Genomic DNA, 112,459 nt, shown 5'->3' with positions numbered 1-112,459 from the left:
CGGTGATCTTCGGGGCGATGCACGCAGGCGCCGAGGCCACCTACCTCGAGTGGCTGATCTGGTTCGCCTGGGTGATCCCGCTGAACATGGCCGGCGGCCTGGTGATGCTCACGCTCCCGCGCCTGGTGCGCACCTGGGAGCTCGTCACGGAGGAGCGCGCCTCGCAGCGCGCCGCGACGGGAGGCTCCGTGGCGGACTGAGCCCGGAGGAGCCCAGGGAGTGGCATCCTTGCGGATCATGGCACCACCGAAAGTCCCAGCGGCCGACGCGACGCTGCGTCTGCTGACCTTCCTCGCCTCCCGCAGTTCCCCGGTCCCGGCCGCGCAGCTCGCCGCGCAGCTCGCCCTGCCCCGCTCGCGCACCTACGACCTGCTGACCACCCTCGTGGAGCATGGCTACGTGATGCATCTGGAGCAGGAGCGGCTGTACGGGCTGGGGCCCGCCGCGCAGGTGCTCTCCGGTGCCTACCTGCGCCAGGAGCCGCTGGCGAGGATCGGCCGCCGCGTGATCGAGGCAATGGTCGACGAGGTCGGCGAGTCGGGCCACCTCGCGGTGCTGCACGGCCGCGACGTGCTCTACGTGATCGAGGAGCGGGCCCGGAGCCGACCCAGCCTGGTCACCGACGTCGGTGTGCGGATCTCCGCCCACCTCACCGCGAGCGGCCGCGCGATCCTCGCCGAGCTCCCGCCCGCCCAGCTGCGCGCCCTGTTCGGCACGCGGGACGACTTCACCTCCCGCACCACGGTGCCGGGACCGGAGAGCCCCAAGGACCTGCGCGAGCTCCTCACCCGGGTGCGGGCCGATGGGGTCGCCCACGAGACCGGGGAGGTCACCGAGGAGCTCGCCTCAGTGGCGGCGGTCGTGCACGACCATGCCGGCTGGCCCGCCGCCGCGGTGGCGATCACCTTCGAGGAGTCACGGACCCCCGTGGAGGTGCGTGATCGGTGCACGGCCGCGGTGCGCGCAGCGGCCGAGGAGATCACCCGCAGGCTCGGCGGGCGGCGCTCTGTCGTTGGTGTATAGCCGTCCCGAGCGCTGAAGGCGATGACGCCGCCAGCGGCTTCGAGGCCGTGGAGCCGCAGAGGCCCGCATGTGGGCTGCCAGGCAGTTCAAGGACGGTCGAGCGGGCCACTCTTAGGGGCATCGTGAACCGTCGCGACCTCGGTGGGTGTCGAGCTGCAGGCATCATTCCAGGCGCTCACCGTCGTGGAGTAGCTACCGCTATACATGACGGTGTCGCCCTCGGCCGCGAAGACTTCGCCGGTGCGATCATGAACGACGTAGCGAGTGCCGTCTTCTCGGGTGACTCCGATTGCGGTGGGGAAGAGGACGCCCACAGTTATGGCCGCGCCCAAGAAGGTGCAGCCTTCGTCGTCGATGACAAAGTCGCCGCTCACGACGGCAGCATCGCCGCCGTCACCTTCTTCCCACGTGAAAGTGGGGATCTCGAACGTCGTTGACCCTCCTGGCGGCTGCCCAGCGCACCCCGTCACGAGCACCGCGATCGCGAGACCGGCAAGGCCAGCCAGAGCGCGGCGCCCTGTCGGTCACTTGTCCGGCATGCCGGACACAAGCGGCGCGAAGGCCCTCGACCCCTCCCGTCGGCGGTGGTGTCCTGTACCGAACACCCCGCAGCGCGGAACCCCCGAGCAGCCCTCGACCCCAGGAGCCAACGATGACCCTCCCCGGAGCCCGCCCCGTCCGTGCCGCCCGCGGCACGACCCTCAGCGCGAAGTCCTGGCAGACCGAAGCCCCGCTGCGGATGCTCATGAACAACCTCGACCCCGAGGTCGCCGAGCGCCCCGACGACCTGGTCGTCTACGGCGGCACCGGACGCGCCGCCCGCTCCTGGGAGGCCTTCGACGCGATCGTCGAAACCCTCAAGGACCTCGAGGATGACGAGACCCTGCTGGTCCAGTCCGGCAAGCCCGTCGGCGTGCTGCGCACCCACGAGTGGGCCCCGCGCGTGCTGCTGGCCAACTCCAACCTCGTCGGCGACTGGGCGAACTGGCCCGAGTTCCGCAAGCTCGAAGCCGAGGGTCTGATGATGTACGGCCAGATGACCGCCGGTTCCTGGATCTACATCGCCACCCAGGGCATCCTCCAGGGCACTTTCGAGACCTTCGCGGCGATCGCCCAGAAGCGTTTCGGCGGCACCCTGGCCGGCACCATCACCCTCACCGGCGGCTGCGGCGGCATGGGCGGCGCCCAGCCCCTCGCCGTGACCCTCAACGACGGCGTCTGCCTGATCGTGGACGTGGACCGCACCCGGCTCGAGCGCCGCGTCGCCAAGCGTTACTGCCACGAGATCGCCGACGACCTCGATGACGCGATCGCGCGTGCCAACGCCGCCAAGGCCGAGCAGAAGGGCCTCTCGATCGGCATCGTCGGCAACGCCGCCGAGGTCTTCCCGGCTCTGCTCGAGCGCCATCAGGCGGGCGACCTGCAGATCGACATCGTCACCGACCAGACCTCCGCCCACGACCCGCTGAGCTACCTGCCGCTCGAGGTCACCGTCGAGGACTGGAAGGCGGAGTCGGAGGCCGACGAGGAGGGCTTCACCAAGAAGTCCCGCGAGTCCATGGCCCGTCAGGTGCAGGCCATGGTCGAGTTCCAGGATGCCGGCGCCGAGGTGTTCGACTACGGCAACTCGATCCGCGACGAGGCCCGCCACGCCGGCTACGACCGTGCCTTCGAGTTCCCCGGCTTCGTCCCCGCCTACATCCGCCCCCTGTTCTGCGAGGGCCTCGGCCCGTTCCGCTGGGTCGCCCTCTCCGGTGATCCCGAGGACATCAAGGTCACCGACGCGGCGCTCAAGGAGCTCTTCCCCGAGAACGAGCACCTGCACCGCTGGCTGGATGCGGCGAACGAGCACGTCGAGTTCGAGGGCCTGCCCGCCCGCATCTGCTGGCTCGGCTACGGCGAGCGGCACCAGGCCGGGATGCTCTTCAACGACCTGGTGCGCGACGGCAAGGTCAAGGCCCCGATCGTCATCGGCCGAGACCACCTCGACTCCGGCTCCGTCGCCTCCCCGTATCGCGAGACCGAAGCCATGCTCGACGGCTCCGACGCGATCGCGGACTGGCCTCTGCTGAACGCCCTCACCGCCACCTCCTCGGGCGCGACCTGGGTCTCGATCCACCACGGCGGCGGTGTCGGCATCGGCCGCTCGATCCACGCCGGCCAGGTGGGCCTCGCCGATGGCACCGATCTCGCCCGCCAGAAGCTCGAGCGCCTGCTGACCAATGACCCCGCCATGGGCGTGCTCCGCCACGTCGACGCCGGCTACTCCGGGGCCGACGACGTCGCCCACGAGCGCGGCGTCCGCGTCCCGATGACCCCCGTGCGCAGGGACTGACCATGAGCAGCACCCTGATCTCCGGCATCAGCGAGCTGTGGACTCTAGATCCCGCTCTCGACGATCCCGCCCGCTCCGGCAGCGTGACCGACGAGCAGGTCCTCCGTGACGCAGCCCTGGTCATCGAGGCAGGACGCGTCGCCTGGACCGGCCCGGCGGCAGAGGCGCCGGCCGCCGACGACGCCACCGATCTCGAAGGCCGCGCCGTGCTGCCCGGCTGGGTCGACTCCCACTCCCATCTCGTCTTCGACGGCGATCGCGCCGCCGAGTTCGAGGCCAGAATGGCGGGGGAGTCCTACAGCGCCGGCGGCATCGGGGTCACCACCGGGGCCACCCGCACCGCCTCCGACGAGCACCTGCGCGCCCTGGTGCACGGCCGGATCGCGGAGGCCCTCGCGGGCGGCACCACCACACTCGAGACGAAGACCGGCTACGGCCTCACCGTCGAGCACGAGACCCGGGCCGCCGCCCTGCTGTCCTCCCTGATCGCGTCGGGCGAGCTCGACGAGGCCACCTTCCTCGGCGCCCACCTGGTGCCCGCGGAGTTCGACGGCCGGGAGGGCCGGCCCGGGGCCGAGGAGTACGTGGACCTGGTCAGCGGGGAGATGCTCGCCGCCGTCGCCCCGCACGTGCGCTGGATCGATGTCTTCTGCGAGGAGGGCGCCTTCGACCCCGAGCAGTCCGAGCGGGTGCTGCGCGCCGGCGCCGCTGCGGGGCTCGGGCTGCGGGTGCACGGCAACCAGCTGGGCCGTTCCGGCGGGGCGGCGCTGGCTACCGAGCTCGGCGCAGCGAGCGTGGACCACGTCAACCACCTCTCCCCGGCCGATGTCGAGGCGCTCGCCGCCACAGCCGCCCGATCGACCGCGCCGGGGGACCGGCCCGGGCTGCTCGCCGTGGATGCCGGGCCGACGGTCGCGACCGTGCTGCCCGCCTGCGACCTCTCCACCCGTTTGCCGCTCGCTCCGGCCCGCGAGCTGCTGGACGCCGGCGCGACGGTCGCGATCGCCTCGAACTGCAACCCCGGCACCAGTTACACCAGCTCGATGAGCTTCTGCGTCACCACTGCCGTGCTCCAGATGCACCTCTCACTGGCCGAAGCGCTCCACGCCGCCACCCGCGGCGGTGCGCTCGCTCTGCGCCGCACCGACGTCGGCCACCTCGGGATCGGTGCCCGCGCCGATCTGCACGTGCTCGACGCCCCCGCGGCGATCCACCTTGCCTACCGGCCCGGCATGCCGCTCACCCACCAGGTGTGGCGTGCCGGGACCCGACGCGTCTGATCTCCCCGTCGTCCCTGGTCGCCGACCTCCCCGCCCCCGATCGCCGACCCCTCCGTCCCGAAAGGACCCCATGACCATCCCCGCCATCGAGCACCCCACAGTCACCCTCTCCACCGCCGGGCTCACCGCCGCCGACGTCCTCGCCGTGGCCCGCCACCGCGCCCGCGTCGAGCTCGACCCCGATGCTCGCGAACAGGTGGCGTCGGTCCGTGCGCACATCGACGCGCTCGCCGCCGGAGACACCCCCGTCTACGGCGTCTCCACCGGCTTCGGGGCGCTGGCCGACACCTCGATCCCGCCCAGCATGCGCCACGCTCTGCAGCGGTCCCTGATCCGCTCCCACGCAGCCGGCGCCGGGCCTGAGGTCGAGACCGAAGTGGTGCGCGCCCTGATGCTGCTGCGCGCCCGCACCCTCGCCTCCGGCCGCACCGGCGTGCGCCCCGTCGTGGTCGAGACGATCCTCGCGCTGCTGAACGCGCAGATCGCCCCGATCGTCCACGAGTACGGATCCCTCGGATGCTCGGGCGATCTCGCACCGCTGTCCCACTGCGCGATCGTGCTGATGGGTGAGGGCCGCGCCCGGGACCGCGACGGCGTGGAGCGCCCCGTGCCCGAGCTGCTCGCCGAGGCCGGGATCGAGCCCGTGCTGCTCGAGGAGAAGGAGGGCCTCGCGCTGATCAACGGCACCGACGGCATGCTCGGAATGCTGCTGATGGCGATCGCCGACCTCGACGAGCTGGTGCGCACCGCCGACCTCACCACCGCGATGTCCGTGCAGGGCCTGCGCGGCCGTGACAGCGTGTTCCGCCCCGAGCTGCACGCACCGCTGCGCCCGCATCCCGGCCAGGAGGCGTCGGCCGCGAACATCTTCGCGCTGCTCGAGGGGTCCGCGATCATCGCCGACGTCGCCGCCGAGGGCTCGCGCGTGCAGGACGCCTACTCGCTGCGCTGCGCCCCGCAGGTCGCCGGCGGGGTGCGCGACACCATCGAGCACGCGCGCACCGTCGCCGAGCGGGAGCTCGCCGCCGCGATCGACAACCCGGTCGTGCTCGAGGACGGCACCGTCACCTCCAACGGCAACTTCCACGGCGCCCCGGTCGCCTACGTGCTCGACTTCCTCGCGATCGTCTCCGCGGACCTCGCCTCGATCGCCGAGCGCCGCACCGACCGGATGCTCGACAAGTCCCGCTCCCACGGCCTGCCGCCGTTCCTGGCCGACGACCCCGGTGTCGACTCCGGCTTCATGATCGCCCAGTACACCCAGGCCGGCCTGGTCTCGGACATGAAGCGCCTCGCGGTGCCGGCGAGCGTGGACTCGATCCCTTCCTCCGCGATGCAGGAGGACCATGTCTCGATGGGCTGGCACGCCGCCCGCAAGCTGCGCACCAGCGTGGAGAACCTGCGCCGCGTGCTCGCGATCGAGCTGCTCACCGCCGCCCGCGCGATCGACCTGCGCGGCCCGCTCGCCCCATCGGCCCCGAGCGCCGCCGCGATCGCCGTGCTGCGCCGCACCGTCGAGGGCCCTGGGCCGGACCGCTTCCTGGCCCCGGACATCGCTGAGGCCGAGGCGCGGCTGCTGGACGGGACCGTGCTCGCGGCGGTCGAGGAGGTCATCGGGCAGCTGGCCTGACCGTCGCTGGGCTCGCCGGGCGGCTGGCCTGACCGTCGCGGGCCGGCCGGCAGGACAGCCGGTGTCGGGCCACCCCGACGATCTGCTCCGGACCCGTGACAAGCCGCTGACCAGGCGTCACGCTCAGGGGCATGACCTCCCTGCACTCTCCCTCCGCCCCCCGTCCGCGTGCCTCCCGACCGCCTGCCGCCCCTCTGCCCGCCGCCCCTCTGCCTGCCGCCCGTCCTTCTGCCGCCCACGGCGGTCGTCGACGGGGCCTCCAGCTGCTTCTGGGCGTCGTGGTCTTCCTCGCCGCCGAGATGACGGTGGTGACCGTCGGCGGCCTCACCGCGAGCCCGTGGATGCTGCTGCTCGGAGCGTGCGCGGGCGCCGCCGTCGCGCTCGGCGGCTACCTCCTGATCGTCGGACTGATCGGCGGCCGCCCCGGGCTCGGCCTGCGCGGGCGCGGCAAGCTCGCCGAGCTGGCGGCGGGCCTGGTGCTCGGCACAGCACTGCTGACCCTCGCCGTCGGCCTCATCGCCCTGCTCGGCGGCTACCGTGTCACCGGAATCTCGGCGTCCCCGCAGCTGCTGGCACCGCTCGCGGTCGGTATCGGAGCCGGAGTCATCGAGGAGATCGTGTTCCGTGGCATCCTGCTGCGCGTGCTGGAGTCCTGGTGGGGCAGCTGGGTGGCCCTCGCAATCACGTCGCTCCTGTTCGGACTGATCCATCTGATGAATCCTGGGGCGTCGATCCTGACCGCGCTCCTCCTCGTGGTCGAGGCGGGGGTCCTGCTGGGCGCCGCCTATCTGCTGACCCGTCGGCTGTGGTTCGCCTTCGGCCTCCACATCGCCTGGAACACCGTGCAGGCCGGGATGTTCTCCTCGGCGGTCTCCGGGACGGGGACGCAGCGCGGACTGCTGGTCGCGGAGATGCACGGCCCCACCTGGCTCACCGGCGGGTCGATGGGCATCGAGGGCTCCCTGCTCACCGTGCTCCTGGGTCTCGGGACGGGGATCGTGATGCTGGTCCTCGCCGCCCGCCGGGGTCATCTGCAGGGCCCGGCGAGGAAACGGCGATAGGAGCCGAGCTCGCACGGCGAGGAGAGAGAGTGTGCTCACTCGGGGCGTGATCGGCTGATCCCGCGAGTACCCTGTGACCGGTGTTGCTCAGCGCAGCCCTGCCCCGGTCACTCGGGAAGACAGCCCGTCACACCTGAAGGATTTGCCCCATGGGAGAGCTCCACCTCGGCTTCGAGATCGGCGCGATGGTCGTGCTCTGCGCGATCCTCGTCGCCGATCTGCTGCTGGTCATCAAACGTCCGCACGTCCCCTCCCTGCGGGAGTGCGCGACCTGGATCGGCTTCTATGTGGGCCTGGCGCTCGTCTTCGCGGTGGTCCTCTACTTCGTGGGCGGCATGCAGCCGGCGTCGGAATTCGTCACCGGCTGGCTGCTCGAGTACTCCCTGAGCATCGACAACCTGTTCGTCTTCATCATCATCATGACGAAGTTCTCCGTGCCGCGGAGATACCAGCAGGAAGCGCTGATGGTGGGCATCATCATCGCCCTCATCGCGCGCGGGCTGTTCATCCTGGCGGGCGCCGTGATCATCGAGAACTTCACCGCCGTCTTCTACCTCTTCGGGATCTTCCTGCTGTGGACCGCATGGAAGCAGGCCCAGGGCGAGGAAGAGGGAGGCTCCGACTCCTTCATCATGCGGACGGTGCGGCGCGTGTTCCCCGTCTCCGACGACTACGACGGCAACAAGCTGCGCACGGTCGTGGACGGCAAGAAGCTCTTCACCCCGATGCTGCTGGTGTTCATCACCCTCGGCCTCACCGACGTCATGTTCGCCCTGGATTCGATCCCTGCCATCTTCGGCGTCACCCGGAACCCCTTCCTGGTCTTCACCGCGAACCTGTTCGCCCTGATGGGTCTGCGCCAGCTGTACTTCCTCCTGGGCGGGCTCCTGGACCGTCTCGCCTACCTGCATTACGGGATCGCTGCGATCCTCGGCTTCATCGGTGTGAAGCTGCTGATCCACGCGATCCACGAGGCTCCGCTGGACTTCATCCCCGGCTTCTCGGTGCTGCAGAAGATCCCCGAGGTGCCGATCTGGCTCTCGCTCGCGTTCATCGTGGTGGCCATGGGTGTCGCCGTGCTCGCCTCTATCGTCTTCGCGAAGGACGAGGTCTCGGAGCCGCAGACGCCCGAGGGCGGGGAGCGCACGACCCTCGAGTCCTGAGCGGGACGACCCGCCCTGAGCGGGACGGCTCGCTCTGAACGGAACGGCCCACGGCCGGGGTTCCGTCTGTCGGGCAGCAGGTCCAGGATGGGGGCATGAACCCCCGAGACGACTGCTCCCGCATCGCGTCCTCCCCGCCTCCCGTGCACGGGATCGTTCCCCCGCACCTGCTGCGGCAGATCGCTCGCGCCGCTCCCGGCGGGCCGGCACGTGCTGCCGAGCAGACTCTCGCCGTCGGCCGCCAGGTGGCCGGCCACCGAGAGGTGCGTGCAGCCCGAGCCCGACGCCCCGGCTTCCCCGGCTCTGCGACGGGACTGCTGCCCCCGCATCTCGAGCAGCGGCTGGCCGGCCGCACGACGGCTGCCCCGCCGACCTCTGCCACGCAGAGCGCCGCCGTGCTGCGGCGCAGCGTCCACGACGCGCAGCACGGCACCGCCCTGCCGGGCGCACTGGTGCGCGGCGAGGGCCAGGCCTCCGCGGGGGATGAGTCCGTCGACGAGGCCTATGACGGCCTCGGCGCCACCTGGGAGCTCTACCACCAGGCCTTCTCCCGCAGCTCCCTGGACGATGCCGGCATGGAGCTCATCGCCACCGTCCACTACGGCCAGGACTTCCAGAACGCCTTCTGGGACGGGGAGCAGATGATCTTCGGGGATGGCGACGGGGTGTACTTCCAGTCCTTCACCAACGCCGTCGACGTGATCGGGCACGAGCTCACCCACGGGGTCGTCCAGTACACCGCCGGGTTGATCTACGTCGCCCAGCCCGGAGCGCTCCATGAATCGATCGCCGACTGCTTCGGCGCGATGGTGAAGCAGCGTCTGCACGGTCAGAGCGCGGAGGAGGCCGACTGGCTGATCGGTGAGGGCCTGTTCACCGACCGGGTCCAGGGGGTCGCGCTGCGCTCGATGAAGGCGCCCGGGACGGCTTACGACGACCCGTTGCTCGGGAAGGACCCGCAGCCCGCTTCGATGGCCGACTACGCCGATCTCCCGCACGACGAGGAGAACGACAACGGCGGGGTGCACGTGAACTCCGGTATCCCCAACCGGGCCTTCTATCTCGCGGCGACCGGGATCGGCGGGGCTTCCTGGGAGGGCGCGGGACAGCTCTGGTATGACGCGCTGACCAGCTCCGGGCTGCCCAAGGACGCGGACTTCGCAACCTTCGCCGCCGCGACGCTCAAGGCCGCGACAGCCCGTCACGGGGACGAGTCGGCGCAGCGAGCCGCCGTCGAAGAGGCCTGGCGTGCAGTGGGGGTGCTGGACGAGGGAGGCGCAGCGGTGGGCGGCGCAGCAGTGAGGAGGACAGCGCCGTGAGGAGGGCCGAGGAGCCATGGTGAGCGAGGAGCGAAACCCGGTCCGTCCTGTCGGACCCGGTATCACCGGAATCCCCACCGACTCCGGGGGCGATGCGGCGTGCTGGCTGGGCGAGCTGTGCCCGGAGTGCGGCGCCGTGCCCGAGGGGGAGGGGGCGCTGGATCCGACCGTGCCCTGCTGGCGCTGCGGGACGGTGCGCGCGTCCCCCACAGACGGCGAGTGAGACCCCAGCGCCGGGCCGTGCCCGCTCACACCGCCGGCGTCGCGAAGCCCCCGTTGGAATGCAGCAGCTGGCCCCGGATCCAGGATCCCTGCGCGGAGACCAGGAAGCGCACCAGATCCGCGACCGTCCCCGGCCCGGCGAGCTCCCCGCCCGGCATCTGCGCGGCGACGGAAGTGCGGATCTCCTCGTCCATCCAGCCGGTGTCGATCGGGCCGGGGTTGATCACGTTGGTGCGGATGCCGCGGTCCGCGAGCTCACGGGTGCCCGCCAGCACCAGGCGATCCAGCGCTCCCTTGGTCGCCCCATAGGGGAGGTTGTGCACGGTGTGGTCGCTGGTCAGCGCGATGACCGCGCCCCCGGAGGCGGCAGCGATCGACGCGTCCGGCGCGCCCGGTGAGACTGCCCGGACCTGCTCGCCCGGATCAACCTGCCCACCCGGCTCGACCTGCTCCGCGAAGGCCTTCAGCAGCAGCCAGCTTGCACGCACGTTGACCGCATAGTGCCGATCGAAGCTCTCGACCGTGGTGTCCAGGAGCGAGGAGTCCACCGACTCGCAGTGGCTCATCACCAGCACCCCCAGCGGGCCCAGCGCCTCGCACGCACGGCTGACCACCTGCGGCGGGAGCTGCGGGTCTGCGAGGTCCCCGGGGATCAGCACGACGCGGCGGCCGACGGCCCGCAGCTCCTCGGCGAGCAGCTCCACATCCGAGTCCTCGCCGAGCACCCGCCGGTCGTAGGGGGCGTGGAAGGACAGTGCCAGGTCGAACCCGTCGGCGGCGAGGCCACGCGCGATCGCGGCGGCGATCCCGCGGCGACGGCCGACGCCGGTGAGCAGAGCGGTGCGGGGCAGATCCGCGGAGCTGCTGGAGGTGCTGGAGGAGGTGGAGGTGGGGAGGTGCATGCGGCTGACGGTACGGCGCGGTCGCCCCCTCCGGCCACCGGTTTTCCCGGGCCCGGAGCCGGTCACTCAGCTCGTTGGCTCCCGCGCTCCCCGCGGCGCCTCCTGCCGGCGTCGCCGGTTCAGGCGTCCTTCTCGTCGGCCCGGTCCCAGACCACGTGGCCGTCCTCGCCCAGCCGTGCCCCCTCGCTCGGCTCGTGCGATCGCTGCTTGCCGTCGGGCATGAGGTCCGCGACCTCGACCTGGTGCTCCATGAGCATCACGTCGGCGATCAGGCGGCGATGGCAGCGCCACCACACCGCCTCCGAGCACATCACGGCGGTGCGGGCGCGCGCCACGTCGCCGAGCAGCTCCTCGAGGCCGGCGCGGAACTCCTCGCTGCGGGTCCAGCCGGCGTAGGCGCGGAACTGCTTCACTCGCCACCAGGTGTCGGGGGAGGCGGCATCCTCGTCCTTGGTGAGCCGGCGCCGCCCTCCCAGGCGCTCGTCCCAGCGGTAGCCGATCCCCGCCTCGGTGCAGATCTCCTCGACCGCTCCGCGGGCGGCAGCATCGTTGGTGCGGGAGCCGGGGAAGCGGCGCACATCCACCAGCTGCTGGATGCTGGCGCCGCGGAGCAGATCGCTGAGCTCCGTGCGTGAGAGGGTGCCGTGCCCGACGGTGAGCAGGGAAGCAGTCATCAGCCCAGTATGTCGCGGGGCCCAGCTCCCGGCAGGACCGAGCGGTCGGTGGCAGGTGGCACGGTCCACCCAGGCACCGCGGGGCAGACTGAGCACATGGACAACAGCGCGGCGCCGGGGCCCGATCGCCCAGAGGCACGGCGGCAGGCGATGGCGGTCGGCCTGACACTGCTGGTCCCGGGGCTGGTCCCGGGGCTGGTTCCAGTGTTGATCGCGGTGGTGCTGGGATGGGCGCTGCGCGCTCTGCCCGCAGTCGGTGCGTGGGACCTCTCCCTGGTCATCGCCGCGAACCGCTCCCTGGACGAGAGCGCTGCGCGCCTCGCGATCGGGATCGATGTCGGCTTCGGTCCGGTCCTGGCGATCGCCCTGGTCGCCCTCGCCGCGCTCGTGAGCGGGGTGCTGCGCCGCAGCCGCTGGGCCGCGATGCGGGCGGCGCTGCTGGTCGCGGTGCCCTGGGCACTGGTGGAGCTGATCAAGCTGCTCGTGCGCCGCCCGCGCCCCGACGGTGAGCTGCTGCTGCAGCACCTGGTGCCCGAGCCGCTCACCTTCAGCTATCCCAGCGGGCACACCGCCTGCGCCGCCGCGTTCGTCACCGTGATCGTGCTCGCCCTGCCCGCAGGCTGGCCCCGCCGGATCGCCCTCGCGCCTGCCGTGCTGCTCGCCCTGGTCACGGCCTGGTCACGGGTCGCGCTCGGCGTCCACCACCCCTCCGACGTCCTGGTCTCGCTGCTGCTGGTACCGGTGCTGTGCCTGCTGATCGCGCGGCTGTTGGACCTGCTCCACGCCACCCTCCGACCCCGTCCCCAGCCCCGCGCCCGCCCCCAGGAAGTGACCCAGGCATGATCCCTGAACATGAGCTCACCGCGCCCGTCTCTCTCACCACGCCCGACGGCGAGCTGAACCCCGCGGCCCTCGGCTTCACCCGCACCCCGCTCCATGACACCTCCGGGATCGGCGGGCGTCACCGCTGGGGCCGCAACAAGCGCTGGGAGTACTGGAACGTCATCACGCCGCAGCACATCCTCGCGGTCACCGTCTCCCACGTCGACTACCTCGCACTGCACGCGGTCTGGCTGCTGGACCGGACCAGCGGCGAGGTGATCTCGCGCGATGCGATCTTCCCGCTGGGCCTCGGCGCGACCCTGCCCGGCTCCCTCGGTTCCGGACCCGCCAGCGGCCGGGCGCCCGGCCTGCAGCTCCAGATCGAGGAACAGATCGACGAGCAGTTCGAGGAGCAGACCGACGAGCAGACCGACGAGCAGACCGGTGGCGGCGGCACCCGCCTGGTCGGGGCGATCCCGCGCTTCGCCTTCGACCTGGTCGCCGAGCGCCCGGCCGGCCACCAGGCGATGGGAGTGGTGGTCCCCTGGCACCGACGCACGCGCCGAGACACACGCTGCGCCACGCCGATTCCGTGCTTCCAGTACACCGTCAAGGACGTCGCCCGGCCCGCCCACGGGGTGCTGGTGATCGACGGGGGGCGCCATCCGGTCGAGGCGGCGTGGGCGGTGCTCGACCACGGCCGCGGCCGCTGGCCCTATCGGGTGCGCTGGAACTGGGCAGCCGGTTCCGGGAGGGTCGACGGGAGGGTGATCGGGCTGCAGCTCGGCTCGAAGTGGACCGACGGTTCGGGCGCCACCGAGAACGCTCTGGTGGTCGACGGGCAGCTGAGCAAGATCAGCGAGGAGCTGCACTGGGACTACGACCCGGCTGACTGGATGCGGCCCTGGCGCATCACCGGCCAGCGCGCCGACCTCACCCTCACCCCCTTCCACCGCAAGCACGGCAGCACGCAGGCGCTGGTGATCGCCTCGCGCACCGATCAGCTGTTCGGCACCTGGAGCGGCTGGGTGCGCGACGACCGCGGCGAGCGGATCGACGTCGGCGGGATCGAGGGCTTCGCCGAGGACGTCACCAACCGCTGGTGAGCACCTGGTCGGTGGAGCGCAGATCCACCTGCGGCGGGAACAGGCTCATGGTGTGCAGGGCGGGCGGGCCGTTCTCCGCCGCGGAGTGGGCCACGGCGTCGGTGACCACGGTCAGGCGCACCCCGGCATCGGCCGCAGGGAGCACCGTGGAGATCACGCAGCAGTCCGTGGTCACGCCCGTGACCAGCAGGTGTGTGCGCGGGTTCGCGGGCCAATCCACCCGCTGCGCCAGCTGCGCACCCCATTTGCCGAAGGTCGGCTCGTCGATCGTGGGGTGGGCGGACAGGCCGCGTGCGGCATCGACCAGGTCGTAGCGCGCGTCCTCTGCCGGGACATCCGCGAAGGGCCAGGCCCGGAAGTAGTCGCCCCAGGCGGTCGCCCGGTCGGCGGTGGGCAGCCAGCGCGTGACCAGGGTGCGCTCGGGGCCCACGGCCTCCGCCAGACGGGCGATGTTCTCCATCGCCGCAGGGAAGAACGGCGAGCACCACTGGGAGCGGGGGTCGGCGAAGATCCATTGCGGGTCGACGATCAGCAGCCAGGGCGCCGGGTTCGCCTCAGGGGCAGGGGGCATGGGCAGGATCCTCTCCAGGGCGTGCAGCGGTGCACGAGGCGGGGTCAGAGCAGGTGGGGTCTGAGCACGGGTGGTCAGTGCGGGTGGGGTCAGAATAGTCGGCGCGCTGGCGCGGCCGGAGGGCGGCGAGCACCGCCGGCGCGACCGCGAAGGCCGCCCCGGCCAGGCACAGCACCCCGCCTATCGCCGCCAGCGGAGGCGGCACCTCGCCCAGCAGCAGCCAGGCCAGCACCACGGTGAAGGCGGGCACCAGCAGCGAGGAGGAGCTGAGCAGCCCGGCGCCGGTGTGGGTCAGGGCGTAACCCCACAGCAGGAAGGCGAGCGCGGTGGGGAACACCCCGAGATAGACCACGCCCAGCACTGTGCTGACGGGCGCCGCGCCGACTTCCGCCACCAGCGCTGGCGCGAAGGGCAGGCAGGCCAGAGCGCCGGCCAGCACCCCCGATCACCGTCATCGAGGTGGAGTCGACGTGGGCGAGCAGCAGCTTCTGTGCGAGCACGCTGCCCGCGTAGAGCAGCGCCGCCACCAGCCCCAGCACCACCCCCAGCCCGGAGAGGTCGCCGGTGGAGGCACCCACCGTGATCAGCACGATCCCGCTGAAGGCGACCAGCACCCCGGCGAGCAGCCGCACGGAGAACCCCTCCCCGAGCAGCAGCCCCGAGGCGACCGCCACGATCAGTGGCGCGAGGTTCACGAGCATCGCGGCGGTCGCCGGATCCAGGAACAGTTCCGCGGCGTTGAGCACCACGAGATACACCGCGAACCAGGCGACGCCCCAGCCGATCACCGCGGCCCACAGCCGCCCGCTGCGAGGTCGGCGGACCCGGCCCAGGAGCAGCAGGGGCAGCAGGACGGTCGCCGCGGAGCCCACCCGCAGCAGAGCCATCGCGCCGGGGGAGAAGTCGTTCCCGGCCACCCGGATCACCAGGAAGGACGAGGCCCACATCAGCATCACCCCGAGCGCGGCGAGCCACGGCAGGGCGGGATGGGCGGGGGAGGGATGCATGGACCCATCGTGGACCCTGCGGGGCGGGCGCGGCATCCCTGCCCAGGACGGACAGCCCGGCGTCCCGGCTGCCTTACAGCCCGGTTGCCCGGCGTCTAGGCAGTCTTGCAACCCGGCAGTCAGCTCAGCGCTGTTCCTGGCGGCGGATCTTCCCGCGCCGCGCGATGAAGGTCACCACGAAGCCGAGCACCAGCGCCAGCAGCACGCCGATGTTCGAGTACGCCCAGTTGCCGTCCCAGTAGGAGCCGGCCGGGTCCTCCACGTAGGTGCCCAGGCCCAGCGGCTCCAGCAGGTAGCCCTGCCAGTTGTTCCAGGAGGCGGCCTCGGTGAAACCGTTCACGACCAGGCCCCAGCCCAGGATCGAGGCGACCACCATGGTGATGATCGAGGTCCAGTCGAAGGCGCCGTAGCGTCCGGCGGGGTCGAACAGGGCCTTCTCGTCGTAGTCCGCCCGGCGGGTGAGGATGTCGGCGATGAGGATCCCGGCCCAGGCCGCGATCGGCACGCCGAGGGTGATCAGGAAGCTCTGGAACGGCTCGATGAAGCTGGTCGCAAAGAACGCCACCCAGATGGTGCCAGCGGTGAGGATCAGCCCGTCGACAGCGGCGGCGGCCGGGCGGGGGATGCGGATGCCGAGGCTGATGAGGGTGAGACCCGAGGAGTAGATGCCCAGCACCGCGCCGGAGACCAGAGTCAGCACCGCGACGATCCAGAAGGGGATCAGCGCCCACAGCGGCAGGATCGTCACCAACGCGCCGATCGGGTCGCCCTGGATCGCCTTGCTCAGGCCCTCGTCGGACCCTGCCAGCAGCAGCCCGAAGATCACCAGCACCACCGGGGCGGCGGCGCCGCCCACGGTGTTCCACAGCACGATCGAGCCGTCAGACGCAGTGCGCTTCTGGTACCGCGACCAGTCGGCGGCGATGTTGATCCAGCCCAGCCCGAAGCCGGTCATCACCATCACCAGTGCGCCGATCATCGCCTGCGGGGAGCCTGAGGGGGCGGAGAGCACGGCGTCGAGGTCGATGTGGGGGATCGTGAGGATCATGAACAGGATCGTCATCGCGCCGGTCGCCCAGGTCAGGACGGACTGGAGCTTCATGATCGTGTGATAGCCGAGCACGCTCGCACCCACGATCAGAGCGGCGATGAGGATCGCGGCGATCACGGTGACCGCCTTCCCGGAGGCGAGGCCCAGCACGTCGAACACGGTCGCGGTGGCGAGCACTGCGGAGATCGCGAGCGAGGTCTCCCAGCCGATCGAGGTCAGCCAGGAGACGATCCCGGGCACCTTCTGCCCGTGCACCCCGAAGGCCGCCCGCGAGAGCACCATCGTCGGGGCGCTGCCGCGCTTGCCCGCGATCGCGACCAGCCCGCACAGCAGGAAGCTGATGATGATGCCGATGATCGCCACGACGGTGGCCTGCACGAAGCTGATGCCGAAGCCGAGCAGGTAGGAGCCGTAGCTCATGCCGAACACGGAGACGTTCGCGGCGAACCAGGGCCAGATCAGATCGCGCGGCTTCGCGACGCGTTCGGACTCCGCGATGATCTCGATGCCGGCGGTCTCGATGACGCCGGCGCCGCCGACGGGGGCGGGGCTGCTCTCAGGGGAGGACATGGCTGCTCCGGGGAGGAGGGGTCCGACGGGGTCGGACGACGGGAAGGCGAGGACTGCCGTGAATTCTCCCACGGAAGCGCACGGGACCACCGGTCGCCCGGCGCGGCGGCGGGAACGGGGAACGGGAGCGGGACGGGACGGGGGAGAGGCACGGGGCGGGGAATAGGATGAACGCCGCTCTCAGCCGAAAGGAGTCTCGTGTCCTCAGCCCTCGCTCGGGTCCGGTCCGCAGCCCAGAGGATGGTCAGCCTCGCCCCCGGACGTGTGGACCATGTCCCCGCGTTCCGGATCGCGATCGGGCTGGCGATCCCGATGGTCGTGCTGCTGCTGACGGATCGGGTCGACTGGGCGATGTACGTCGGGTTCGGTGCGTTCACGGGCATCTACTCGAAGTACGAGCCCACCCGGCTGCGGTTCCGGCGCCAGTCGCTCGCCGGCGCGATGCTCACCGTCTGCGTGACGATCGGGGCGGCCCTCGCACAGCTCGGCGAGTCGATGTCACCACTCGCGGAGTCCTGGACGGCGCTGCTGGTGGGCGCCGTGATCGCCGGACTGAGCGCCACCTTCGTGCTCGCCCGCGGGCTCAAGCCGGGCGGGGCGATCTTCCCGCTGTTCGCGGTCGCGGCAGTCGCGGCGGCCCCGCCGGCCGCACCGGTCTGGGTCGCCTTCCTGATCGCGGGCTCCTGCGCGAGCCTGTGCGTGGGGCTCGGGCTGCTCGGCCACTGGGCAGGGGAGCGGCACCCGGGGGCGGACGCACACCCGGCGATGGAGACCTGGACCCGGGCGCAGCTGGGCGCAGAGTTCGGCCGCTTCGCGCTGGCCGCCGCGATCGCCGGCGTCCTGGGCCTCGCCTCAGGCCTGCCCTTCCCCTACTGGGCGCAGATCGCGGCGATCGCGCCGCTCGCCGCCCCCGGCCGCACCCTGCAGATCGAGCGCGGCCTGCACCGCGTGATCGGCACGACCCTCGGAGTGGTCACCACCGCATTCCTGCTGTCCTTCCCCGCCGAGCCGTGGCAGCTGGTGGTGTGGGTGGTGGTGCTGCAGTTCATCGCCGAGCTCTACGTGATGCGCAACTACGCCTTCGCCCTGCTGTTCATCACCCCGCTCGCGCTGCTGATGGTGCAGCTCGCCCACCCCCAGCCGGTGGGGCCGACGCTCGAGGCGCGCGTGGTCGAGACCGCGATCGGCGTCGTGGTCGGCATTGCGATGGTCGTCGCGGCGGCGCTGTGGGACCGACGCTCAGCGCGGCGAGACGCAGCCGTCGAGGGCTGAGGTCCCCAGCTGCCGCTCCCGTCCGCGCATCTGCCGTGCCTCAACCGTGCCTCAACCGTGCCTCTGCCGCGCCTCAACCGTGCCTCGGCCGCGCCTCGGCCGTGCTTCAGCCGTGCATCGGCGCGCCTCAGCTGCCTGGGGATGCTTCCGGTTCCTCGTCGCCGAGGGCACGGGGGATCATCACGTCGATCACGCTGAGCAGAGTCTCGGCGGAGACGTCCGAGATCTGCAGCTCGTCGTCGGCGGTGGGCTCCTCCCCGAGCGGTCCGTCGTCGAGCACCCGGACCCGGTCGGAGGTGGCCACGATCGTGGCCTGCCGCCCGGCGCCGTCGGTGACCGCCGTGAGGACGGACAGCGACCTGGTGTCGGCCACATCGAACGTGGATCCGGCCTGAGCGCGGGTGGTGGTCTCGGGCTCGCCGTCCTGGTCCGCCGCCTCGAACGGGTCCACGAACTTCCGGATCCGGCGCGGGACCGAGCCCAGGTCCGGGACGCTGAAGTGGTGGAAGCCGTCGACGGAGATGAACTCCTCGAGGATCCCGCTGCGGGGGAAGAGGTAATGGGCGAGGGTCGTCGAGCCGCCGTTGAGCGTGCGAGTCGTGGTGACCATCGCCTCCGGAATGCGGCGCAGGGCGATCACCCCGGCCAGCCGACGGTCCAGCTGCACCGGACGGCGCTCGACGTCTGCCGGTCCGGAGACGACCTTGCCCTCATCCTCGACGCTTTCGGTGCCGGGTCGGACCAGCCCGCGAGCAGTCAGCGAACGCAGTGCGGCAGCGGCTGAGGACGCCTCGTCGACCATGTCCTGACTGAGATACGGACTGCCCAGGATCTCGAGGGCGGAGGCACCGTCGAGCCCCATGATCTCCTCATCGGTGAGGGTGAGGAAGACGTCCGGCTCGGTTTCAGTCGTGGCCAGCACCTCCATCGCACCGAGCATGTCGCGCTCGGTGATGGAGGGCTCGGTGATGGACGGCGCGGAGGGCGGGGTCTTGGCGGATTCGCTCATGCGGGGTCGGCTCCCTGGGGATGGACGGGTCGTCGCAGCGGACGGACCGATTCGGTGGTGCTCATGGGGTGTCGGCGGGCGGGTTCAGGCTCTCACGAAGAGGCTCACCACGGCAGGGCGTCGGCGAGCCCGTCGACGGCATTGGAGACGCCGTCGCTGACGGAGTCCACGACATTGCCCACGCCTTCGGAGACAGCTCCGGCGGTGTCGCCGACGAAGTCCGTCGTGCTGTTCCAGGCGTCCGTGGCTGTCGAGGAGATCGTGTCCCAGTTGTCGTAGACCATCTTGCCAACGTCGGCGAGGGCCGCGCCGCCGGAGATGATCGCGCCGGCCGCGACCAGCGGCCCGCCGATGACCGCACCGACGCCGGTGGCGGACAGTGCACCGCCCGCCAGCATCAGCCCGCCACCGACGGCGCTGGCACCCCCGGTGATCGCACTGAAGGTATCGCCGCTCTTGATCCCCTGGATCATCTGCAATCCGCCCGTGAACACGTCCAGCGCCGGGAGCGCTTTGCCGAGGTAGGGGGCGACGTCGTCGAGGAACGGCGCGACCTTCGAGAGCTTGCCGGCGGCGTCGTCCACCCAGCCGAAGAGGTTCTTGTTCCCGAGGCCAGTGGGGACGTTGAAGGGCAGCTGGCCGATGAGCTTCTTCGCCAGGCCGCTGAACTCAGAGCCGACGCCGTAGACGGAGTCGGTGATGTCCTTGCCGTACTTCCAGGTGCCGGCGGCGAGCTGGAAGATGTCCTCGGCGCCCTTGATGAAGTCCGTGGAGCGGTCGATGACCCGCATGATGTCCCAGACCTTCTTGCCGCTGCTGAAGGCCTTCTGTAGCTTGTTGAACACGCCGATGCCGTCGTTGACACCGCCGAGGAGGCGATCGAGCCAGGAGCCCTCACTCTCGTCGCTGCCCTGACCGCCTCCGCTGCCCTGGCCGCTGCCGGACTCGCCATCGGAGGCCTCGTCCTGCTCCTCGGCGTGGCGCTCGAGCTCGCTGCCATGATGGGTGATCTGCGAGGTGACCTCCTCGAACAGCGCCACGGTGCGGGAGCTCCACTCAGCACGGAAGGAGTCCGCGTCGGGCCCCTGCCAGATGCTCTCGTCCATGACCGCTGGTTCGAGTCGCGCGCGCAGATCGCCGATCGCGGTCGCGCGGTCGCGCAGCAGCGCGGAGTGGTCGCGCAGCTGGCTGGTGTCGGCGCCGTAGAAGCCGCTCATGCCTGTCCCCTCGTGTCCTGGCCGGTACCTGGTGCGGAGGTGCTGTGCGCTCCGTCCGACCCACGTCCCGACCACAGTAGGGCGCGCGCGGCGGATGCACGATGGGGAGGACTCCCCATCGACCCGCCGGGGCGGGAAAACGTGCACGTCGACCCGGCGGACCGTAGGCTCGCACCATGGGGAAGAGACTCGATCGATACCGTGAGGCGGCCGAGCTGCAGAGGTCGGTCCGGGAGGCGCACGGCCAGGACGCCGACGCCGTCATGGCCCAGGCGTACGCTGAGAGCGCGAGCAGCGGCCGGGCAGAGCGGACGTACCGCGAGGCCATGGCCCGCAATCGAGGGTTGCGCTTCCGTGCGGCGGATGGGAATCTGCCGCAGCAGGTGCTGCATCCGGACGAGACGGTTCACGACGTCGCGGTGGGAGCGCTCCGTTCAGACACCTTCCCGCTGCTGATCGTCACCGACCGCAGGATCCTGCACGTGATGGACCGATTCCGCGGCTGGACGATCCTCGAAGAGGCCCCCGCGGCGGAGATCGTGGGCGCGGAGATCGAGAAGCGGCTGCTGTCCGGGAGGTTCCGGGTGCAGGTGCGCCATGGCAAGGACATCACCATGAAGATCAGCGAGTGGACGCGGAGCCAGGAGGTCCTCGGCCTGGTTCAGCGCCTGGCCGCCGGTGGTGCCCCACCGCGCTGAGCCCGTCGGCGCCGCCACCGCGCTGAGCCCGCTCTGCCGCCCGGATCCCGCTGGTCGTGCGCCGCGGAGTCCGGTGGGTGGCCGGGCCGTGGTCGCTCCGACCGCGCCGGGTATGGTCCGGAAGCATGTCAGATCCCGTCGCAGATCCTTCGAAGCGCCCTGCCTACACCCACGGCTACGGTGCCGCGGTGCTCGACAGTCACCGTCACCGCACCGCCGAGAACTCCGCCGCCCACCTGCTTCCGCATCTGCGTGAGGGCATGCGCCTGCTGGACGTGGGCAGCGGCGCGGGGACGATCACCGCAGGCCTGGCCCGGATCGTCGGCCCGGAGCACGTGACCGCCCTGGAGGTCACCGAAGATGCTGCCGCTATCACGCGCGCGGAGCTCGAAGCTCAGGGCCTGGGCAGCGTCGAGGTGGTGGTCGGGGACGCGCACGAGCTGCCCTTCGCGGACGACGCCTTCGACGTGGTCCACGCGCATCAGGTCCTCCAGCATGTGCCCGGCCCTGTCCAGGCCCTCGCCGAGTTCCGTCGGGTCACCCGCCCGGGCGGGATCGTCGCGGTGCGCGACAGCGACTACGAGGGCTTCCGCTGGTGGCCCGCCCTGCCGGGGTTGGACCGCTGGCTCGAGCTGTACCTGCGCGCCGCCCGCGCCAACGGCGGCACCCCGGATGCGGGCAGGCGCCTGCTGGCTTGGGCGCGAGAGGCGGGGTTCACTGACGTCTCCGCGAGCACCTCGACATTGCTGTACGCCACGGCATCGCAGCGCGAGATCTGGGCCGCCAGCTGGTCGGGGCGGATCACCTCGCCCCCGTTCGCACAGCAGCTCGAGCGTGAGGGCTGGGCCGATGCGGCCGAACGGGAGCAGATCGGCCAGGAGTTCCAGCGCTGGGCCGCGGATCCCGCCGGCTGGTTCAACCTGCTCCACGCGGAGATCATCGCCCAGGTCTGAGCACGGGCGATGGTGCCCGCCGCGAGTGCCTTCGCGGCACCTGGGCAGAGCCCTCGCGGCACTCGGCAGAGCCCCGCGAGGCTCAGAGCGTGATCAGCACGATCCCGGCCAGCACGATCCCCGCGCCCAGCAGTCGTCTCAGCGGGTCCGGCTCCTTGAACAGCCACCACGCCAGGAGTGACCCCACCACGATGCTCGATTCGCGGGCGGGCGCCACCAGCGACACCGGTGCGGTGCGCATCGCCTCCAGGACCAGCACATAGGCCAGCGGCGACAGCACCGCCACCGTCGCGATCTCCCGCCATCGGGTGCGGAGCACCGGGCGCAGGCGGTCGCGGTGCCGGCGCAGGAGCGTGGGAGTCATCAGCACCACCTGCCACAGGCAGCTGATCACGAAATAGGTGGCCGGTGGCAGGCCGAAGGTGGTCACGCTGATGCTGTCCCACAGGGTGTAGGCGGCGATCGCGACGCCGGTCATCGCGCCCCAGGCCACGCCGGCGCGGACCCCCTGGCGGCCGGTGGCGGTGCGGCCGGTCGCCACCACCACGATCCCGGCGATCACCGTCAGCGCACCGAGGGCTGCCGCCCAGCCCGGACGCTCCCCGAGCACCAGGATCGCAACCACCATGCTCAGCACCGGACCGACCCCGCGGGCGACCGGGTACACGACCCCGAGGTCCGCCCTGGCATAGCCGGTCTGGAGGGTGAGCTGATAGGCGATGTGGAGCACTCCGGAGATCAGCGGCGCGAGCAGCAGGGCGGGGGAGAGCCCGAGGTCCGCCTGGATCAGCGCGTAGATCGCCAGCGGCGCCCACAGCAGCACCGAGGCCAGGTCGTAGCACCACACGAAGGCATAGCCGTCGGTGTCCACGCGCTTGGCCGCGAGGTTCCACAGCGCGTGGCAGAGCGCCGCCGCGAGCACCAGGGCCAGGACGGAGGCGCTCATCGGGGTGCGGGGAGCAGAATGTGCATCGTCACAGTCTCCTGCCTGTGGCCAAGGAGGGGTCGACAGACTCACGACACGACCCTATTGTTGAAAACGAAAACAATCCTCTCTGAAAGGCTTCCGTCATGGCCCTCAGCACCGCCATCCTGCGCGCCGTCCCCGGCGCCTTCATCCTCAACTCGGGCATCGGCAAGCTCGGCATGGACGAGCAGACCGCCGCGCATCTCCAGGCGATGGCCGTCAACGGCATCCCCGCGGTCGAGACGCTCTCCCCGAAGCAGTTCGGGCGGCTCGTCGCGTTCGGCGAGATCGCCGTGGGCTCCTCCCTGCTGCTGCCCTTCGTGCCCACCAAGGTCGCGGGCCTCGCGCTCGCCGGGTTCTCCGGCTCGATGCTCTCGATGTACTTCCGCACCCCGGAGATGACCGAGGCCGATGGCGTGCGTCCCTCGCAGTCCGGGACCCCGCTGGCCAAGGATTCCTGGATGGCGGCGATCGCCCTCGCCCTGATCATCGGCACCGGCAGCGGCTCCCGCGAGGCGAAGAGGGCCGCCAAGCAGGCCGAGAAGCGCGCCGTGAAGCTCGAGTGCGCCCTCGAGAAGCAGGCCGACTGACCCCCGGCCCCGGCCGGGCCCCCGCCCCGCGCCGGCCGGGCCCCCGCCCCGCACCCGCCGGTTGTGCCCGCTGTGCTACCGTTCCTGGAAGCACAGCGGGCACAACGTTGAGATGGCGAGGGCGCGGGAGAGCGTGAGGTGAGGTGAGGGGAGGTGGAGGGGGATGCTCTGCGGTCGACCCGACGCGGAGGTCCTCCGGAACCTGGAGTGCAAGATCTTGCATCGCGGTGGCGTCAGATGTCCGCCGTCGCCGGATTCTTGCTCACGCTTCTGACCTGCATGAACAATCGGAAATCGGGCAGGTTTGACGGAACCCCTCGACGGCACGAGCTGAACTCGCTACTCTCCTTCGCAAGCGTACGCGTCCCTTCGCAAGTTCTTGCATCCCCGATCCGGCTATGACGCCGGGGGTCGGCCCCAGTGGTCGGCCCATCCCCAGGAGAGAACCCATGCAGCACTCCCCCATCGGCACAGCGGCCCCGCGCCCGCTGATCCGCCTCGCCGCAGCCCTCGCCCTTGCGCTCCTCCTCGCCGTCGCCGGCTCCCCGGCCACCTCCCCACCCGCACAGGGCTCGCCCCCCGTGCCCAGCGGCGGTGCCACCTCGGAGAACGGTCGTGGCGACGTCATCCTCAACCTCTTCCAGTGGACCTGGGACTCCGTGGCCGCGGAGTGCACGAGCACCATCGGCCCCGCGGGCTTCGGCTACGTCCAGGTCTCCCCGCCGCAGGAGACGATCCACGGCACGGACTGGTGGACCTCCTACCAGCCCGTGAGCTACAAGATCGAGGGTAAGCTCGGCACCCGCGCCGAGTTCGCCGCCATGGTCGAGACCTGCAACGCCGCCGGCGTCGAGGTCATCGCCGACGCCGTCATCAACCACACCACCGGGACCGACGGCGGCTCCGGCACCGGCACCGCCGGAACCCCCTACGGCATCGACTACTTCCCCGGCATCTACGGCGCCGCCGACTTCAACGACTGCCGCACGAACATCAGCAACTACCAGGATCGGTTCCAGGTGCAGAACTGCCGCCTGGTGTCCCTGCAGGACCTCCGCACCGGCTCCGAGTACGTGCAGAACACCCTCGCCGGATATATGAACGACCTGCTCTCGCTCGGCGTCGCCGGCTTCCGCATCGACGCCGCGAAGCACATCCCCGCGAGCGACCTGGCGGCGATCAAGGCGAAGCTCAGCGACCCGAACGCCTACTGGGTGCAGGAGGTCATCGGCGCGGCCGGCGAGCCGATCCAGGAGTCCGAGTACACGGGCACCGGTGACGTGCACGAGTTCGACTACGCCCGCCAGCTGAAGTCCGACTTCGACGGCTCGATCGCGAACCTGCAGCACATCTCGAACGGCAAGCTCCCCTCCGCCCAGGCCGGGGTGTTCGTCGACAACCACGACACCGAGCGCAACGGCGAGACCATGAACGAGACCTGGGGTGCGAAGTACGCCCTGGCCAACACGTTCATGCTCGCCTACCCCTACGGGTCCCCCTCGGTGTACTCCGGCTACACCTTCACCGACAAGGATGCGGGCGCCCCCGGCGCCACCGCGACCTCCGTGCCCGACGCGAGCTGCGACTCCGACGCGTGGACCTGCACCCAGCGCTGGACCGAGATCCAGGGCATGGTCGGCTTCCACAACACCGTCGCCGGCACCGCGCTGACGAACTGGTGGGACGACGGCGGCAACCAGATCGCCTTCGGCCGCGGCGACAAGGGATTCGTGGCCATCAACAACACCGGCTCCGCGACCACCCGCACCTACAGCAGCTCGCTGCCTGCGGGCACGTACTGCGACGTGGTCGCCGCGAGCGACTGCTCCGAGACGATCACCGTCGCGGCCGACGGCACCTTCTCGGCGACCCTCCCCGCCTACGGGGCGCTCGCCCTGCACGTGGAGAAGACCTCCGGCGGCACCACGCCGGATCCCGACCCGGGCACCGAGCCCGTCGCCGGGAAGGCCTCCGTGAGCGTGCACGCGAGCACGGTCTGGGGCCAGGAGGTGCGGATCGTCGGCTCGGTGCCTGAGCTGGGCGGCTGGCAGCCCGCCTCCGGCGTCGCCCTGGACCCCTCGGGCTACCCGAGCTGGACGGGCGGCGTGGACCTGCCGGCCGGCACGAGCTTCGAGTACAAGTACGTGAAGGTCGACGACTCGGGCGCCGCCGTCTGGGAGTCGGGCGCGAACCGCACGGCGACCGTCGGCGCCGACGGGACGCTCGCTCTCACGGACACCTGGAGGTAGGCTGCCGCCGCCGAGCCGCCGGGGCCGACGGGATCGCCCGTCGGCCCCGGTCGGCGCCCGCGCCGCTCAGTAGACGCGGAGGCTCGCGATCATCGCGTCCAGATCCGCGACCTGCTGCTCGTGGCCGAGCGCGGCGCCGCCCTCGAAGACCGCGGGGCCGTCCGGTGTGTCGACGACGATGACCACGTTCCGCCAGGCGTCCGTGGTGCGCATCAGTGCGAGCTCGGAGACCTGCAGGTCGCCCGAGACGATCCAGCCGGGATGGCCGTCGACCTCGATCGCCTCGTCGCGGTAGGCGGCGGCCTGCGCCGGCTCGCCGTACAGCTCCTTCGCCTCGTCGCGGGTGTTCGAGCACTGGAAGATCGCGCGGGCCGTCGCCTCCGCGCCGGGGTAGCCGCCCTCCTCCTCGGGCCACTCGACGGCGCCGACGGAGGCGACGGAGTACCAGCCCGCCTCGACCGGCTGATCGGCCGAGTGGACGTCGGTCATGTATATCGCGCTGCGGCCCCAGTTGGAGCCGGTGTTCCAGCCGGCCAGCACCGCGAACTCGAGGCCGCCGCCGCGCACGGACCCGTCGACCTGCTCGGTGGTCTGCCGGTTGCCGGGAGAGGTGCACTCCACGGTGGGCGCCTCGATGGTGGTCAGCGACGGGTCCTCGCTCGGCTCGGACTCCGTGGTGGGGACGACCTCCGACGGGGTCGCGTCCTCCGACGGGTCCGGCTCGGTGCTCGCGGGCTCGGAGGTCACCGTCGGGTCCTCGCGGTCGGGGGAGAGGACGGTCTGCGAGAGGATCAGCGCGCCGATCGCGAGGACGGCCACGAGGACCACGCCGCCACCGACGAGCAGCGCGATCAGCGGCCCCTTCCCGCGCCCGGAGCCGGGCTCGCGGGGGCCGGTCAGGCCGGGGTCGCCGCCGAACGGATCGCCGGGGCCGCCGGAGGATCCGCCGCTCCCGCCGGAGGATCCACCACTCGCGGACACGCCGCCGGAGAAGTCGGGCAGGCGCGGGGCGCCGCCCCCGCCGCTCCCGCCGCCGGAGAAATCGGGCAGCTGCGGTCCGTTGCCGTCGGTCATGGGTCCCCCTCGGATCCGTGCGCGCACCCGCCCCTGCTCCCCGGGTGCCGGGACCACCCTAGCGGCGCGCCGGGCCCGCCGTCCGATGGGGTATGAGACGAGGGTCACTGTCCAGTCCGTGGAATAAAGCAAGTCTGAAGTGGCGAAATAGCGGGAGGTGAGGCTAGCCTTAACTCGTCCCCGCCGGCGGGGAGCCCATCCCTTCCCTCACGACGATAGAGGTCCCTATGACTCCGCTACCCTCGCTCAGCCGACGCACGCTCGGCGCCGCCTCCCTGGCCGGCGCCTTCGGCCTGTTCCTCACCGCCTGCGGCGGCTCCACCCAGGCCGCCGACGGCTCCGCCGCGAGCGGCGCGGGCGGCGCGCCGGCCGGGACGGTCGAGGTCGAGGACAACAACGGCGCCCAGACCGTGCAGACCCCGCCCGCCTCCGTGGTCGCGACCGACAACCGCACCTTCGAGACCCTCGAGGCCTGGGGTGTCACCCTGACCGCCGCGGCTCGCGCGCTCATGCCGACCACCATCGGCTACAAGGACGACGAGTCGATCATCGACCTCGGCAACCACCGCGAGCCCGACCTCGAGGCTGTCGTCGCCGCCGAGCCCACGCTGATCATCAACGGCCAGCGCTTCGCCGACTATCACGATGACTTCGTGAAGTTCGCGCCCGACGCGACCATCCTCGAGCTCGACCCGCGCGATGACCAGCCCTTCGCCGACGAGCTCAAGCGCCAGGTCGCCGTCCTCGGCGAGGTCTTCGGCAAGCAGACCGAGGCCGCACAGCTCGGCACCGACCTCGATGCGGCCATCGAGCGCGTCACTGCGGCATACAACGGCTCGGACACCGTCATGGCCGTGAACACCTCCGGCGGCGAGATCGGCTACATCGCCCCGGGCAAGGGCCGCACCCTGGGCTGGGCCTTCGACGCACTCACCCTGGTGCCCGCGCTCGAGGTCGAGGGTGCGAGCGACGACCACCAGGGCGATGACATCTCCGTCGAGGCGATCGCCTCCTCGAACCCGGACTGGATCCTGGTGATGGACCGCGACGCGGCCGTCTCCGCCGACGATCCGGAGTACAAGCCCGCCAACGAGCTGCTGAGCTCCTCCGAGGCGCTCGCAGGGGTCACGGCGGTGGCTGAGGGCAACATCGTCTACATGCCCGCGGACACGTACACCAACGAGTCCATCCAGACCTACACCGAGTTCTTCACGGCTCTGGCTGACGCGCTCGAGGCCAAGGCCTGAGCCACGTCCCCCAGCGCTGACCATCGTGCGGCGGGCAGGACCGACAAGGTCCCGCCCGCCGCACGGCGCGTGCTCCCGCATTTCTGCCCCTTCCAGGAGACCTGATGTCCACTCCCTCGCTCACCACCGCGTCGCCCCCGCAGCGGCGCCGCGGTCGTGAACGGCTGATCGACGGCAAGCTCCTGATCGGCATCGTGCTGGTCGCGCTGCTGCTCGTCGCCTCGCTCTTCACCGGCGTCTACGACGTCTTCGGCACCGAGAACGGCGCGGAGATGTTCGCCATCACCCGCATCCCCCGGACCGTGGCACTGGTGCTGGCCGGCGCCGCGATGGCGATGTCCGGGCTGATCATGCAGCTGATGACGCAGAACCGCTTCGTGGAGCCCTCGACCACCGGCACCACCGAGTGGGCGGGGCTGGGACTGATCCTGGTGATGATCTTCGTGCCGGGGGCGGGCCTGCTGACCCGGATGACGGTCGCGATCATCTTCTCCTTCGTGGGGACGATGGTGTTCTTCCTGTTCCTGCGCAAGGTCACCCTGCGCAGCTCGCTCATCGTGCCGATCATCGGCATCATGCTCGGTGCCGTCGTCGGCTCCGTCTCCACCTTCGTGGCGCTCCAGTTCGATGCGCTGCAGAACCTCGGGGTCTGGTTCGCCGGGTCCTTCACCTCGGTGCTGCGGGGCAGCTACGAGGTGCTGTGGATCGTGCTGCTGGTCGGCGTTGCCGTCTTCATCGTGGCCGACCGGCTCACCGTCGCCGGGCTCGGCGAGGACATCGCCACCAACGTGGGCGTGAACTACCACCGGGTGCTGCTGATGGGCACCGGGCTGGTCGCGATCGCCACGGGCGTGGTCACCGTGGTGGTGGGCAACCTGCCGTTCCTGGGCCTGATCGTGCCCAACGTGGTCTCGATGGTCCGGGGCGACGACCTGCGCTCGAACCTGCCCTGGGTGTGCCTGCTCGGCATCGCGATCGTCACCGTCTGCGATCTCATCGGCCGCACCATCATCATGCCCTTCGAGGTTCCCGTCTCCCTGATCCTCGGGATCGTGGGGGCGGTCGTCTTCATCGCCCTGCTGATGAGGCAGCGCCGTCATGGTTGAGCGCAACCCCGCACCCCAGCGGCTCGCCCAGTCCCACGGCGATCGCCGTCTCGGCGGGATCGACACCGAGGCGCCGAGCACGGAGATCAGCACCTCCCCGGCAGATCTCGTCGGCGATCTCGAGGTGATCGGAGCCCCGCGCAGCACCCGCAGCAGCTCCGGCGCCTTCCGGGACGTGAAGTCCCGCCGCCGCTACTGGATCGTGCTCACCGCCCTGACGCTGCTGGCGGCCGGCTTCGCGCTGGGCCTGCTCGCGATCGGCAACCCGATGCCGGTGGGCTCGCGCGGCTTCTGGTTGATCGCCGAGATGCGCGCAACCTCCCTGATCGTGATGGCAGTGGTCGCGTTCTGCCAGGCGATCGCCACGATCACGTTCCAGACCGTCACCAACAACCGCATCATCACCCCCTCGATCATGGGGTTCGAGTCCCTCTACGCCGTGATCCAGACCGCCGCCGTTTACACCCTCGGAGTGGCCGGCGTGGTCGCGCTGAACGGCACCGGGCAGTTCCTGGTGCAGGTCGCGCTGATGGTGGGGCTGTCGGTCCTGCTGTACGGCTGGCTGTTGCGCGGCAAGTACGCGAACATCCAGGTGATGCTGCTGGTGGGCATCATCATCGGCGGTGGCATGGGGGCGGTCTCGACCTTCATGCAGCGCCTGCTGACCCCGAGCGAGTTCGACGTGCTCACCGCCCGGCTCTTCGGCTCGGTCACCAACGCCAGCGCCGAGTACCTGCCGTTCGCGATCCCGATGATCGTGGTGGCCGGTCTGCTGATCTGGCTGAACGCCCGCAAGCTCAACGTCATCTCGCTGGGCCGCGACGTGTGCATCAACGTCGGCGTCGATCACGGCCGGCAGACCATCTACATGCTGGTGCTGGTCTCGGTGCTGATGGCGGTCTCCACCGCGCTGGTGGGCCCGATGACCTTCTTCGGCTTCCTCGTGGCGACCCTCGCGTACCAGCTGGCGGGCACCCACGACCATCGCCTGCTGTTCCCGATCGGGGCGCTGACCGCCTTCGTGGTCCTCGCCGGCGCGTACTTCGTCATGAACCACGTGTTCTACGCGCAGGGCGTCGTCTCGATCATCATCGAACTCGTCGGAGGAACCGTGTTCCTCATCGTCATCATGAAGAAGGGGCGCCTGTGATCGCCATCGATGCAGTGCGGAAGCGCTACACCTCAGGGACCGAGACCGTCACCATCGGGCCGGTCACCACGAAGATCCCCTCCGGCGGGGTCACCGCGCTGGTGGGGCCGAACGGGGCGGGCAAGTCCACGATGCTCACCATGGTGGGACGCCTGCTGGACATCGACGAGGGCGCGATCGAGGTGGCCGGGTACGACATCTCCTCGACCGCCTCGAAGGACCTCGCCAAGATCCTCTCGGTGCTGCGCCAGGAGAACCACTTCATCACCCGCCTCACCGTGCGCCAGCTGGTCGGCTTCGGCCGCTTCCCCTACTCCAAGGGGCGCCTGACCAAGCTCGACGAGCAGAAGATCACCGAGGCGATCGACTTCCTGAACCTCGACGAGCTCGAGGACCGCTATCTCGACCAGCTCTCCGGCGGGCAGCGCCAGCGCGCCTACGTCGCGATGGTCCTCGCCCAGGACACCGAGTACGTGCTCCTGGACGAGCCGCTGAACAACCTCGACATGCGCCACAGCGTGCAGATGATGGCCCGGCTGCGCGACGCCGCCCGCGAGCTGGGGCGCACCATCGTGGTGGTCCTGCACGACATCAACTTCGCCGCCCACTACGCCGACCACATCATCGCCATGAAGAACGGCGGCGTGGTCGAGGCCGGCCCGGTCGACGAGATCATGAGCGGCGACGTCCTCACCCGCGTGTTCGACACCCCGGTGCAGGTCATCGACGGGCCGACGGGGCCGCTCGCGGTCTACTACTGAGCCGGAGCCGCCGGTTCGCGGTGGCGTTCAGACCATCTCGTTGTGCAGGATGTCCTCCTGCCGGTCTTCTTCGTGGCAGGTGACGGCGAAGACCCGCAGCGTCGAGTCCGTGGAGTGCCCGCCCGCCCACAGCTTCTGGCCTTCGTTCAGGCTGCTCGTGGGCGTGTCGGGCAGCAGCAGGCGGAAGTCACGGCACTGGTCGAATCCGTACACCGAGTCCCGGTACTCGATCGTGATCCCGTCGGCGTCCTCCGTGCCGCTCGCCGGCGAGGTGCGCGTGAACTCTGCCAGCTCCAGCGCATAGGTGGTCTCGTCGATCTGTTCACCGACCTCGAAACGGCCCTCGAACTCGGCCACGAACCGGACGCCCGCGCCCATCTCGGAGTCATGGTAGGTCCCGGTGAAGGTGCCGTCGGCGCCCATCTCGTAGCTCGTCCCCCAGGCGCCCGCACCGGAGGAGAACACGAAGGTCTTCCCCTCGAGCTCGGCGAGCATCTCGGCGCCGTCATCGCTGAAGTCCGGCTCGGGGATCTCCGGCTCGTAGGTCTCCGGGTCCAGATCCTCCGGGTAGGAGTACTCCCACAGGATCGTCTCCGCGACGGTCTCGGTGGAGAAGGTCTCGTCGACCACAGTGACCTCGAGCGGCACACCCGCGGTCTCGAGCGCCGTGAGCACGCCGGGGAACACCGCCAGCTCGCGCTCGAGGTCGAGCCCGACCGTGAAGGAGCCCTCGAGGCCGAGGTAGCGCCGACCCTTCGTGGTCAGTGTGAGGTCGTCGTCGGCGGCCTTCCCGGCTGTGGCGTCCGGATCGGCGAGGGAGAAGGAGCTGCCGTCCGATGCCGAGAACTCGCCCTCGGCCGTCGCCTCCGCCGTGGGAGTCGCGGAATACCCGAGCGAGATCGTCTTGTACAGGGTCAGGGTCGGCTCCACGGCGAGGGACGCGGTGGCCGTCGCGCTCGCCGTCCCGGACATCGTCGTGGCCAGACCGGTGTCCAGCGCGGACAGCGGCGTGATCCCGGTGCTGCGCTGCAGGGTGAGGCCACCCTCCACGGATCCGGAGAACGTGCTGGTCAGGTCGAACTCACCGGTCGCGTTGAGTGAGATGCGGGGGGTGAGGGTGACGTCCCCGTCGAGGGTGACGGGGACCGGTCCGAGGAAGAACGTGGTCCGGGCGAGCGGGAGGTGCGCGTCGAACTCGTCGTCGACCGTGGAGATGTCGCCTTTCGCGCTGCCGCTGAGCCCGACGGACATCTCCGCCGAGCCCAGGAGGGAGGTGCTCATCGTCCAGTCGCTCTCGAACAGGGAGCCGGCCGTGGTCAGCACCCCGCCGATCTGCTCCGTGGCGTCGTCCTCGAGGACCTGGATCGTGTTCAGGAAGTGGACCGCGTCGAGACCCACGGCGATCGCGCCCTCGGGCTTGTACTCGGCGCTGTACGCGATTCGCACCCCCAGCTTCGCCTCGCACGTCACGGAGAGGTCGAGCTCCGCCGAACCGCTCAGCGACCACAGTCCGTCCGACGAGGTGCCCTTGCCCTCCTCGGCAGCCAGCGGGATCGATTCGAGCTCCTCGTCGCAGCTGTGCGCGAGCAGGCCGTAGGTCTCGTCGGTCGCGATCTCCCGCGGCTCCCCGGCCGAACCGTCCATGCGCGGGAAGGTCGGCCGGGCGGGCGCGATGCCCGGGAACGCCGGGTCGACGGGGCCGGCGCCCGTCACACCGGCGGGGACCGTCGCCCCGGCACCGACACCGCCTATCCCGCCGACGGGGCCGACGGGGACGGCACCGGGGGCCGGGGTGGTGAGGGGCTGCTCAGCACCGTCGGTGCCTCGCTGCACGATCTCGTCCGAGTCCCCACGGTCGAGGACCTCGTCGAACTCACCCTGCAGGATCACGTTGCCCAAGGTGGCGGGCCCGAGGATCGTGAGCCAGCGGCCCTGCTCGTAGCGGAGCGCGAGCACCTGCCCGAGCGTGCCGCCGGGGAGACCGTCGGAGGCACCTGCGACGATCACGTCGCCGATCCCGTAGCCGGGTGCCTCCGCGGAGGAGAGGACCGCCGCGCTCTCCTGCGTCATCCCGGCCGTGGCCTCGGGGGTGAGGATCTGCGCCTGCGGGGAGAGGACCAGGGCGTCGTCCGACGGGACGGTCACGGTGCCGTCCCAGGTCGCGGTCGCCGTGGCGCCGCCGACGTCGGTCGCGGTGACCGTGATCTCCAACGGACCGCTCTGCGCGGGGATGATGTCCTGGTGCCAGGTGCCGCCGTTCCCATCGAGGCGGAGCGGCGCGCTCGGCGTGACCTCCTCGCCGTTCACCGCCACGGCGATCGAGGCGATCCGGTGGGGTGCACGGAACGTCCCCTCGATGCGGACGATCCCGTGCTCGGCATCGATCGCGCCGCCGGGGAAGGAGTCCATCGTCACGGTGACGTCCTCGCCGCGGTCGACCTCCTGCGGCTGCACGATCGCGACGGGCAGGAACTCCGCCTGCGCGTCCACGTCGGCGGTGAGCTGAGGGTCCTCCGCGGAGACGATCACCAGCTCGCCGGCGCGCTCGGCATCCGCGGTCACGGCCGTGCCGCGGTGGCGGGCGTTGTCGTCATAGGTGCTGGTGATGGTGCCGGCGCTGCCGGATCCCGGGGAGAGCAGGCCGATCACGGCGGTGGCGTGCACAGCACCGAGATCCGCCTGCGCAGGAGTGCCGCCGGTGAACTCGAGCTGCTGCGGAGCCTGCGAGGACACTCCCATCACGGCACCGGCCGTCGTGGAGTCGACCTCGGCACCGGGAGGAGCCGTGGCGTCGGCGGCGGTCACATAGCCGATCACATCGATCTCGAGGTCCCCGGGGCTCGCGGCGGAGAGGCTGACGGCATCGTCGACGGTGCTGAGCACCGTGGTGGTGGTCGAGCTGCCCTGAGGGAAGTGCAGCACCTGATCGGAGAGCGTCACGGCCGTCGGCGCCGCGAAGGTGGCGGTGATCCGGGCCAGGGCATGGGGCGTGCCCTGGGGCACGGCGAAGCCGCCCACGTAGACGTCCTGCGCAGCGGTGAGGTCATCCGTGCCGATCCCGGCCTCCGTGCTCACGACCTGCACGGCCGCGGGCAGCAGCCGCAGCGATCCGGCCGTCTCGGCGCCGCCGTCGAAGAGCGCCAGGACCTCGAGGTGCACCGCGACGGGGGAGGAGGACTCCACGGTGATGACACCGTCCCTCACCGCGACGAAGGACGTGGCGGAGAGCGGACCGGTCCCGCCCGCAGCGGTGAGCACGGCGGAGCCCCGCTCCGAGAGCACGACGTCCTCGGCGGGGTCGATGGTGATGCGGGCGAGGGCGGTGCGGTCCACGCCCGCCTCGGCGACCCGCACCTCGGTGGTGCCGGCGGCGAGCTCCTGCTCGATGCCGGAGGACTCGATGCCGGACGAGCCGGTGCCGGGCGAGCCGGTGCCGGAGGAGCCGTCGGAATCGGAGGGATCGGCCCCGGAGATCTCAGTGGCGCCCATGTCCGCGGCGGCGTCCGACTGACGCAGCCACGGCACCCCCACGACGACCGCGCCGATCACCAGTGCGAGGGCCGCGACCGCCGCCGTGATGATCAGAGCCGTGCGCCGCGGCCTGCCCCTGCCCTGGCCTGCTTCGACCCCGTCCACGACGCTTCCCCCTCATATCGACTCCGAACTCGGCTCACTGTAGCCGAGGCGCAGGCCACGTCAGGATCCGGCGGCGAGCGACGCGGGAGCTGGGCCGGTCACGTGCGAGCCCGCGCCCCGCGCCGCGCGCCGGCCGGGCCCCCGCCGCGCCGCGTCCCGCTGGGTCCCTGCGCCGGGGAGCCGGGGGCCGGGACGATCCCGGGAGGTGGCGGATAGGCGCACGCTCTTCCTATATACGAAGAGCGTGCGCTCATCCGCCAGCTACTGTTCGGTCACCTAGGGGGAGGCCGCAGCGGGCGTGGTCACTTCGGGGAAGGCCAGCGCGGGGGAGGCGCCCAGGCACCCCCGTCCCGCCGGGCCTCAGGCGGTCTTGGTGGCCGGGTCCGCGCCGCCGCGGCCGTCCTCGCGGTCGAGCGCGTCGATCGCGGCGACCTCGTCGGCGCTGAGGTCCACCTGCGCCGCGGCGAGGTTCTCCACGATGCGGGACGGCGTGACCGACTTCGGGATGGTCACGAAGCCGTGCGCGAGATGCCAGGCCAGCACCGCCTGTGCGGGTGTCACGCCGTGCGCGGCGGCGATCGAGGTGATCGTCTCGTTCTCGAGCAGATCGGACTTGCCCTGGCCGAGCGGCCCCCAGCCCTGGGTGAGGATGCCGTGCTCGGCGTGCAGCGCGCGCAGGTCTCGCTGCTGGAAGTAGGGGTGCAGCTCGATCTGGTGGATCGCGGGGACCACGCCGGTCGCCTCGATGATCTCCTCGAGCTGCGGGCGAGGATGGTTGGAGACGCCGATCGAGCGCACCAGGCCGCGCTCCTTCAGCGCGATCAGCGCCTTCCACGCCTCGACGTACCGGCCCTGCGCGGGCACGGCCCAGTGCACCAGGTAGAGGTCGAGGTAGTCGAGGCCGAGCCGCTCGAGCGAGGCCTCGCAGGCCGCGATCGCGTCGTCGTAGGCGTGGGAGTCGTTCCACAGCTTGGTGGTGATGAACAGGTCCTCACGGGCGATCCCGGACTCGGCGACGGCGCGGCCCACGCCCTCCTCGTTGTCGTACGCCCGGGCGGTGTCGATGTGGCGGTACCCGGCGGTCAGGGCCTGCGCGGTGACGTCGGCCGCGATGTCCGGATCGACCTTGAACACGCCGTAGCCGAGCTGGGGGATCGAGTGGCCGTCGTGGAACGGCAGCGAGGCGATGGTCATGGGTTCCTCCTGGGAAGTCGCGGACCGCTCAACCTTACGATGGGCCCATGAGCTCGTGGAGCACAGCGACCGCCCCGTGGACGCCGACGCGGACCGGTGCGCCCCGATGACCCCGGCGCGCGCCTCGCGCCTGATCCCGCTGGACCGTCCGGTCCCGCGGGAGCCCCCCGTCTACGACCATCCGCGAGGGCACACCCCGGCCGGTCCCCGGTTCGAGCTGTACGCGCTGCTGGACAACCTGTTCATCGCCGCGGGCGTGGTGGTGTCCCTGTGGCTGGCGCTGCTGTACCTGGTCGAGGGCGTCTCCCTGACCCCAGTGCGGCTGCTGTACCTGCTGGGGTTCTGGGTGCTGCTGACCTACATCACGCTGCCGCGCCTGCATCAGCTGATGACGTGGATCTACCTGCCGGACTACTTCTTCGGCCGCACCCGCACCACCGAGGGGGTGCTCTCGGACCCGATCAATCTGGCCTTCGACGGCTCCGAGCGGGACCTGCACGTGGCGATGCGCCGGGCAGGCTGGGTGCTCGCCGAGGAGCGGACCCTCTCCTCGGCCTGGTCGATGGTGCGCTCGACGCTGCTGCGCCGCTCCTATCCGGCCGCGCCCGTCTCGGACCTGTACCTGATGGGCCGGCGTCACGACTTCACGTATCAGCAGGAGGTGGGCGGCACCACCACCAAGCGCCATCACGTGCGCTTCTGGCGGATGCCGAAGGACTTCGTGCTGCCGGGCGGGTACCGCGCGGACTGGCTCGCCGCAGGCACCTACGACCGTGCCGTGGGCTTCTCCTTCTTCACCCTGCAGATCACTCACCGCATCGACGAGAACATCGACGTCGAGCGCGACTACGTCGTCGACACGGTGCGCTTCGCGGATCCGCAGATCGAGGTGGAGGTGATCGAGGAGTTCTCCGCCGCCTATCACCACCGCAACGGGCAGGGGGACCGGATCCGCACCGACGGCGACCTGCCGGTGCTCGACGTGGGGGGCGCGGCCGCGCGCTCCGACGGGGCGAGCGCCATGATGCTGGCCCGCCACCGGCCCACCGGCACCTCGGTGATGAAGTCCCGTGCCCGCGCCGCGACCCAGTCGGCTCTGGCCGCGGCCCGCCTGGGGGCACCGGCGGGCAGGCGCACCGACGTCGCCGACGAGCTGACCGCCCAGTGGCAGGAGACGGTCGACGACTTCCACGAGGTCATCGCCCGCGCCTCCGATCACCATCTGCCGCCGCCCACCGTGGTCTTCACGGGCCTGCTGGTGCTGCTGCAGGCGGTGCTGGTGGGGGTGCAGTGGGTGTCGATGCTCACCGGCACGGATCTGCCGGCCCTGTTCCGGGATCTGGCGCTGGTGCTGCCGGCCGCGGAGGAGATCGCTCTCGCCACCGCGTTCGCGGCCGGCCTGCTGGTGCTCCAGATCGGGGTGCTGCGCCGCAGCCGCTGGGCACGCATCGCGCTGATGGCGCTGTTCACCGCCGATGCCTTCGCGCGTCTGGCCGTGGCCACGTCGATGAGCGGCGAGGTCTCCCATGCGCTGCTGGTGGGGGCGGGAGCCTCCGCCCTGGGCGTGATGGCGATCAGCTCCGACGCCTCGCGCCAGTGGGTGCAGACCCTGCGCCTGGACCCCCACAGCTCCGAGGCCGATGAGGCCGACGAGGAGACCGACGAGCGGACGTCGGAGACGCTGGTCGGTGCCGGCGATCCCCCGACTGTGAGCACGGTCACCCAGGAGTAGAGTGCGTGCACCGTCGTGCGGGGTTCCCCCGTCCGGGCCATCCGTCGGCCCCGGGCGTCCCCGCCGCCGGCTCCGCACTCTCCCCTGGAGGACCCCATGAGCGAGTCGAGCCCGACCGCCCCCGAACCGGCCGCCGACGCCGGCGGCCCGAGCACCGACCAGCCGGAGCTGAAGAAGGCGATCACGCCCAAGCTGCTGCTGCTGTTCATCGTCGGCGACATCCTCGGCACCGGCGTGTACGCACTGACCGGCAAGGTCGCGGGCGAGGTCGGCGGCGCCGGCTGGCTGCCGATCATCATCTCCTTCGCCGTCGCGATGGTCTCGGCGCTGTCCTACGTCGAGATGGTCACCAAGTACCCGCAGGCGGCCGGGGCGGCGCTGTACGTGCACAAGGCCTTCGGCATCCACTTCGTCACCTTCATGGTGACCTTCGCGGTGCTCTCCTCGGGCATCACCTCGGCGTCGACCAGCTCCATCTTCCTGGCAGAGAACGTGCTGAAGGCCTTCCAGCTGGAGGAGAGCCTGGGCGATGCCTCCTTCGGGACGGCCACGATCATCGCGCTGGTGTTCCTGGCCCTGGTCGCCTGCATCAACATGTACGGCGTCTCGGAGTCGGTGAAGGCCAACGTGGTGCTCACCCTCATCGAGCTGACCGGCCTGATGCTCGTGGTGCTGGTGGGATTCTTCGCGATCGGCCAGGGCAAGGCGGACTTCTCCCGCGTGATCCTGTTCGAGACGGCGGGGGACAAGAGCCTGTTCATGGCGATCATCGGCGCGACGGCGCTCGCGTTCTTCTCGATGGTGGGCTTCGAGGACTCGGTGAACATGGCCGAAGAGACCGTCGATCCGGTGAAGAACTTCCCGAAGGCCCTGATCGGCGGCCTCTCCATCACCGGGCTGGTCTACGTGCTGATCTCCGTGATCGCCGTGGCCGTGGTCCCGATCGGTCAGCTCACCGAGGCGAGCACCCCGCTGCTGACGGTGGTCGAGGTGGGTGCCCCCGGCATCCCGATCGACACGATCTTCGCATTCATCTCGATCTTCGCGGTCGCCAACACCGTGCTGATCAACATGATGATGGCCTCGCGCCTGCTCTACGGCATGTCGAAGCAGGGCGTGCTGCCCGGCTTCCTCAAGGGCGTCCTGCGCGGCCGCCGCACTCCCTGGGCCGGCATCATCTTCTCCACCGTGCTCGCCTTCGCCCTGGTGCTCTCGGTGCGCTATGTGCTCGCCGAGGAGACGATCGCAGCTCTCGGCGGCACCACCGCGCTGCTGCTGCTGACGGTCTTCGGGATGGTCAACATCTCCGTGCTGGTGCTGCGCAAGGACAAGGTCGGAGTGCCTCATTTCCGCACCCCCACGGTGCTCCCGATCGTCGGCGCGATCACCTCCTTCGCTCTGGTGACCCCGCTCGCGCAGCCCCTGCAGAACTACGTCATCGCAGGTGGTCTGCTCGCGATCGGGTTGCTGCTGTACATCGTCACCTGGTTCTACAACAGCGCAGTCAGGGCCCGCCGCACCCGCTTCCACCAGCCCGATGACATCGGGAAACCCTGACCCGGTCGGCCTGCCCGCCCGGCTCTCACACCCGCCCGCCCGGCTCTCACACCCGCCCGCCCGGCTCTCACACCCGCCCGCCCGGCTCTCACACCCGCCCGCCCGACCCTGTTTCCCCCGAGGGAGAATCCATGACCACCATCCTGCTGGCCTACGTTCCCAGTGCCACCAGCGAGGCCGCGCTCGCCTATGCCGTTCAGGAGGCGAAGCGACGCGACGCCTCGCTGCTGGTGCTCGCCTCCGAGCGGGCCCCGGACCCCCGCAAGGCCCGTGGCGTCACGGATCAGCGCCCGCTCGACGAGCGCCTGGCGGAGACCGGCCTGGAGTACGAGCTGCGCACCGTCCCCAAGCGTGACGATCCGGCCGATGACATCCTCGACGCGATCGAGCACGACAGCGTGATCCTGGTGGTGCTCGGGATCCGCCGGCGCACCCCGATCGGGAAGATCCTGCTGGGCTCCACCTCCCAGCGGGTCGCGATCGAATCCCCGGTGCCCGTGGTGCTGGTCAAACCCGAGGGGTTCGTCGCACCGTCCCGCTTCTGAGGGGCTCCCGGCGCGCCGCCGACGTGCTTCTGACGCGCTTCTGACGCACTCGTGACGCACTGCCGGGCCAGCACCGGCGTCGTCTGCTGTGAGCCCAGAGTTCACTCTGGCGTCGTGGACTCGTGAACCGTCCCTCACTTTGCTGTCGCATCGTCGACCCTGCTCGCCGCCCGCTGGCGGTGAGCGAACGATCGACAGCAAAGGACCTCCTGATGGCTCTCATCGACCTCCCGCTGCTCATGAAGGATCATGTCCGGGGCAAACGCTCGCCGGTGACCTGTGCGCTGAAGTGCGGCAACCAGTGCGCACTCGGCCCGTGCAACCACAGCGACAACCCGAGCTTCCGCGACATCGTCTCCTCCGCGATCTCGCGTCGCGCGATGCTCGGCGGGACCACCGCCGCGATCGCCATCGGCGTCGCCGGCACCCAGGGAGCCCTCGCCGCTCCGCAGGGCGCCGCCCCCGCACTCGGCACTGCCCCTGCGCTGGCCCCGGGCGGAACCCCGCTGGACTTCACCGCGATCGAGTCCGTCGCCTCCGATGTCGACGAGTTCACGGTTCCCGAGGGCTTCGAGTGGCACCCCGTCATCCGCTGGGGAGATCCGCTGTTCTCCGACGCGCCCGCCTTCGACTGGGATGCCCAGAGCGCTGAGGCGCAGAAGCGTCAGTTCGGCTACAACAACGACTACACCGAGATCCAGGAGATCCCGGGCTCGGACGGCCTGCGCGCGGTGATGTTCGTGAACCACGAGTACACGAACGAGAACATCATGTTCCCCGCAGGCACCTCCGAGGAGGACATGATCGAGATCGGCATGGCAGCCCACGGGCTGACCGTGGTCGAGCTCGAACGGGAGAGCCGCAAGGCGCCCTACACCTACGTCATCGACGGGGAGCTGAACCGCCGCCTCACCTTCGACGACGACTTCGAGATGACCGGCGCCGCCGCCGGCTCCGAGCTGCTGGTCACCCAGGACGACCCCACCGGCACCCTGGTCAAGGGCACGCTCAACAACTGCGCCGGCGGCCTGACCCCGTGGGGCACTCTGCTCACCGGCGAGGAGAACTTCCACCAGTACTTCGTCACCCCCGGCAGCGAGACCGATCAGCGCTACGGCATCGGCACCGAGGCCACCCAGCGCAAGTGGGAGACCCGCCACCCCCGCTTCGACACCCGCATCGAGGGCTACGAGAACGAGGCGAACCGCTACGGCTGGATCGTCGAGGTCGACCCCTGGGACCCCACCTCCACACCGAAGAAGCACTCGGCCCTGGGCCGCTTCAAGCACGAGGGCGCGAACGTCCGCATCGCCGAGGACGGCCGCGCGGTCGCCTACTCCGGCGACGACGAGGTCTTCGACTATCTGTACAAGTTCGTCTCCCGCGACACCTACGTCGAGGGCGACCGCGCACACAACATGACCCTGCTGTCCGAGGGCGACCTCTACGTCGCCGCCTTCACCGCCACCTCGCCGGAGGAGATCGACGGCTCCGGCGATCTCCCCGCCGACGGCGCCTTCGACGGCGGCGGCAGCTGGATCCCGCTGGTCCAGGACGGCGAGTCGCAGGTCGAGGACATGAGCGTCGAGGAGGTGCTGGTCTTCACCCGTCTCGCGGCGGACAAGGTCGGCGCCACCAAGATGGACCGCCCGGAGGATGTCGAGCCCTCGCCGACCACCGGCCTGGTCTACGTCGCCCTGACCAAGAACTCCGACCGCGGCGGCGAGGGCGAGGCCCCGGCCGACGAGATGAACCCGCGCTCGAACAACCGAGACGGCCATGTCATCGAGATGGACGAGCTGGGCGATCCCACCAGCACCGAGTTCGGCTGGAAGATCCTGCTGCTGTGCGGCGATCCCGAGCAGATCGACACCACCTACTTCTCGGGCTTCCCCCGGGACCAGGTCTCACCGATCTCCTGCCCGGACAACCTCGCCTTCGACTCGGTGGGGAACCTGTGGATCTCCACCGACGGCCAGCCCGGCAGCATCGGCAAGAACGACGGCCTGTTCCGCGTCACCCTCGAGGGGGAGTCCCGGGGCCGGGTCGAGCAGTTCCTCGCCGTCCCCCGCGACGCCGAGACCTGCGGTCCCGTGATCCGCGACCAGGATCGCACCGCCTTCGTGGCGGTGCAGCACCCGGGGGAGAACGGCGAGTACGGCGCCCACACCTCGTTCTTCCCCGACTTCGACGGCACCGGCCCGAAGCCCGCCGTCGTCCAGGTGCTGCCGACGGTCCAGGAGCCCGAGCATCCCTTCACCGACATGGGTCCCGGCGATGAGCACTACGAGTCGGTGCTGTGGGCCTTCGAGAACGGCATCGCCAAGGGCTGGACGGAGGCGGACGGCACCGCCACCTTCCGCCCGCTGCAGCCGGTCAACCGTGACGCGATGGCCGCCTTCCTCTACCGCCTGGCGGGATCGCCCGAGGTGGACCTCCCCCGCAGCGAGCCCTTCACGGACGTCAGGAAGGGCCAGGCCCACTACACGGAGATCATCTGGGCCTTCCAGCAGGGCATCACGACCGGCTGGTCCGATCGCACGTTCCGCCCCACGCAGCCCATCGCGCGTGACGCCATGGCCGCGTTCGTGTACCGCTACGCCGGCTCGCCCGATGTGCCCCGGCCCACCGAGCGTCCCTTCAAGGACGTCCCGGAGAGCAGCCAGTACGCGGCCGAGATCGCCTGGCTGCAGGAGGAGGGCATCACCAAGGGCTGGTGGGACGGCACCTATCGCCCGCTGTCCCCGATGAACCGCGACGCCACCGCGGCCTTCCTGCACCGTCTCGAGGAGGAGCAGGGCATCGCGTTCATGAGCCAGGCCGACTGATCACCCCGGGCGGCGGGCGGGACATGTCGCCACCGGAGATCTGGCTCTGGTGAACGTGGTGAGCAGCAACGAAGCGCGCCGGACGGATCGGAGCCGCGGTGACGTTCACCACGCGAAGCCCGCGCCGATGACCATGAGGCGGGCCGCTGAGGCTTATTTCTCTCGCGCGTGCGCGCGATCGCCCGGCGGCGGACGGGGAGCGGGACCGAGTTGGGGAGGTCAGGAGAACTCGCTAGGATCCCCAGCATGACCCGCCACGATGCCTCCGACCGCTTCGGGCCGGGGTGCTGACGGTGTCGGTGCTGTGGACCCTGCTGATCCTAGTCGCGACTGTCGCGCTCACCCCGGTCCTGGACCGGGCCTTCGGCCGGTCCGCCTGCTGGATCCTCGCCGGGCTCTACCTCGTGGCCGCGGCGGCACTGGTCCCCGCGGCCGCCGCTGTGCTCAGCGGGACCTCCGATGACTCGCTGACCACCTTCTCGGTCCCCTGGGCCGGGCAATGGGGCATCGACTTCGCCCTCAAGGCAGACGGCATCGGCATCGTCTTCGCGATGATCGCCCTGGTCATCGGCGCCGTGGTGCTCGCGTACTCGGCCCGCTACCTCGACCCCGGCCGCCAGCTCAGCTTCTCCCTGGTGATGGCCGTGTTCACGCTGTCGATGGTGGGGCTGGTCCTCGCCGACGATCTCGTGCTGCTGTTCGTGACCTGGGAACTGACCTCGATCGCGTCCTTCCTCCTGATCGCCCGCTCCGGCCGCGGGGGCCAGGCCGCCTCGATGCGCACCCTGCTGATCACCTTCCTCGGCGGCCTCGCGCTGCTGACCGCGGTCTCGCTGATGGTCCTGCGCCTGGGCACCTCCTCGGTGAGCGAGGTGCTCGCCGCCGACGTCTGGTCGACGGACCCGGCGTTCACCACCCTCGTCGCCGTGCTGGTCGCGATCGCGGCGTGCACGAAGTCGGCCCAGTTCCCCTTCCATGTGTGGCTGCCCGACGCCATGGCTGCGGCGACCCCGGTCTCCGCCTACCTCCACGCCGCCGCCGTCGTGAAGGCGGGCATCTTCCTGCTGCTGCGCTTCAGCCCGGCGTTCCATGACGTGATCGCGTGGAACGTCCTGCTGATCACCGCCGGTCTCGTCACCGCCTTCGTCGGCGGATTCCTGGCCCTGCAGCAGCCCGACCTCAAGAAGCTCATGGCCTATTCGACGGTCAGCCAGCTGGGCCTGATCGTCACCCTGATCGGTGTGGGCACGGACGCCGCGATCCTCGCGGCGGTGCTCCACACCATCGCGCACGCCCTGTTCAAGTCCGGGCTGTTCATGATGGTCGGGGTGATCGACCACGCCGTCCACACCCGGGAGCTGCGCCGGATGCCGGCCCTGGCCCGCGCGATGCCCGGTTCCTTCGTGATCACCCTGCTGGGCTGCATGTCCATGGCCGGACTGCCCCCGATGCTCGGCTTCGCCTCCAAGGAGTCGCTGCTGACCGGAGCCCTCTCCACCCAGGGCCCCGCCTGGACGGGCTGGGTGGTCGCCCTCGGCATCGCCGGTGCGAGCGTCCTGACCTTCGCCTACTGCGCGAAGATCGTGCTGGGCGCGTTCATCGACGGCCGCGACGAGACGGCGCTGGCGCGGGACGACGCCGCCGCGGCGGCCGCCGCTCGGGACGATGCCGGTTCTGCACAGGCAGACACCGAGCCTGCAGGCACCGCGCCGAGCGGCACCGACCCGGCGGGCGCGATCATCCGGCCGGCCGACGCGCACCGACCCGGCGCGCTGCTGCTGTGGCCGGCCGCGCTGCCGATCCTCGCGGGCCTGCCCCTCGCGTTCTTCGTCGGCGTGCTGGACACCCCGGTGGGCCGGGCGATGGAGGCGGCCCTCGGCGGCGAGCACCACCCCCACCTCGCGCTGTGGCACGGCCTCACCCCGGAGCTGGGCATCACCCTGGCCGTGATCGCGGCCGGCACCCTGCTCGCCCTGGGCCGTCGGCGCCTGCTGCCTGCGCTCGAGGCGCGTCCCTTCCCGATCGACGGCGCCCGCATCCTGACCGCGGTGGACACCCTGGCCGAACGCGTCGCGCGGGTGCTGGTGCGGCCAATCGCCTCGGACGATCCGATGCGCCACCTGGGCGCGATCCTGGTCGCCTTCGCGGCCGTCGTCCTCGGCGCCCTGGCGGTCCTGGGCGACGGGCTCGCCCCGTTGACCGAGGGCATGAACCAGCCCCTCGACGTCGTCCTGCTGGTGCTGATGACCGCAGCCGTCATCACGCTGTGCACGCGCCACGACCGGCTCGGCGCCGCCGTCACGCTCTCCGCGATCGGAATCCTCGCCACCGTGCAGATCCTGGTGCTGGGCGCCCCGGACGTCGCCCTGACCCAGCTGCTGGTCGAGTCGCTGACGATCATCATCATCATGCTCGTCCTGCAGCGCCTGCCGCGGAACTTCCTCGCCACCTCGCGTCCCCGCCGGCGCGGTGCACTGGCCGTCGCCGTGCTGGTGGGCCTCGCGAGCGGTGCCGGGATGTTCCTGTTCATGGGCCGGCGCGGTCGCAGCGACGTCGCGGAGTACTACATCGCGAACGCCGAGGAGATCACGGGCGGGCACAACATCGTCAACGTGATCCTGGTGGAGTTCCGTGCCCTGGACACCCTCGGCGAGCTGTCCGTGCTGGGGATGGCCGGCGTCGCGATCGTCGCGGTGATCTCCAGCGTGCGCCACCGGTTCATCGACCCCTCGGAGAGCGCCGACGCCGAAGCGGCCGACGAGGTCGAGCACGGTCCGGCCCTGCGAGAGGAGGGCACCTCCGCGCATCGCGCGATCCGCTCCGCCTGGGGCAACGCCGCAGCCCTGCAGCTCATGGTGCGAGTGACCGCTCCGATCCTCGCGCTCATCTCGGCCGTGCTGTTCCTGCGCGGTCACAACGCCCCGGGAGGCGGCTTCATCGCCGCCCTGGTCGGCTCCGCGATCGTGGCCCTGCTGTACCTGTCCACCTCGAGGGACCGTCAGATCGGCCCGCCCCGCCTGCCGCTGATCCTCATCGGCGGAGGCGTCGTCACAGCGCTCGGCGCCGGCTTCATGGGGTACGTCGAGGGCGGCTTCCTCGAGCCGCTGCACGGCTACGTGCTGGGGGTGCACCTGACCACCTCGATGATCTTCGACGTCGGCGTCTACCTGGCCGTGCTGGGACTGGTGATGATCGCGGTGAACCTGCTGGGAGCGAGCGCGACGGGCGGCACGCCGCCCGCCGAGGGCACCCGCGAGCGCACCGATGAGGCGGTGGAGGGCGAGCTCCCCGGACCGCTCGAGACCACCCGTGGGGAGCCCGCTCCCCGTCGCCGCCGGGTCGGGGTGGCCACCGCGCACCTCAACACCGGCACCGAGCCGAAGGAGGTCGGCCGCCGATGATCCTCAGCCTCACCGTGGCCGTCCTCGTGACCGGCGGTGTCTACCTGCTGCTCCAGCGCAACATGGTGCGCGCCGTCTTCGGCATCACCCTGCTCAGCCATGCGGCGAACTTCGTGCTGCTGGCCTCCGGGGTCCCCGGATGGCGCGCCGAGCCGCTCACCGACATCTCATCCCGCGCCGACATGGCAGATCCGCTGCCCCAGGCCTTCGTCCTGACGGCCATCGTCATCACCATGGCGGTCACCATCTTCATGCTGACCCTGGCTGTGATCGGACGCGATGACGACATGGCCCAGCACCCGTCGACCGGGGAGTCCCGAGACCAATGATCCCTGCCGTCGACCCCGCCCTGCTGCCGCTGTTCGTGGTGGTCCCCCTGCTGGGGGCCGCGATCCTGGTGGTCCTCCGGCGCCCTGTGATCGAACGCGTGCTGCTGCTCGCGGTCCCCGTGCTGCTCGGCGCCGCAGCGGTGTGGCTCCTGCTGTTCCACCAGCGCGTGCCGGTGATCTCCCACGCCGTCGGCGGATTCTCCGACGTGCTGGCGATCCCCTTCGTGTCCGATTCGGCCAGTGCCGTGATGCTGCTGGTCACGGCAGTCTCCACGCTCGCCGCGAGCGCGTTCCTGCTGATGACGGGCGAGTCTCGCTACCGCTTCGTGCCCCCGCTGGTGCTGCTGCTGACCGCCGGGGTCAACGGCGCGCTGCTCACCGGCGACCTGTTCAACCTGTTCGTGTGGGTCGAGGTCATGCTGATGCCCTCCTACGCGCTCATCGCCGTGACCGGCACCTGGCGCCGACTCGGCATCGGACGGCTGTTCGTCCTGGTCAACCTGCTCACCTCGACCGTGCTGCTGATCGGCGTGGGCTTCGTGTACGGGACCGCGGGCACCGTGAACCTCGCCGAGCTGGCCGGGGCCGGCAGCGAGGACCCGATGACCGCGGCCGCACTCGCCGTGGTGCTGCTGGCCCTTGCGGTCAAGGGCGGCATGGTCCCCGTGCACTCCTGGCTGCCGCGCGCCTACCCGGCGACCTCGGGCGGGATCATGGCTCTGTTCTCCGCGCTGCACACCAAGGTGGCGCTGTACGCGATGTACCGCATCGTCTCGGTGACGTTCTCCGAGGGCATGCCGTTCCTCGCGGTGCTCGCCGTCCTGGTGATCACGACCATCCTCGTCGGCGCGTTCTCCACCGCCGCCTCGTCCCGCCTGCGCACCGCGATGGGCCATCAGATGGTGGCCGGAGTCGGCCACATCCTGCTGGGCCTGGTGCTGTTCACCCAGCTCTCGCTCACCGCGGGGCTGCTCTACCTGGTCCACCACGTGCTGACGATGTCGGCGCTGCTGCTGACCACCGGGGCGATCGAGCACACCTACGGATCCGGCCGTCTCGAGCATCTCTCGGGACTCGCCCGGCGCGACCCCTGGGTGATCGCGATCCTCGCCCTGGGCCTGTTCAGCCTCGTGGGGCTGCCGCCCACGTCGGGCCTGTGGGGCAAGATCGGCCTGCTCGGGGCCTCCGCCGAGCAGGCATCGACCGGGGACGTCGTCCTCGGCTGGGCCGCGATCCTCGCGGTGCTGGCAGCCTCCGTGGGATCCCTGCTGGGACTGCAGCGCCTGTGGCGCCGTATCGCCTGGGGAGATGACATGACCACCTACCGGCCCGACGACGCGCAGACCGGACGCGGCGCCGAGGTGCCGCTGCCGGCCGAGGTGCGGGTGCCGTGGCGGCTCGCGCTGCCGGGCGCGGTGATGATGGCGCTGTCGCTCGCGATGTTCGTCGGCATCGGACTGCTGCTGACCGTCTTCGACACGGCCGCGATCGGTCTGCTCGACGTCGACGCCTACGTGGAAGCGGTGAAGAGCTGATGATGCGCCTGTGGTACGCGGCGAGCTACGTGCTCTGGATCCTCGTCGAGATCGTCAAGGGCTCGTTCGGCGTCGCCCGCGGCGTCTACAGCCCGGCCACCCGCAGCTCGCCCGCGATCGTGGAGTACTCGCTGCGCTGCACCACCGACGTCGAGATTGTCGCCATGGCCTCCTCGATCACGATCACTCCCGGCACGCTCGTGGTCGGCACAGCCCACGGCACCCTGGAGGAGGGGCCCAGCCTGTTCGTGCACGCGCTCTTCGCCGAGTCGCGCGAGCAGATCCTCGCCGACCTCAGCGAGATGGAGGACCGGCTGCTGCGCGCCACCCGCGGCCGGGGCGGGGCGGATGCGACCCTGCAGCCGCTGCGCGGCGGCACCGCTGACGAGCGCTATGCCGACGGTCGGATGGCACGCCACGTCCATGAGGGCGACGGGCGCGATGCGCGCAGGACACCGGGGCCATCGCGCTCCACCGATCGGGAGGAGAAGCGATGAGCGTGGTTCTATGGCTGACCGTCGTCCTGCTGGCGGCGACGATCCTGGTGGGCCTGTTCCGGGTCGCCACCGCGCCCGATCCCGCCAGCCGCGCGGTGGTCGGTGACCTCGTCTTCTTCTCCGCCATCGGCGTGATCGTCCTGGTGGGCCTGTTCAAGGAGTCCGCGGCCGCAGTGGACGCAGCGCTCATCGCCTCGGTGCTGGGGATCCTGGCCACCGTGGCGCTCGCGCGGATCCTCACCAGGGGGCGTCGATGATGGCCGTGCTCGATATCGCGATGACAGTGCTGATCGCCGTGCTACTGCTCGGGGGCGGGTTCTGGATGCTCACCTCGGCACTGTCGATGTTCCAGGCACGGGACTCGCTGTCCCGGATCAACGTGCTCTCCCCGGCGACGGGCCTGGGCCTGCCGATGATCGTGGTCGGTGCATTCCTGCAGCACACCCGCACCGACGGATTCGCAGCAGACATGCTGGTCAAGACGATCATCACCGTCATCGCCCTGATCATCGTCTCCTCGGTCGCCTCGAACGTGCTCTCACGCGCCGCGTATCTGTCGGGGTCCCCGGTCGATCCGCGCACCGCTCCGCAGGATCTCGAACGGGCTCCGGGCGAGGGAGAGCAGACGCCCCACAACGACGACCGCTGAGCCCGCGGACGTGGATCCCTCCGCAGACCACAGGAGGGCAGGATGGGGCCCATGCCGACCTCGTCCCGCCGCTCCTTCGTCCAGCTCGACGTCTTCGCCTCCCGCCCCCTGCGCGGCAACCCGCTGGCGGTGGTGCTCGACGCAGAGGGGCTGACCACCGAGGACATGCAGCGCCTGGCACGCTGGACGAACCTCTCGGAGACCACGTTCCTGCTGCCGCCCACCGTGCCCGACGCCGATTACCGGGTGCGGATCTTCACCCCCACCGGTGAGCTGCCCTTCGCCGGACACCCCACCCTGGGCACGGCGCGGGCCTGGCTGCACGCCGGGGGCGAGCCGGCGGGGGAGCGGATCGTCCAGGAGTGCGGAGCAGGGCTCATCCAGGTGCGGCGCGACGATGACCACCTGGCCTTCGCCGCTCCACCGCTGCGGCGCAGCGGGCGGCTCGAGGAATCCGACGTGCAGCAGATCGCCGCAGCCCTCGGCCTCGAACCCTCTGCGGTGCGCGACCACACCTGGGCGGACAACGGCCCGGGCTGGCGGGTGATCGAACTGGCCACTGCCGCTCAGGTGCTCTCGCTCGTCCCGGACTTCTCCCTGCTCGCCGAGTGGAAGGTCGGAGTGATGGGGTGGTATGAGGGCTCCGACGGACCCCGCTACGAAGTCCGGGCCTTCGCCCCCGGCGGCATCGAGGACCCGGTGACCGGGAGCCTCAACGCCGGCATCGCGCAGTGGCTGGTCGCTCGGGGTGAGGCTCCCGAGCGGTGGACGGTCGCGCAGGGCACGGTGCTGGACCGCGAGGGACGCCTCGAGGTGCAGGTCGAGGCCGACGGCACGATCTGGATCGGGGGCGACACCGTGCTCACGGTGACCGGCTCGATCCTGCTCTGAGGCATCGGCGCCGCTCCTCCGGGCGTTGAGGAGGTCCCGAGCGGCTCCAGTGCATACCCTGGGCCCATGGTGACCACACTCCCGTACGGTTCCTGGCCCTCGCCCATCACCGCCGAGCTCCTCGCGACCGGCGGCACCCGACTGGGCGCCCCGCGCCTGGTCGGCGATGCCGTGTGGTGGACGGAGGGTATCGCGACCGAGGGCGGCCGCCAGGCGATCGTGCGCACGGCCGGGCCGGTCGCGCTCCCGCAGCCCGGCGGCCGCACCGCGGTCGCGAGCACGGCGGTCGACGATGCCGAGGAGCACCGCCCCGCAGACCCCGTCACGGTGCTGCCCGCCCCCTTCAACGCCCGCTCCCGCGTGCATGAGTACGGCGGCGCGAGCTGGACCGTGGTGCCCGAGGACCCCAGCGACGAGAGCCCCAGCACCGAGGGCTCCAGCGCCGAGGGCTCCCCGCTGGTCGTCTTCGTGAACTTCGAGGATCAGCGGGTCTACGCCCTGCGCGAGGGCGAGCAGCCCCGCCCGCTCACCCCCGTCGGCCCCGAGGTCGAATCCGCCCAGGGCCCCTCCCTGCGCTGGGCCGACCCCACGCCGGTCACCCTCCCGGACGGCACCGCCGAGGTCTGGTGGATCTGCGAGGACCACACCGGCGGCGAGGCCGGACCGCGCACGGGAGAGGACGGCGCCCCGCACATCGAGCGATACGTCGCCGCGGTGCCGCTGGACGGCTCCGCCGCCGAGGACCGCTCGGCACTGCGCCGCGTCACCCCGTCCTCCCGCTTCGTCGCGCACGCCCGCCTCAGCCCGCGCGGTGACCAGGTGGCCTGGATCAGCTGGGAGCACCCGCAGATGCCGTGGGACGGCACCGAGCTGCACCTCGCCCCGCTCATCAACGGCAGCGCCGGCGAGGGCGAGATCATCGCAGGGGGCATCGAGACATCCGTCCTGCAGCCCGAATGGCTGGATGACCAGCGACTGATGTTCCTCTCCGACGCGACCGGCTGGTGGAACCCCTGGGTGTGGTCGGCCGACGGAGGCTCCCGCCAGGTGATCGAGCTGGATGTGGAGTTCGCGAGCGCCATGTGGGGGCTCGGCACCACCTGGTACCAGGTGCTCGACGCCGACCGTGCCCTGGTGCAGCACGGCCGGGCGGCGACCGCATTGTCGGTGCTGCGGCTCAGCACCGCAGAGCTGAGCCCGCTCGAGGTGCCGCTCACCCAGATCTCCGCCGCCGAGCTGCGGGCCGACGGCCTGCTGGTGCTCGCCGGTGCCTCTCCGACCCAGTTCGCCGCGATCCATATCGCGCACCTGGACCTCGGCGACGGAGCGGCGACGCAGCACTCTCCGTCGGGCTCAGACCCGTCGGTCGCGGACCCGTCGGTCCTGGCCTCACCCGCCCCGTCGGCACCGACCCTGTCGCCGACGTCCGCGCTGCGCTCCTCGCGCAGCGACGCCCCCGATCCCGCGCTGCTGCCGCACGCGGAGAGCATCGAGGTGCCGTTGCCCGGCGGTGGCGTGGTCCACGCGATCGTCCACCGCCCCCGGCAACAGGGCTTCTCCGGCCGGGAGGGCGAGCTGCCGCCGTTCATCGCGCAGGTCCACGGCGGGCCCACCGCCCATGTCCCGCCGGTGCTCTCGCTGCCCATCGCCTACTACACCTCTCGCGGCCTCGGCGTGGTGGTGGTCAACTACGGCGGCTCCACCGGCTACGGCCGCGAGTACCGCGACCGCCTGCGCGGGCAGTGGGGAGTGGTCGACGTGCAGGACACCGTCGCCGTGATGGAGCACCTCGTCGCCGAGGGCATCGCCGACGGGGCCCGGCTCGCGATCGAGGGCGGCAGCGCCGGCGGGTGGACCACGCTCGCCTGCCTCACCCGCACCGACACCTTCGCCGCGGGCGTCTCCAGCTTCGGCGTCGCCGAGCTCGAGAAGTTCCGCATGGACACCCACGACTTCGAGTCCCGGTACATCGACGGGCTGGTCGGCCCCTATCCCGAGCGGCGCGACCTCTACGTCGAGCGCGCCCCGCTGAGCCACGTCGACGAGCTCGAGGTGCCGGTGCTGCTGCTCCAGGGCGAGGAGGATCGGATCGTCCCGCCCAGCCAGTCGGAGCTGTTCCGTGACGCGCTCGCCGCCAAGGGCATCCCGCACGCATATCTGCTGTTCGCGGGCGAGCAGCACGGGTTCCGCCGGGCGGAGACGATCATCCGCGCCACCGAGGCGTCGCTGTCGTTCTACGGGCAGGTCCTGGGCTTCAGCCCGACCTGCGTGCCGGTGCTCGAGCTGCAGCGGGACGGGGGTCAGCGATGAACGCTCTGGCGAACGGCTCGAAGCGCACGGTGCATCCCGTCGATCAGCCGCTCAAGCCCGCGACCGCGCTGGTGATCACCTCGGTGCTGATGGTGCTTGCGCTGGCCGGCACCTACCTGCTCACGATGCTGCCCACCGACGACGCCGCCGAGAAGATGATGACCGGAGAGATCGCGCCGCAGCTCATCGTGACCGCGGTGATCGCGTTGGTGCTCGTGGTGGGCATGCTCGGGCTGGGGCTGGCGTCCTTCGTGCTCGCCATCGTGGTGGTGGTCAAGGGCGGCGGGAAGCTGCGCCTCGGTGCCGGGCTGATGATCGCCGCGTCCCTCTTCGGGCTCTTCATCTCCTTCTCCGTCTCCGGGGACACCTCGCAGCTCCCTGATGCTGCGGTCGCCGTATCGAACGTCTTCTCGGTCCTCGAGGTGATCGTCGAGGTGATCCGGGGCGTGGTGATGATCGCGGGAGTCGTGATCCTGATCCTCGGGATCCGCGAGGTGCGTCGCGAGCGGGCGGAGCTCCCGGCCCGCTGAGCGCTGCCGCACGGCGCCCACCGAGTGACCACCGCACTGGGCCCGCTGAGTGAATGCCGCACTGAGCTGGTGCATCGCCGAGCCGCCGCTGTGACGGTTGCCACGTCGGCGCCGCGTCGCTAGGTTGGGCGGCGGCGTCCGGGCTCTCCCGACGACGGGAGCGGTCCAGAAGCGTCGTGATGCGAAGGAGCCTCATGCACCCCCGGATCACCCGTCGGACCGGACTGACCGCGGCCGCGCTCGCCGCCGCAGCTGGCGTCGGCCTCCCCGCCGCCGCGCATGCCGAAGGAGACCCCGCCCTGCACGACCCCGACCTGGACAAGAACCACCCCACCGCGCAATCCGCACGCTCCGCCCCGAGCTGGAGCCGGGGCGAGCCCCACCGCCATCCCTGGGACCGTCGCGGCTCCGGGAAGACGCTGCGGGAGGCGCGGCCGGACGCCGTCGGCCTCGACGCCGAAGAGCTCGAGGGCATCCCGGCGATCATCAGGGCCGGGCTCGACAACGATCCGCCTCGCTTCGCGGGTGCGTCCCTGCTGGTCGCCTCCCAGGCCGGCATCGCCTACGAGCACGCCGACGGATATGCGCTGCGCTGGCAGGACGCCTCCACCGAGCTGCCCGAAGAGCAGCGGATCCGCGCCCGCACCGACACGATCTACGACCTCGCCTCGATCTCGAAGATCTTCACCGCCACCGCCGTGATGCAGCACGTCGAACAGGGACTGCTGGGACTGGACGACATGGTCGCCGATCACCTGCCCCGCTTCGCCCAGAACGGGAAAGGCGATGTCACCGTCCAACACCTGCTCACCCACGTCGGCGGCCTCCCGGCCTTCATCAACCTCTACTCCGCCTACCCGGATGTCCCCTCGCGCCTGGACGCCGTGCTCACCGTCGCGCCGGACGCCGCACCGGGCACCGCGTACGTGTACTCGGACCTCGGGCTGATCACCCTGGGCCTGATCGTCGAGAAGCTCTCCGGGCAGGGCCTGGACGAGTACGTGCGCGATCACATCACGCAGCCGCTGGGGATGAGCGAGACGATGTACAACCCACCCGCGGAGCTGAAGGACAGGATCGCCGCGACCGAGTACGTGGACTATTACGGCTATCTCGTGCACGGGCATGTCCATGACGAGAACGCCTACTCGCTCGGCGGGGTGGCGGGCCATGCCGGAGTGTTCTCCACCGCCCGTGATCTTGCGGTGTTCGGACAGATGTTCCTCGGCGGTGGACGCTACGGCGAGGCCCGGATCCTCAAGGCCGCCACGGTGCAGGACATGTTCACCGACCGGATCGCCGGCGTCACGGGCATCGGCGGGGCCCGCCGCGGCCTGGGCCCGGAGCTCGAGGCGTGGTTCTACCACGCAGGCCTCACCAGCCCCTACAGCGGCACCCACACCGGATTCACGGGCACCTCGCTGGTGATCGACCCGCTCACCGACACGATCGTCATCCTGCTGACGAACTCGGTGCACCCCACCCGCGAATGGTCCAGTACCTCGGTCACCCGCCGCGAGGTCTCCACCTGCATCGCCCACGCACTCGGGCTGGTGCCGAAGGAGGTCCGCGACGGCTGGCACGCAGGCTCCGAGGACGCGACCAGCGCCACGCTCAGCCTCGCGGTCGAGCTCGCTGCAGATCGTTCGGGACGCTCGCCGGAGCTGCGCGTGGAGCTGTTCGCCCACCTCGAGACCGCCTACGACATCCTCACCCTCGAGGCCTCGGCCGATCAGGGCGAGACCTGGCTACCGCTCTCCGGCCGCCTCGAGGCGAAGCACGAAGAACCGGTCGAGGTGGCCGACGGGCAGATCACCGGCTGGGGTCGGCGCGTGCTCTGGGACGGCACCTTCGCGCTCACGGGCGACGGCGGGGAGCCGCTCTCCGGCGAGGTCCAGATCCGGCTGCGCCTGGACACCGACGGCTCCACCCGCGGGCTCGGCGCCTGGGTGGGAAGGCTCCGGGTGGTCAAGGGCAGGAAGGACGTGCTGGACACGGACCAGCCCGGCGACCGCGAGCAGGTGGTCGCCGACGGGTGGTCACTCGGGAGCTGACCGGGGGCCAGCCGTGGGCTGAATGGGGTCAGGCCGTGGCGGCGAGGGCCGCCTCGATGTCGTCTGCGATGTAGGCCGGCTCCACTGCGGGCGCGTAGCGGCGCAGCACCGTGCCGTCGCGGCCGAGCAGGAACTTCGCGAAATTCCACTCGATGTCGCCGGCGTCGATGTCGGAAGCCTTGAGCCACTGGAACAGCGGGTGGGCGTCCTCGCCGTTGACCTCGACCTTCGCGAACATCGGGAAGCTGACGCCGTAGTTGATCTGGCAGAACTCGGAGATCTCTTCCTCGGTGCCGGGCTCCTGGTGCATGAACTGATCGCAGGGGAAGCCGAGCACGGTCAGGCCCTGCTCGCCGAAGCGCTCGTGCAGGGCCTGCAGGCCGGCGTACTGCGGGGTGAGCCCGCACTTGCTGGCGGTGTTGACCACCAGCACCACGGAGCCCAGATGGTCCGCGAGCTGCTGGTCCTGGCCGGAGATCGTGGTGGCGGTGAAGTCGGCGAGAGTCGTCATGGCTCCCATTGTCGACCCTGGAGAGGAGCGTGCGCTGAACGGGCCGGTGCACAGCGCAGCGCGCGACCGCTCGGCGCACCGTTCCTCCACAGCCCCCTGTCGTCCACAATTCCGCAAGTGCCCTTTCGTGGCTTCTCACCTGCGGGAACGATGGGGTCATGACTGTTTCGCCGCGCACCCCGGGCCCTGAGGGGGAACTCTCCCCTCAGGCGTTCCTCGACGGGCTGCGGCAAGCGGGACCGACGGCACTCGCTGAGGCGCTGGGGGATCTGGCCCATCTCCTGCAGGAGATCGCGGGTGATCCGGGGGAGGTGTTCGAGCTCGCGGGGAGGAGCCGCCGAGAGTTCTCGAACCTGCTCGGCAACCTCCAGGCCTGCGTCGGGGCGATGGGCGTGCTGGAGGCGCGGTCAGTGGTCGCACTGCGGGACGTCACGCGCCGTGACCGGTACGCCGCGGCCCGTGACGAGGCAGCGCATGAGCACGGTGCAGAGCCGTCCAAGGCAGCGGTCGAGGAGGCGGCGGACTACACCACGAAGGATGACCTCTCGCAGATCACCCGGCGCTCACCGCACATGGCCGGTCGCACGCTCGCCTCCGCGCAGCGTCTGCTCGAGACCTTGCCGCAGATGCTGGACGCGCTCCGGACCGGCAAGATCAGCAGCGATGCCGCCTACGCCGTGGCGGGATCCGCCGCGGGCCTCACCCCGGAGCTCGCCCGGGAGGTGGACCACCGGCTCGGCCAGCGGCTCCCGGAGTTCGACGGCGCAGGCACCAGGCGCTGGCAGGACGCGGTGGCGACCATCGCGGGCGAACTCGACCCCGACGGGGCCACCCTCCGTCACCGCCGAGCGCACAAGGAGCGCCACGTCACGATGAAGCCGGGCCAGAACGGCATGGCCACCCTCTCCGCCCGGCTCTCGGCGATCGACGCCGCCAGGATCCACAAGCGGTTCTCGCTCGAGGCAGAACGACGCCGTGCCGCTGGGGCGCGAGAGGGACACAGCGCCGCCATGGCCGACGCCTTCGCCGACTCTCTGCTCGGACGGGACGGCGGCGCCATTGAGCCCGGCACCCTGGACATCGGCCTGATCATCACCGATCGCGCCATGTTCCGTCCCGACGCCGGCGACACCGCCCACATCGAGGGCTACGGCCCCGTCCCGGCAGAGGCGGTTCGAGAGCAGCTGCGCGCCGTCACCACCGAACCCGCGGACCCGGCCGACGATCCTTTCGACGCCGACGGGCCAGCTGTCCGCGCCGAGATCCGTCGGCTCTACACGCATCCGACCACCGGCGAGCTGGTCGCCATGGACTCGACCGCCCGCGCCTTCCCGCCCGCGATGAAACGATTCCTGACCTGGCGTGACACCACCTGTCGCGGCCCCTTCTGCAATGCCGCCATCCGCCAGAGCGACCACATCGTGCCCGTCTCGCGCGGCGGAGCCACCAGCCTCGACAACGGACAGGGCGCCTGCGCGCACTGCAACAAGAAGGAGAAGAGCGCCGCAAGCGTCGAACGCACTGAGAACCCGGACGTGCCGGGGCACGGCGTGGAGTGGACAGGCCATTCAGGTGTGAGCCGCGTGACCACCCCGACGCCGCTGGTCTGGGAGCGGCGGCCCGACGACGAGGGGAGCCCATCCGTCTCGCCGGAAGAGGGCGCGCCGGAGGCCGACGAGCCGCCGTCGGCGGTCGAAGGTCGCATCGAGCCGATCGAGCCGATCGAGCCGATCGAGCCGATCGAGCCGATCGAGCCGATCGAGCCGACCGAGCCGACCGAGCCGACCCGATCGAGGGCTACTCGACCCCGTCGGCAGCGAGCATCAGGGCCGCCTCCGCCGCGGCGTCGAGCACCCCGGCCTCCTGCACGCACCGAGCCAGCAGCCACTGGCGCACCCGATGCGGGTCCAGACCGGCGAGTTGCGCCATCCGATCGGCGAAAGGACCGGGCTGAGCCCGCAGACGATCCGGATCATTGAACATGTGCTGCAGGACGTCATAGTGCGGATCGCCCATATACGGCTTGGGATCGATCAGCACCCAGTGCCGCCCGGACCCGTCCTGGACGGAGCCATCGACGGCGCCTGACCCTCCGGCCGAGGAGAGGACATTTCCCGGATGGAGATCGGTCGCCAACAGCACCGCCTCACCGTCCCATTGCGCCGGGAGCTTGCGGAAAAGCTGCAGCCCGTGGTCCACCAGGGCGCGGGGGAGCGGCGAATGCCCGGCATCGGCCCGTTGCTGCGCGGAGTCGGCCCACCACGCGCACATCTGACTGAGGGGCTGGAATCCTGTCGCAGCGTCAGCGCCTGAGATGTCCGCGCCCAACAAGTCAGCATCCGCGAAGCCAGCGTCCACCATGTCGCTGGACAGCAGCTCGCTCGGCGGCCGCCACAGCCCGCGGGCAACGGTTGCGATCACCTCATCGCGCTCGGGCCAGGTGAGCATCGCGGCCAGCGGCGTTCCCGGGTGCACTCTGTCCAGCAGCAGCGCTGCCGTCTCGCCGTGCCGCTCGCTGCGATGGACTCTCGCCGCGCCCCGTCCCTGCCAGGCGACCATTCCCGCTGCTTCGTCGCGGGATTCCTCATGGGCCCACGCGACTTTCAGCACCCGCTCCATGCCGTCGACATCGTGCACCGGCGCCACCCATGCGCTGGTCCCACCGGGGGAGAACGGCGCGGAAGCCTCCAGCTCCCACCTCGTGAGCAACCCCTGGACCATGCGTGGGAGCTCATCGCGCCAGGCTGCGAGGCCCGGGTCGTCCCCTGCTGCGAGCATCGCCGGCAGGGGATGGCCCGCGACGAGCCCCGTCACGGCGCGAGGACCCGCTCGGGCATCACGAAGTCCGCGGTGGGGGTCTGCACCTGACCCGTCATCACCAGGCCCGTGCAGCACAGTGAACCCTCATCCCCCTCAGCGACCAGGCGCGCGAGAATCGGCTCCGCCCACGTGCCGTAGCCGGAATCACCCCAGGTGGCGAGCTCGACCACCTCACGATTCGGCTCAATCGGGTCGGGGCGCGTCCCGCACACCGACAGCTCGAGAGCGGCCGATGCGGGGTCGGTCAAGGACTCGTCCAGGCAGAACAACCGCCCGCCGAGCGTGACCAACCGGGTCCGCCCCCACAGCGAGTCATACGTGCCCTCGACCAGCTGCGCGATCCTGGCGGCGGAGAGCGCGCCCTCATCGTCGCCCACGCCCGCCATGGCCGACCGCACCCCGCTCTGCTCCGCGAGTGCGCTGGGTCGGGGCCGGCCGTCAGAAGCACCGCCCTGGGCTCCGGCTCGCTCCCATTCATCCGCCTGGGGTGCGGGACGTCCCGCGGCGAGGGACAGCAGGCCGAGGATGCCGAGTGCGACGTCCGAGCTCGGGGAGTCCACCGAGGTGCCGATGACGCTCACGGCCAGCCGCTCCGCCGGGGCCGCCCAGGTGCGGGAGAGCCCCGTGGGGAACCCTCCGGAGTGGCCGATGACCGTGAAGCCGTGCAGCCGGCCCTCCTGCAGTCCCAGCCCGTACTGTGCGCCGTCGCGCAGGGTCCACACCCGGCGCCGCATCTCCCGCAGCGATCTCGGCTCCAGCAGCGCGCCGGCCGTCAGCACCCGTCCGGCGACGCTCGCGATCGCCCCGGCGGTGGCCCAGAATCCCGTTGCCGCAGCGAGGGCTCCGGTGCTGATCTGCTCCACCACTCGTCGGGGTCCGTGCAGCAGCGAGGTGTGCCCGAGGGCGAAGCCGTCGGCCGCCTCCGGCCCCGGAGCCCCCGCCGGCAGGTCGGGACCAATCTGCTCTAACCCGACCGGGGCGAGCACCAGCTCGGTGACCGCCTCGGCGAAGCTCGCTCCGGTGACCTCCTCGATGACCAGTCCGAGCAGCCCGTAGCCGATGTTCGAGTACTGCAGATGCAGGCCCGGCTCGGTCCGTACCGCACCGGTGCGGGCGATCTGCAGCAGCTGCGCCCGGTCGGTGAAGGGAGTGCTGAGGCGCCACCAGCGGGCGTCGTCGGAGTCGCGGGTCAGGCCCGCCGAATGCGAGAGCAGGTCGCGCAGTGTGCGATCCGCGACGGGGGAATCTGCGAGCTCGACCACATGGTCGCCGACGGTGTCATCCAGCCGCAGCCTCCCCTGTTCCTGCAGGCGCATGATCGTCAGCGCCGTGAACATCTTCGAGTGGGAGGCGATGCGCAGCCGGTGCGTGGTGGTCAGCGGGATTCCCGCCGGTTCGTCGGCCGCGCCGACTGCGACCTCTGTGACGAGCTCCCCGTCATGCCAGATCGCGACCTGGAATCCCGCCTGACGGCGCAGGTGGCGCACGGTCTCGAGCCACTCGGGCAGCATCGCCGCGACGTCCTCCACGGCGGCGCGAGAGATCCCCGTGCTGCTCTCCCGAAGAGTCCCGGCACTCTCGGGCGCCGGGCTACGGCCGCCGGTCCCAGCACCAGCGACAGCACCGGCAAGGGCCCGGGGCTCAGCGGACGGCACGGCATCGTGAGGGGTGTCGGCGAACGGTGCGGGCATGGCATCTCCTTCGAAGGCGGTCGGCGCTCCCGCAGACTACGGGCCCACGGTCTGGAACTCCCGGCGGCGGCCGTTAGCATCACCCTCGTGAAACCGTTCGTGCAGATCGCTACCCGCCCTGAGGACGACGTCGCCCTCACCGAGCGCGCCGCCGTGCTCGACTTCACCGGACTCGCCGAGGACCAGCTGATCTTCGCCCGCCTGGACCGCGACCCCTTCCCTGACCTGCACGCCGCAGACATCTCCGGGATCATCCTGTGCGGCAGTCCCTTCACCGTCTCCGATCCGGTGGAGTCGAAGTCCGCTGAGCAGCTGCGCGCCGAGGCGGAGATCTTCCGAGTCCTGGACCAGGTGATCGCCGAGGACATCCCCTTCCTCGGCGCCTGCTACGGCATCGGCACGCTCGGCACCCATCAGGGTGCCCTGATCGACAAGGTCTACGGCGAGCCGCTGGGCGCCGTGGAGGTCACGCTCACCGAGGCCGGCCAGCAGGATCCGCTGATCCGCGAGGCGCAGCTGCCGCAGACCTTCACCGGGCTGGTCGGGCACAAGGAAGCCGTCCACACCCTCCCCGACCACGCCACGGTGCTCGCCACCGGGAGGACCTCGCCGGTGCAGATGTTCCGGGTGGGCACGCGCCAGTACGCGACCCAATTCCATCCCGAGCTCGACATTCCCTCGATCATCGAGCGGGCCCGCGCCTACCGCGAGCACGGCTACTTCTCCCCGGATGAGATGGAGGACGTGTTCGACGCGCTGCGGAACGAGGTCGCCGACCAGCCGCCCCGACTGCTGCGCGCCTTCGCCACCCTGTTCGCGCGCTGACCGTTCGCGCGCAGAGCCGAACCGTCGCACAGAACCGGGCCGTCGAACCGAGCCGTCGCGTCGAACCGCTGCGTCGGGCCGCCGCACAGAGCGGCAGGACCGAGCCGCTGCACTGAGCTGCGGGGCCGGGGGCGGCACGTCGTCCCACCTCAGTGGGGCCTGCTCAGGTACCGTCCGCACCGTGCCCCGATTCACACCAGAGCAGATCCGGCGACGACAGATCGTCGCCGGCGCGCTCGCACTCGTGCTGCTCCTGGTGATCGGCGGCTGCACCGCGTCCGTGATCGGAGCACTGCGCGGGGGCGAGAAGGAGCAGGCGCTCACCGAGCCCGAGCCCTTCCAGGCGGATGACGCCGCGATGTCCGTCGCCGCCACGCCCGCGGACGCCGTAGCCCTCGCGAACCTGCCCGACGGGACCGAGCTCACCCCGGATGAGGTGATGGGCATCGACGTCTCCAGCCACCAGGGCGATATCGACTGGGCGCAGGTCGCCGGCGATGGCTACCGCTTCGTCTACGTCAAGGCCACCGAGGGCACCGGGTTCACCGACTCGCACTTCCGCCAGAACTGGGAGGGGGCCCGGGCTGCCGGCGTGACCGCCGGCGCTTACCACTACTTCACCCTGTGCTCACCGGGCGCTGACCAGGCTGCTGACTTCCTGGCTGCCGCTCCGCCTGATGACTCCGCCCTCCCGCCGGCCCTCGATCTCGAGTTCGACGGCTCGTGTGCGGAGCGGCCCGAGGCGGCCGACGCGCAGAACGAGATCGATGCCTTCACCGCAGCGGTCGAGCAGGCCTGGGGACGGCGCATGCTCATCTACTCCTCCTCGGAGTGGCGTGAGCATTACGAGCTGCCGGTGACGAACAACCGCCCGGACTGGCTCTTCTCCGCAGCTCAGCGGCCGGCCCAGGAGGACTGGGCGGTGTGGCAGCTGCGCTTCGACGGCACCGTCGCCGGGATCAGCGGCGGGGTCGACATCGATGTCGCCCGGATCGACGTGCTGCGCTCCCATGCCACCATCCCCGAGGGCGAAGGCGCGATCGGACATCCCATCGACGGGGCCTGAGAACTGAGTCGACGGGCCCGAGCGTTGGTCAGCCCAGCGTCCCCTCAGCCCAGCCTCCCCTCAGCCCAGCAGTTCCTGGGTGCGCGCGCTCTCCCGCGCATAGTCCTCGGCCAGGGTGTCGAGCACCGTGGTCCAGTGCTCGAGCAGGGCCTGACGCTCTGCCGCACCGAGCAGCCGCTCCTGGTGGAGCTCGATGACGATGCCCCAGAGCGGATCCTCGGGCGAGTCCTGCAGGGTCACCTGGAAGGCGGTCTCGTGGTCGAGGGCAGCGGGAGTCCACCGCAGGCGCAGCCGACGGCCCACATGGCAGCCGACCACCCGGCCACGGACCCGGCCCTCATGGCGGATCGGTGCCCCGACCATCTGCGGGATCGACTCGACTCCCAGCCACTGCGGAAGGCACTCGGCGAGCAGCCGACGCCAGACGTCCTCGGCGGACGCGGGCAGGGCGCGACGGACGGCCAGCTGCCACCCGGCGTCGTGGGTGAGGCCGACAGGGGTGAGGCCGACGGGGGAGTGCCTGGTCTCGGAGTGCATATCGCCACCGTAGAGCGGGTTCCCGGGCGTGCCCAGGCGGATCCTCGAGCTGTCCTCAGGTGTTCGCCGCTGCGTTGCCGGGATGTCACCCAGGACGTGAGATCCGTCTGCGCGATGGCTCCGGGGCGAGCCCGCGACGGAGTCCTCCGTGGAAGCGCGGGTGGAGGTGCACGTGGAAGCCCAGATGGAGGCTCAGGCCGCGGTGATCGCCTCTTTCAGGGTTCCGCTCTTGCCCAGATCCCCGGTGAACAGCTCCCCGTCGATCAGCACCGACGGCGTGCCGGGGACGCTCTCCAGCGCAGCGGGCTCGACGACATCCTGGAGCCAGACGTAATAGGCACCCTCGGCTTGGCATTCGCTGATGTCCACCCCGGTCGCCTCGTTGACCAGGTAGATGAGCTCGTGATCGGCGAGGCCTTCGTTCCCGGGCTGGTTCTCGAACAGGGTGATCTCCGCCGGGAACCATCTCTCCGAGCCCTGGGCGTAGGCGCAGACTGCGGCATGGGCTGCCCGGCTCGAGTACCCGGGCGGATCCGAGGAGGCATCGAGCATCGGACGCGGATGGACCCGCAGGGTGATCTCGTTGTCCAGCGCCATCTGGATCAGGTCATCGCCCTGGATGCGCTGGAAGTCCTTGCACGGCGGGCAGAGGAAGTCGCGGTAGACATCCACCACCGGGCCGTCCTCGCTCGAGCTCAGCTCGAGATAGGGCTGATCGGGGGCGACCTCGGGCGGCAGGACCAGCTCGTCGGAGTGGTTGCCGCCTTCCTGCGGGACATCACTGTGAGGGGCCGGATCCTCGGCGGGGCTGGCCGTGGCGGTGCCGCTCGCGGAAGGGCCGGTCGCGGAAGGGTTGCTCGAGACGGGGTCGACCGTACGGCTCGCCTCCGCCTCGCCGCTGCGATACACCAGGACGCCGACGGTCACGGAGAGCACCAGCAGCATCCCCAGTGCAAGGCAGGCCACCGCGGCGACGACGCCGAAGATCAGCGGGGTGCGGGAGCTGCGTGCATCCATGGGTCCGCCTCGGGTGCAGGTGGGGCCAGGTGTCGGCCCCCAGAGCCCAGAGCTTAGCGAGGCAACCGCCGTTCAGCGATGGAGCTGCCGCTGAACGATGGATCTGTCCGTCGGGCGGTCTGTCCGCCGTGGCAGGCATGCTGGGGGCATGAAGGTTCACGACGTTGCCTCCCAGAACCGCCGGATCAGCCGCGCCGAACAGCCAGCCGAACAGCCGGAAGACGCCCCGGCGATCCCCGAGGCCCTGCGCGAGGACCCCGAAGACGCCTTCCGCGACCTCGCTCTTCACCCCGAGCAGCCGACGCCCCGCGGAGAGAACCTCTACCCGTCTGCGTGCGCGGCGTGAGCCCGCTGCTCCCGCTGCGCATGGTCCGAGAGCATCACCTCGCCCCGGCCGACAGGTCCGCGTGGCCCGCGACCCTGGCACCCGTGCGCCAGCTGCTGGACGAGGGGCTCGAGCTAGGGCAGGTCACGGTGCTGACCGGGGACAACGGAGCCGGCAAGTCGACGCTCGTGGAGGCGATCGCCGGCGCTTACGGACTGAACCCCGAAGGCGGCGGGACCGGGGCGATGCACGCCACCCGCGCCACGGAATCACCGCTCGGCGAGCACCTGCAACTGGTGCGCGGCGCGGGCGCCTCGAAGTCCGGCTTCTTCCTGCGCGCCGAGACCATGCACTCGCTGTTCACTTACTACGAGGAGATCGGGGTGGGCGGGATGATGCACGAGCGCAGCCACGGTGAATCGTTCCTCGAGCTGGTCGCCGAGCGCTCCCGCATCCGCGGCCTCTGGATGCTCGACGAGCCCGAATCCGCACTGTCGCTGCCCGGCTGCCTGGCCCTGCTGGGGCTCTTGCGAGAGCTGGTCGACAACGGCTCCCAGATCATCCTGTCGACCCACTCCCCGGTGCTCGCCGCGCTGCCGGGCGCGGAGCTGTATGAGGTGGGGGAGTGGGGCCTGCGCCGCACCGACTACGACGACCTCGTCCTGGTGCGCACTTGGCGCAGCTTCCTCGACGCACCGCAGCGCTTTCTCCGATACCTGGACTGAGCGGTTCAGGGCTGCAGCCGGTGCCGCTCCCAGGTGCCGTCGGCCGCTGCGGTGTAGAGGATCCGGTCATGGACGCGGTGCGGGCGACCCTGCCAGAACTCCAGCGTCCGCGGGCGCACGCGCAGCCCGCCCCAGAACGGCGGCCGCGGCACCGGCCCGTCCGCGAACCGATCCTCGGCCGCGGCGTACTGCGCCTCCAGCCCCTCGCGCGAGGCGATGGACCGCGACTGATGGGAAGCCCAGGCCCCCAGCTGGGAGCCGCGCGGACGCAGCGCCCAGTACGCATCGGACTCCGCCGCAGAGACCTCCTCCACGGCGCCCTCGATGCGCACCTGCCGCTGCAGCGGATACCAGGGCAGCAGCAGCGCGGCCTGCGGCGTGGCCCGGGCCTCGCGGCCCTTGTCCGAGTCCAGGTTCGTGTACATCACGAAGCCGTCTGCGTCGTGCGCCTTCAGCAGCACGGTGCGCGAGCGCGGCCGGGGTATGCCATCGGCATCGAGCGCCACGGTGGAGAGCACCACGGCCGACGGCTCCGGCAGATCCCCGTGCTCCTCCCGGCGGGCGAAGGCCTCCGCCAGCCAGAGATCGAACAGGGCCAGCGGATCAGACGGGGCATCATCCGGCAGCGATCCGGCGAGATAGTCGGTGCGCTCGCCGGCGAGCCGGGGGAGGCCAGCACGGTCTGTCATCGGAGTCTCCTGTCCCTCGGTGGTCTTCCCCGCCCGCACCAGGCTCGCGGGGACAGCGGGCCGCGTGGAAGCGGTGGCGCCGACGACCAGCGGGGTGGACGTCCTCGTCCTGGGGCTGATCCTAGAGCGCGTGCGGACTTCATGCGCTGTGCTGTCCTGCGCTGTGCTGTCCTGCGCCGTGCTGTCCTGCGCCGTGCTGTGCGGACACTGACCAGAGTGGCTGCTGATCTGACCGGCTGCTGATCAGCTCGGCATCGCGGGGTCGCCCTCGGCGATGGCGCGCAGCGCGGCCAGATGCCCGGCGAGGGCGGCATGGCCCTTCACGGTGAGCGAGACCCAGGTCAGCCGACGGGCATCATTCCGTACCGGAGAGAACTCCTTGCGCAGCTTCACCAGCTCCGCGTCGGCCAGCAGCTTGAGGTTCTTCGAGAGGTTCGCGTCCTTCAGCTGCAGGGTGTCGCGCAGCACTGAGAACTCGACCTCACTCATCGGGCGCAGCAACCCGCAGATCCGCAACCTCACCGGAGCGTGGATGAGCTCATGGAATTCTGGTGCGGGTTCCTGCCCTGCACGGGGAGCGGAAGCCCTGCTCATCGCTGCGTGGAGTGGTGGGAGGGGGTGGAGATCTCGGAGCGCAGCACCGCGTCGTACCGGCGCCCCAGCCACACCGTCGCGACGAAGCCGAGCACCGCAGGCACCAGCACCCACCACGGGGAGAGGCCGGCGATCTTCATCAGCACCCCGGATGCCATCAGCACGACCAGCGTTCCCAGGAGCAGCAGCATCATGCGCCGGCTGCGGGGGCCGGCGGGCTCGGACATCCAGACCTTGTACCGGCTGGTGTAGGCCTTGATCAGGAAGGGGATCCAGATGATGACCATCACGATCATCGACATGGAGGCGACCGAGGGCAGTGATTGGGCGATGATCGCCGCCGCGACCATCCCGCCGAGGATGGGGTGGTACCACCACGGCGTGACCAGGCGCGCGGCGAGCTGCGACGCGTCCGTGTCCATGGCGGCCAGCCTGGCGCGAGCCTCCGCGGCGGAGGGTGCGTCCTCGGGCCCGCCCTGCGCGATGTCGTTTTCCATGTTGGAAACTCTATGAGTCACTTCACTGTTCGTCAAGTGACTGAGGGTGGTGTCCGACCGTGCTCGGACTGCGGAGGCTCTCAGACTGTCGCGAGATCCCCGCGGCCACGACGCGGACGGTGATGGACTCCGGGCTCGCGCAGCAGGGAGGAGAACAGGCCCCGACGGCCCCGGCGCGTCATCACGGAGCGAGACTCCGGCGGGGAGGGGAGCGCCGCGAGCTCGAAGGTGCTGGGATCCTGGCCGCGCGCGGCGGCGCGAGCCTTCGCGGCGCGCACCTGCTGCAGCGACTCGAGCTCACCCCAGGTGGCCGGCAGCGGCCGGTAGTCGATGAGGTGGTCTTCGGTGGTGGCACGGGTGCGGCTGGTGGAGATGGTTGCGTTTCTCATGCCTCCACTGTGCGGCGCGGCGCACCGCCGCCGCGTCCTCCGGGAAGCGCGAGGGCGTCATCCCGTGGGTGGATCCTGAGAGGGTCGCTCGGGACAGTCATCCACACTCCGGGCTGACGGGCTGACGCGGGACCTCCGTCCCGCTTGCGTGATCGCAGGAGCCTGCTAGTGTTCCTCTCCGAACCACTGTGTTCACCGGATTGTCATCCCCCGTCCTTGACGGAGGAGCAAGACCTGGGACCTGCTCGTGCGCTCCAGCGCACCCGGCGGGGCCCGGGTCTTTTTTGTTGCCCGGAACCTGCCGCCCGCAGGTCCACCGACCCCAGGAAGACCGACCCAGGAAGGATGCGACGACGCATCATGAGCACCTCCTCACCAGGGACCACGTCGATCGCCGAGGACATCGTCCGCGGCGTCGGCGGGCCAGAGAACATCGAGAGCCTCACCCACTGCGCGACCCGACTGCGCTTCCAGCTCCATGACGGTGAGAAGGTGGACCGGGAGAGCCTGGACGCGCTCTCCGGCGTGATGGGCACCGTGCCCCAGTCCGGCGATCGCTTCCAGGTCGTCATCGGCGGCGCCGTCGCCGGGGTCCACTCCCAGATCATGAACCTCCCCTCGATGGCCGACGGCGGCACGCCCGTCGCCCAGTCCGACGCCGAGGTCAAAGCCGCGATCCGTTCCAAGGCGAGGGGGAAGTGGTCCTGGCTCGACAGCTTCTTCGAGTACCTCTCGGACTCCTTCCGTCCGCTGATGGGCGTGCTGCTGGGTGCTTCGCTGATCATCGCGATCGCCTCGGTGCTCGACGCCCTGGGCATGGTCGACTTCCGCGCTGAGGACAAGTCCTCGACCTGGGTGTTCGTCGATGCGATGTGGCGTTCGGTGCTGTACTTCCTGCCGATCATGGTGGCCTTCAACGCCGCGAAGAAGCTGCAGATCGACGGCTGGGTCGGCGCTGCGGTGATGGCCGCGGTGATGACCCCGGACTACATGGGCCTGCTCGACGGCACCACCCCGGGTGTCACCTGCACCACCAATGAGCTGCTGGGCACCCAGCAGTGCATCGCCCAGGTGTTCGGTCTGCCGATGCAGCTGAACGACTACGGCGGCCAGGTGTTCGTGCCGCTGCTGATGGTCGCGCTGCTGGCACTGGTCTACAAGGGCCTGCAGAAGGTCTTCCCGCCCAACGTGCAGCTGGTGTTCGTGCCCTTCCTCGCGATGCTGGTGATGATCCCGGTGACCGCCTTCCTGATCGGCCCCCTCGGCATCTGGGCCGGCAACGGCCTCGGCGCGGGCCTGGCCTGGCTGAACGGCAACGCACCGCTGGTCTTCGCGATCTTCATCCCGCTGCTGTACCCGTTCCTGGTGCCGTTGGGCCTGCACTGGCCGCTGAACGCGCTCATGCTGCAGAACATCAACTCCCTGGGCTATGACTTCATCCAGGGCCCCATGGGCGCCTGGAACTTCGCCTGCTTCGGCGCCACCGCCGGCGTGCTGCTGCTCTCGATCCGCCACCGCGAGGCCGAGATGCGCCAGACCGCCACCGGCGCGCTCGCCGCGGGCCTCTTCGGCGGCATCTCCGAACCGTCGCTGTACGGCATCCACCTGCGCTTCAAGCGGATCTACCCGCGCATGCTCGTGGGCTGCCTCGCCGGCGGTCTGACCGTGGGCCTGCTCGGCGGAGTGAACACCTCCGTCTTCGCCTTCACCTCGCTGCTGACCATCCCCGTCTTCGACCCGATGCTCACCTACGTCATCGCGATCGTCATCGCCTTCGTGGTCGCCATGGTCCTGGTCTTCTTCTCCGACTACCGGACCGCCGAGCAGCGCGCCGAGGCGAATGCCCAGCGTGACGCCGCTGAAGCCGCCGCCGCGCCCGCCGCGGCAGAGGCCGTCGCACCCGCCGCGGAGCGCGAGCTCGCGACGGTCGGTGCACCCGCTGCCACCGGCGTCGCTGCCGCTCCCGGCGCTGCTTCGACTGGCGCTGCCGCGTCGGGCGCTGCTGGTCCCGGTGCTGCGCCGTCCAGTGCTGCGACGTCCGGTGCCGCCGCGAACGGTGCCGCCGTGCCCGGAGCCGGCGACGTAGTCCTCACCGCCCCCGTGGCCGGACGCCTGGTGCCGATCGGTGAAGTCTCCGACCCGGTGTTCGCCTCGAAGGCCCTGGGAGAGGGCGTCGGCATCATCCCTGTCGACGGGCGCATCCTCGCCCCGGCGGACGGCCTGCTGGCCACCGTCGCCACCACCGGTCACGCCTTCGGGCTGCTGGCCGACGGCGGCGCAGAGGTGCTGGTCCACGTCGGCATCGACACCGTGAAGATGGACGGTGAGGGCTTCGACGTCCGCGTCGAGCAGGGGCAGCGGGTGCGGGCCGGCGACCTGCTGGCCGTGGTCGACCTCGAGGCGATCCGCGCCGCAGGATACGACTCGATCACCCTGCTGACCGTCCCGAACACCTCGACCTTTGCCGCGGTCGAACCCGCACCTGCGGCCGACGTCGTGGCCGGGGACACGGTGGTAGTGGCTCGCCGCTGAGCCGCTGGTCCGGTGCGCGTATCCTCCTGTTGAGGGTGCGCGCACCGTGGCAGCCGACCGCTGCCTGGCAGGAGGTGCACGTGCTCTCGACGACGAGGGCCGAGAAGAGAGGTGCTGTGCCGATGAAGGTGCTGAGGGTCCTCAACAACAACGTCGTGCTCTCCCGCGACGAGATCGGCCAGGGCGTCATCCTCACCGGGCGCGGCATCGGCTTCCGCGCGCAGCCCGGCCAGCAGGTCGACCCCGAGAAGATCGTGCAGATCTTCGTCCCGGCCGACGGGCGGGATCCCGACCACCTCGCCGAGGCGTTCGCGATGATCGACCAGGAGATCCTGCGGGCCGTCGTCATCGCGCTGCGCGAGACCGGCATCGAGGATCGCGAATCCCACCGCCCTACGCTCGCCATCGCCGTGGCCGATCACGTCTCCGGCGCCCTTGAGCGTCTGCACCAGGGGATCGAGATCGAGTACCCGTTGCAGGCCGAGGTCCAGACCCTCTATGCCGAGGAGTACGACAGGGCCCGCCGGCTGCTCGTCGAGGTCAACCGTCAGGTGGATCCGAAGCTGCCCGAGCATGAGGCGACAGCTCTCGCGCTGCACCTGGTCAACGCCGGGTTCGCGACGGGTGACCTGTCCTTCACCTACACCATGACCGGGGTCATCCAGCAGATGCTGGCGATCGTGGGGGAGCGGTTCGGGATCGTGGTGGATCGCCACTCGATGGCCGCCGCCCGCTTCATCACCCATGTGCGCTATATGTTCGTGCGCATCCAGCAGCATCGTCAGCTCGACGGTGAGCAGTCCCTGATCAGCCGCACCATCTGCGAGGCCTATCCCGAGGCGACACGCACCGCCGAGCAGCTCGCGGTGATCGTGCGGCTGCGGATGGGCGATGCCCTCTCCTACGACGAGATCGCCTACCTCGCGCTGCATGTGGCCCGGATGACCATGGAGGTCGAGGCCGCCACGACGGCGGTCAGCACGGTGGACAGCGGGGTCGGCATCACAGCCAGCAGCGGAGCTGGCGGCGCGGCCGACAACGCAGGCAGCGGCGCAGCTGGCAGCGCGGCCGACAACGCAGGCAGCAGCGCAGCCGCCAGGGAAGCCGATAGGGGAACCGACAGCGGAGCTTAGGCGCCGTCCGCGAAGGTCGGCGACCCCGCGGGCCGCCCGTGTTCCGGCTCCGCCGCCAGGGCCCAGCTCACCTCGATCAGGTGCTCCGGCTCGTGCAGATCCGCGCCGGTCAGCTCCTGGAATCGCTTCAACCGGTAGCGCAGCGTGTTCACATGCACCGGGATCGACGCGGCGGCGCGTGGGATGTTCAGTCCATGCGCCAGGTAGGCGCGCACCGTCTCCTGCAGCAGCTGCCCGAACGCACCCTCGGCGCGCAGCGGCTCGAGGTGGCGGCGCCGCAGCAGCTCGGTGGCCTCGGGGCTGGCCGTGATCCCCATCCGCCAGGAGAGCGTCCCGAGGTCGGCGAGGCCCCGGTGGCCGACCCGTGCCGCGGCCGTCTGCACACGGCTTGCCGCGACGAAGGACTCCGGCAGTCGAGCGAGAGGGCCGGGTGGGCCCAGCGCGAGGGACAGGCCCTCGGGGTCGACGCCGACGGCGGGCTCGCCGAGCACTAGGCCGACCTCGCCCATGCCGTGCGGAGTGCTCAGGACCTCCACCCCGGCGCGCGCCGCCCAGTCCTGGAGCCGGTGGGCGGTGTCGGCAGCGTCGGACCGGTCCTCGTTCTCCGGCTGACCATTCTCCAGCTGCCAGTTCTCCATCTGTCGGGCGGAGGGAGCCGCGATGAGCGCACGTGCGGGCGCCTCGCCGGGAACGCCGTAGGCGGCGGCGCCGCTGAGCAGCTCGGTGCGCGGCAGGCCGGTCATCACCGCCTCGATCAGCCAGCGGGAGCGGCGGCCGGAGTCGGCGACGGCCTGGGCGATGCTGCGCTCCTGGTGGCCGATGACGGCGCGGGTGGAGAACGAATCCCCGAGCGACCACAGCAGGGTCGCCACGACCAGCACCTCCTCGGCGGGCAGTCCATGCGCCGGGGCGAGCCGCCGCAGGCGGTCCAGGATCTCCGTCATGCACAGGCGGAAGCCGGCCAGCACGCTGCCCAGCGGCACCCCCTGCCCCATCCGCTCGACGGCGAGCTCCTCCGCCTCGGCGATCTGCTCGGCATCCGGAGAGGCCCCGCGGCGCACGGTGCGGATGCTGAGGTCGATGTTGCGATGGATCGACGCTTCGAGCGAGGCGGAGGGGACCTCGCCGTAGCCGGGCAGGGCCGTACGGATCGCGCTCGAGATCTCCGGCACCAGGGACTCTTCGTGCTCGAGAGCGTCGAGCATCCTGTCCAGGGCCGCGCCGGCGGCGGGCAGAGAGCGGGGATGAGCCATGGGGGCACCCTATCGGCGCCATTGAGGCACCCTATCCGCGCCGTGGAGTCGCCCTTCTCGGCATGCTGGCCGGTCGGCTGACTTCCCTCCAGGTATGTGCAACCCGTAGTATCAGGAACATCAGGTAGCGTGCATCCCGCCGCACCCGCCGGCAAACCGCCCCCAGACATCGTCGTCGAAGGAGAACCCTCGTGCCCGAGGCCGTCATCGTCGCCACCGCCCGCTCCCCCATCGGTCGCGCCCGCAAAGGGTCGCTGAAGGACATCCGCCCCGACGACCTCGTCGGCCAGATGATCCAGGCTGCGCTCGACCAGGTTCCGCAGCTCGACCCCACCACGATCGACGACCTGCAGCTGGGCTGCGCGATCCCCGAGGGCCAGCAGGGCGGGAACCTCGCCCGCACCGTCGCGGTCCGCCTCGGCCTGGACACCGTGCCCGGCGCGACGGTTACCCGCTTCTGTGCCTCCTCGATCCAGACCACCCGCGCGGCCTTCCACGCGATCGCCTCCGGCGAGGCCCGCGTGGTGATCTCCGCGGGCGTCGAGTCGATCTCCTCGAGCTCCGGCAAGCTGATGGACGAGGACGCCCGCGACCCCCTGTTCCGTGACGCCTGGGAGCGCACCGAGAAGCGCGCCACCCGAGAGATCCCCGCCCCCTGGCACGACCCGCGCGAGGACGGCGAGCTGCCCGACGCCTACATCGCCATGGGGCAGACCGCCGAGAACGTCGCCGAGCTGCGCGGCATCTCCCGCGCCGCCCAGGACGAGTACGCCGTGCGCTCCCAGAACCGCGCCGAGGCCGCGATCGCCTCCGGCTTCTACGCACGGGACATCACGCCGGTCACCCTGCCCGACGGCACCGTGGTCAGCGCGGACGACTCTCCGCGCGCCTGTGTCACGCTCGAGGCCGTCGGCGGGCTGGACCCCGTCTTCCGCCCGGGCGGAACCGTCACCGCCGGCAACTGCTGCCCGCTGAACGACGGCGCCGCAGCGCTGATCGTCATGGAGGCGGAGTACGCGAAGGAGCTGGGCATCACCCCGCTCGCCCGCGTGGTCGCCACCGGCGTCTCCGGCCTCAGCCCCGAGATCATGGGCCTCGGACCGGTGGAGGCGACCCGCAGAGCGCTCGCACTCGCCGAGCTGACCATCGACGACATCGACCTGGTCGAGTTCAACGAGGCCTTCGCCGCGCAGGTGCTGCCCGCCGCCGAGGACCTCGGCATCGACCACGAGAAGCTCAACGTCCACGGCGGGGCGATCGCGCTCGGCCACCCCTGGGGCTCCACCGGCGCCCGCATGACCACCACCCTGCTCCACGGCCTGCAGGAGCGCGAGGGCCGCTACGGCCTGGCGACCCTGTGCGTCGGCGGCGGCCAGGGCATGGCCCTCATCATCGAGAGGATGAACTGATGACCAGCAACGACTCCCACGCCCAGCCCGCTCCGCAGCAGTCCGGGTGGAACGCCCCAGTGCCCGGCCACATCTCCCCCGGGGGCAACCCCGGCGGCTCCGACGACGCCCGACGGGACAGCGTGGTCACCGACCGCGCCGTCGTCTCCGCACCGGATGCCACGGCCGCCACCCCGGCCGACCTGCTGCCCGCCGCGGCGGACCATTACGCGCTCTTCCAGGACGTCGCCGGCGAGGATCTCCGGGCCTGGGCGGATGCCCGCTCGCTCGCCGCCGAAGTGCTTCCGCAGATCAACGACTGGTGGGACCGCGGAGAGTACCCGATCGAGCTGATCGCCCGACTCGGTGAGCTCGACCTGCTCACCGACGGCCTCGACGTGCCCGGCCACCGCACCCTCTCCCCTCTCGCCACAGGCCTGGTGAACATGGAGCTCTCCCGCATCGACGGGAGCGTCGGCACCATGGTGGGCGTCCAGGGCGGGCTTGCACTGCGCTCGATCATGCTGCTGGGCTCCGAGGAGCAGAAGCAGCGCTGGGCCGAGCCGCTCGCCACCGGCGCGGAGCACGCCGCCTTCGCCCTCACCGAGCCTGATCACGGCTCCGACTCCGTCTCACTCGAGACGGTCGCCCGCCGCGACGGGGAGCAGTGGGTGCTCTCCGGGCAGAAGCGCTGGATCGGCAACGGTGCGGGCTGCCACCTCTCCGTGGTCTGGGCGCGCGTGGATGACGAATCGCAGCCGGAGCTGCACGGCCAGGTCAGCGGGTTCCTCGTGGACCAGTCGCTGCCCGGCTACGAGGCCGAGGTGATCCGCGGCAAGGTCGCCCTGCGCGCCATCCACCAGGCCCACATCACCATGACGGACGTGCGGATCGCGCTGGATCAGCGCCTGCCCGGGGCCCGTTCCTTCAAGGACACCTCGAAGGTCCTGTTCGCCACCCGCGCCGGGGTCGCCTGGGGCGCGCTCGGCCATGCCGTGGCCTGCTACGAGGCCGCCCTCGAGCATGCCCAGAAGCGCATCCAGTTCGGCCGACCGCTGGCGAAGGCGCAGCACGTCCAGGTGCGGCTGGCGTCGATGCTGCAGACCCTCACCTCGATGCAGCTGCACTGCGTACGGCTCGCCGAGCTCGAGGCTGCCGGGAGGATCCGCCCCGAGCAGGCCTCGCTCGCGAAGGTGCATAACACCCGCGCCGCGCGCGAGATCGCCTCGGACGCCCGCGACATGCTCGGCGGCTCCGGGATCCTGCTCGAGAACCGCGTGGTGCGCCACCGCAGCGACATCGAGGCCCTGCACACCTACGAGGGCACCGACACGATGCAGTCGCTCATCGTGGGCCGGTCGATCACCGGGGTCAGCGCCTTCGCGTGAGTCGCCTCTCCCGCCGGAAACGACTGTCGGGACAAGCGCAGATGCAGAGGCAGATGCAGATGCGGTGACGGGAAGGGCTCCGCGTCCGGCCCGTCACAGCGCGCGCAGCACCGTCGCGAGATCCTCGGTGACGTCGCCGGGGCACACCCGGTGCGTCCAGAGCGCTGCCGGCTCGCCCGCCCGGATGATCCGCATCTCGCCGGTGGGGTCCCCGCAGCCGATGCTGCGCCGCTCCAGGTGCACCTCGTTGACCGCGGTGAGCACGGTGCCGGTCTGAGCCCAGCTGAGCAGCACTCCCTCGGCCGCCTGCTCGACGTCCACCTCGGCGCCCCAGCCCTCCGGGGTGTTCGTCGCCGTCAGCAGCATCCCCTCGCTGCCCCAGCCCCGATCCAGGGAGTACCTCTCCGGCGGGGTGGCCTCGTCGGCGCTCTGGAGGGACTCGTCCCAGGGGCGGATCTCCACGGTCCACTGCTGCCATGGCCGGGCGAGGTGCTCATCGATCCGGCCCACTGCCTCGCGGGCCTCGTCCGACAGCGCGGCCAAGGGTGTCTCTCCCTGGCAGTTCTGCATCGTGGAGCGGTGCGTGACCGAGCCTGAGATCTCGACGATGTCGCTGCCGATGTCCGTGCAGGCGTCGCGGTCCGAGTCGGGGACCGTCGGCTCCCACTCGAGATACGCCTCGGCGGCCTGTTCGACGCGGGCGCGCTGCTCGGGCTCGAGCTCGGTCTCGACCTCGAAGAGCACGGAGTCGTCCGGCAGTTCGAAGCGCAGCACCACCCGATCGCGGTGGATCTCGACGACCTCGTCCCCGAAATCACCCTCCATCGCCATCTGGTGCGAGGTGTAGGTGATGACATCGTCGTGCGTGAGATCGATGCTGTCTGCCGCTGACCCACCGCCGCCTCCACCGCCGCCGCTGCCGGGGAATCCCGGAAGCGGCGGCAGGGTGCAGGCGCTCAGCACCATGGCGAGCCCGCCCAGCAGGGCGAGGCCCCGTGCCACCTGTGACGTCCTCATGCGGTGCCTCCTCGGCCCGGCGCTCCGAGCGCGCTTCCGGTGGATTCATGCAGGTCGATGCCCGAGCACCTGGAGTCATCATAGGGAGATGGCGGACGAATCGGACAGCAGGTCGGCAGGTCGGCAGGCAGCACGGCAGACGGGAGCGGCTCGACCGGAGACCCGCCGGGCACAGCCCTCCCACCAGCTCCGTCAACGTCATCAGAAACGGTCGCTGACGTACGCCGCAGAGCCCCGACTGCTCGCTCAGGGAATCATCCCGGAGGATGAGCGCGGTCTCGAGTGCTCCAGGGGAGGAGTTCCTGCTCCTGACCCTCGACGTCGAACACGGTGCCTGGAAGTTGTCGGACCCCGTGGAGCCACCACTCGTGCGCATCGTGGTGCGCGGCGCTGGCGGAGAGGTTGTCGCACCGCTGGACCCCACCCAGGTCCCGGGGAGCTGCCTCGTGCGGGTGGTCGCCGATCCTGCCCCGGAGGACGCGGTGCTCGAGGTGATCCAGTGGGGGAAGGCCCGGCGCCTCAGTCTGATCGACGGGTTCTCAGTGCTGGCGCTGTCGGCCCGGGACTTGCCGATGAACCGCTCCTTCGGCTGGGCGGGGGACGGAGAACAGCTGCTCCGGCTCGAGATCGATGCCTTCCACTGGTTCTCGCGTCGCGAGGGCGGCGCCGAGCGCCTGCAGCGGGGAATGCGGGTCGTCCTTGGACCTCGGACCCAGCACCCTGCGCCCAGCGCGAGATCGGCTCAGCGGTCCGGCCGGGAGTCCTCGTCCCACCCGGTCTGAGGGCTCTCGCAGGTCTCCCGGAAGACGAACTGGGAGGGCAGCTTCCGCTCGCGGCTGGACCAGTCGATCGCCGGCCGACGCGATGTCTCGGGCAGGTAGCCGAGGCGGTAGACCGCCATCAGCTCGAGCTCGTCCGGGACCCGCAGGAGCTCGACGATCCCTCGCCAGTTCTCCGGCACCTCCATCGGGAAGGAGACGAACTGGATGCCCATTCCGAGCTGGGTGGTGGTCAGCCAGAGGTTCTCCATCGCCGCGCCCATGCTGAACACCGAGTAGAAGCCGGACAGCGCCTCGGGGCGATACTCCCCGCGCTCGAGCATCACCCCGATCAGCAGCGGCGACCCCGCCACCAGCTTCCGGTTCTCCTCGCCGAGCTCGCGCGGCACCCGCAGCCGATTCATCAGCTTCTGCCCCGAGCTGGTGAACACCTGGCTCGTGAAGGGGCGCAGCAGCGCCGGGAGACGGTCGAACAGCATGCCGCTGCGCGTCTCGTCCATCTCCTGCTGGGAGAAGCGGAAGTACTTGCGGTAGCGATGGAAGAAGGTGCCCTCGCCCATCACCTGCGTCATGCTCTCGCCGCTGATCCGGGCGATCTCGCCGATCGTGTCCGGATCCTCGATCAGCACGAATCGCCACGGCTGGCTGTTGAACTGGGACGGGGCCGCGGCCGCGGCGCGGATCAGCAGCTGTTGATGCTCGGGACTGACGGGGTCGGGCCTGAATGGTCCATTGGTGGTGCGGCGGCTGAAGACGGCATCGAGGAATTCCATCATCATCTCCGGGTCAGAAGCAGGGCGGCGGCGAAACAGGGGGCCGCGAGGGCGGCGGTCCGCGCATGGCGGGCCAACGGACGTGCTCCCTGGCGCTGCAGCAGCACGAGGGGGATCACCGCCGCGCCCAGGGCGACGGCCGACGGGTCGCGGCGGACCGCGCCGAGAGCGAGGGCCAGTCCCGTGGTGGAGGCGGTGGCGATGAAGAGCCCGTGGCGGACCCATCGCGCTCCCGAGGTGTCGATCAGGCCCGCCGCCACACTCAGCCCCAGCGCGGCATTGGCGGCGTAGCAGGTGCTGGCGATGCCCACCGCCGTGCGGACGATGCTCATGGGCGGGCCTCCTGGAGAGGTGGGGTGGTGGTGACGGGGACCCGCGGCGAGCTCAGCGGCTCCCGAGCGGCAGCATCCGCGCGAGGGCCTCCAGCCATGGTCCCAGCTCCCAGCCCTGTTCCGCGACCCAGTCATCGTCGAAGTAGGTGTCGGTGTACCGATCCCCGGGATCGCACAGCAGCGTCAGCACCGAGCCGGACTCGCCCCGCTCGCGCATCTGCCCGATCAGCTGCGCGGCAGCCACCAGGTTCGTGCCGGTCGACGCGCCGACGCGCCGCCCCAGTTGCTCGGAGAGATACCGCGCCGCAGCGACCGACGCCGCATCGGGCACCCGGATCATCCGGTCCACCACCCCGGGCACGAAGCTCGGCTCGACCTGTGGGCGGCCGATGCCCTCGATCCGGGAACCGCGGTCCGTGGTGACCGTCGGATCCTGCTGCACCCACCCCTCGAAGAACGCGGAGTTCTCCACGTCCGCCACGCACAGCGAGGTGGGCAGACTGCGATACCGCAGCAGGCGGCCGAAGGTCGCGCTGGTGCCGCCGGTCCCGGCGCCCACCACGATCCAGCGCGGCACCGGATGGGGTTCGAGCTCCAGCTGCGCGAACGCGCTGACGGCGATCGAGTTGTTCCCGCGCCAGTCGGTGGCCCGCTCCGCGTGGGTGAACTGATCCATGAAAAGCCCGCCCTGCTCATCGGCCAGCCGCTGCGCCTCCCGGCTCATCGACTCCGCGCTCGCGACCACATGGCAGTGGCCGCCGGCGGCTTCGATCAGTGCGATCTTGCGGGTGCTGGTGCCGCGGGGGATCACCGCGATGAAGGGGATGTCCAACATCCGCGCCACATGCGCCTCGCTCACCGCCGTCGAGCCGGAGGATGCCTCGATCACCGGCATCCCGGGCCGCAGCTGCCCGTTGACCAGCGCGAACAGGAACAGCGAGCGGGCCAGGCGATGCTTCAGACTGCCCGAGGCGTGGGTCGACTCGTCCTTGAGGTAGAGCTGGATGTCCCATTCGGCGGGCAGGTCCACGGTCACCAGGTGGGTGTCGGCGCTGCGGCGCCCGTCGGCCTCGAGCCGACGGATCCGCTCCGCCACCCATGCCCGCAGTGAATCATCGCTGCGATCCACATCCTCGAGGTGCTGCGGCCACGTCGCTGTGTCATCCATGCGATGACGGTAGCCCGTGCCGAGTCCTACTTGGTGCGCCGTGCAGGCTTCGGTGCGGCCTGCGCGGTGAGCTCGGCGTCCTCGAGCCGGAACACGACGTAGAAGACCGTGCCCAGCAGCAGCGAGAGGAGCACGATCACGCTCAGCGGGGTGGATTCCGGCAACAGCACGTGGAACAGGAGCGGCCCACCGGCCATCCAGCCGCTGAGCAGAGAACGGGGCCCGCCGATGGCAGGGAGGGAGGAGCCGCGGCCGTGGTGCCGGATCTGGGTACGGGCAACGATGATGGTGCCGATCGCCAGGATCAGGACCCCCAGCCCCAGCCCCAGGTCGCTCAGGGGCGAGGGGTAGCCCCCGAGCATCCCGTAGGTCCCGACGGTGTAGAGCGCGGCGCCGAGCAGGTGGGTTGCCCAGGACACGCGTTGTGCCGGGTGGGTTGGGTGGCCGGTCTGCGTGCTCGTCGTGGTGGGTGCTTCGGTATGCATCGTGCCCTCCTCGTTGCTCCCGCCACCGTACGGGCCTTGTGGCCAGCTGTCACGGAGTGCGCACGGCACCAAAGGAGAGCCGGCGCCGCAGCGCGAAGCCGAGCCTCTCGTAGCCGGTGATCGCTGCGGTGTTTTCGGCGGAGGCATGCAGCAGCGCGCGATCTCCGCGCTCCTGGATGCGGAAGGCGACGTCGAGCACCAGGCGGGAGGCGAGTCCCTGGCGGCGGTGCGCCTCGTCCACGGCAACAGCGCTGATCTCGGTCCAGCCCTCGGGGTGCAGGCGCTCGCCGGCCATCGCGATCAAGCGGCCCTCGCGGCGGATGCCCACGTAACGGCCCAGCTCGTGGGTGCGCGGTGCGAACGGTCCGGGTCGTGTGCGCTCGACCAGTGCGAGCATGTCGGCGCTGTCCTCCTCGCCCAGCTCGATGGCCTCCTCATCAGGTCGCGGCGCGAGGCGGTCGGTCTGGACCAGCTGCACGCCGGGGATGGAGAACACCGGTGTCCACCCTGCGGGCAGCAGCGGATCGGCATGGGAGACGCTCACGGCCGCGCCATGGCCGAACACCTCGAGGATCGCGTCCCAGACGTCCGGATGCTCCCAGTCGCGCACTCCCACGAACGGTGAGACGTCGCCCGGATAGCGCAGCACGTGCTCGTTCCCCTCCGCGAGGTGGCGGTGGTGGCCGGTCAGCGAGGACCAGGCAGGGTTGTCCAGCACTGCGTGCTCCGCAGCGGGAGTGCTCGAGCCGGGAGTGCCGGAGCCGGGAGTGCTCGAACTGGCGGTGCTCGAACTGGGGATGCTCGAGCCGGCGGTGCTCGAGCTGGGGGCGGGAGCAGCGTCCGTTGGCGCCTTCGGGCGTGCATCGATGTGCAGCGGCTCGGGGGCGGGGGAGTCCTGGAGCATCATGCGAGGTCCTCGTGCTGGGGAGGGTCGGCAGGGCCGACGGGTGACGCGGACACGCTACTCCCGACGGAGCCTCGGCATCCGATAGCGTGATCTCGTCCGCCGTGCCTCGGCGACCCCTCTCCAGGAAGGACCGCGGCCGTCACGGGCCGCACCGCGTCATGACTCAGCCTCCCCAGCCCCCTTCACCCTCCGACGCTCAGGGACCCTCCGACGCTCAGGGCTCGCAGCACCCCGGAGGCGCCTCGCAGCACCACGGAGGCGCCTCGCAGCACCCCGGAGGCGCGCCGACGCCTGGTCCCGGTCAGACGCCCGGCCCCGGCCAGCAGCCGGGGGGCCAGCAGTGGCAGCCCGTGCCCGGCCAGGACCCCCAGCAGAGCCAGCAGGACCAGAACGGCCAGCCCGGCACCGCCATTCCCGGCCAGCCCCCGGTCATGCCCCAGCAGGGTGCGGCAGGCGGGAAGTCCGGGCTCGGCAAGGGCCCGATCCTCGCGATGGTGGGCTGCGGCCTCCTGATCCTGGTGCTGGTGCTCTCGCTCGTCGGGTTCTTCGGCGTCCGCGCGCTGATGGGCAGCGGCGATGAGGAGCAGCCCACCTCCTCGCAGGAGGAGTCCCCGGCCGAGGAGGGGTCCACCGCACCGGAGGAGACCACCGAGTCCGAGGAAGAGACCTCGGAGCCCGTGGAGGGCGCGACCACCGAGCCCGAGGAGACCACCGAGCCCACCGAGGAGGCGGCGCCCGTCGGCGAGGCCAACGCAGTGCCCAAGGGCACCGTCGTCACCCTCGAGGACCCCAACGATTTCGCCGGCTCGATGGACATCGTCATCGGCGACGTGAACTGGGATGCCACCGAATGGGTGAGCGAGCAGAACAGCCACAACCCGCAGCCCACGGACCAGGGCAAATACATCATGGTCCAGGCCGAGATGACCTACCACGGACCGGACACGTTCAACTCCTTCGCGTTCGGTCCGATCGACTACGTCGCGGCCGACGGCACTCCCTATGAGGATGCCGGCGTCGTCACCCCGGATACCACCAGCAAGCTGGCACTGCAGGATGGTGAGTCCGGCACCATGCACTTCGTGTTCATGACGCCGGCCGACCTTCCCGAAGGCGGTCACTTCGTCGTCGCCGGCTCGCTCCCCCTGGATGAGGTGCTCGTCGAAGGGCAGTGGGTCGAGGCCGCCTGAGCCCCGAAGCCGCCTGATCCCGGGGCGGCGTAAGCCCCGCCCGCGGCAGCTCTCCCGCAGCGCCCCCGTTCACCCATGGTGACCGGGGGCGCTGCGCATGGGATCGGAGGGGTGGTCAGGCGACCAGCGCGTCGATCTGGTCGATCGCCGAGCGAGACCCCTCCTCCACGCCCATGTCGAGCACGGTCTGCAGTCCCTCCCGGCTGGCGAAGGTGGTCACGTAGACCGCCCGGGTGCCGCCGTCCTGCGCGGTGAAGGTGCTCACGCAGGTCGAGACCGGCAGCTCGGTGTTCGGTGAGAAGTCGTCATGGGCGAACCCGTCCTCGTAGGTGAAGGAGTCCGGCTCCTGGACCGCGAGCACGTTCCAATACCCCGGGAAGCGTTCGCCCTCGGGGCCGGTCATGAAATAGGTGACCCGGCCGCCGGGGGTGAGGTTGTGCTCGACCACGGTGGCGGGATACCCCACGGGCCCCCACACCTTCTCGAGCTGACGCGGATCCGCGTAGACCTCCCAGATCCGCTCCACCGGCGCGGCGAACTGCGCGGTGATCGTGAGGGTGAGGTTCTCCAGATCATGGGTGATGTCGGTGACAGGCATGGTCACTCCTTCGTGGTGGGCGCGGGGTCCCGGTGGGATGGAACGGGTGCGGGGTCGGACTCCAACAGCTCGTCAATACGGGTGATGTGGTCCCGCCAGCCGCGCTCGAGCTCGGTGAGGAGCTCGGAGGCGGAGCGGAGGGTTCCGGCGTCGCCGCGGGTCAGGGTCTCCCTGCCGTGACGGCGTCGGATGATCAGCCCGGCCCGCTCGAGCACCACAACGTGCTTCTGCACCGCCGTGAGGCTCATGGAGTAGTTCCGGGCCAGGGAGGACACCGACTGCTCGTGCTCCAGCACCCGGCGCAGGATGTCCCGCCGAGTGCGATCCGAGAGCGCGTGGAACCAGGCATCCGCTCTGGCGTCGTCGTTCCTCTGCATGCGAAAAACCTACAACCATTTGGTTGTGACTGGAAGGGGTGCAGACAGACTTCTTGCGGAGACGGCGGGCGGGGGTCGGCAGGGATGGCGCACAGCGGGCAGTGGAGGGGTCGAATCGCGGGCCCGGCGCGCCTATGCTCGATGGCATGGCACAGGGGCGGGATTCTTCCACCGGCTATGACTGGGAGGACCTCACCGACCCGTCCGAGCCGGCGCCTCTCGCGTTGCCCGATCGTGGGCTCGGCTCGACAGGCCGGGCGTCGGCGGCCGGCCCTGAGCTGCCGAGCCTCGGTGACGATCAGCCAGGCCGCAGCAGGGACGCCGCCCGTTCAGTGCCGGGGGAACCGGTCCCGCACGACATCGTCCAGGACGACGCACCTTTCGGGGCTCCCTCCTTCACCTACGACCCGCAGGAGCCCCTCGACGAGGAGCCGCGCCGCAGTGGATTGCCGGCCTGGGCGATCGTCGCCATCGTCTTCGTGCAGGCGGCCGCGCTGGTCGCGGTCGTCGGCCTCGTGGTGGGCGGGCTGCAGCGGCTCGGCGCCCCGTCCCCCGCGACGCCCGCAGCTGCCCCTGCCAGTGAGGAGGAGAGCGCGAGCGTGCCCGCCTCGCAGGCCTCCCAGGAACGGGAGCCAGGCACCGTCACCGACTCCGCAGGACGGGAGGTGACCGACGGGACCGGCGGATACGACCGCCCGGCGACCATCGGCGAGCACACCGTCACCTGGGCGGCCTGGACCGACGGAGCTCTCAGCGTCACCCCGCTCGAGGTGGACCTCGCGGCAACCGCTCCCGGAGCGGACGGCAAGGACGTGGTCCAGGACGGCTACCGACTGATCCTGGTGACCTTTGCGGTGCGCTACGACGGGCCCGGCCAGCTGGCTCCCGTCGAGGAGCTCTGGCTGACCGGTGAATCGGATCGCACCTATTTCCCCGATATCGCCCAGGGCCTGGTCCCGGACCCGATGACGTCGATCAGCCCTCTGGGCAGCGGCGAGAGCGCGCAGTTCCGCAGCGCCTACCTGGTCCCTGAGCGGGAGGTCGACACCTTCCGGCTGGGTGTGGAGACGTTCACCGGGGAGATCCTGTACTTCACGACCGCATGACCGCTGGCGGGCGCCCCTGCTCGAGGGCGCTGACCGGGGTGCTGAGTGAAGGTGCTCACCGCAAGCGGCCGCGCGTGCGCTAGCGTGACGGCGGATCGTGGAGTGCGATCCCGACCTGAACTGTCCGCCGAGGAGGGGAGACCGTCGCACTGCGGGCCACGAGTCCGCTCCCGCGTCGCGCACCGCCATGCACCAGAGCCCACCCCCTCACCCCTCGCACCGCACCGCCCTCACCGAGCCACTGCCTGCGCGGGCTCCTCGCACCTCCTTCTACCTGACCGTCGGCTGCCTCTCCGTGATCGCCGGACTCGTGCTCGGCGTCGGTGGATTCTTCGGCGTGCGCGCCCTCCAGCACGGGGGAGGGATCTCGATCGCCGGCGGAGGGTCCGACGGCGGCGGGGACGAGCAGGGCACGGAGACGACGCCCCCGACCTTCGACGAGATGCCGGTGGGGCCCGAGGATGCCGTGCCCTTCGGGAGCACCTTCCCGTTCCACTCCACCACGCTCGGAGCTGACGTCGACGTGACCGCGACCGCCATGGACTGGGATGCGACCTCCGAGATCCTGGAGGCCAACTCCCTCAATGCCGAGCCGGAGGAGGGAAACAAGTACGTGCTGCTCACGCTCGAGGGTCTCTATCACGGTGACAGCGACTACCCGTCGTCGTTGCAGGTCTGGATGCGGGCGGTCTATATCGCCGAGGACGGCACCGAGCACAGCCGTGCCTTCGTCGTGACCCCGCACTACGACGACCTCCTCGAGCAGCGCGGTGTCACCGCAGGAGGCACCTTCCTCTCGGAGCTCGCCTTCGAGCTCCCTGCAGAGGTCGAGGGTGGAGGGCACTTCGTGCTCCTCGACGATATGCAGGTGACTGAGGAGGGAGCCTGGATGGCGGCATCCTGAGCCAGCGCCCTGAGCCAGCGCCTCGAGCCAGTGCCTCGGGCTGCATCCTGGGCCGGCACCTGGAGCTGGCACGTGGAGCCGGTGACGTGAGCTGCCGCGCTCGCGGTGGGAACGGCTGGCGTCGGTGGACACCTGCCGTCGACCTGAGGCATGATCTACATGAAACCCGCAGTATCAGACAATCCTGCGGATGTCGCCTGCCCTCGACGAAGAGATCGCGAAAGGTCACTGATGAGCAGCTACACCGAGCACGTCACCCGAGTCCTGGCCGAGGACCGCGAGCATCCCGGACTGGGCACGGTAGCCGTGCTGACCTTCGCCCCGCCGGAGGGGGAGGAGCGACGTCCCGCCACCCTCGGGCCACGTTCGATCGACGCCGTCACCGGCGCGATCGGTGCCGCCCTGGATCGTGCCGAGGCCGGGGAGATCCAGGCGATCGCCATGACCGGCACCGGCCGCGTCTTCCTCGCCGGCGCCGACCTGTCGATGTTCGCCGACCCCACCGCGGTCGCGAACGTCAAGGGCATGACCAGCGCCGCCCATGACCTGCAGGTCCGCGTGCGCACCAGCTCGGTTCCAGTGCTCGCCCACCTCAACGGGGTCGCCCTCGGCGGCGGCCTGGAGGTGGCGCTGATGGCGGACGTCCGCACCGCGGGCCCCGCAGTGCGCGGCCTGGGTCTGCCCGAGACCAGCCTCGGCATCCTGCCCGGTTGGGGCGGCACCACCCTGCTGCAGGCAGTCGTCGGCGCCGATAACGCGGTGCGGATGATCCTCGAGGACCCGGCCCGCGACCGGCAGCTGAACGCCGAGCAGGCCCTTGAGATCGGACTGGTCGACGAGCTCGCGGAGGACTTGGACGAAGCGCTCGACGAGTTCGCCGCCCTGGTCGCCGCGCATGACGACCTCGACGAGGCCGACGCCGACGTGGTCGATCCCGCGCTCGCCGAATCCGCTCCCACCGGCACCGTCGCGGCCGACGGTGCCTGGGGCGGCCGCACCGCACCGCTGCCCGCCGCCGATACGCCGGAGGCGGAGGCGCTGCGCGATGCGCTCGATGCCGCCCACGGCCCGGCCGAGACCCGCCGCACCTGGGCCGCTCGGCTCGAGGCGCAGGGCGCCCCCGCCGTCGGCCGCGCCCTGGAGCTGCTGCAGCAGCTCCCGGGCTCCACCCTCCCCGACGCCCTCGCCCGGGAGGCTGCTGCCCTCGAGGAGCTGGTGCGCAGTGACGGTGCCGCGGCCTCGATGTACACCGCCGAGCTGCTGCGTCGCGGCAAGCCCGGACGCGCCCCCGTCGAGGGCGCACGCGAGATCCGCCGGGTGGGCGTGGCCGGCGCGGGGCTGATGGCCTCGCAGATCGCCGCCCAGCTCGCTCTCGGCCTGCAGGTCCCGGTCGTAATGCGGGATCTCGATACGGAGATCGCCGCCAAGGGCCTCGCCGCGGCCCGCGAGGTCATCGCCCAGACCGCCGCGCGGGGGCTGCTCGACGAGGCGGCCGCCGCCCAGATCTCCGAGAACCTCTCCGCCACCACGGACCTCCAGGAGCTCGCCGGCTGCGACCTCGTGCTCGAGGCCGTGCCCGAGGTGCTGAAGATCAAGCAGTCCGTCTTCGCGGAGCTCGAGACCGTCCTCGCGGAGGACGCGCTGCTGGTCACCAACACCTCCTCGCTCTCGGTGATGCAGATGGCGGAAGGCCTCGCCCACCCCGAGCGAGTGGTGGGCCTGCACTTCTTCAACCCCGTCGCCAAGATGCCGCTGGTCGAGGTGATCCACACCGAAGCCACCGACGAGACCACCCTCGCCACCGGCCTCGAGGTGGTGCGGAGGCTGCGGAAGTTCGCGGTGCGCAGCGCCGACGCCCCCGGCTTCATCGTCAACCGGCTGCTGTTCCGGGTGCTCGGCGCGGTCCTCGCCTCCGTCGACGCGGGCGCCGATCCGGCGGAGGTCGATGCCTCCCTCGACGCCCTCGGCATGCCGATGCGACCCTTCGAGCTGCTGGACCTGGTGGGCCTCGCTGTCGCGGACCACGTCGGCACGGTGCTCGCCGAAGAGCTCGGGGACCGCTTCCACGCCTCTCCGGGACTGCATTCGATGGTCGAGAAGAAGGCCCACTTCACCGAGCGCAGCAAGACGTCCGTGCACCCGCCGGTCTCCCCGACGGTCGCCGAGGTGTTCGCCGCGGAGCCGCACAGCGGCGCGGCGCCGCACAGCACGGCACGGACGGACGCGCCCGTCGGCGACGCGCTGCTCGAGAAGGTCCAGGACGGACTGGCCGAGGAGATCGCCCTGATGCTCGAGAACGGCATCGTCGAGCGACCCGAGCAGGTGGACCTCGCGCTGATCCTCGGCGCCGGCTTCCCCCGCCATCGCGGCGGCATCACGCCCTACCTCGACGCTTCGGGTGCCTCCCAGCGGGCCACCGGCCGCACCTTCCACGGGGAGCTGTTCACGGGCCGCGGCTGAGCAGCACCCTGCTGTCCGCCGCCCCGGGACCTGGCTCCGGCCGGGCCCGGGGCGGCGTGCTTCGTGACCTGATAGCGACCAGACCGAATCGGGACGGGGCCTGAACGCGCCGTACGATGTGGCGCACAGGCCCAGGGGGTCTCGGCCATCGCAGGTCGTGTCAGCAGAGAGGGGACGGCGCCGTCACCGGCGTCGGAGCAGAACATGTCGCAGCCACCGCAGAACGGATGGGGCCAGCCCCCGTCCGACGATTCCCATGCCCAGCAGCCCGCACCGGGCGGCTACGGCTCGCCGTCGCAGCCGTCGCAGGGCTATGGCCAGGACCAGGCCGGATCCGGCCAGCAGGGCTACGGCCAGCAGGGCTACGACCAGGCCTCCCCGAACGCCGGATACGGGCAGGACCCCTCTTTCGCTCCGAGCTTCGGGGACGGCGGCGGGCAGGGCTTCGCACCGCAGGGCGCACCCCCGAAGAAGTCCAACAAGCTCCCGATCATCATCTGCGCCGGCTGCGCAGTGCTCGCGCTGCTGCTGATCGTGGTGGGCGGCGGCATCTTCCTGTTCACCCGCAGCGGTGGAGAGCCCACCGGAGGTGGCGAGACCACCACGCAGGAGCCCAGTGAGGAGCCGTCCGAGGAGCCGAGTGAGGAGCCCTCGGAAGAGCCCAGCGAAGAACCGTCGGAAGAGCCCAGCGAGGAGCCCTCGGAGGCCCCGGCCGGTGACGGCGGCGGCACCGAGGACAGCCCGTACGCGCTCGGCCAGCAGTTCACGCTCGAGGATGGGGAGGGCGGCACCCTCGACATCACGATCGGCGAGATCAACTGGGAAGCGACGGAGGCGGTGATGGCGTCCAGCTCGACCAACACCGAGGTCTCCGAGAACCAGACCTACATCCTGGTCCCGGTCTCGGTCACCTATCACGGCGACGACTCGGCGGAGCCGATGCTGCTGCTCAGCCTCGAGTACCGCAGCGAGGCCGGCGGGACCTACTCGGACGAGGGCGCGCTGACTCCGGAGAGTCGAATCTACGTCGACACCCTCAACGACGGCGATAGTGGGAGCTGGGACTACGGGATCATCGTCCCGGTGGATGAGGTGAAGGCCGGCAGCTTCGTCGTCCGTCCGCTGTGGAACTTCAGCGCCGACGACACCTGGGTGAAGGCCGCCTGACTGGAGCACTGACCGTCAAGGCCACGTCGGCCTGCAGCGAGGTAGCGGCGTGGGCGGCCGTCAGCTGACCGGGCGGCGCTGATCGCTCAGCGGCGCGGCGCCGCCCAGGCATCGAGCTGCTCGAGGGCCCGCTCGATCGTGGTGCGGGACTTGCAGAACGCCATCCGCAGGTAGGCGCTCGCCTCGCCGGCCTGCCCGTCGCGGTAGAAGGCGGACAGCGGGATCGCCACCACCCCGGCCTCGGCGGGCAGGCGGTCGGCGAGGGCGTCGGCGTCGGGCTCTCCCAGCGGGCCCGCGTCCGCGACGGTGAAGTATCCGGCCTCGGGCACGCTCACCCGAAAGCCGATCTCACGCAACCCGTTAGTGAGCAGGTCCCGGCGCTCGCGCAGATCGGCGGCGAGATCGTGGAAGGCCGACGGCGGCATCGCCAGCCCCACCGCCACCGCAGGCTGGAAGGGTGCTCCGGAGGAATAGGTCAGCCACTGCTTCACCCCGGTGATCGCGGTGATCAGCTCGGGACGGGCGGTGATCCAGCCGATCTTCCAGCCCGTCACCGAGAACGTCTTGCCCGCCGAGGAGATCGAGATGGTGCGGTCCTGCGCCCCGGGCAGGGTCGCGATCGGCAGGTGGGCGGGACCGAAGGTGAGGTGCTCATAGACCTCGTCGGTGACGATCAGCGCGTCGTGCGCGACGGCCTCGTCGACGATCGCCTGCAGCGCGCCGACCCACAGCATCAGCCCGGTGGGGTTATGTGGGGTGTTCACCAGCACCAGACGGGTGCGGTCAGAGAATGCCGCACGCAGCGCGTCCTCGTCGACATCCAGCACTAGATCGCCCGAGCCAGCGTCGGCATCGGAGCCAGGACCGGAGCCGGCGTCGGGCGCGGCGTCGGAGCCAGAGCCGGAGGCGGGACGGGAGGTGACCGGCACCGTGCGGTGCACCCCGCCGGCCAGGGCGATCACCGCCGCGTACTGGTCGTAGAAGGGCTCGAGCGTGATCACCTCGTCCCCCGGCTCGACCAGCGCCAGGATCGTCGCGGCGAGCGCCTCGGTCGCGCCCGTGGTCACCAGCACCTCGGTGGCGGGATCCCAGTTCACTCCGTACCACTGGGCCTGATGCTCCGCGATCGCCTCGCGCAGCACCGCCTCCCCGGCACCGGGCGGGTACTGGTTCCTGCCCTCGCGGATCGCTGCGACCGCGGCCTCGGCCACCTCCGGCGGCGGGGAGTCATCGGGGAAGCCCTGGCCGAGGTTCAGCGCTCGGTGCTCTGCGGCGCGGGCCGACATCCGGGCGAAGACGGTGGGGCGGGCCACGCCGTCCTTCAGCAGCCCGGCAGCGGCGGTGGCACGGGTCCAGGGGCCTGAGATCTCCATGTGCCCGAGTCTGACAGAGAGGACCGCCGGCAGAGAGAACCGCCGGCAGAGAGGACCACCGGGGCACAGGTGGAGAACACCGGAGGGTGCAGACAGAGTGCACCGTAGGGTGCTGACAGAGAGCGCCACCCGCAGGGGCGCAGCGGGCCCTCAGCGGTTCGAGCGTCGCCGCACGTTCTCGATCAGGATCGGCATCAGGTCCTGCCGGGTGCGATCCGCCTTCCGCAGCGCCTGCCCGTAGGCGCGGGCATGCTTGCGCACCAGCCGACTGGAGACGATCTGGTCGCCGGCGGCGGCGATCGTGTCGTAGTCGTCCTCGGCGCGGACCATCGCGCGCAGGTAGTCGTCGCTGGCGCCGAGCAGCCGGGCCTCGACCCACTCCCGCACCACCGGCGCGGTGCGGTGCACGGTGAACCAGCGCTCGACGGCCTGCTCGAGGTCATCGGCGTCGGCCTGCAGGTTCCACAGCCGACCGCGATAGTCGCGCAGCGTCTCCGTGAGCTCGGTGGCGAGCTCCTCGTGCCAGTCATCGAGGTCGGACTGCTCGATGAGGGTCAGTGCAGCGCGGTGCTTGCGGGGGAGTACGGCGATCTCGCTGAAGCCCTGCGTGTACGTCGGCCGCTGGAGGACCAGCAGCAGTGGCTGCACGATGCGCAGCGAGACCCGGCGCGCGACCTTGCGGGAATGGCGCTGGTTGGCCCAGATCTCCAGCAGCCACAGCGCCAGACCGATGATCAGGCCCGTGATGCAGCCGATCACCATGTCCGGCCAGAACGTGGACCAGTCACCCGGCCAGGAGGGCCCTGCGGCGAGCAGGGGAGCGGGAGCAGTCATCAGCACAGGATCAGCCCCGGCGCAGGATCAACCACCGGCTCAGGAACAGCTATCAGCACAGGAAGAGCGATCAGCGCAGTCATGGCTCAGCGCCGGGGGAAGACGAAGCGGCCGTAGGTGATGTAGCGGAAGGACGTCGAGACGACCTGGCCGATCAGGGTGCCGGAGATGTTGTCCGCGAGCACCGAGTCCAGTCCCAGCACGTAGCGGGAGAACCCCAGGCAGGACAGCTGCAGCGCGGTCGCGATGAGGTTGATCAGGATGAACATCATGATTGAGCGGGCGGTGTCCGGCCGCGGCCGGTCTCCGAAGGTCCACAGTCGATTGCCGAGGTAGGTGAGGCAGGACGCGATGGCGATGGCGATGATCTTCGCCGTCAGCGGACTCGCGTGCATCAGCCCCTCACCCCAGCCGTGCGTGGGATGCCAGAACACCAGCAGGTTGTACATCGTGGCATCGAGCAGGAACACCACCCCGCCCACCAGCAGGAACTTCAGGGTGGGACCCAGATGCTCCGCCAGCAGTCCCGGAGCCCCGCGGCGCACGGCTCCTCGAGGCGCAGCGGTCCCCGGGGAGGAGGGGGACGGAGTGTTCTTCTCCGTCGTCGAGTCCGGGGTCAGCACGAGCGGCACTGTACCCGAGGCGTTACCATCGGAGGTCGGCCGCTGCGACGGGCCGGAGCGAACTCACAGGCGCCCCGGACCCTGGGAGCGCGCGGCCCGACCGTTGCGACGGGCAGGCGGGACCCACCGGGTTCCGAGCCCTGGGAGCGCGCGGTCACCGCCGCTGCGTCGGCCCGGTTCGTCACGTCTGACGGGCCACGTGCGCACGGCACCGCCACGACACCTCCAAGGAAGGCCCCCATGACTCACGTCGCCCTCACCATCGCCGGCTCCGAGACCACCGGCGGCGCCGGCGCGCAGACCGACCTCAAGACGTTCCAGCAGCTGGGCACCTTCGGCACCGCGGCACTGACCTGCATCGTCTCCTTCGACCCGAAGAACAACTGGGCGCACCGCTTCGTGCCGGTCGACCCGCAGGTGATCGCGGACCAGATCGAGGCGACCACTGCCGTGCACGAGATCGACACCGTGAAGATCGGCATGCTCGGCACCCCGACCACGATCGACACCGTCGCCGCCTCGCTCGCCGAGCGCTCCTTCACCCACGTGGTCCTGGACCCGGTGCTGATCTGCAAGGGCCAGGAGCCCGGTGCCGCGCTCGACACCGACAATGCGCTCAAGGAGAAGATCCTGCCGCTGGCCACCTTCGTCACCCCCAATCACTTCGAGGCGCTGACCCTCTCCGGGATGGAGCGCATCGAGTCCGTCGAGGACCTCACCGAGGCCGCTCGCCGCATCCACGACATCTATGACGTGGTGGTGCTGGCCAAGGGCGGCGTGGTGCTCGAGGGTGACGACGCGGTGGATGTGTTCTACGACGGGGAGCAGACCGTCGAGCTGCGCAGCCCGAAGATCGGCGAGCACCGGGTCTCCGGCGCCGGCTGCACCCTGGCCGCCGCGGTGACCGCCGAGCTCGCCAAGGGTGCGACCCCGCTCGAGGCCGCTCGCACCGCGAAGGCCGTGGTCACCAGCTCGATCGAGCATCGCCAGGAAGGCGCGACCCCGTTCGATGCGGTCTACCAGGGCGCGTACCGGGCCTGAGCGGCGCACCTGGGCTGCGGGGCAGGAGCTGCCCCGCAGCGACCAGGAGCTGCTGAGCAGGTGAGCCTCGGTCCCGAGGGAGCGGGCGGGGAGCAGGGCGTGCGGAGCATCACCTCGGATGGCTCACTGTTACGAATACGTTCCGACATGCGAACACTCGACCCAGGATGTGGACAGATGTCGCCGAGCGCCGCATTCTCGAAGGATGAACGAGAGCAGCACGCCCCCGGAGACGCCCCGCAGCGGGACGCCCGACGGGACCACCGGAGGCACCCCCGCGGCGCCACCGGCGTCCAGGTCCTCGCGCGCCCGCTCGCGGTCGACGTCGCGGTCGACGACGATCGGTGAGCCCCTGATCTCCGCGCGCGGCGTGGACAAGTTCTTCGGCGACTTCCAAGCGCTGAAGAACATCGACCTGGACATCCACCGCGGTGAGGTGGTCGCGCTGATCGGCGCCTCCGGCTCCGGCAAGTCGACCCTGTGCCGTTGCCTGAACCGCCTGGAGACCATCACCGCCGGCGAGATCACCATCGACGGAGAGCTCCTGCCCGAGGAGGGCAAGGAGCTCACCCGGCTGCGCGCCGACGTGGGCATGGTGTTCCAGAGCTTCAACCTCTTCCCGCACCTCAAGGCGATCGACAATGTGACCCTCGGTCCGCGGAAGGTGCGCGGGGTGTCCAAGGCCGAGGCGGATCAGCAGGCGATGGAGCTGCTCGAGCGCGTCGGCCTCTCCGACAAGGCGAACTCCCTGCCCACCGCGCTCTCCGGCGGCCAGCAGCAGCGAGTCGCGATCGCCCGCGCGCTCGCCATGAAGCCCAAGGCGCTGCTCTTCGACGAGCCCACCTCGGCGCTGGACCCCGAGGTGATCAACGAGGTCCTCGACGTGATGACCGAACTCGCCGAGCAGGGCATGACGATGCTCGTGGTCACCCACGAGATGGGCTTCGCCCGGCACGTCTGCGATCGCGTGGTCTACATGGACCAGGGTGAGATCGTCGAGCAGGGCGACCCCGAGGAGTTCTTCACCGCCCCGCGCAGCGAGCGGGCGAAGGCGTTCCTGTCCAAGATCCTCGCCCACTGACCCGGCGCCCGGCGAGGCCCGCCCCCGAACCCACCCCCCGAGCCCGCAGATCCGAGCAGGATCCCCACCGACCACCGCGACAGCGGACCTCCGGCACCTGCCGGACCTGACCCGCCGCTCCTTCTGGAGCAGCTCAAAAAATGGAGAGAACCATGACGTCCACCAGCTTCCGACCCGGCCGCCGCGCCGTCGTCGCCGCCGCCGCAGCCCTGCCGCTGCTCGGCCTCGCCGCCTGCTCCACCGACACCGGCGCAGGCCCCGACCTCGGCGGCGGCGACTCCGATGCCTCCGACGGCGGCGGCGAGGGCGGTGGCTCCGGCGACGTGATCGCCTCCGGGCCGATCGCCGCGGACGACGCCGTCGCCGCGAGCCCCTGGGCCACCGCCATCAAGGACAAGGACCAGCTGGTGCGCGGCGGCACCGTCGCCAACCAGGTGTTCTCGCTGGCCAGCGTCTCCGGCGGGCAGCCCACCGGCTTCGACGCCGGAATCACCCAGCTGCTGGCCAAGTACATCCTCGGCGAGGGTGGGGAGGAGAAGGTCGAGTACATCGACACCACCGTCGAGACCCGCGAGACCCTCGTCCAGAACGGCACCGTGGACTGCGTGATCGCGACCTACTCGATCACCCCCGAGCGCCTCGAGGTCATCAACTTCGCCGGGCCGTACTACCTCTCCGGTACCGCGATCCAGGTGCGCACCGAGGATGCCGAGACGATCGCCGGCCCCGAGGACCTCACCGGGCTCAAGCTCGTCACCCAGGCGAACTCGACCGGGATCCAGGCCATCGAGGAGTTCGTGACGGATCCCGAGAGCGTCGAGACCCTCCCGGACAACGAGTCCTGCGTCGCCGCGCTCAAGCAGGGCCGCGTGGACGCGTACGTCCTTGACCAGGGCGTGCTGCTGGGCAACTCCGCCGCGGACCCTGAGGTCACCGTGGTGGGCGAGCCCTTCGTGGACGATCCCTACGGCATCGGCCTGTCGAAGGACAGCGAGGATGCCGTTGACTTCGTCAACACCTTCCTGCAGGAGATCATCGACTCCGGCACCTGGCAGGAGCTGTGGACCTCGACCGTCGGCGAGGTCATCGACGGCGAAGCCCCCGAGCCGCCCGTCCCCGGCGAGCTCCCCGCCTGATCCGTCGGAGGCTCCCTGAGCCTCTGACGACGCCGACCGCCCTCCGCGCGGAAGGGGATCGCCCATGCCGGGCGATCCCCGTCGGCCCCCGACCGCACCGAGAGGCACCCCATGGACGAGTCAGACGGGATCATCCAGTACCTGCGAGACAGCGTCGCCCTGCTCGCGGAGAATCTTCCGCTGCTGCTGCAGGGCATCGGCTTTACCGTCGCGCTCACGGTGCTCGGCTACGGCTTCGCCCTGATCCTCGGCACGGTGCTCGCGATCTTCCGGGTCAGCCCGATCCCGCCGCTGCGCTGGGGGTCCGCGGTGTATGTCGAGATCTTCCGCAACATCCCCCTGCTGAGCCTGCTGATCCTGATCGCCTTCGGACTGCCGGACGTCGGCCTGCTGCTGCCGTACTTCTGGTGCGGCGTGCTGGGGCTGACCCTCTCCTCGGCCGCCTTCGTGTGCGAGAACGTGCGCTCGGGCATCAACACGGTGCCGATCGGGCATGCCGAGGCGGCGCGCTCGATCGGGCTGGGCTTCTTCGGCACGCTGCGCTTCGTGGTGCTGCCGCAGGCGTTCCGCTCCATGGTCCAGCCGCTGGTGAACGTCTTCATCGGCACCGTGATCGGCTCTGCCCTGTGCTCGGCGATCGCGGTCAGCGAGATCACCTGGGTCACCCAGACCCTGAACATCCAGTCAGGGCGGGCCGTGGTCATGTTCTTGGTCGCCGGCGCCGTCTACCTCGGGATGTCATTGGGCGGTGCGGCGCTCGGCGGCGTGATCGAACGGGCCGTGGCACCGTCCAAGGGTGCCTCCCGCTCACAGTCCCGCACCACGCTGGACGTCACGGCAGGAGCACAGGCATGAGCACCACCTTCGGTCGACGAACTGCGAGGAACGAGCGGGAGGAGATGGGGAGATGAGCACAGCCACGTCCAGCACCGCCACCCAGGTCCTCTTCGACGCCCCCGGTCCGAAGGGCCGCCGCCGCATCCTGCTGCTGTCGGTCCTCAGCATGCTCGCGATCGCGGCGCTGCTGGCCGGAGCGCTGTGGCAGTTCCACGCCAACGGTCAGCTGGACCCGAACAAGTGGATCGTCTACCTGCGGGTGGACTACCTCGCATTCCTCGGACAGGGCCTCTGGGGCACCCTCAAGGTGACCGCGATCGCGGCGGTGGTCGCCTTCCCCTTCGGACTGCTGCTGGCGCTCGCGCGGATCTCACGCTTCTCGCTGCTCAACGGCGCGGCCATCACCTGGATCGAGTTCTTCCGCGGCATCCCGATGCTGCTGGTGGTCTACGCCTTCCTGCTCGCCCTGCCCGCCTTCGGCGTCACCTTCCCACGGTTCTGGATGCTCGTGATCCCGATGATCCTGGTCTCCAGCGCTTCCACCGCAGAGGTGTTCCGCGCCGGCATCAAGGCCGTGGACATCGGCCAGCACGAGGCCGCGGCGGCGATCGGGCTGAGCCGACGTGACGCGATGTTCTCCGTGGTGCTGCCGCAGGCGGTGCGCCTGGTGCTGCCCAGCCTGATCCTGGCGCTCGTGACCCTGCTCAAGGACTCCACGCTCGGCTATGTGGTCAGCTACAACGAGCTGCAGTTCCAGGGCAAGACGCTGGTCTCGATCACCCGTTACCTGGTGCAGACCTACCTGGTCGTCTCGCTGATCTACATCGTCATCAACTTCCTGCTCACCCGCATCGCGCTCGTGCTCGATGCGCGGATGAAGGCCCGCGCCGCATCGAGCTGAGCCCTGCGCCGCACTGAGCGCCGTCTTCCCTCCACCACTCGAAAGCTGGTCTGTGCATGTGCCGTCTGCTCGGTGTCGTCTCCCGTGAGCCCATCTCCCTGGATCGCGCGGTCGCGGAGGAGATCGAGCCGTTCACCGCGCAGTCCGAGGTGCACAGCGACGGCTGGGGGGTGGCCTGGTTCGAGGCGGCCGATGGGGCTGGTTCGCCGGAGGGGTCCGGTGCGGCCGGCGGGAGTGAGAGGCCGGCCGACGCTGAAGCGAGCGATGCCCGGCCGATGCCGCTGCCCAACCCCCGTCGGCCGCGGATCCGTCGGCACCTGGACGTGGCGCGTGAATCCGCCGCCTATCGCGAGGCGGTGCGCTCAGCGACCGGCCCGATGATGCTGATCCACCTGCGCAAGGCGAGCCCGGGTCTGGCGCTGCGGATCGACAACACCCACCCCTTCCGCGAGGGCGAGACCGTGTTCGCGCACAACGGCCAGTTCGACCTGCCGGAGGGCCTGGGCGAGGCGGTGCTCGCCCGCGGCGGCCGCACCCCCGAGGGCACCACTGACTCCGAGCTCTACTTCTCGCTGATCGAGCTGCACGCCCGGGACACTGACCCCGCGACCGCCGTGCAGCGCGCCGCCGCGGAGATCACCGCGCTGAGCCTCGAGCACGGGACCAGGGTGCCGGAGGCGCTGAACTGCCTGTACATGACCCCGGACCTGCTAATCGCCTACCAGCAGTCCGATCCCGCGCAGGCCCGGCCCCACCACACCGCGGACAACTACTCGCTGCGCTATCGCATCGATGCCGACCGGGTCATCGTCGCCTCCACCGGGATCCCCCAGACCGGATACCTCGAGGTGGGGGAGGGCCAGGCGCTCGTGGTCCATCGCCACGACCTCAGCGTCTCGGTGCGCCCGCGGATCGCTGCGCTGGTGACCTGAATGCTGCGCGCCGACCAGCCGGTCTGCTTCCGGCCGTGTCGTCCACCGGTCGGGCGCTCTCGGTAGGCTGGGCCTTCCGGCAGTGACAGCTCGTCGGCCCGACCCCCTCTGGGAGGCCCCGTGATCGGATTCGAGAACGTCCGGAAGGAATATCCGGGCGGGACGCTCGCCGTGCAGGATTTCCACCTCGAGATCGCCTCCCACGAATCCGTGGTGCTGGTCGGCTCCTCCGGCTCCGGGAAGACCACGCTGATGCGGATGATCAACCGCATGGTCGACCCCACCTCCGGACGCGTCCACATCGACGGCGACGATGTGGCCAGCCTGGACCCCGTCCAGCTGCGCCGCAGCATCGGCTACGTCATGCAGGCCTCGGGCCTGCTCCCGCACCGCACCGTGCTGGACAACATCACCACCGTGCCCGTGCTGCGCGGCACCGCCAAGCGCGAGGCCCGCGAGCGCGCGCACGAGCTGATGGAGACCGTGGGGCTGGAGGCGGCACTCGCCGGGCGCTATCCCTCCCAGCTCTCCGGCGGCCAGCAGCAGCGCGTCGGCGTGGCGCGCGGCCTCGCCGCCGACCCCAACATCCTGCTGATGGACGAGCCCTTCGGCGCCGTGGACCCGATCGTGCGCCACGAGCTCCAGCGCGAGCTGCAGCGCCTCCAGCACGAGCTGCGCAAGACCATCGTCTTCGTCACCCACGACATCGATGAGGCGTTCCTGCTCGGCGATCGCGTGGTGATCCTGAAGCCCGGCGGGATCATCGCCCAGGTCGGCACCCCGCAGGAGATCCTCGCCGATCCTGCCGACGACTTCGTCGCGAGCTTCGTCGGCGCGGACCGCGGCGCCCGCACCCTCCACATCGAACGCGTCGACGGCCGCGACGTCGTGGTCGACGCCGACGGGCGGCCCGCCGGGGTGCTCGCTGCACAGACGGCCGGACGCGCCGGCGACGGCCCGATGGGGGAGCGGCCCTCGTGAACTGGGTGCTCGAGAACCTCGAGGTGATCGGCGGCTACACCGGCGCTCACCTCCTCCAGGCGTTGCCGCCGATCCTCGTGGCGTTCCTGCTCTCGCTGCCGCTCGCGAAGCTCGCCAACGCCCGCGGCTGGCTGCGCACCTCCGTGACCACCACCTCCTCCCTGATGTACGCGATCCCCTCGCTGCCACTGTTCGTGCTGCTGCCGGGCCTGATCGGCACCAGCGTGCGCAGCCCCGTGAACATCTCGATCGCGCTGTCCCTGTACGGGCTCGCGCTGATGGTTCCCACCGCCTCGGATGCCTTCCGTTCGGTGAGCCGGGACGTGCTCGGCTCCGCGACCGCCCAGGGCTACGCGCCGGCCGCTCGGTTCCTCCGGGTCGAGCTGCCGCTGGCCGGTCCGGTGCTGCTGGCCGGGGTGCGCGTGGTCGCGGTGAGCACCATCTCGCTGGTCACCGTCGGCGGGGTGCTCGGCGTGCCGAGCCTGGGCATGCTGTTCGTCGACGGTGTACGACGCGGGATCGTCGCGGAGATCGCCGCCGGGATCGTCGTCACCGCCGCCCTCGCGCTGCTCACCGACGCACTGCTGGTGCTGCTGGGCCGCGCGGTGATGCCCTGGACCCGGCAGAGGGAGGTGCGCAGAGCATGACCGGAAATCCCTACGTCGGCTCCCTCGCCTGGCTCACCGACCCGGCGCACTGGTCCGGTCCGGGCGGCATCCCCCTGCGCACGCTCGAGCACCTCGGCTATACCGCCCTGGGGGTGCTCGTGGCAGCGCTGCTCGCGGTGCCCGTCGGCCTGTACGTCGGCCACACGGGCCGTTTCAAGGGCCTCGCCGTGGCCGCGGCCGGCGCCGCCCGCGCCCTGCCCACCCTGGGCCTGGTGACCCTGTTCGCGCTGCTGGTGGGGATCGGGCTCACCGCCCCGCTGCTCTCGTTCGTGATCCTCGCGATCCCGTCCTTGCTGGCCGGGGCGTATTCCGCCATCGAGTCCGCAGATCCCGCCACCGTCGATGCCGCGCGCGCCCAGGGCATGACCGAATGGCAGATCCTCACCCGGGTCGAGCTCCCGCTGGGCATGCCGCTGCTGGTGGGCGGGTTCCGCGGCGCGACCGTCCAGGTCGTCGCGACCGCGATGCTGGCCGCCTATGTCGGCAGCGGCGGGCTGGGCCGGTACATCTTCCAGGGCCTCGGCTCCCAGAACTATCCGCAGATGATCGCCGGCTCCCTGCTGGTGATCGCGCTCGCGCTGATGCTGGATCTGGCCCTGCTGCTGGCCCAGCGCCTCGCCACCCCGCGCGGGGCGAGGACGGCATGACTCGCTCCCGTCCGCAGGTCCCATCCTTCCCGCACATCCCACTCGGCCCGCACCATCATGAGGAGAACACCATGACCATCCACAGCACCCGCCGTCACCTGCTCGGGGCGTTCGGCATCGGCGGCGTCGCGCTCGGCGCCGCGGCCTGCGGCAGCTCCGACCCCTTCGCAGAGGAGGACGGCACCGGCGGCGAGGGCGGAGCTTCCGACTCCGGGTCCGGCGAGGGCGGGAATGGCGGCACCCTCGCCATCGGCTCCCAGGCCTACTACTCCAACGAGATCAACGCCGAGCTGTTCGCGCAGGTCCTCGAGGCTAAGGGGTTCACCGTCGACCGCCAGTTCCAGATCGGTCAGCGCGAGGTGTACATGCCGGAGCTCGAGGCCGGTTCGCTGGATCTGCTGCCCGAGTACCTCGGCAACCTGCTCCAGCATTACGACGCTGAGGCCGCCTCCGCGAGCCCGGAGGAGATCCACGGCGCGCTCGCCGAGGCCCTGCCGGAGGGCCTGCGGGTGCTCTCCTTCGCCGAGGCTTCCGATCAGGACTCCTACACCACCACCGCCGACTTCGCCTCCGAGCACTCCCTGGTCACGATCGGGGACCTGGCTGGTGTCGAGGAGGACCTCAAGGTTGCCGCGAACAGCGAGTTCGAGGTGCGGCCCTACGGTCCTGAGGGAGTCAAGACCGTCTACGGCGTGGACCTCACCGTCGTGCCCGTCGAGGACTCCGGCGGCCCGCTGACCGTGCAGGCGCTGATCGACGGCGACGTGCAGCTGGCCGACATCTACACCGCCGACCCCGCCATCGCCGAGAACGACCTGGTGGTGCTCGAGGACCCTGAGTCGCTGATCCTCCCGCAGAACGTGGTGCCGGTGGTGTCCGAGAAGATCGACGAGGCCGCCGCGGCGGCGATCGACGGGGTCCTCGCCCAGCTCAGCGCCGCGGATCTGGTCGAGCTCAATCGCCAGAGCGTGGTGGACCAGGCCAGCAGCGCCGACATCGCCTCGGGCTGGCTGACGGAGAAGGGCCTGGTCTGATGCGCATCGTGGTCACCGGGGCCACCGGGAAGGTCGGCGGGCAGGTGGCCCGGCTGCTGGCCCCGGCGCCCGGGATCGAGCTGCTGATGGTGGGGCGCAGCCTGCACCGCGCCCCGCAGCTCGAGGGCGTCGCCACGGCGCGAGCGGAATTCTCCGATGCAGACGCCTGCCGCACCGCCTTCGCCGGGGCCGACGCGCTGCTGCTGGTCTCCGTGGGGGAGGCCGAGGATCGCCTCGCCCAGCACCGCACGGCCATCGATGCCGCCGTCGCGGCAGGGGTGGGACATGTGCTCTATACATCCTTCCTCGGCGCCGGAGCCGATGCTGAGTTCACCCTCGCCCGCGACCACGGCGCGACCGAGGAGATGCTGCGCGGATCGGGACTGGCCTGGACCTTTCTGCGGGACAGCTTCTACGCCGACGTGCTGCTCGACTTCGCCGGGCCGGACCGGGTGATCCGGGGGCCGGGCGGCACCGGTCGCTGTGCCTTCGTGGCTCGGCGCGATGTGGCCGACGTGGCCGCCCGGATCCTGCGCGATCCCGCTCACTGGGCCGGCCGGGTCCTGGATCTGACCGGACCGGTGTCGGTGAGCCTCGCGGAGGCCACGCTGCTCATGACCCGTGCTCGCGATGAGGAGTACGAGTACGTCGACGAGACGCTCGCCGAGGCCCGTGCCTCCCGCGCCGCCTACGGGGCACCGGACTGGCAGGTTGACGCCTGGATCAGCACCTACACGGCGATCGCCTCCGGAGCGCTCGACGTGGTCGGCGACGGGGTGTGGGAGGTGCTGGGCCGGGAGCCGACGCCGCTCGCCGAGGCTGTCGCGGACCCCCTGTGACGGACCGACGCCTCGCTGTGACCAGCACAGATGCCAGCGCGCCAACCGCACGGTCGGCCCGCGGATGACATCTCGCAGCGGAGACGGCAGGGTGGGGGAGATGAACAGCAACCAGACCCACCTGACCGTCACCCGCACCGTCGATGTGCCCGCGAAGGATCTGTTCGATCTGCTCACGCTGCCGGCGCGCCACCCCGAGTTCGATGGCTCCGGCACCGTGCGCAGTGCCGATGACACCGAGCGCATCCACAAGTCCGGCGAGAAGTTCGTGATGAACATGCACCGCGAGGCCATGGGCGGCGACTATCGCACCCACAACTTCGTCACCGCCTACGACGAGAACAAGATGATCGGCTGGCAGCCCGCGCCGGAAGCCGAGGACGGCAGCGCGCCGACCGAGCCGCTGGGCTGGGAGTGGCTCTACGAGCTGAAGGCCCAGGGCGCCGGTTCCACCGAGGTGTCCCTGACCTACGACTGGTCGAGGGTCACCGATCAGAAGCTGCTCGAGAAGGTCGGCTTCCCGGCGATTCCGGAGACGGCTCTCGAGGAATCTCTGAACCTGCTCGCCGCGGCGGTCACGAAGTCCTGAGGCCCTGACCAGCACGCAGTGATCTCGGCGCCTCAGGCGCCGCTCGGCCCGGGGCCCCGGGCGCTGCTCGGCGCGGCGAGCGCCTCGAGGCCCCGGCGTCGCCCTCAGGCGGCCGTCGGGGAGGTGTCCCGGCGGACGTCGTAGACGGCCATCCGCACCCCGTTGGAGAAGTCCGCGGAGCGCACCAGCTCCAGGCGCTGGGTCGGGGCGTCGGCCGCGAACAGCCGCTTGCCGCTGCCCAGCAGGACCGGGAAGGTCAGCAGGTGGTAGCGGTCCACGAGATCCGCGGCGACGAGCGACTGCACCAGTCGGGCCGATCCGTGCACCAGGAGCGGCCCACCGTCGGTGTCCTTGAGCGCCCGCACCTCGTCCAGATCGCGCAGCAGATGGCAGTTCTCCCAGCCCGTCCCGGTGACCTGCTCGGCCGAGAGCGTCGTGGAGACGACATGCTTGGGCATCCGGTTGTACTGGCGGAACTGCTCGTCCATGCCCGGCCAGACCGGCGCGACCTCCTCGAAGGTGACGCGGCCCAGCAGCAGCGCGCCCGCCTCCTCCTGCTCGCTGCCCTTGATCTCGTACGCCTCGGGCACGAAGTCGATGCCCTGGAACGTCCACCCCGCCTGCGGGTGATCGCCGCCGCCGGGCGCTTCCATCACCCCGTCCAGCGTGAGGAACTCGGTGACGATGAGCGGATGGGCCATGGGAGCTCCTCGGGGCGGAACTGCGGGGTGGGCTGCAACATGCGCGCTGCTGCATGCGCGCCGCTGACTATCCTCGAGCTGACTGCCCTCGAGCTGACTGCTTTCGAAGCGTACGGGGGTCGCCGGGATGGCGGAAGTCTGTCAGGCTTCCTCTCAGGCGGCGACGAGGCCGCAGTCCGACCCCGAGGAGGACAGTCATGGCTGACGAATCCGCTCTCCACGCCGGTGGTGCGGTCCCCGATGAGATCGTGCGCAGCGTGCTGATCAATGCCAGCGCCGAAAACGTGTTCGCGGTCATCCGCGAGCCGGGCTGGTTCATCAACGACGGTGAGTACCGAGAGCACACCATCACCCGCCACGGTCCTCTCACCGAAGTCATCGACCCTGTCTACGGCAGGTTCCAGCTCGCGATCGAGGCCCATGAGCCACCGAACCGGATCTTCTTCCGCTGGCTCGGCGGCGGCCTCGGCGAGATCTCCGACGCGCCGAACAACACCGTCGAGTTCGTCATCGACCCCGCCGGGACGGCCAAGCGCAACCTGGTGCGGCTCACCGTGCGCGAACGCGGCTTCGCCAAACTCGGACTCGACGAGGCGGTGCGCCGTCGCAACTACGAGGAGAACCTCCACGGCTGGGAGCAGCAGCTCGGCGTGGCCCGTGATCTCGCAGAGGGCCGGCGGCGACAGCGCGACCAGGAGTCAGCGGCGCCGAGCGAGGAGTGAGCGGCGCCGGGCGAGCGATCGGCGGTTGATCGACGGCAGATCGGCCGCGACCAGGAGCGTCCACCGGGCACGGCCGCACCGCAGGTGAGCGGGCTATCCTCAAGGGATGGGCAGGGTCACCGACAGAGCACGGATCCGCACCGTCAGGGTGCGTGAGGGCAGGCTGTACGCCGGCCGCAAGGGCGACCACGTCGCCGTCGAGGAGCCGCTGGACATCCGCCTGAACGGTCAGCAGCTCTCGCTGACGATGCGCACCCCGGGCCATGACGTCGAGCTGATCCACGGCTTCCTCCACGGCGAGGGGATCATCGCCCACCGCGAGGACATCACCGAGGCCCGCTACTGCGACGGCGCCGTGGTCGACGACGGCAGCGGCTTCGCGCAGAACACGTACAACGTCATGGACTTCACGACCACCCGGCCGCAGCTGCTGCCGCTGGCCACCAAGAACTTCACCACCAGCTCGGCCTGCGGGGTGTGCGGTTCTGAGAGCATCGACGCGGTGCGGCAGAAGAGCCGCTACGCGCTGCTGAAGGACTGGCAGCTGGATCCCCGCGTTGTCCTCGCCGCCGCCCGCGCCCTGAACGACGAGCAGGCCGTCTTCGCCCGCACCGGCGGGGTGCACGCCGCCGCGCTCGTGGACCTCGAGGGGAACCTCCTGGTGGTCCGCGAGGACGTGGGCCGGCACAACGCGGTCGACAAGGTGATCGGCTGGGCGCTGCTCGCAGACCGGCTGCCGCTGCGGGACTGCTTCCTGCTGGTCTCCTCCCGCGCCAGCTTCGAGATCGCCCAGAAGGCCTGCATGGCCGGGATCCCCCTGCTGGCCTGCGTCTCCGCCGCGAGCTCCCTGGCCATCGAGACCTCTGAGGAGTTCGGCCAGACCCTCGTGGGCTTCACCCGCGCGGCCGAGGACGGCGACGGACGGATGAACGTGTACACGCATCCTGAGCGGGTGGACCTGGCGGGGGCGGAGGGCTGATCCCGCCGGATCGCCCTGTCTGCCCGCCCGCCCTGCCCGGCCCCAGCCCCGCCCGCCCGCCCGCCCTGCCCTGCCCTGCCCTGCGCCAGCCCGCCCTGCCCTGCCCCAGCCCCGCCCGCCCTGCCCTGCCAGCTCACCCAGCGCGGCGTGTACGGAATCGTGCAATTCTGAGCCGTTTCCGGGGCGATTCTGGCTCGGAATCGACCGATCCCGCTCGTGGGGCGAGCGTGCTCGCCCGGTGACGGCCGGGCGACGGTTCCTCCCCAGTGGCAGGTTTTCCACAGCCGGCCAGAGCATCCCGACGACGGTCGGGATGGCTCTAGCGTCGGGTGAATGGCGAGGGATTTCAGGCGGTACGCGGGGGCGCTGGATCACCGTTCGGCATGGCTGGAACTCGGCATGCATTCGCGGGATCTCGCCTCGGACCTCTTCACCACGGTGTTCCCCGGCTATCTGACCCTCACCAGCGGCCCTGCGACGCTCAACATCATGTCGTGGGTGCTGCAGAACAGGGTCCGTCCGGGCAGCGTCCTCAGCCACACGACCGCGGCGCTGCTGTGGGGCATCCCGATCCCTGGGGCGCTCGAGAAGGGGGTCGGCCTCCTCCGAGGCCCCGACCTGCAGGTGCGTGACGGAGTCGCGGTCATCCCCTCGGTGCAGCCGGGCCGTGCGCTGGGCGTCGACGCGAAGCTTCCCGTACTGCACTGTCGCGTCCCACCGGAGCAGAGCGGACGGATAGGGAGGGGCGCCATCGTGCATCGGCAGCGACCTGGCGGCACCGCACTGCTCGGCACGCTCGTGGTGTCGTCGCAGGCGGAGACCATTCGGGAGCTCGCGACGATGCTTCCGCTGTGGGACGTGGTCGCGGCGATCGAATCTGTGGTCGGACCAGATCCCGTGTCACCCGGGCAGACGATGAGGACTCTGGGTGCGGCCTTCGAGGCGCCTGGTGGCGGGGCGGGGACCGCACGTGCACGCCGAGCCCTCGCGCTGGCGTGTACACGGGTGCGCTCACCGGGCGAGACGGTGATGAGGCTGATGCTCGAGTCGGCAGGGTTCCCGGCACCGTTCCCGAATCTCCCGGTGCCGGACCCGCTCACGGGACGGACCCGCTACATCGATCTGGCGTGGGATGAGGTCGGCGTGGGCCTGGAGTACGACGGCGACGGTCATCGGACCACGAAGGAGCAGTGGCGCGCGGACGAGACTCGGCGCGACGAACTAGCGGCCCGCGGGTGGATGCTGGCACGCGCCAACGGCACGGACCTCTGGCGTCCACGTCGGATTCTGCTGCGTCTGCGTCGGAGCCTCGGGGAGAGAGGACTGCAGGTGCCGAGCGAGGAGCGCATCCACCGCACGCTGTCGATGCTGGCCGCGAAACGTCCCTCGATGCGCGTAAGTCCACGACCGGGGTGACCAGGGGCCGACCCCGCGGCAACCCGCGGCTGGCCCGGGCCAGATCCCGGGCCGGAGCGGTCGTTTCCGCGCCGGAGTGGTCGACCCCCAGCCGGATCGGTCGATTCCGAGCCAGATCGGGGCCTGTTCTGGCTCGGAATCGACCGGAATCGACGCAGAGAGCGCGGCGCACGGTGCGGGCGGCGCGGGGCGCAGAGCGAGCGGCTCAGGGCGCGGGGCGACTCAGGGCACGGGACGCATGACGCAGCTCGCGCGGCGCGGGGTGTGGGCGATGGCGGAGCGTCTCAGCGGAGGGCCAGCAGGTGCGCGGCGGTGACCTCGTCGAGGACCACGTCGGTCGCGACGCCGGCCCGCAGCGCCGCACGCAGGGGGAGCGCCTTGCGGGAGCCGGAGGCCACGAGCAGGCGGCGCGGGATCCGGGCGAGCTGATCCGGTGAGGTGCCGGAGCCACGGGCGTTCATCGCGATGTCGCGGTAGCCGCCGTCGGCGCGCAGGAAGACAGTGCACACATCGCCCACCGCGCCGTCGGCCCGCAGCGAGTGGAGGTCCTCCTCGGTGAGGTAGTTGTGCGTGTAGACGTGGCTGGGCACCTCGGCGTCGAACGCCCCGACACTGAACACCGCGACCGTCGCCTGCTGCTGCACGTCCAGGACCCGCTGCACGGAGCGCTCTCGCCACATCGCCTCGCGGGTCGCGGGGTAGTCGAAGAAGGCGGGCACCGGGAACTGGTGCACGGTCGCATCCCAGCGGGTGGCCGCGCGGGCGAGCACGGTGGCGATGTAGGTCAGTCCCGAGCCCTCCACGTTGATCGCGCCGTTGAGCTGCACGATCCGCATCCCCGGCACCGGCCTCGTCCGGACCTTGCTGAGCAGAGCCGCCATGGTGGTGCCCCAGGCGATGCCCAGGGTGGTCCCGGGTTCCAGCATCTCGTCGAGCAGGGTCGCGCCGGTCTCGACGACCGTGTGCAGGCGCTCGCGCTCGTCCGCGCCTGTGCCCATCGGCACCACATGCGCCTGGACCCCGTACTGCCGAGCGATGCGCCGACCGAGCTCCTCCACCCGGTGCGCCTCCGGCGGGCGCAGCGAGATCTGCACCAGCCCGGCCGTACGGGCGTCGGCGAGCATGCGGGAGACGGTGGAGCGGGAGACGGACAGCGAGCCCGCGATCGCCTCCATCGTCTGGCCCTCGCCGTAGTACATCCGTGCAGCCGCGAACGCGGTTTCCAGGCGGCCCTCGGGGATCATGCACCCAGTGTTGCACGTTCGTGCATCCGGCTTGCATCAGCCTGCACGGAGGTTCCACGATGTCGGTGACGGGTGCCCGCAGGATGCGGCACCCGAAGACGTCACGGCAAAGGAGCACCCACGTGTCCGATCAGCAGCGGTCCGCCCTCACCCCGGCCAGCCGGGAGGAGCACCTCGCGCGTCTGCGTGCCGCGACCGCACAGGACCCGCTCGACGTGCTCGTCGTCGGCGGCGGGGTCAACGGGGCCGGGGCCGCTTTCGATGCTGCCACCCGCGGTCTCTCCGTCGGCCTCGTGGAATCTCACGACTGGGCCAGCGGCACCTCCTCGCGCTCCTCCAAGCTGATGCACGGCGGCCTGCGCTACCTGCAGATGCTCGACTTCAAGCTCGTCGCCGAAGCGCTGCGTGAGCGTGACCTGCTGATCCAGCACACGGCTCCGCACCTGGTGAAGCCCATCAAGTTCGTCTTCCCCTTCTTCAAGAAGGTCGTGGACCGTGCCTTCATCGGCTCCGGCGTGATGCTCTACGACGCGATGCAGTCCATCGGCCACAAGCGTGCCGTCCCCTTCCACCGCCACCTCCTGCACGACAAGATGCTCGAGGTCTTCCCGGGCCTGGACGGCGAGAAGGCCGTCGGCGCGCTCGAGTACTACGACGCGCAGATGGACGACGCCCGCTTCGTGATGATGCTGGTGCGCTCTGCCGCGCAGCATGACGCCGTGGTCGCCAACTACACCACCGTCGTGGACTACCTGCACGAGGGCACCCGCGTCATCGGTGCCCGGATGCGCGACGAGGAGACCGGCGAGGAGTTCGACGTCCACGCCCGCGCGACCGTCCTCGCCGGCGGCGTCTGGACCCAGGACCAGCAGGAGCTCGCCGGGGCCGATGCCGGTCTCGAGGTGCTCGCCTCCAAGGGCGTCCATATCGTCGTGGACCGCGATCGGATCTCCGCTGTGCCGGACACCGGCATCATCACCCAGACCGAGAAGTCGGTCCTGTTCATCATCCCGTGGGACGAGTACTGGGTCATCGGCACCACCGACACCCCGTGGACCCAGGACCCGCGCGACGTGGGCGCGACCAGCGACGACATCGAGTACGTGCTCGAGCACGCCAACGCCGTGCTCGCGGAGGACCTCGGCCGCGAGGACGTCATCGGCGTCTACTCCGGCCTGCGCCCGCTGCTGCAGCCGGTGAAGAAGGGCGCAGGCGGCTCCTCCTCGTCCACGAAGGTCTCCCGTGAGCACACCGTCATGGAGGTCGAGCCGGGGCTGTCCGCGATCGCGGGCGGGAAGTACACCACCTACCGGGTGATGGCCGAGGACGTCGTCGACTTCGCGATCAAGGACTCCCAGCCGGGCCGCCCGAGCCTGACCCGCTCGATCCCCGTGATCGGCGCCCAGGGCTATGAGGCGCTCATGCGCGACAAGCGGGAGATCGGCCGACGCTACGGCTTCGACGAGATCCGGGTGGACCGGCTGCTGTTCCGCTACGGCGCCCTGCTGACCGATGTGCTCGCGCTGATCGATGAGGATCCCGTTCTCGGGGCGCCTCTCGAGCACGCCCCGCGCTACCTGCGGGCTGAGGCGCTGTACGCGGTCCGTGCCGAGGGCGCGCGCCACCTGGCGGATATCCTCCAGCGCCGCACCCGCCTGGACTACGAGACCCGCGACCGCGGCGTCGACGCGGCCGCAGAGGTCGCTGCGCTCGTCGGGCCCGAGCTGGGCTGGGACGATGCCGCCCGCCGCCGCGAGGTCGAGACCTACCGCAATCTCATCGCCGCCCGTCTGGACGGCGAACGCACCACCAGCGATGAGCAGGCAGCAGCCCGCCTCGCCGACGCCCCGGAGGTGCCCACCCGACGATGACCGACCCTGTGCCCGGAGACGAGATCCGGGCACTGCGTGGGGCGCGCACCGCGTGCGCCCCCGCAGAGCTCTCCCCGAGCTCTGCGACCGGCCGATCCGAGTTCCGCCCGACGCGCCCCCGCTCCATGACGAGCGGCCGGGCCGGCGTCACCCGTCCGACATGCCGTGCCCACTGATGCCGCGGCATGGACGTCGCGGAGCCCGATCTCAGCCGGAATCCGATCCGCACCGACGCGGATCGCTGAGGAGAACCACACATGGAAACACTCGGAACCATCCTGCTGTCCGAGATCGCGGGCACCGCGATGCTGACGCTGCTGGGCGGTGGCGTCGTCGCCAACGCCATCCTCGGCAAGACCAAGGGCAACGGCGGCGGCTGGCTGATGATCAACTTCGGCTGGGGACTGGCGGTCTTCGCCGGCGTCTGGACCGCCTTCAAGACCGGCGCCCACCTGAACCCCGCGGTCACCATCGGCCTGCTCACGAGCGAGGCCACCGAGTACGCGCCAGGCATCCCGATGACCTTCGGCACCACGATCACCTACTTCGTGGCAGAGCTGATCGGTGCCTTCCTCGGCGCCGTGCTGGCCTGGCTCGCGTACAAGAACCACTACGACCAGGAGACGGACGCCGGCACCATCCTGGGTACCTTCTCCACGGGTGCGGAGATCCGCTCCCGCGGCTGGAATGTGGTCACGGAGATCATCGCGACCTTCGTGCTGGTGTTCGTGATCATCATGTTCGGCAACACCCCGCATGAGCTCGGCCCCCTCGCGGTCGCCCTGCTGGTGCTCGCCATCGGCGCCTCCCTCGGCGGGCCGACGGGCTATGCCATCAACCCCGCCCGAGACCTCGGGCCGCGCGTGGCGCACGCGATCCTCCCGATCAAGCACAAGGGCGGCAACGACTGGGGATACTCGTGGGTGCCGATCGTCGGCCCCATGATCGGCGGTACCCTCGCGGGCCTCGCCTCGATCCTCTACTTCTGAGCAGCACCTCTGTTCGAACCAGCAGTCTCGCGCCCGAGCGTGGCGCTGCGACCTCACGACCTCTCATCCACGACGAAGGAGTTCCGATGAACGACCAGACGATGTACATCATGTCGATCGACCAGGGCACCACCTCGACCCGCGCGATCATCTTCGACCATGCCGGTCAGATCGTCTCCAGCGGCCAGAAGGAGCACGAGCAGATCTTCCCGAAGTCCGGCTGGGTCGAGCACGACCCCAAGGAGATCTGGAAGAACACCCGCGATGTGGTCGGCAAGGCGCTCGTGAACGCCGAGATCAACCGCCACCAGATCGCGGCCGTGGGCATCACCAACCAGCGCGAGACCGCCGTGGTGTGGGACAAGGCGACCGGCGAGCCGGTCTACAACGCGATCGTCTGGCAGGACACCCGCACGCAGAAGATCTGCAACGAGCTCGCCGGCGACGAGGGCGCCGACAAGTACAAGGAGCGCGTGGGCCTGCCGCTGGCGACCTACTTCTCCGGTCCCAAGGTGAAGTGGATCCTCGACAACGTCGACGGTGCCCGGGAGAAGGCCGAGGCCGGGGAGCTGCTGTTCGGCAACACCGACTCGTGGCTGCTGTGGAACCTCACCGGCGGAAGCAAGGGCGGCGTGCACGTCACCGACGTCACCAACGCCTCGCGCACGATGCTGATGAACATCGACACCCTCGACTGGAACGAGGACATCGCGAAGGACATGGGCATCCCGCTGTCCATGCTCCCGGAGATCCGCTCCTCCTCCGAGGTGTACGGCAAGGGCCGCAAGAACGACCTGCTCATCGACACCCCGATCGCGGGCATCCTCGGGGACCAGCAGGCCGCGACCTTCGGCCAGGCCTGCTTCGAGGTGGGCCAGGCCAAGAACACCTACGGCACCGGCAACTTCATGCTGATCAACACCGGTGAGGACCTGGTGCGCTCCGAGAACGGGCTGCTCACCACCGTCGCCTACAAGATCGGCGACAACAAGCCGATCTACGCCCTCGAGGGATCGATCGCGGTCACGGGCTCGCTCGTGCAGTGGGTGCGCGACAACCTGGGCCTGATCAAGGACGCCCCCGAGATCGAGGATCTCGCGAAGAAGGTCGACGACAACGGTGGCCTGTTCATCGTCCCGGCCTTCTCGGGCCTGTTCGCCCCGCACTGGCGCTCCGACGCGCGCGGTGCGATGGTCGGCATGACCCGCTTCCACAACAAGAACCACATCGCCCGGGCCACCCTGGAGGCCACGGCCTTCCAGTCCCGCGAGGTGCTGGATGCGATGGTCGCCGACGCCGAGAGCGAGGGCGTGGAGCTCTCGGAGCTCAAGGTCGACGGCGGCATGGTCATGAACGAGACCCTCATGCAGTTCCAGGCCGACATCCTCGGCGTGCCCGTGGTGCGTCCGAAGGTCATCGAGACCACCGCGCTCGGCGCCGCCTACGCGGCCGGGATCGCCGTGGGCTTCTGGGACGGCGAGCAGGACGTCATCGACAACTGGGCCGAGGACAAGCGCTGGGAGCCCGCGATGGACGACGAGACCCGCGACCGCTACATGCGCCTGTGGAAGAAGGCCGTCGAGCGCACCCTGGACTGGGTCGACGACGACACCGAGGCTCTGTACAGCTGACCCGCTGAGCACAGCGGAGTTGCACAGCCCTGTGCACGTGCTTCCCGATGGGAGCCGCGTGCGCAGGGCTGTCGTACACGGTCGACGCGCGAGGGTGACCCTTCGGTAGCAATCTGCTCGTGTGAGACCCTGGCGGGTGAGGTGGATCACGCTCCGCCACGCCGGAGGGCAGGGCCCGTTTCACAGTGCTGTGACCAGCAGGGTCGTCGACGATCCGTCGTCGATGCATGACTGCGATTCCCCCACCTCGGCAGTTCGCGGCGAGTACGGTCGGAGAGATCACCACCGACCCAGACGCCGTGCGGCGTTCCGTTGCCGCGCCGTGAGGTGCTGAGCAGGCGCGCCGAGCAGTCGTCCTGTCCCATTCCCCACTCCCCACCTCCCCACTTCCCCGCATCTGAGATCGGAGTCCTCCCATGGATCTCGCCTTCAAACTCGTCGCACTGGCCGTCTACTTCCTCGCGATGATCGGCATCGGCATGTACGCCTTCCGCAAGACCAAGGGCGGTGAGGACTACATGCTCGGCGGACGCCAGCTGCATCCGTTCGTCGCCGCCCTGTCCGCCGGCGCCTCCGATATGTCCGGTTGGCTGCTGATGGGCCTGCCGGGTGCGCTCTACATGAATGGTCTGGTCGAGGCGTGGATCGCCGTCGGCCTCACCGTCGGCGCCGGCCTGAACTGGTTCTTCGTGGCCCCTCGGCTGCGGCAGTACACGCAGATCGCCGGCAATTCGATCACCGTGCCGAGCTTCTTCGGCAACCGCCTTCACGACCGCACCAACGTTCTGCGGATCGCTGCGGGCCTGATCATCCTGGTGTTCTTCACCTTCTACGTCTCCTCGGGCATGGTCGCCGGCGGCGTGTTCTTCCAGTCGATGTTCGGCGGGCCCTATCTCACCGGCATGCTGCTGGTCGGCGGCGTCACCATCCTCTACACCCTGTTCGGCGGGTTCCTCGGCGCCAGCTATACGGATGTGGTCCAGGGCATGATCATGCTGGTCTCCCTGATCCTGGTGCCGGTCACCGCGATGTTCGTGGTTGGCGGACCGGCGCAGATGTTCGCCTCCGTGCGCGAGGTCAATGCCGACTTCGGCTCCATGACCTCCGGCGGCACCGCCATCGGCATCATCTCGGCGCTGGCCTGGGGCCTGGGCTACTTCGGCCAGCCGCACATCATCGTGCGCTTCATGGCGCTGCGCTCCTCGCGGGATGCCAAGTACGGCCTGGTCGTGGGCATGAGCTGGATGATCATCTGCGTGATCGGCGCCGTGTTCACCGCACTCGCCGGCCTGGCGTACTTCCAGCAGAACGCGGACGCGATCCTCACAGACACCAAGAACGGCGAGTCGGTGTTCCTGGACCTCTCGCAGCTGCTGTTCCATCCGCTGATCGCCGGCGTGCTGCTGGCTGCGGTGCTCGCAGCGATCATGTCCACCATCTCCTCACAGCTGATCGTCTCCAGCTCGGCGCTCATCGAGGACCTCATGGGCGGCATCGGTATCAGGCTCAGTGCCAAGGGCGCCCTGTGGGGCGGCCGCATCGGTGTGCTGGTGGTCTCGATCATCGCGGTGCTGCTGGCCCTGGACCCGGGCAGCTCCGTGCTCGGCCTGGTGGCCTTCGCCTGGGCCGGCTTCGGCGCCGCCTTCGGGCCGATCGTGCTCCTGTCGCTGTTCTGGCGTCGCCTCACCGCGGCCGGTGCCGCAGCGGGCATGGTCGCCGGTGCCGCGGTGGCCTTCGTCTGGGGACAGTTCTCCCCCGATGTCGCGTGGGGTCTGTTCGGCGAACAGCACCTGTACGAGATCATCCCCGGCTTCCTGGTCTGCCTCGTGCTCGCCGTCCTGGTCAGCATGATCACCCCTCAGCCGCCGGCGAAGGCGATGGAGGAGTTCGACGACATGCTCGAATCCTTGGCCAGCGGTGAGGCCCGCGACCGCAGCGCGGAGGCGGCCGGGGCCGCACCCGCCGCCGATACCACGGGCACCACCGGCACCGTCTGAGCCGCAGGGAGCACCGGGTCGCCACGCCAGAGG

The 112,459-nt window shown here is 70.5% G+C and carries 102 protein-coding genes and 1 pseudogene (1 of these 103 cut by a window edge); 68 read left to right on the top strand and 35 right to left on the bottom strand.

Annotated features, from left to right (window positions below):
• Both ACT3SQ_RS00515 and ACT3SQ_RS00510 read left to right on the top strand, forming a co-directional pair.
• A protein-coding gene (locus ACT3SQ_RS00515; protein ID WP_441446164.1) for a formate/nitrite transporter family protein crosses the window boundary here: on the top strand, positions 1-200 show its final stretch. It extends 658 nt beyond the left edge of the window; the window shows 200 of its 858 coding nt (coding positions 659-858); the start codon falls outside the window, past its left edge; the stop codon is at positions 198-200.
• 37 nt (positions 201-237) lie between these two features.
• Positions 238-1,023, top strand: a complete 786-nt coding sequence (locus ACT3SQ_RS00510; protein WP_441446163.1) for an IclR family transcriptional regulator — start codon at positions 238-240, stop codon at positions 1,021-1,023.
• Between the two features lie 86 nt (positions 1,024-1,109).
• Here the strand turns inward: ACT3SQ_RS00510 and ACT3SQ_RS00505 are convergent, their stop codons facing one another.
• Positions 1,110-1,397, bottom strand: coding sequence for a hypothetical protein (locus ACT3SQ_RS00505; RefSeq protein WP_441446162.1), 288 nt, complete (start codon positions 1,395-1,397; stop codon positions 1,110-1,112).
• A 278-nt stretch (positions 1,398-1,675) separates the two neighbouring features.
• Here ACT3SQ_RS00505 and hutU point away from each other — a divergent pair, with 278 nt between their 5' ends.
• The 7 genes from hutU (at position 1,676) to ACT3SQ_RS00470 (ending at position 10,034) form a co-directional block, all read left to right on the top strand.
• On the top strand, positions 1,676-3,358 hold the full coding sequence (gene hutU / locus ACT3SQ_RS00500; RefSeq protein ID WP_444600753.1) for a urocanate hydratase: 1,683 nt from the start codon (positions 1,676-1,678) through the stop codon (positions 3,356-3,358).
• Between the two features lie 2 nt (positions 3,359-3,360).
• Positions 3,361-4,638, top strand: coding sequence for an imidazolonepropionase (hutI, locus tag ACT3SQ_RS00495; protein WP_444600752.1), 1,278 nt, complete (start codon positions 3,361-3,363; stop codon positions 4,636-4,638).
• A 70-nt stretch (positions 4,639-4,708) separates the two neighbouring features.
• Entirely contained in the window at positions 4,709-6,268 is a 1,560-nt protein-coding gene (gene hutH, locus ACT3SQ_RS00490) for a histidine ammonia-lyase (RefSeq protein WP_441445852.1), read from the top strand.
• A gap of 131 nt (positions 6,269-6,399) precedes the next feature.
• Positions 6,400-7,329, top strand: a complete 930-nt coding sequence (locus tag ACT3SQ_RS00485; RefSeq protein WP_444600751.1) for a lysostaphin resistance A-like protein — start codon at positions 6,400-6,402, stop codon at positions 7,327-7,329.
• A 149-nt stretch (positions 7,330-7,478) separates the two neighbouring features.
• Positions 7,479-8,492, top strand: coding sequence for a TerC family protein (locus ACT3SQ_RS00480; protein WP_441445854.1), 1,014 nt, complete (start codon positions 7,479-7,481; stop codon positions 8,490-8,492).
• A 95-nt stretch (positions 8,493-8,587) separates the two neighbouring features.
• Positions 8,588-9,811 (top strand): M4 family metallopeptidase, encoded by a 1,224-nt coding sequence (locus tag ACT3SQ_RS00475; RefSeq protein WP_441445855.1) that lies wholly within the window; start codon positions 8,588-8,590, stop codon positions 9,809-9,811.
• Between the two features lie 19 nt (positions 9,812-9,830).
• A complete protein-coding gene (locus ACT3SQ_RS00470) occupies positions 9,831-10,034 on the top strand; it encodes a hypothetical protein (protein WP_444502149.1) in 204 nt (67 codons plus the stop codon).
• A gap of 25 nt (positions 10,035-10,059) precedes the next feature.
• Here ACT3SQ_RS00470 and ACT3SQ_RS00465 read toward each other — a convergent pair whose 3' ends face one another.
• The gene (locus tag ACT3SQ_RS00465; protein WP_441445856.1) at positions 10,060-10,935 is read right to left on the bottom strand and encodes an SDR family oxidoreductase; all 876 of its coding nucleotides are present in this window, start codon (positions 10,933-10,935) and stop codon (positions 10,060-10,062) included.
• A 119-nt stretch (positions 10,936-11,054) separates the two neighbouring features.
• On the bottom strand, positions 11,055-11,609 hold the full coding sequence (locus ACT3SQ_RS00460) for a DUF488 domain-containing protein (protein WP_441445857.1): 555 nt from the start codon (positions 11,607-11,609) through the stop codon (positions 11,055-11,057).
• Between the two features lie 96 nt (positions 11,610-11,705).
• Here ACT3SQ_RS00460 and ACT3SQ_RS00455 point away from each other — a divergent pair, with 96 nt between their 5' ends.
• Complete coding sequence (locus ACT3SQ_RS00455) at positions 11,706-12,452, top strand: phosphatase PAP2 family protein (RefSeq protein ID WP_441445858.1); 747 nt, start codon at positions 11,706-11,708, stop codon at positions 12,450-12,452.
• Positions 12,449-13,537 (top strand): DUF2804 domain-containing protein, encoded by a 1,089-nt coding sequence (locus ACT3SQ_RS00450; RefSeq protein ID WP_441445859.1) that lies wholly within the window; start codon positions 12,449-12,451, stop codon positions 13,535-13,537. The genes ACT3SQ_RS00455 and ACT3SQ_RS00450 overlap by 4 nt, the downstream gene beginning before the upstream one ends.
• Here ACT3SQ_RS00450 and ACT3SQ_RS00445 read toward each other — a convergent pair.
• The 3 genes from ACT3SQ_RS00445 to ACT3SQ_RS00435 all read right to left on the bottom strand — a co-directional run bounded on the left by ACT3SQ_RS00445 (position 13,521) and on the right by ACT3SQ_RS00435 (position 16,736).
• Positions 13,521-14,108 (bottom strand): cysteine hydrolase family protein, encoded by a 588-nt coding sequence (locus ACT3SQ_RS00445; RefSeq protein WP_444600750.1) that lies wholly within the window; start codon positions 14,106-14,108, stop codon positions 13,521-13,523. The genes ACT3SQ_RS00450 and ACT3SQ_RS00445 overlap by 17 nt on opposite strands.
• Entirely contained in the window at positions 14,092-14,502 is a 411-nt protein-coding gene (locus tag ACT3SQ_RS00440) for a DMT family transporter (protein WP_444592017.1), read from the bottom strand. Before ACT3SQ_RS00440 ends, ACT3SQ_RS00445 begins: the two co-directional genes overlap by 17 nt.
• 737 nt (positions 14,503-15,239) lie before the next feature.
• Positions 15,240-16,736 (bottom strand): purine-cytosine permease family protein, encoded by a 1,497-nt coding sequence (locus ACT3SQ_RS00435; RefSeq protein WP_444598833.1) that lies wholly within the window; start codon positions 16,734-16,736, stop codon positions 15,240-15,242.
• Between the two features lie 198 nt (positions 16,737-16,934).
• Between ACT3SQ_RS00435 and ACT3SQ_RS00430 the strand changes: the two genes are divergently transcribed.
• On the top strand, positions 16,935-18,008 hold the full coding sequence (locus ACT3SQ_RS00430; protein ID WP_444598832.1) for an FUSC family protein: 1,074 nt from the start codon (positions 16,935-16,937) through the stop codon (positions 18,006-18,008).
• Between the two features lie 127 nt (positions 18,009-18,135).
• Here ACT3SQ_RS00430 and ACT3SQ_RS00425 read toward each other — a convergent pair whose 3' ends face one another.
• Together ACT3SQ_RS00425 and ACT3SQ_RS00420 are read right to left on the bottom strand one after the other, a co-directional pair.
• On the bottom strand, positions 18,136-19,017 hold the full coding sequence (locus ACT3SQ_RS00425) for a hypothetical protein (protein ID WP_444598831.1): 882 nt from the start codon (positions 19,015-19,017) through the stop codon (positions 18,136-18,138).
• Between the two features lie 104 nt (positions 19,018-19,121).
• On the bottom strand, positions 19,122-20,234 hold the full coding sequence (locus ACT3SQ_RS00420; RefSeq protein WP_444598830.1) for a hypothetical protein: 1,113 nt from the start codon (positions 20,232-20,234) through the stop codon (positions 19,122-19,124).
• A 176-nt stretch (positions 20,235-20,410) separates the two neighbouring features.
• Here ACT3SQ_RS00420 and ACT3SQ_RS00415 point away from each other — a divergent pair, with 176 nt between their 5' ends.
• Positions 20,411-20,932: a PH domain-containing protein gene (locus ACT3SQ_RS00415; protein WP_444598829.1), complete on the top strand. Its 522-nt coding sequence runs from the start codon at positions 20,411-20,413 to the stop codon at positions 20,930-20,932.
• 125 nt (positions 20,933-21,057) lie between these two features.
• Entirely contained in the window at positions 21,058-21,885 is an 828-nt protein-coding gene (locus ACT3SQ_RS00410) for a methyltransferase domain-containing protein (RefSeq protein ID WP_444598828.1), read from the top strand.
• 82 nt (positions 21,886-21,967) lie between these two features.
• Here ACT3SQ_RS00410 and ACT3SQ_RS00405 read toward each other — a convergent pair whose 3' ends face one another.
• Positions 21,968-22,831, bottom strand: coding sequence for a DMT family transporter (locus ACT3SQ_RS00405; RefSeq protein ID WP_444598827.1), 864 nt, complete (start codon positions 22,829-22,831; stop codon positions 21,968-21,970).
• A gap of 125 nt (positions 22,832-22,956) precedes the next feature.
• Between ACT3SQ_RS00405 and ACT3SQ_RS00400 the strand changes: the two genes are divergently transcribed.
• Complete coding sequence (locus tag ACT3SQ_RS00400) at positions 22,957-23,442, top strand: hypothetical protein (RefSeq protein WP_444598826.1); 486 nt, start codon at positions 22,957-22,959, stop codon at positions 23,440-23,442.
• Between the two features lie 449 nt (positions 23,443-23,891).
• Positions 23,892-25,691, top strand: a complete 1,800-nt coding sequence (locus ACT3SQ_RS00395; RefSeq protein WP_444598825.1) for a carbohydrate-binding module family 20 domain-containing protein — start codon at positions 23,892-23,894, stop codon at positions 25,689-25,691.
• 66 nt (positions 25,692-25,757) lie between these two features.
• On the opposite strand, the gene ACT3SQ_RS00390 is transcribed toward ACT3SQ_RS00395, so the two are convergent.
• Positions 25,758-26,765 carry a hypothetical protein gene (locus tag ACT3SQ_RS00390; protein ID WP_444598824.1) on the bottom strand — a complete coding sequence of 336 codons (1,008 nt, stop codon included), beginning with the start codon at positions 26,763-26,765 and terminating at the stop codon, positions 25,758-25,760.
• A gap of 227 nt (positions 26,766-26,992) precedes the next feature.
• Here ACT3SQ_RS00390 and ACT3SQ_RS00385 point away from each other — a divergent pair, with 227 nt between their 5' ends.
• The 4 genes from ACT3SQ_RS00385 to ACT3SQ_RS00370 all read left to right on the top strand — a co-directional run bounded on the left by ACT3SQ_RS00385 (position 26,993) and on the right by ACT3SQ_RS00370 (position 31,029).
• Positions 26,993-28,012, top strand: a complete 1,020-nt coding sequence (locus ACT3SQ_RS00385; RefSeq protein WP_444598823.1) for a siderophore ABC transporter substrate-binding protein — start codon at positions 26,993-26,995, stop codon at positions 28,010-28,012.
• Between the two features lie 104 nt (positions 28,013-28,116).
• Entirely contained in the window at positions 28,117-29,118 is a 1,002-nt protein-coding gene (locus ACT3SQ_RS00380; protein ID WP_444598822.1) for an ABC transporter permease, read from the top strand.
• A complete protein-coding gene (locus ACT3SQ_RS00375; protein ID WP_444598821.1) occupies positions 29,111-30,268 on the top strand; it encodes an iron chelate uptake ABC transporter family permease subunit in 1,158 nt (385 codons plus the stop codon). The genes ACT3SQ_RS00380 and ACT3SQ_RS00375 overlap by 8 nt, the downstream gene beginning before the upstream one ends.
• Complete coding sequence (locus tag ACT3SQ_RS00370; protein WP_444598820.1) at positions 30,265-31,029, top strand: iron ABC transporter ATP-binding protein; 765 nt, start codon at positions 30,265-30,267, stop codon at positions 31,027-31,029. The genes ACT3SQ_RS00375 and ACT3SQ_RS00370 overlap by 4 nt, the downstream gene beginning before the upstream one ends.
• A 27-nt stretch (positions 31,030-31,056) precedes the next feature.
• Here ACT3SQ_RS00370 and ACT3SQ_RS00365 read toward each other — a convergent pair whose 3' ends face one another.
• Positions 31,057-34,665, bottom strand: a complete 3,609-nt coding sequence (locus ACT3SQ_RS00365; RefSeq protein ID WP_444598819.1) for a hypothetical protein — start codon at positions 34,663-34,665, stop codon at positions 31,057-31,059.
• Positions 34,666-35,025: 360 nt separating this feature from the next.
• Entirely contained in the window at positions 35,026-35,859 is an 834-nt protein-coding gene (locus ACT3SQ_RS00360; RefSeq protein ID WP_441445367.1) for an aldo/keto reductase, read from the bottom strand.
• 55 nt (positions 35,860-35,914) lie between these two features.
• On the opposite strand from ACT3SQ_RS00360, the gene ACT3SQ_RS00355 reads away from it, so the two are divergent.
• From ACT3SQ_RS00355 to ACT3SQ_RS00290, 14 genes are all read left to right on the top strand, one after another.
• On the top strand, positions 35,915-37,591 hold the full coding sequence (locus ACT3SQ_RS00355; protein WP_444600749.1) for an LssY C-terminal domain-containing protein: 1,677 nt from the start codon (positions 35,915-35,917) through the stop codon (positions 37,589-37,591).
• A gap of 96 nt (positions 37,592-37,687) precedes the next feature.
• Positions 37,688-39,148 (top strand): APC family permease, encoded by a 1,461-nt coding sequence (locus tag ACT3SQ_RS00350; RefSeq protein WP_444600748.1) that lies wholly within the window; start codon positions 37,688-37,690, stop codon positions 39,146-39,148.
• A 131-nt stretch (positions 39,149-39,279) separates the two neighbouring features.
• Entirely contained in the window at positions 39,280-39,693 is a 414-nt protein-coding gene (locus tag ACT3SQ_RS00345; protein ID WP_441445370.1) for a universal stress protein, read from the top strand.
• A gap of 212 nt (positions 39,694-39,905) precedes the next feature.
• Complete coding sequence (locus tag ACT3SQ_RS00340; protein WP_442331900.1) at positions 39,906-42,521, top strand: alkaline phosphatase PhoX; 2,616 nt, start codon at positions 39,906-39,908, stop codon at positions 42,519-42,521.
• Positions 42,522-42,805: 284 nt separating this feature from the next.
• The gene (locus ACT3SQ_RS00335) at positions 42,806-45,922 is read left to right on the top strand and encodes a DUF4040 family protein (protein WP_441445372.1); all 3,117 of its coding nucleotides are present in this window, start codon (positions 42,806-42,808) and stop codon (positions 45,920-45,922) included.
• Positions 45,919-46,251 (top strand): sodium:proton antiporter, encoded by a 333-nt coding sequence (locus ACT3SQ_RS00330; protein WP_441445373.1) that lies wholly within the window; start codon positions 45,919-45,921, stop codon positions 46,249-46,251. The genes ACT3SQ_RS00335 and ACT3SQ_RS00330 overlap by 4 nt, the downstream gene beginning before the upstream one ends.
• The gene (locus tag ACT3SQ_RS00325; RefSeq protein WP_441445374.1) at positions 46,248-47,786 is read left to right on the top strand and encodes a monovalent cation/H+ antiporter subunit D family protein; all 1,539 of its coding nucleotides are present in this window, start codon (positions 46,248-46,250) and stop codon (positions 47,784-47,786) included. The genes ACT3SQ_RS00330 and ACT3SQ_RS00325 overlap by 4 nt, the downstream gene beginning before the upstream one ends.
• Positions 47,786-48,283 carry a Na+/H+ antiporter subunit E gene (locus ACT3SQ_RS00320; protein WP_441445375.1) on the top strand — a complete coding sequence of 166 codons (498 nt, stop codon included), beginning with the start codon at positions 47,786-47,788 and terminating at the stop codon, positions 48,281-48,283. The genes ACT3SQ_RS00325 and ACT3SQ_RS00320 overlap by 1 nt, the downstream gene beginning before the upstream one ends.
• On the top strand, positions 48,280-48,540 hold the full coding sequence (locus tag ACT3SQ_RS00315) for a monovalent cation/H+ antiporter complex subunit F (RefSeq protein WP_441445376.1): 261 nt from the start codon (positions 48,280-48,282) through the stop codon (positions 48,538-48,540). Before ACT3SQ_RS00320 ends, ACT3SQ_RS00315 begins: the two co-directional genes overlap by 4 nt.
• The gene (locus ACT3SQ_RS00310) at positions 48,537-48,932 is read left to right on the top strand and encodes a cation:proton antiporter (protein WP_441445377.1); all 396 of its coding nucleotides are present in this window, start codon (positions 48,537-48,539) and stop codon (positions 48,930-48,932) included. Before ACT3SQ_RS00315 ends, ACT3SQ_RS00310 begins: the two co-directional genes overlap by 4 nt.
• 51 nt (positions 48,933-48,983) lie before the next feature.
• Positions 48,984-49,823 (top strand): PhzF family phenazine biosynthesis protein, encoded by an 840-nt coding sequence (locus ACT3SQ_RS00305; RefSeq protein ID WP_441445378.1) that lies wholly within the window; start codon positions 48,984-48,986, stop codon positions 49,821-49,823.
• Positions 49,824-49,889: 66 nt separating this feature from the next.
• Positions 49,890-52,133: a dipeptidyl-peptidase 5 gene (locus tag ACT3SQ_RS00300; protein ID WP_441445379.1), complete on the top strand. Its 2,244-nt coding sequence runs from the start codon at positions 49,890-49,892 to the stop codon at positions 52,131-52,133.
• Positions 52,130-52,663, top strand: a complete 534-nt coding sequence (locus ACT3SQ_RS00295) for a hypothetical protein (protein WP_441445380.1) — start codon at positions 52,130-52,132, stop codon at positions 52,661-52,663. The genes ACT3SQ_RS00300 and ACT3SQ_RS00295 overlap by 4 nt, the downstream gene beginning before the upstream one ends.
• A 194-nt stretch (positions 52,664-52,857) precedes the next feature.
• A complete protein-coding gene (locus ACT3SQ_RS00290) occupies positions 52,858-54,717 on the top strand; it encodes a serine hydrolase domain-containing protein (protein WP_441445381.1) in 1,860 nt (619 codons plus the stop codon).
• A 28-nt stretch (positions 54,718-54,745) separates the two neighbouring features.
• On the opposite strand, the gene ACT3SQ_RS00285 is transcribed toward ACT3SQ_RS00290, so the two are convergent.
• Positions 54,746-55,228, bottom strand: coding sequence for a glutathione peroxidase (locus ACT3SQ_RS00285; protein ID WP_441445382.1), 483 nt, complete (start codon positions 55,226-55,228; stop codon positions 54,746-54,748).
• 158 nt (positions 55,229-55,386) lie between these two features.
• Between ACT3SQ_RS00285 and ACT3SQ_RS00280 the strand changes: the two are divergent.
• A pseudogene (locus ACT3SQ_RS00280) lies at positions 55,387-56,682 on the top strand (DUF222 domain-containing protein); the annotation flags it as partial.
• Positions 56,683-57,025: 343 nt separating this feature from the next.
• Here ACT3SQ_RS00280 and ACT3SQ_RS00275 read toward each other — a convergent pair.
• Both ACT3SQ_RS00275 and ACT3SQ_RS00270 read right to left on the bottom strand, forming a co-directional pair.
• Complete coding sequence (locus ACT3SQ_RS00275; protein ID WP_441445384.1) at positions 57,026-58,006, bottom strand: aminoglycoside phosphotransferase family protein; 981 nt, start codon at positions 58,004-58,006, stop codon at positions 57,026-57,028.
• Between the two features lie 32 nt (positions 58,007-58,038).
• Positions 58,039-59,739: a serine hydrolase domain-containing protein gene (locus ACT3SQ_RS00270; RefSeq protein ID WP_441445385.1), complete on the bottom strand. Its 1,701-nt coding sequence runs from the start codon at positions 59,737-59,739 to the stop codon at positions 58,039-58,041.
• 87 nt (positions 59,740-59,826) lie between these two features.
• On the opposite strand from ACT3SQ_RS00270, the gene ACT3SQ_RS00265 reads away from it, so the two are divergent.
• Positions 59,827-60,564, top strand: a complete 738-nt coding sequence (locus tag ACT3SQ_RS00265) for a glutamine amidotransferase (protein ID WP_441445386.1) — start codon at positions 59,827-59,829, stop codon at positions 60,562-60,564.
• Positions 60,565-60,745: 181 nt separating this feature from the next.
• A complete protein-coding gene (locus ACT3SQ_RS00260) occupies positions 60,746-61,630 on the top strand; it encodes a GH25 family lysozyme (RefSeq protein WP_441445387.1) in 885 nt (294 codons plus the stop codon).
• Positions 61,631-61,690: 60 nt separating this feature from the next.
• Here ACT3SQ_RS00260 and ACT3SQ_RS00255 read toward each other — a convergent pair whose 3' ends face one another.
• Together ACT3SQ_RS00255 and ACT3SQ_RS00250 are read right to left on the bottom strand one after the other, a co-directional pair.
• Complete coding sequence (locus ACT3SQ_RS00255) at positions 61,691-62,167, bottom strand: hypothetical protein (protein WP_441445388.1); 477 nt, start codon at positions 62,165-62,167, stop codon at positions 61,691-61,693.
• A gap of 192 nt (positions 62,168-62,359) precedes the next feature.
• Positions 62,360-63,184 carry a DsbA family protein gene (locus ACT3SQ_RS00250; protein WP_441445389.1) on the bottom strand — a complete coding sequence of 275 codons (825 nt, stop codon included), beginning with the start codon at positions 63,182-63,184 and terminating at the stop codon, positions 62,360-62,362.
• 148 nt (positions 63,185-63,332) lie between these two features.
• Between ACT3SQ_RS00250 and ACT3SQ_RS00245 the strand changes: the two genes are divergently transcribed.
• Both ACT3SQ_RS00245 and ACT3SQ_RS00240 read left to right on the top strand, forming a co-directional pair.
• A complete protein-coding gene (locus ACT3SQ_RS00245) occupies positions 63,333-63,530 on the top strand; it encodes a hypothetical protein (protein ID WP_441445390.1) in 198 nt (65 codons plus the stop codon).
• A gap of 20 nt (positions 63,531-63,550) precedes the next feature.
• Positions 63,551-64,234: an ATP-binding cassette domain-containing protein gene (locus tag ACT3SQ_RS00240; protein ID WP_441445407.1), complete on the top strand. Its 684-nt coding sequence runs from the start codon at positions 63,551-63,553 to the stop codon at positions 64,232-64,234.
• 5 nt (positions 64,235-64,239) lie between these two features.
• On the opposite strand, the gene pdxH is transcribed toward ACT3SQ_RS00240, so the two are convergent.
• The 4 genes from pdxH to ACT3SQ_RS00220 form a co-directional block, all read right to left on the bottom strand.
• Positions 64,240-64,923, bottom strand: a complete 684-nt coding sequence (gene pdxH, locus ACT3SQ_RS00235; protein ID WP_444592011.1) for a pyridoxamine 5'-phosphate oxidase — start codon at positions 64,921-64,923, stop codon at positions 64,240-64,242.
• A gap of 243 nt (positions 64,924-65,166) precedes the next feature.
• Positions 65,167-65,517 carry a transcriptional regulator gene (locus tag ACT3SQ_RS00230; protein ID WP_441445392.1) on the bottom strand — a complete coding sequence of 117 codons (351 nt, stop codon included), beginning with the start codon at positions 65,515-65,517 and terminating at the stop codon, positions 65,167-65,169.
• Positions 65,514-66,014: a hypothetical protein gene (locus ACT3SQ_RS00225; protein ID WP_441445393.1), complete on the bottom strand. Its 501-nt coding sequence runs from the start codon at positions 66,012-66,014 to the stop codon at positions 65,514-65,516. The genes ACT3SQ_RS00230 and ACT3SQ_RS00225 overlap by 4 nt, the downstream gene beginning before the upstream one ends.
• Positions 66,015-66,094: 80 nt before the next feature.
• Entirely contained in the window at positions 66,095-66,403 is a 309-nt protein-coding gene (locus tag ACT3SQ_RS00220) for a hypothetical protein (RefSeq protein ID WP_441445394.1), read from the bottom strand.
• A gap of 360 nt (positions 66,404-66,763) precedes the next feature.
• Between ACT3SQ_RS00220 and ACT3SQ_RS00215 the strand changes: the two genes are divergently transcribed.
• Positions 66,764-68,935 carry a glucose PTS transporter subunit IIA gene (locus tag ACT3SQ_RS00215; RefSeq protein ID WP_444600747.1) on the top strand — a complete coding sequence of 724 codons (2,172 nt, stop codon included), beginning with the start codon at positions 66,764-66,766 and terminating at the stop codon, positions 68,933-68,935.
• A 122-nt stretch (positions 68,936-69,057) separates the two neighbouring features.
• Positions 69,058-70,068, top strand: a complete 1,011-nt coding sequence (locus tag ACT3SQ_RS00210) for a PRD domain-containing protein (RefSeq protein ID WP_441445396.1) — start codon at positions 69,058-69,060, stop codon at positions 70,066-70,068.
• Here ACT3SQ_RS00210 and ACT3SQ_RS00205 read toward each other — a convergent pair.
• Positions 70,065-71,321 (bottom strand): PucR family transcriptional regulator, encoded by a 1,257-nt coding sequence (locus tag ACT3SQ_RS00205; RefSeq protein WP_441445397.1) that lies wholly within the window; start codon positions 71,319-71,321, stop codon positions 70,065-70,067. The two genes, ACT3SQ_RS00210 and ACT3SQ_RS00205, sit on opposite strands and share 4 nt — an antisense overlap.
• A 191-nt stretch (positions 71,322-71,512) precedes the next feature.
• Here ACT3SQ_RS00205 and ACT3SQ_RS00200 point away from each other — a divergent pair, with 191 nt between their 5' ends.
• Complete coding sequence (locus tag ACT3SQ_RS00200) at positions 71,513-72,730, top strand: acetyl-CoA C-acetyltransferase (RefSeq protein ID WP_441445398.1); 1,218 nt, start codon at positions 71,513-71,515, stop codon at positions 72,728-72,730.
• Complete coding sequence (locus tag ACT3SQ_RS00195; RefSeq protein ID WP_441445399.1) at positions 72,730-74,097, top strand: acyl-CoA dehydrogenase family protein; 1,368 nt, start codon at positions 72,730-72,732, stop codon at positions 74,095-74,097. Before ACT3SQ_RS00200 ends, ACT3SQ_RS00195 begins: the two co-directional genes overlap by 1 nt.
• Before the next feature lie 93 nt (positions 74,098-74,190).
• Here the strand turns inward: ACT3SQ_RS00195 and ACT3SQ_RS00190 are convergent, their stop codons facing one another.
• A complete protein-coding gene (locus ACT3SQ_RS00190) occupies positions 74,191-75,114 on the bottom strand; it encodes a hypothetical protein (protein ID WP_444600746.1) in 924 nt (307 codons plus the stop codon).
• 266 nt (positions 75,115-75,380) lie between these two features.
• Between ACT3SQ_RS00190 and ACT3SQ_RS00185 the strand changes: the two genes are divergently transcribed.
• Entirely contained in the window at positions 75,381-75,896 is a 516-nt protein-coding gene (locus tag ACT3SQ_RS00185) for a hypothetical protein (protein WP_442331905.1), read from the top strand.
• Here ACT3SQ_RS00185 and ACT3SQ_RS00180 read toward each other — a convergent pair.
• From ACT3SQ_RS00180 to ACT3SQ_RS00160, 5 genes are read right to left on the bottom strand one after another with little or no spacing between them, the layout of a single operon-like run.
• Positions 75,857-76,666, bottom strand: a complete 810-nt coding sequence (locus tag ACT3SQ_RS00180) for a nitroreductase family protein (RefSeq protein ID WP_442331908.1) — start codon at positions 76,664-76,666, stop codon at positions 75,857-75,859. The genes ACT3SQ_RS00185 and ACT3SQ_RS00180 overlap by 40 nt on opposite strands.
• 2 nt (positions 76,667-76,668) lie before the next feature.
• Entirely contained in the window at positions 76,669-76,998 is a 330-nt protein-coding gene (locus ACT3SQ_RS00175) for a hypothetical protein (protein ID WP_444600745.1), read from the bottom strand.
• Between the two features lie 52 nt (positions 76,999-77,050).
• Positions 77,051-78,166, bottom strand: coding sequence for a PLP-dependent cysteine synthase family protein (locus tag ACT3SQ_RS00170; protein WP_444600744.1), 1,116 nt, complete (start codon positions 78,164-78,166; stop codon positions 77,051-77,053).
• A gap of 26 nt (positions 78,167-78,192) precedes the next feature.
• Complete coding sequence (locus ACT3SQ_RS00165; protein ID WP_441445404.1) at positions 78,193-78,651, bottom strand: hypothetical protein; 459 nt, start codon at positions 78,649-78,651, stop codon at positions 78,193-78,195.
• 49 nt (positions 78,652-78,700) lie between these two features.
• The gene (locus tag ACT3SQ_RS00160; protein ID WP_444600743.1) at positions 78,701-79,558 is read right to left on the bottom strand and encodes a GNAT family N-acetyltransferase; all 858 of its coding nucleotides are present in this window, start codon (positions 79,556-79,558) and stop codon (positions 78,701-78,703) included.
• A gap of 350 nt (positions 79,559-79,908) precedes the next feature.
• Here ACT3SQ_RS00160 and ACT3SQ_RS00155 point away from each other — a divergent pair, with 350 nt between their 5' ends.
• Complete coding sequence (locus ACT3SQ_RS00155; RefSeq protein ID WP_444600742.1) at positions 79,909-80,748, top strand: hypothetical protein; 840 nt, start codon at positions 79,909-79,911, stop codon at positions 80,746-80,748.
• A 115-nt stretch (positions 80,749-80,863) separates the two neighbouring features.
• Here the strand turns inward: ACT3SQ_RS00155 and ACT3SQ_RS00150 are convergent, their stop codons facing one another.
• Both ACT3SQ_RS00150 and ACT3SQ_RS00145 read right to left on the bottom strand, forming a co-directional pair.
• Entirely contained in the window at positions 80,864-81,346 is a 483-nt protein-coding gene (locus ACT3SQ_RS00150; protein WP_442332704.1) for an SRPBCC family protein, read from the bottom strand.
• Positions 81,347-81,348: 2 nt separating this feature from the next.
• Positions 81,349-81,723 (bottom strand): ArsR/SmtB family transcription factor, encoded by a 375-nt coding sequence (locus ACT3SQ_RS00145; protein WP_444592009.1) that lies wholly within the window; start codon positions 81,721-81,723, stop codon positions 81,349-81,351.
• Positions 81,724-81,869: 146 nt separating this feature from the next.
• Here ACT3SQ_RS00145 and ACT3SQ_RS00140 point away from each other — a divergent pair, with 146 nt between their 5' ends.
• The 4 genes from ACT3SQ_RS00140 to ACT3SQ_RS00125 all read left to right on the top strand — a co-directional run bounded on the left by ACT3SQ_RS00140 (position 81,870) and on the right by ACT3SQ_RS00125 (position 87,360).
• Complete coding sequence (locus ACT3SQ_RS00140; RefSeq protein WP_444600741.1) at positions 81,870-82,829, top strand: hypothetical protein; 960 nt, start codon at positions 81,870-81,872, stop codon at positions 82,827-82,829.
• A gap of 187 nt (positions 82,830-83,016) precedes the next feature.
• A complete protein-coding gene (locus tag ACT3SQ_RS00135; RefSeq protein ID WP_444502158.1) occupies positions 83,017-83,733 on the top strand; it encodes a hypothetical protein in 717 nt (238 codons plus the stop codon).
• A gap of 231 nt (positions 83,734-83,964) precedes the next feature.
• Complete coding sequence (locus ACT3SQ_RS00130) at positions 83,965-86,193, top strand: 3-hydroxyacyl-CoA dehydrogenase NAD-binding domain-containing protein (protein WP_444502159.1); 2,229 nt, start codon at positions 83,965-83,967, stop codon at positions 86,191-86,193.
• A 204-nt stretch (positions 86,194-86,397) separates the two neighbouring features.
• Complete coding sequence (locus ACT3SQ_RS00125) at positions 86,398-87,360, top strand: hypothetical protein (RefSeq protein ID WP_441444551.1); 963 nt, start codon at positions 86,398-86,400, stop codon at positions 87,358-87,360.
• An 86-nt stretch (positions 87,361-87,446) separates the two neighbouring features.
• Here ACT3SQ_RS00125 and ACT3SQ_RS00120 read toward each other — a convergent pair whose 3' ends face one another.
• The 3 genes from ACT3SQ_RS00120 to ACT3SQ_RS00110 form a co-directional block, all read right to left on the bottom strand.
• Positions 87,447-88,733 (bottom strand): aminotransferase class I/II-fold pyridoxal phosphate-dependent enzyme, encoded by a 1,287-nt coding sequence (locus ACT3SQ_RS00120; RefSeq protein WP_444502160.1) that lies wholly within the window; start codon positions 88,731-88,733, stop codon positions 87,447-87,449.
• A gap of 150 nt (positions 88,734-88,883) precedes the next feature.
• Positions 88,884-89,567: a hypothetical protein gene (locus tag ACT3SQ_RS00115; RefSeq protein WP_444502161.1), complete on the bottom strand. Its 684-nt coding sequence runs from the start codon at positions 89,565-89,567 to the stop codon at positions 88,884-88,886.
• Between the two features lie 86 nt (positions 89,568-89,653).
• Entirely contained in the window at positions 89,654-90,190 is a 537-nt protein-coding gene (locus ACT3SQ_RS00110; protein WP_444502162.1) for a GtrA family protein, read from the bottom strand.
• A gap of 240 nt (positions 90,191-90,430) precedes the next feature.
• On the opposite strand from ACT3SQ_RS00110, the gene ACT3SQ_RS00105 reads away from it, so the two are divergent.
• From ACT3SQ_RS00105 to ACT3SQ_RS00050, 12 genes are all read left to right on the top strand, one after another.
• Positions 90,431-91,231: a hydroxymethylpyrimidine/phosphomethylpyrimidine kinase gene (locus ACT3SQ_RS00105; protein ID WP_299303149.1), complete on the top strand. Its 801-nt coding sequence runs from the start codon at positions 90,431-90,433 to the stop codon at positions 91,229-91,231.
• A 205-nt stretch (positions 91,232-91,436) separates the two neighbouring features.
• Positions 91,437-92,312, top strand: coding sequence for an amino acid ABC transporter ATP-binding protein (locus tag ACT3SQ_RS00100; protein ID WP_444502163.1), 876 nt, complete (start codon positions 91,437-91,439; stop codon positions 92,310-92,312).
• Positions 92,313-92,464: 152 nt separating this feature from the next.
• The gene (locus ACT3SQ_RS00095) at positions 92,465-93,448 is read left to right on the top strand and encodes a glutamate ABC transporter substrate-binding protein (protein WP_444502164.1); all 984 of its coding nucleotides are present in this window, start codon (positions 92,465-92,467) and stop codon (positions 93,446-93,448) included.
• Positions 93,449-93,559: 111 nt separating this feature from the next.
• Positions 93,560-94,303 (top strand): amino acid ABC transporter permease, encoded by a 744-nt coding sequence (locus ACT3SQ_RS00090; protein WP_299303144.1) that lies wholly within the window; start codon positions 93,560-93,562, stop codon positions 94,301-94,303.
• A 52-nt stretch (positions 94,304-94,355) separates the two neighbouring features.
• Positions 94,356-95,186 carry an amino acid ABC transporter permease gene (locus ACT3SQ_RS00085; protein WP_441444545.1) on the top strand — a complete coding sequence of 277 codons (831 nt, stop codon included), beginning with the start codon at positions 94,356-94,358 and terminating at the stop codon, positions 95,184-95,186.
• 56 nt (positions 95,187-95,242) lie between these two features.
• Positions 95,243-96,118, top strand: coding sequence for a class II glutamine amidotransferase (locus ACT3SQ_RS00080; protein ID WP_441444544.1), 876 nt, complete (start codon positions 95,243-95,245; stop codon positions 96,116-96,118).
• 120 nt (positions 96,119-96,238) lie between these two features.
• Positions 96,239-97,099, top strand: coding sequence for an ABC transporter ATP-binding protein (locus ACT3SQ_RS00075; RefSeq protein ID WP_441444543.1), 861 nt, complete (start codon positions 96,239-96,241; stop codon positions 97,097-97,099).
• Complete coding sequence (locus ACT3SQ_RS00070; RefSeq protein ID WP_442332469.1) at positions 97,096-97,746, top strand: ABC transporter permease; 651 nt, start codon at positions 97,096-97,098, stop codon at positions 97,744-97,746. Before ACT3SQ_RS00075 ends, ACT3SQ_RS00070 begins: the two co-directional genes overlap by 4 nt.
• A complete protein-coding gene (locus tag ACT3SQ_RS00065; RefSeq protein ID WP_299303133.1) occupies positions 97,743-98,414 on the top strand; it encodes an ABC transporter permease in 672 nt (223 codons plus the stop codon). The genes ACT3SQ_RS00070 and ACT3SQ_RS00065 overlap by 4 nt, the downstream gene beginning before the upstream one ends.
• 71 nt (positions 98,415-98,485) lie before the next feature.
• Complete coding sequence (locus tag ACT3SQ_RS00060; RefSeq protein ID WP_444502165.1) at positions 98,486-99,448, top strand: ABC transporter substrate-binding protein; 963 nt, start codon at positions 98,486-98,488, stop codon at positions 99,446-99,448.
• Positions 99,448-100,287 (top strand): SDR family oxidoreductase, encoded by an 840-nt coding sequence (locus ACT3SQ_RS00055; protein WP_442332468.1) that lies wholly within the window; start codon positions 99,448-99,450, stop codon positions 100,285-100,287. Before ACT3SQ_RS00060 ends, ACT3SQ_RS00055 begins: the two co-directional genes overlap by 1 nt.
• Before the next feature lie 100 nt (positions 100,288-100,387).
• Positions 100,388-100,876 carry an SRPBCC family protein gene (locus ACT3SQ_RS00050; protein WP_442332467.1) on the top strand — a complete coding sequence of 163 codons (489 nt, stop codon included), beginning with the start codon at positions 100,388-100,390 and terminating at the stop codon, positions 100,874-100,876.
• Positions 100,877-100,980: 104 nt separating this feature from the next.
• Here the strand turns inward: ACT3SQ_RS00050 and ACT3SQ_RS00045 are convergent, their stop codons facing one another.
• Entirely contained in the window at positions 100,981-101,577 is a 597-nt protein-coding gene (locus ACT3SQ_RS00045) for a dihydrofolate reductase family protein (protein WP_442332466.1), read from the bottom strand.
• A gap of 197 nt (positions 101,578-101,774) precedes the next feature.
• On the opposite strand from ACT3SQ_RS00045, the gene ACT3SQ_RS00040 reads away from it, so the two are divergent.
• The 3 genes from ACT3SQ_RS00040 (at position 101,775) to ACT3SQ_RS00030 (ending at position 104,694) form a co-directional block, all read left to right on the top strand.
• Positions 101,775-102,299, top strand: coding sequence for a polyketide cyclase (locus ACT3SQ_RS00040; RefSeq protein ID WP_441444537.1), 525 nt, complete (start codon positions 101,775-101,777; stop codon positions 102,297-102,299).
• Between the two features lie 106 nt (positions 102,300-102,405).
• The gene (fdhD, locus tag ACT3SQ_RS00035; protein ID WP_441444536.1) at positions 102,406-103,278 is read left to right on the top strand and encodes a formate dehydrogenase accessory sulfurtransferase FdhD; all 873 of its coding nucleotides are present in this window, start codon (positions 102,406-102,408) and stop codon (positions 103,276-103,278) included.
• A 399-nt stretch (positions 103,279-103,677) separates the two neighbouring features.
• Positions 103,678-104,694 (top strand): hypothetical protein, encoded by a 1,017-nt coding sequence (locus tag ACT3SQ_RS00030; RefSeq protein ID WP_441444535.1) that lies wholly within the window; start codon positions 103,678-103,680, stop codon positions 104,692-104,694.
• A gap of 284 nt (positions 104,695-104,978) precedes the next feature.
• Here the strand turns inward: ACT3SQ_RS00030 and ACT3SQ_RS00025 are convergent, their stop codons facing one another.
• Complete coding sequence (locus tag ACT3SQ_RS00025; protein WP_441444534.1) at positions 104,979-105,938, bottom strand: sugar-binding transcriptional regulator; 960 nt, start codon at positions 105,936-105,938, stop codon at positions 104,979-104,981.
• A 122-nt stretch (positions 105,939-106,060) separates the two neighbouring features.
• Between ACT3SQ_RS00025 and ACT3SQ_RS00020 the strand changes: the two genes are divergently transcribed.
• The 4 genes from ACT3SQ_RS00020 (at position 106,061) to putP (ending at position 112,426) form a co-directional block, all read left to right on the top strand.
• Positions 106,061-107,809 (top strand): glycerol-3-phosphate dehydrogenase/oxidase, encoded by a 1,749-nt coding sequence (locus tag ACT3SQ_RS00020; RefSeq protein WP_441444533.1) that lies wholly within the window; start codon positions 106,061-106,063, stop codon positions 107,807-107,809.
• A gap of 257 nt (positions 107,810-108,066) precedes the next feature.
• The gene (locus tag ACT3SQ_RS00015) at positions 108,067-108,798 is read left to right on the top strand and encodes an MIP/aquaporin family protein (protein WP_441444532.1); all 732 of its coding nucleotides are present in this window, start codon (positions 108,067-108,069) and stop codon (positions 108,796-108,798) included.
• Between the two features lie 86 nt (positions 108,799-108,884).
• Entirely contained in the window at positions 108,885-110,429 is a 1,545-nt protein-coding gene (gene glpK / locus ACT3SQ_RS00010) for a glycerol kinase GlpK (protein ID WP_444502166.1), read from the top strand.
• A 416-nt stretch (positions 110,430-110,845) separates the two neighbouring features.
• Positions 110,846-112,426 (top strand): sodium/proline symporter PutP, encoded by a 1,581-nt coding sequence (putP, locus tag ACT3SQ_RS00005; RefSeq protein ID WP_442332792.1) that lies wholly within the window; start codon positions 110,846-110,848, stop codon positions 112,424-112,426.
• Positions 112,427-112,459: the final 33 nt, after the last annotated feature.

It is taken from the genome of Brachybacterium sp. AOP42-C2-15 (genome assembly GCF_052377065.1).
Lineage (GTDB): Bacteria > Actinomycetota > Actinomycetes > Actinomycetales > Dermabacteraceae > Brachybacterium.
Note: the sequence above shows the minus strand (reverse complement) of the source record. Positions and strands in the feature narration are given on the sequence as shown.

Bases quoted from the DNA above. Each gene is read 5' to 3' on its own strand.
- hutI (WP_444600752.1), top strand. From the start codon at position 3,361: ATGAGCAGCACCCTGATCTCCGGCATCAGCGAGCTGTGGACTCTAGAT.
- ACT3SQ_RS00290 (WP_441445381.1), top strand. From the start codon at position 52,858: ATGCACCCCCGGATCACCCGTCGGACCGGACTGACCGCGGCCGCGCTC.
- ACT3SQ_RS00170 (WP_444600744.1), bottom strand. From the start codon at position 78,166: ATGGATGACACAGCGACGTGGCCGCAGCACCTCGAGGATGTGGATCGC.
- ACT3SQ_RS00330 (WP_441445373.1), top strand. From the start codon at position 45,919: ATGATCCTCAGCCTCACCGTGGCCGTCCTCGTGACCGGCGGTGTCTAC.
- ACT3SQ_RS00115 (WP_444502161.1), bottom strand. From the start codon at position 89,567: ATGACTGCTCCCGCTCCCCTGCTCGCCGCAGGGCCCTCCTGGCCGGGT.
- ACT3SQ_RS00205 (WP_441445397.1), bottom strand. From the start codon at position 71,321: ATGGCTCATCCCCGCTCTCTGCCCGCCGCCGGCGCGGCCCTGGACAGG.
- ACT3SQ_RS00395 (WP_444598825.1), top strand. From the start codon at position 23,892: ATGCAGCACTCCCCCATCGGCACAGCGGCCCCGCGCCCGCTGATCCGC.
- ACT3SQ_RS00130 (WP_444502159.1), top strand. From the start codon at position 83,965: ATGAGCAGCTACACCGAGCACGTCACCCGAGTCCTGGCCGAGGACCGC.
- ACT3SQ_RS00435 (WP_444598833.1), bottom strand. From the start codon at position 16,736: ATGTCCTCCCCTGAGAGCAGCCCCGCCCCCGTCGGCGGCGCCGGCGTC.
- ACT3SQ_RS00305 (WP_441445378.1), top strand. From the start codon at position 48,984: ATGCCGACCTCGTCCCGCCGCTCCTTCGTCCAGCTCGACGTCTTCGCC.
- ACT3SQ_RS00485 (WP_444600751.1), top strand. From the start codon at position 6,400: ATGACCTCCCTGCACTCTCCCTCCGCCCCCCGTCCGCGTGCCTCCCGA.
- ACT3SQ_RS00160 (WP_444600743.1), bottom strand. From the start codon at position 79,558: ATGATGCTCCAGGACTCCCCCGCCCCCGAGCCGCTGCACATCGATGCA.
- putP (WP_442332792.1), top strand. From the start codon at position 110,846: ATGGATCTCGCCTTCAAACTCGTCGCACTGGCCGTCTACTTCCTCGCG.
- ACT3SQ_RS00320 (WP_441445375.1), top strand. From the start codon at position 47,786: ATGATGCGCCTGTGGTACGCGGCGAGCTACGTGCTCTGGATCCTCGTC.
- ACT3SQ_RS00325 (WP_441445374.1), top strand. From the start codon at position 46,248: ATGATCCCTGCCGTCGACCCCGCCCTGCTGCCGCTGTTCGTGGTGGTC.
- ACT3SQ_RS00025 (WP_441444534.1), bottom strand. From the start codon at position 105,938: ATGATCCCCGAGGGCCGCCTGGAAACCGCGTTCGCGGCTGCACGGATG.
- ACT3SQ_RS00100 (WP_444502163.1), top strand. From the start codon at position 91,437: ATGAACGAGAGCAGCACGCCCCCGGAGACGCCCCGCAGCGGGACGCCC.
- ACT3SQ_RS00145 (WP_444592009.1), bottom strand. From the start codon at position 81,723: ATGCAGAGGAACGACGACGCCAGAGCGGATGCCTGGTTCCACGCGCTC.
- glpK (WP_444502166.1), top strand. From the start codon at position 108,885: ATGAACGACCAGACGATGTACATCATGTCGATCGACCAGGGCACCACC.
- hutU (WP_444600753.1), top strand. From the start codon at position 1,676: ATGACCCTCCCCGGAGCCCGCCCCGTCCGTGCCGCCCGCGGCACGACC.
- ACT3SQ_RS00465 (WP_441445856.1), bottom strand. From the start codon at position 10,935: ATGCACCTCCCCACCTCCACCTCCTCCAGCACCTCCAGCAGCTCCGCG.
- ACT3SQ_RS00240 (WP_441445407.1), top strand. From the start codon at position 63,551: ATGGTCCGAGAGCATCACCTCGCCCCGGCCGACAGGTCCGCGTGGCCC.
- ACT3SQ_RS00345 (WP_441445370.1), top strand. From the start codon at position 39,280: ATGACCACCATCCTGCTGGCCTACGTTCCCAGTGCCACCAGCGAGGCC.
- ACT3SQ_RS00340 (WP_442331900.1), top strand. From the start codon at position 39,906: ATGGCTCTCATCGACCTCCCGCTGCTCATGAAGGATCATGTCCGGGGC.
- ACT3SQ_RS00270 (WP_441445385.1), bottom strand. From the start codon at position 59,739: ATGCCCGCACCGTTCGCCGACACCCCTCACGATGCCGTGCCGTCCGCT.
- ACT3SQ_RS00125 (WP_441444551.1), top strand. From the start codon at position 86,398: ATGTCGCAGCCACCGCAGAACGGATGGGGCCAGCCCCCGTCCGACGAT.
- ACT3SQ_RS00285 (WP_441445382.1), bottom strand. From the start codon at position 55,228: ATGACGACTCTCGCCGACTTCACCGCCACCACGATCTCCGGCCAGGAC.
- ACT3SQ_RS00315 (WP_441445376.1), top strand. From the start codon at position 48,280: ATGAGCGTGGTTCTATGGCTGACCGTCGTCCTGCTGGCGGCGACGATC.
- ACT3SQ_RS00185 (WP_442331905.1), top strand. From the start codon at position 75,381: ATGAGCGCGGTCTCGAGTGCTCCAGGGGAGGAGTTCCTGCTCCTGACC.
- ACT3SQ_RS00055 (WP_442332468.1), top strand. From the start codon at position 99,448: ATGCGCATCGTGGTCACCGGGGCCACCGGGAAGGTCGGCGGGCAGGTG.
- ACT3SQ_RS00225 (WP_441445393.1), bottom strand. From the start codon at position 66,014: ATGGAAAACGACATCGCGCAGGGCGGGCCCGAGGACGCACCCTCCGCC.
- ACT3SQ_RS00135 (WP_444502158.1), top strand. From the start codon at position 83,017: ATGCACCAGAGCCCACCCCCTCACCCCTCGCACCGCACCGCCCTCACC.
- ACT3SQ_RS00195 (WP_441445399.1), top strand. From the start codon at position 72,730: ATGACCAGCAACGACTCCCACGCCCAGCCCGCTCCGCAGCAGTCCGGG.
- ACT3SQ_RS00080 (WP_441444544.1), top strand. From the start codon at position 95,243: ATGTGCCGTCTGCTCGGTGTCGTCTCCCGTGAGCCCATCTCCCTGGAT.
- ACT3SQ_RS00180 (WP_442331908.1), bottom strand. From the start codon at position 76,666: ATGGAATTCCTCGATGCCGTCTTCAGCCGCCGCACCACCAATGGACCA.
- ACT3SQ_RS00390 (WP_444598824.1), bottom strand. From the start codon at position 26,765: ATGACCGACGGCAACGGACCGCAGCTGCCCGATTTCTCCGGCGGCGGG.
- ACT3SQ_RS00295 (WP_441445380.1), top strand. From the start codon at position 52,130: ATGAACGCTCTGGCGAACGGCTCGAAGCGCACGGTGCATCCCGTCGAT.
- ACT3SQ_RS00090 (WP_299303144.1), top strand. From the start codon at position 93,560: ATGGACGAGTCAGACGGGATCATCCAGTACCTGCGAGACAGCGTCGCC.
- ACT3SQ_RS00350 (WP_444600748.1), top strand. From the start codon at position 37,688: ATGAGCGAGTCGAGCCCGACCGCCCCCGAACCGGCCGCCGACGCCGGC.
- ACT3SQ_RS00085 (WP_441444545.1), top strand. From the start codon at position 94,356: ATGAGCACAGCCACGTCCAGCACCGCCACCCAGGTCCTCTTCGACGCC.
- ACT3SQ_RS00455 (WP_441445858.1), top strand. From the start codon at position 11,706: ATGGACAACAGCGCGGCGCCGGGGCCCGATCGCCCAGAGGCACGGCGG.
- ACT3SQ_RS00040 (WP_441444537.1), top strand. From the start codon at position 101,775: ATGGCTGACGAATCCGCTCTCCACGCCGGTGGTGCGGTCCCCGATGAG.
- ACT3SQ_RS00140 (WP_444600741.1), top strand. From the start codon at position 81,870: ATGGCACAGGGGCGGGATTCTTCCACCGGCTATGACTGGGAGGACCTC.
- ACT3SQ_RS00420 (WP_444598830.1), bottom strand. From the start codon at position 20,234: ATGAGCGGCTTCTACGGCGCCGACACCAGCCAGCTGCGCGACCACTCC.
- ACT3SQ_RS00030 (WP_441444535.1), top strand. From the start codon at position 103,678: ATGCATTCGCGGGATCTCGCCTCGGACCTCTTCACCACGGTGTTCCCC.
- ACT3SQ_RS00150 (WP_442332704.1), bottom strand. From the start codon at position 81,346: ATGCCTGTCACCGACATCACCCATGATCTGGAGAACCTCACCCTCACG.
- ACT3SQ_RS00310 (WP_441445377.1), top strand. From the start codon at position 48,537: ATGATGGCCGTGCTCGATATCGCGATGACAGTGCTGATCGCCGTGCTA.
- ACT3SQ_RS00415 (WP_444598829.1), top strand. From the start codon at position 20,411: ATGGGGAAGAGACTCGATCGATACCGTGAGGCGGCCGAGCTGCAGAGG.
- ACT3SQ_RS00165 (WP_441445404.1), bottom strand. From the start codon at position 78,651: ATGCATACCGAAGCACCCACCACGACGAGCACGCAGACCGGCCACCCA.
- ACT3SQ_RS00300 (WP_441445379.1), top strand. From the start codon at position 49,890: ATGGTGACCACACTCCCGTACGGTTCCTGGCCCTCGCCCATCACCGCC.
- ACT3SQ_RS00480 (WP_441445854.1), top strand. From the start codon at position 7,479: ATGGGAGAGCTCCACCTCGGCTTCGAGATCGGCGCGATGGTCGTGCTC.
- ACT3SQ_RS00015 (WP_441444532.1), top strand. From the start codon at position 108,067: ATGGAAACACTCGGAACCATCCTGCTGTCCGAGATCGCGGGCACCGCG.
- ACT3SQ_RS00375 (WP_444598821.1), top strand. From the start codon at position 29,111: ATGGTTGAGCGCAACCCCGCACCCCAGCGGCTCGCCCAGTCCCACGGC.
- ACT3SQ_RS00255 (WP_441445388.1), bottom strand. From the start codon at position 62,167: ATGCACTCCGAGACCAGGCACTCCCCCGTCGGCCTCACCCCTGTCGGC.
- ACT3SQ_RS00060 (WP_444502165.1), top strand. From the start codon at position 98,486: ATGACCATCCACAGCACCCGCCGTCACCTGCTCGGGGCGTTCGGCATC.
- ACT3SQ_RS00425 (WP_444598831.1), bottom strand. From the start codon at position 19,017: ATGAGCGAATCCGCCAAGACCCCGCCCTCCGCGCCGTCCATCACCGAG.
- ACT3SQ_RS00400 (WP_444598826.1), top strand. From the start codon at position 22,957: ATGGCCCTCAGCACCGCCATCCTGCGCGCCGTCCCCGGCGCCTTCATC.
- ACT3SQ_RS00245 (WP_441445390.1), top strand. From the start codon at position 63,333: ATGAAGGTTCACGACGTTGCCTCCCAGAACCGCCGGATCAGCCGCGCC.
- ACT3SQ_RS00220 (WP_441445394.1), bottom strand. From the start codon at position 66,403: ATGAGAAACGCAACCATCTCCACCAGCCGCACCCGTGCCACCACCGAA.
- ACT3SQ_RS00045 (WP_442332466.1), bottom strand. From the start codon at position 101,577: ATGGCCCATCCGCTCATCGTCACCGAGTTCCTCACGCTGGACGGGGTG.
- ACT3SQ_RS00175 (WP_444600745.1), bottom strand. From the start codon at position 76,998: ATGAGCATCGTCCGCACGGCGGTGGGCATCGCCAGCACCTGCTACGCC.
- ACT3SQ_RS00190 (WP_444600746.1), bottom strand. From the start codon at position 75,114: ATGAGGACGTCACAGGTGGCACGGGGCCTCGCCCTGCTGGGCGGGCTC.
- ACT3SQ_RS00050 (WP_442332467.1), top strand. From the start codon at position 100,388: ATGAACAGCAACCAGACCCACCTGACCGTCACCCGCACCGTCGATGTG.
- fdhD (WP_441444536.1), top strand. From the start codon at position 102,406: ATGGGCAGGGTCACCGACAGAGCACGGATCCGCACCGTCAGGGTGCGT.
- ACT3SQ_RS00095 (WP_444502164.1), top strand. From the start codon at position 92,465: ATGACGTCCACCAGCTTCCGACCCGGCCGCCGCGCCGTCGTCGCCGCC.
- ACT3SQ_RS00120 (WP_444502160.1), bottom strand. From the start codon at position 88,733: ATGGAGATCTCAGGCCCCTGGACCCGTGCCACCGCCGCTGCCGGGCTG.
- ACT3SQ_RS00275 (WP_441445384.1), bottom strand. From the start codon at position 58,006: ATGCTCGCAGCAGGGGACGACCCGGGCCTCGCAGCCTGGCGCGATGAG.
- ACT3SQ_RS00385 (WP_444598823.1), top strand. From the start codon at position 26,993: ATGACTCCGCTACCCTCGCTCAGCCGACGCACGCTCGGCGCCGCCTCC.
- ACT3SQ_RS00460 (WP_441445857.1), bottom strand. From the start codon at position 11,609: ATGACTGCTTCCCTGCTCACCGTCGGGCACGGCACCCTCTCACGCACG.
- ACT3SQ_RS00215 (WP_444600747.1), top strand. From the start codon at position 66,764: ATGAGCACCTCCTCACCAGGGACCACGTCGATCGCCGAGGACATCGTC.
- ACT3SQ_RS00250 (WP_441445389.1), bottom strand. From the start codon at position 63,184: ATGGATGCACGCAGCTCCCGCACCCCGCTGATCTTCGGCGTCGTCGCC.
- ACT3SQ_RS00410 (WP_444598828.1), top strand. From the start codon at position 21,058: ATGTCAGATCCCGTCGCAGATCCTTCGAAGCGCCCTGCCTACACCCAC.
- ACT3SQ_RS00445 (WP_444600750.1), bottom strand. From the start codon at position 14,108: ATGCCCCCTGCCCCTGAGGCGAACCCGGCGCCCTGGCTGCTGATCGTC.
- ACT3SQ_RS00450 (WP_441445859.1), top strand. From the start codon at position 12,449: ATGATCCCTGAACATGAGCTCACCGCGCCCGTCTCTCTCACCACGCCC.
- pdxH (WP_444592011.1), bottom strand. From the start codon at position 64,923: ATGACAGACCGTGCTGGCCTCCCCCGGCTCGCCGGCGAGCGCACCGAC.
- hutH (WP_441445852.1), top strand. From the start codon at position 4,709: ATGACCATCCCCGCCATCGAGCACCCCACAGTCACCCTCTCCACCGCC.
- ACT3SQ_RS00380 (WP_444598822.1), top strand. From the start codon at position 28,117: ATGTCCACTCCCTCGCTCACCACCGCGTCGCCCCCGCAGCGGCGCCGC.
- ACT3SQ_RS00475 (WP_441445855.1), top strand. From the start codon at position 8,588: ATGAACCCCCGAGACGACTGCTCCCGCATCGCGTCCTCCCCGCCTCCC.
- ACT3SQ_RS00065 (WP_299303133.1), top strand. From the start codon at position 97,743: ATGACCGGAAATCCCTACGTCGGCTCCCTCGCCTGGCTCACCGACCCG.
- ACT3SQ_RS00360 (WP_441445367.1), bottom strand. From the start codon at position 35,859: ATGACCATCGCCTCGCTGCCGTTCCACGACGGCCACTCGATCCCCCAG.
- ACT3SQ_RS00105 (WP_299303149.1), top strand. From the start codon at position 90,431: ATGACTCACGTCGCCCTCACCATCGCCGGCTCCGAGACCACCGGCGGC.
- ACT3SQ_RS00210 (WP_441445396.1), top strand. From the start codon at position 69,058: ATGAAGGTGCTGAGGGTCCTCAACAACAACGTCGTGCTCTCCCGCGAC.
- ACT3SQ_RS00405 (WP_444598827.1), bottom strand. From the start codon at position 22,831: ATGAGCGCCTCCGTCCTGGCCCTGGTGCTCGCGGCGGCGCTCTGCCAC.
- ACT3SQ_RS00230 (WP_441445392.1), bottom strand. From the start codon at position 65,517: ATGAGCAGGGCTTCCGCTCCCCGTGCAGGGCAGGAACCCGCACCAGAA.
- ACT3SQ_RS00510 (WP_441446163.1), top strand. From the start codon at position 238: ATGGCACCACCGAAAGTCCCAGCGGCCGACGCGACGCTGCGTCTGCTG.